This window comes from Xanthomonas albilineans (assembly GCF_009931595.1).
In the GTDB taxonomy this organism is placed as follows: Bacteria; Pseudomonadota; Gammaproteobacteria; order Xanthomonadales; family Xanthomonadaceae; genus Xanthomonas_A; species Xanthomonas_A albilineans.
The window spans coordinates 3,539,250-3,647,500 of sequence record NZ_CP046570.1 but is presented as its reverse complement, the minus strand read 5'-3'; the positions used below and the strand labels follow the sequence as shown (position 1 = coordinate 3,647,500).

92 protein-coding genes, 2 rRNA genes, 1 other RNA gene, 1 pseudogene and 1 CRISPR repeat array (2 of these 97 cut by a window edge) are annotated in these 108,251 nt (G+C 63.5%); of the genes and pseudogenes, 64 read left to right on the top strand and 32 right to left on the bottom strand.

Going from position 1 to position 108,251, the window contains the following annotated elements; translation table 11 throughout:
• Positions 1–2,213, top strand: a 23S ribosomal RNA gene (locus tag XaFJ1_RS15290); it begins 667 nt to the left of the window's first position.
• A 158-nt stretch (positions 2,214–2,371) separates the two neighbouring features.
• Positions 2,372–2,486: ribosomal RNA gene (rrf, locus tag XaFJ1_RS15285) — 5S ribosomal RNA — on the top strand.
• 134 nt (positions 2,487–2,620) lie between these two features.
• On the opposite strand, the gene XaFJ1_RS15280 is transcribed toward rrf, so the two are convergent.
• The 6 genes from XaFJ1_RS15280 to XaFJ1_RS15255 all read right to left on the bottom strand — a co-directional run bounded on the left by XaFJ1_RS15280 (position 2,621) and on the right by XaFJ1_RS15255 (position 14,223).
• Entirely contained in the window at positions 2,621–3,496 is an 876-nt protein-coding gene (locus tag XaFJ1_RS15280) for a methylglyoxal synthase (protein WP_012917589.1), read from the bottom strand.
• A gap of 190 nt (positions 3,497–3,686) precedes the next feature.
• The gene (locus XaFJ1_RS15275; RefSeq protein ID WP_012917588.1) at positions 3,687–5,162 is read right to left on the bottom strand and encodes an FAD-dependent oxidoreductase; all 1,476 of its coding nucleotides are present in this window, start codon (positions 5,160–5,162) and stop codon (positions 3,687–3,689) included.
• A 52-nt stretch (positions 5,163–5,214) separates the two neighbouring features.
• Entirely contained in the window at positions 5,215–9,672 is a 4,458-nt protein-coding gene (gltB, locus tag XaFJ1_RS15270; protein ID WP_012917587.1) for a glutamate synthase large subunit, read from the bottom strand.
• Positions 9,673–9,861: 189 nt separating this feature from the next.
• The gene (locus XaFJ1_RS15265; protein ID WP_012917586.1) at positions 9,862–10,257 is read right to left on the bottom strand and encodes an I78 family peptidase inhibitor; all 396 of its coding nucleotides are present in this window, start codon (positions 10,255–10,257) and stop codon (positions 9,862–9,864) included.
• Positions 10,258–10,651: 394 nt separating this feature from the next.
• Positions 10,652–11,737, bottom strand: coding sequence for a ribonuclease H-like domain-containing protein (locus tag XaFJ1_RS15260; RefSeq protein WP_012917585.1), 1,086 nt, complete (start codon positions 11,735–11,737; stop codon positions 10,652–10,654).
• Positions 11,734–14,223: a DEAD/DEAH box helicase gene (locus tag XaFJ1_RS15255; protein ID WP_012917584.1), complete on the bottom strand. Its 2,490-nt coding sequence runs from the start codon at positions 14,221–14,223 to the stop codon at positions 11,734–11,736. Before XaFJ1_RS15255 ends, XaFJ1_RS15260 begins: the two co-directional genes overlap by 4 nt.
• 499 nt (positions 14,224–14,722) lie before the next feature.
• Here XaFJ1_RS15255 and trhA point away from each other — a divergent pair, with 499 nt between their 5' ends.
• Entirely contained in the window at positions 14,723–15,385 is a 663-nt protein-coding gene (gene trhA, locus XaFJ1_RS15250) for a PAQR family membrane homeostasis protein TrhA (protein ID WP_012917583.1), read from the top strand.
• Between the two features lie 88 nt (positions 15,386–15,473).
• Entirely contained in the window at positions 15,474–15,947 is a 474-nt protein-coding gene (locus tag XaFJ1_RS15245) for an invasion associated locus B family protein (RefSeq protein ID WP_012917582.1), read from the top strand.
• Between the two features lie 273 nt (positions 15,948–16,220).
• Here the strand turns inward: XaFJ1_RS15245 and XaFJ1_RS16300 are convergent, their stop codons facing one another.
• Positions 16,221–16,736, bottom strand: coding sequence for a lysozyme inhibitor LprI family protein (locus tag XaFJ1_RS16300; protein ID WP_012917581.1), 516 nt, complete (start codon positions 16,734–16,736; stop codon positions 16,221–16,223).
• Between the two features lie 370 nt (positions 16,737–17,106).
• Here XaFJ1_RS16300 and XaFJ1_RS15235 point away from each other — a divergent pair, with 370 nt between their 5' ends.
• The 4 genes from XaFJ1_RS15235 to XaFJ1_RS15220 all read left to right on the top strand — a co-directional run bounded on the left by XaFJ1_RS15235 (position 17,107) and on the right by XaFJ1_RS15220 (position 20,330).
• Positions 17,107–18,507 (top strand): MFS transporter, encoded by a 1,401-nt coding sequence (locus tag XaFJ1_RS15235; RefSeq protein WP_012917580.1) that lies wholly within the window; start codon positions 17,107–17,109, stop codon positions 18,505–18,507.
• Positions 18,508–18,594: 87 nt separating this feature from the next.
• Positions 18,595–19,410: an EcsC family protein gene (locus tag XaFJ1_RS15230; protein ID WP_187388416.1), complete on the top strand. Its 816-nt coding sequence runs from the start codon at positions 18,595–18,597 to the stop codon at positions 19,408–19,410.
• Positions 19,411–19,519: 109 nt separating this feature from the next.
• The gene (locus XaFJ1_RS15225) at positions 19,520–19,690 is read left to right on the top strand and encodes a PIN domain-containing protein (RefSeq protein ID WP_012917578.1); all 171 of its coding nucleotides are present in this window, start codon (positions 19,520–19,522) and stop codon (positions 19,688–19,690) included.
• 37 nt (positions 19,691–19,727) lie between these two features.
• Positions 19,728–20,330 carry a DUF938 domain-containing protein gene (locus XaFJ1_RS15220; protein WP_012917577.1) on the top strand — a complete coding sequence of 201 codons (603 nt, stop codon included), beginning with the start codon at positions 19,728–19,730 and terminating at the stop codon, positions 20,328–20,330.
• Positions 20,331–20,344: 14 nt separating this feature from the next.
• On the opposite strand, the gene XaFJ1_RS15215 is transcribed toward XaFJ1_RS15220, so the two are convergent.
• Positions 20,345–23,938 carry an indolepyruvate ferredoxin oxidoreductase family protein gene (locus tag XaFJ1_RS15215; RefSeq protein ID WP_045757436.1) on the bottom strand — a complete coding sequence of 1,198 codons (3,594 nt, stop codon included), beginning with the start codon at positions 23,936–23,938 and terminating at the stop codon, positions 20,345–20,347.
• Positions 23,939–24,119: 181 nt separating this feature from the next.
• On the opposite strand from XaFJ1_RS15215, the gene XaFJ1_RS15210 reads away from it, so the two are divergent.
• The 11 genes from XaFJ1_RS15210 (at position 24,120) to XaFJ1_RS15160 (ending at position 35,074) form a co-directional block, all read left to right on the top strand.
• Positions 24,120–24,752, top strand: a complete 633-nt coding sequence (locus XaFJ1_RS15210) for a tetratricopeptide repeat protein (protein WP_045757074.1) — start codon at positions 24,120–24,122, stop codon at positions 24,750–24,752.
• A 106-nt stretch (positions 24,753–24,858) separates the two neighbouring features.
• Complete coding sequence (locus XaFJ1_RS15205; protein ID WP_012917574.1) at positions 24,859–25,767, top strand: AEC family transporter; 909 nt, start codon at positions 24,859–24,861, stop codon at positions 25,765–25,767.
• 318 nt (positions 25,768–26,085) lie between these two features.
• Positions 26,086–26,718: a ParA family protein gene (locus XaFJ1_RS15200; protein ID WP_012917573.1), complete on the top strand. Its 633-nt coding sequence runs from the start codon at positions 26,086–26,088 to the stop codon at positions 26,716–26,718.
• 15 nt (positions 26,719–26,733) lie between these two features.
• Complete coding sequence (locus XaFJ1_RS15195) at positions 26,734–27,210, top strand: SixA phosphatase family protein (protein WP_045757435.1); 477 nt, start codon at positions 26,734–26,736, stop codon at positions 27,208–27,210.
• Positions 27,201–27,821 carry a YceI family protein gene (locus tag XaFJ1_RS15190; protein WP_045757072.1) on the top strand — a complete coding sequence of 207 codons (621 nt, stop codon included), beginning with the start codon at positions 27,201–27,203 and terminating at the stop codon, positions 27,819–27,821. The genes XaFJ1_RS15195 and XaFJ1_RS15190 overlap by 10 nt, the downstream gene beginning before the upstream one ends.
• A complete protein-coding gene (locus XaFJ1_RS15185; protein ID WP_012917570.1) occupies positions 27,818–29,809 on the top strand; it encodes a phospholipase D family protein in 1,992 nt (663 codons plus the stop codon). The genes XaFJ1_RS15190 and XaFJ1_RS15185 overlap by 4 nt, the downstream gene beginning before the upstream one ends.
• Positions 29,810–29,911: 102 nt before the next feature.
• On the top strand, positions 29,912–30,331 hold the full coding sequence (locus XaFJ1_RS15180; RefSeq protein WP_012917569.1) for a hotdog fold thioesterase: 420 nt from the start codon (positions 29,912–29,914) through the stop codon (positions 30,329–30,331).
• A gap of 100 nt (positions 30,332–30,431) precedes the next feature.
• A complete protein-coding gene (locus XaFJ1_RS15175; RefSeq protein ID WP_012917568.1) occupies positions 30,432–31,226 on the top strand; it encodes a lysophospholipid acyltransferase family protein in 795 nt (264 codons plus the stop codon).
• 67 nt (positions 31,227–31,293) lie between these two features.
• On the top strand, positions 31,294–32,286 hold the full coding sequence (locus XaFJ1_RS15170) for a YheT family hydrolase (RefSeq protein ID WP_012917567.1): 993 nt from the start codon (positions 31,294–31,296) through the stop codon (positions 32,284–32,286).
• Positions 32,287–32,354: 68 nt separating this feature from the next.
• A complete protein-coding gene (locus XaFJ1_RS15165; RefSeq protein WP_012917566.1) occupies positions 32,355–34,442 on the top strand; it encodes a tetratricopeptide repeat protein in 2,088 nt (695 codons plus the stop codon).
• A gap of 20 nt (positions 34,443–34,462) precedes the next feature.
• Positions 34,463–35,074 (top strand): YbhB/YbcL family Raf kinase inhibitor-like protein, encoded by a 612-nt coding sequence (locus tag XaFJ1_RS15160; RefSeq protein WP_012917565.1) that lies wholly within the window; start codon positions 34,463–34,465, stop codon positions 35,072–35,074.
• 64 nt (positions 35,075–35,138) lie between these two features.
• On the opposite strand, the gene XaFJ1_RS15155 is transcribed toward XaFJ1_RS15160, so the two are convergent.
• Positions 35,139–35,930 carry an undecaprenyl-diphosphate phosphatase gene (locus tag XaFJ1_RS15155; RefSeq protein ID WP_012917564.1) on the bottom strand — a complete coding sequence of 264 codons (792 nt, stop codon included), beginning with the start codon at positions 35,928–35,930 and terminating at the stop codon, positions 35,139–35,141.
• 226 nt (positions 35,931–36,156) lie between these two features.
• Here XaFJ1_RS15155 and glnA point away from each other — a divergent pair, with 226 nt between their 5' ends.
• From glnA to XaFJ1_RS15125, 6 genes are all read left to right on the top strand, one after another.
• Positions 36,157–37,566, top strand: a complete 1,410-nt coding sequence (gene glnA, locus XaFJ1_RS15150; RefSeq protein ID WP_012917563.1) for a type I glutamate--ammonia ligase — start codon at positions 36,157–36,159, stop codon at positions 37,564–37,566.
• Between the two features lie 329 nt (positions 37,567–37,895).
• Positions 37,896–38,234, top strand: a complete 339-nt coding sequence (locus XaFJ1_RS15145; protein ID WP_012917562.1) for a P-II family nitrogen regulator — start codon at positions 37,896–37,898, stop codon at positions 38,232–38,234.
• Between the two features lie 22 nt (positions 38,235–38,256).
• Positions 38,257–39,696, top strand: coding sequence for an ammonium transporter (gene amt / locus XaFJ1_RS15140; protein WP_012917561.1), 1,440 nt, complete (start codon positions 38,257–38,259; stop codon positions 39,694–39,696).
• 305 nt (positions 39,697–40,001) lie between these two features.
• The gene (locus XaFJ1_RS15135) at positions 40,002–41,039 is read left to right on the top strand and encodes a two-component system sensor histidine kinase NtrB (RefSeq protein ID WP_045757071.1); all 1,038 of its coding nucleotides are present in this window, start codon (positions 40,002–40,004) and stop codon (positions 41,037–41,039) included.
• Positions 41,040–41,049: 10 nt separating this feature from the next.
• A complete protein-coding gene (gene ntrC / locus XaFJ1_RS15130) occupies positions 41,050–42,474 on the top strand; it encodes a nitrogen regulation protein NR(I) (protein WP_012917559.1) in 1,425 nt (474 codons plus the stop codon).
• A gap of 252 nt (positions 42,475–42,726) precedes the next feature.
• A complete protein-coding gene (locus XaFJ1_RS15125; RefSeq protein ID WP_045757434.1) occupies positions 42,727–43,314 on the top strand; it encodes a superoxide dismutase family protein in 588 nt (195 codons plus the stop codon).
• Between the two features lie 340 nt (positions 43,315–43,654).
• Here XaFJ1_RS15125 and XaFJ1_RS15120 read toward each other — a convergent pair whose 3' ends face one another.
• Entirely contained in the window at positions 43,655–44,539 is an 885-nt protein-coding gene (locus XaFJ1_RS15120; protein ID WP_045757070.1) for a hypothetical protein, read from the bottom strand.
• A gap of 104 nt (positions 44,540–44,643) precedes the next feature.
• Between XaFJ1_RS15120 and XaFJ1_RS15115 the strand changes: the two genes are divergently transcribed.
• Positions 44,644–45,924 (top strand): acetyl-CoA C-acetyltransferase, encoded by a 1,281-nt coding sequence (locus XaFJ1_RS15115; RefSeq protein WP_045757069.1) that lies wholly within the window; start codon positions 44,644–44,646, stop codon positions 45,922–45,924.
• 136 nt (positions 45,925–46,060) lie between these two features.
• Here the strand turns inward: XaFJ1_RS15115 and XaFJ1_RS15110 are convergent, their stop codons facing one another.
• The 3 genes from XaFJ1_RS15110 to XaFJ1_RS15100 all read right to left on the bottom strand — a co-directional run bounded on the left by XaFJ1_RS15110 (position 46,061) and on the right by XaFJ1_RS15100 (position 49,194).
• A complete protein-coding gene (locus XaFJ1_RS15110) occupies positions 46,061–47,326 on the bottom strand; it encodes a heme biosynthesis protein HemY (RefSeq protein ID WP_012917555.1) in 1,266 nt (421 codons plus the stop codon).
• Positions 47,323–48,303 (bottom strand): uroporphyrinogen-III C-methyltransferase, encoded by a 981-nt coding sequence (locus tag XaFJ1_RS15105; protein WP_045757433.1) that lies wholly within the window; start codon positions 48,301–48,303, stop codon positions 47,323–47,325. The genes XaFJ1_RS15110 and XaFJ1_RS15105 overlap by 4 nt, the downstream gene beginning before the upstream one ends.
• Positions 48,304–48,417: 114 nt before the next feature.
• Positions 48,418–49,194: a uroporphyrinogen-III synthase gene (locus XaFJ1_RS15100; protein ID WP_425509566.1), complete on the bottom strand. Its 777-nt coding sequence runs from the start codon at positions 49,192–49,194 to the stop codon at positions 48,418–48,420.
• 42 nt (positions 49,195–49,236) lie between these two features.
• Here XaFJ1_RS15100 and XaFJ1_RS15095 point away from each other — a divergent pair, with 42 nt between their 5' ends.
• The 5 genes from XaFJ1_RS15095 (at position 49,237) to XaFJ1_RS15075 (ending at position 52,308) form a co-directional block, all read left to right on the top strand.
• Positions 49,237–49,707, top strand: coding sequence for a YiiD C-terminal domain-containing protein (locus XaFJ1_RS15095; protein ID WP_045757432.1), 471 nt, complete (start codon positions 49,237–49,239; stop codon positions 49,705–49,707).
• Between the two features lie 45 nt (positions 49,708–49,752).
• Complete coding sequence (locus tag XaFJ1_RS15090; RefSeq protein WP_012917551.1) at positions 49,753–50,172, top strand: hypothetical protein; 420 nt, start codon at positions 49,753–49,755, stop codon at positions 50,170–50,172.
• Positions 50,173–50,225: 53 nt separating this feature from the next.
• Complete coding sequence (locus tag XaFJ1_RS15085) at positions 50,226–50,660, top strand: rhodanese-like domain-containing protein (protein WP_012917550.1); 435 nt, start codon at positions 50,226–50,228, stop codon at positions 50,658–50,660.
• Positions 50,661–50,748: 88 nt separating this feature from the next.
• The gene (secB, locus tag XaFJ1_RS15080) at positions 50,749–51,267 is read left to right on the top strand and encodes a protein-export chaperone SecB (protein WP_012917549.1); all 519 of its coding nucleotides are present in this window, start codon (positions 50,749–50,751) and stop codon (positions 51,265–51,267) included.
• A gap of 18 nt (positions 51,268–51,285) precedes the next feature.
• Entirely contained in the window at positions 51,286–52,308 is a 1,023-nt protein-coding gene (locus XaFJ1_RS15075) for an NAD(P)H-dependent glycerol-3-phosphate dehydrogenase (RefSeq protein WP_012917548.1), read from the top strand.
• 176 nt (positions 52,309–52,484) lie between these two features.
• Here the strand turns inward: XaFJ1_RS15075 and XaFJ1_RS15070 are convergent, their stop codons facing one another.
• From XaFJ1_RS15070 to XaFJ1_RS15060, 3 genes are all read right to left on the bottom strand, one after another.
• On the bottom strand, positions 52,485–53,066 hold the full coding sequence (locus tag XaFJ1_RS15070; RefSeq protein WP_012917547.1) for an OmpO family porin: 582 nt from the start codon (positions 53,064–53,066) through the stop codon (positions 52,485–52,487).
• A gap of 204 nt (positions 53,067–53,270) precedes the next feature.
• Positions 53,271–53,750: a tRNA (uridine(34)/cytosine(34)/5-carboxymethylaminomethyluridine(34)-2'-O)-methyltransferase TrmL gene (gene trmL, locus XaFJ1_RS15065; protein ID WP_012917546.1), complete on the bottom strand. Its 480-nt coding sequence runs from the start codon at positions 53,748–53,750 to the stop codon at positions 53,271–53,273.
• A 37-nt stretch (positions 53,751–53,787) separates the two neighbouring features.
• The gene (locus XaFJ1_RS15060; protein ID WP_045757067.1) at positions 53,788–54,168 is read right to left on the bottom strand and encodes a hypothetical protein; all 381 of its coding nucleotides are present in this window, start codon (positions 54,166–54,168) and stop codon (positions 53,788–53,790) included.
• 478 nt (positions 54,169–54,646) lie between these two features.
• Here XaFJ1_RS15060 and XaFJ1_RS15055 point away from each other — a divergent pair, with 478 nt between their 5' ends.
• The 4 genes from XaFJ1_RS15055 (at position 54,647) to XaFJ1_RS15040 (ending at position 58,331) form a co-directional block, all read left to right on the top strand.
• Positions 54,647–54,964, top strand: a complete 318-nt coding sequence (locus XaFJ1_RS15055; protein ID WP_012917544.1) for a DUF4156 domain-containing protein — start codon at positions 54,647–54,649, stop codon at positions 54,962–54,964.
• Between the two features lie 101 nt (positions 54,965–55,065).
• Entirely contained in the window at positions 55,066–56,082 is a 1,017-nt protein-coding gene (locus XaFJ1_RS15050; RefSeq protein ID WP_012917543.1) for a 3-oxoacyl-ACP synthase III, read from the top strand.
• A 583-nt stretch (positions 56,083–56,665) separates the two neighbouring features.
• The gene (locus XaFJ1_RS15045; RefSeq protein ID WP_012917542.1) at positions 56,666–57,571 is read left to right on the top strand and encodes an alpha/beta fold hydrolase; all 906 of its coding nucleotides are present in this window, start codon (positions 56,666–56,668) and stop codon (positions 57,569–57,571) included.
• A gap of 280 nt (positions 57,572–57,851) precedes the next feature.
• Entirely contained in the window at positions 57,852–58,331 is a 480-nt protein-coding gene (locus tag XaFJ1_RS15040; RefSeq protein ID WP_187388456.1) for a hypothetical protein, read from the top strand.
• A gap of 113 nt (positions 58,332–58,444) precedes the next feature.
• Here XaFJ1_RS15040 and XaFJ1_RS15035 read toward each other — a convergent pair whose 3' ends face one another.
• Positions 58,445–58,819: a YkgJ family cysteine cluster protein gene (locus XaFJ1_RS15035; protein ID WP_012917540.1), complete on the bottom strand. Its 375-nt coding sequence runs from the start codon at positions 58,817–58,819 to the stop codon at positions 58,445–58,447.
• A 109-nt stretch (positions 58,820–58,928) separates the two neighbouring features.
• Here XaFJ1_RS15035 and oleC point away from each other — a divergent pair, with 109 nt between their 5' ends.
• The 5 genes from oleC to ubiB all read left to right on the top strand — a co-directional run bounded on the left by oleC (position 58,929) and on the right by ubiB (position 64,188).
• Entirely contained in the window at positions 58,929–60,575 is a 1,647-nt protein-coding gene (gene oleC / locus XaFJ1_RS15030) for an olefin beta-lactone synthetase (protein ID WP_012917539.1), read from the top strand.
• Positions 60,576–60,687: 112 nt separating this feature from the next.
• Positions 60,688–60,819 (top strand): hypothetical protein, encoded by a 132-nt coding sequence (locus XaFJ1_RS16415; RefSeq protein ID WP_268988974.1) that lies wholly within the window; start codon positions 60,688–60,690, stop codon positions 60,817–60,819.
• Positions 60,816–61,826 (top strand): 2-alkyl-3-oxoalkanoate reductase, encoded by a 1,011-nt coding sequence (gene oleD, locus XaFJ1_RS15025; protein WP_012917538.1) that lies wholly within the window; start codon positions 60,816–60,818, stop codon positions 61,824–61,826. The genes XaFJ1_RS16415 and oleD overlap by 4 nt, the downstream gene beginning before the upstream one ends.
• 65 nt (positions 61,827–61,891) lie before the next feature.
• Complete coding sequence (locus XaFJ1_RS15020; protein ID WP_012917537.1) at positions 61,892–62,533, top strand: ubiquinone biosynthesis accessory factor UbiJ; 642 nt, start codon at positions 61,892–61,894, stop codon at positions 62,531–62,533.
• Positions 62,530–64,188 carry a ubiquinone biosynthesis regulatory protein kinase UbiB gene (ubiB, locus tag XaFJ1_RS15015; RefSeq protein WP_012917536.1) on the top strand — a complete coding sequence of 553 codons (1,659 nt, stop codon included), beginning with the start codon at positions 62,530–62,532 and terminating at the stop codon, positions 64,186–64,188. The genes XaFJ1_RS15020 and ubiB overlap by 4 nt, the downstream gene beginning before the upstream one ends.
• 22 nt (positions 64,189–64,210) lie before the next feature.
• Here the strand turns inward: ubiB and XaFJ1_RS15010 are convergent, their stop codons facing one another.
• Positions 64,211–64,354 (bottom strand): hypothetical protein, encoded by a 144-nt coding sequence (locus tag XaFJ1_RS15010; protein WP_155393701.1) that lies wholly within the window; start codon positions 64,352–64,354, stop codon positions 64,211–64,213.
• Between XaFJ1_RS15010 and XaFJ1_RS15005 the strand changes: the two are divergent.
• Positions 64,324–65,052, top strand: a pseudogene (locus tag XaFJ1_RS15005) (pseudouridine synthase); the annotation flags it as partial. The gene XaFJ1_RS15010 and the pseudogene XaFJ1_RS15005 overlap by 31 nt on opposite strands.
• A 220-nt stretch (positions 65,053–65,272) precedes the next feature.
• Here XaFJ1_RS15005 and XaFJ1_RS15000 read toward each other — a convergent pair.
• Positions 65,273–65,803, bottom strand: coding sequence for a DUF2059 domain-containing protein (locus tag XaFJ1_RS15000; protein WP_012917534.1), 531 nt, complete (start codon positions 65,801–65,803; stop codon positions 65,273–65,275).
• Between the two features lie 141 nt (positions 65,804–65,944).
• Here XaFJ1_RS15000 and arfB point away from each other — a divergent pair, with 141 nt between their 5' ends.
• From arfB to XaFJ1_RS14955, 10 genes are all read left to right on the top strand, one after another.
• Positions 65,945–66,376, top strand: a complete 432-nt coding sequence (gene arfB / locus XaFJ1_RS14995; protein ID WP_045757065.1) for an alternative ribosome rescue aminoacyl-tRNA hydrolase ArfB — start codon at positions 65,945–65,947, stop codon at positions 66,374–66,376.
• A gap of 51 nt (positions 66,377–66,427) precedes the next feature.
• Positions 66,428–66,982, top strand: coding sequence for a lysophospholipid acyltransferase family protein (locus XaFJ1_RS14990; RefSeq protein ID WP_045757430.1), 555 nt, complete (start codon positions 66,428–66,430; stop codon positions 66,980–66,982).
• A gap of 279 nt (positions 66,983–67,261) precedes the next feature.
• Entirely contained in the window at positions 67,262–69,412 is a 2,151-nt protein-coding gene (dcp, locus tag XaFJ1_RS14985; RefSeq protein WP_045757064.1) for a peptidyl-dipeptidase Dcp, read from the top strand.
• A 737-nt stretch (positions 69,413–70,149) separates the two neighbouring features.
• Positions 70,150–70,944 (top strand): hypothetical protein, encoded by a 795-nt coding sequence (locus XaFJ1_RS14980; RefSeq protein ID WP_230598097.1) that lies wholly within the window; start codon positions 70,150–70,152, stop codon positions 70,942–70,944.
• Positions 70,945–70,969: 25 nt separating this feature from the next.
• A complete protein-coding gene (locus XaFJ1_RS15830; protein ID WP_012917529.1) occupies positions 70,970–71,146 on the top strand; it encodes a hypothetical protein in 177 nt (58 codons plus the stop codon).
• A gap of 127 nt (positions 71,147–71,273) precedes the next feature.
• Positions 71,274–71,864, top strand: a complete 591-nt coding sequence (locus XaFJ1_RS14975) for a hypothetical protein (RefSeq protein ID WP_012917528.1) — start codon at positions 71,274–71,276, stop codon at positions 71,862–71,864.
• 329 nt (positions 71,865–72,193) lie between these two features.
• Positions 72,194–72,781 (top strand): hypothetical protein, encoded by a 588-nt coding sequence (locus XaFJ1_RS14970; protein WP_012917527.1) that lies wholly within the window; start codon positions 72,194–72,196, stop codon positions 72,779–72,781.
• 25 nt (positions 72,782–72,806) lie between these two features.
• Complete coding sequence (locus XaFJ1_RS14965) at positions 72,807–75,332, top strand: T6SS phospholipase effector Tle1-like catalytic domain-containing protein (RefSeq protein ID WP_012917526.1); 2,526 nt, start codon at positions 72,807–72,809, stop codon at positions 75,330–75,332.
• 215 nt (positions 75,333–75,547) lie between these two features.
• Complete coding sequence (locus tag XaFJ1_RS14960; RefSeq protein WP_049887198.1) at positions 75,548–77,170, top strand: type IV secretory system conjugative DNA transfer family protein; 1,623 nt, start codon at positions 75,548–75,550, stop codon at positions 77,168–77,170.
• Positions 77,171–77,174: 4 nt separating this feature from the next.
• On the top strand, positions 77,175–77,543 hold the full coding sequence (locus XaFJ1_RS14955; RefSeq protein ID WP_012917524.1) for a hypothetical protein: 369 nt from the start codon (positions 77,175–77,177) through the stop codon (positions 77,541–77,543).
• A gap of 8 nt (positions 77,544–77,551) precedes the next feature.
• Positions 77,552–78,959: direct repeats of the CRISPR family, unit length 28 nt; unit sequence TTTCTGAGCTGCCTACACGGCAGTGAAC.
• Positions 78,960–79,088: 129 nt separating this feature from the next.
• Here XaFJ1_RS14955 and cas6f read toward each other — a convergent pair.
• From cas6f to XaFJ1_RS16605, 8 genes are all read right to left on the bottom strand, one after another.
• Positions 79,089–79,655 (bottom strand): type I-F CRISPR-associated endoribonuclease Cas6/Csy4, encoded by a 567-nt coding sequence (cas6f, locus tag XaFJ1_RS14950; RefSeq protein ID WP_012917523.1) that lies wholly within the window; start codon positions 79,653–79,655, stop codon positions 79,089–79,091.
• A 9-nt stretch (positions 79,656–79,664) separates the two neighbouring features.
• Positions 79,665–80,714, bottom strand: coding sequence for a type I-F CRISPR-associated protein Csy3 (gene csy3, locus XaFJ1_RS14945; RefSeq protein WP_012917522.1), 1,050 nt, complete (start codon positions 80,712–80,714; stop codon positions 79,665–79,667).
• A 26-nt stretch (positions 80,715–80,740) separates the two neighbouring features.
• On the bottom strand, positions 80,741–81,724 hold the full coding sequence (gene csy2 / locus XaFJ1_RS14940) for a type I-F CRISPR-associated protein Csy2 (protein ID WP_012917521.1): 984 nt from the start codon (positions 81,722–81,724) through the stop codon (positions 80,741–80,743).
• A complete protein-coding gene (gene csy1, locus XaFJ1_RS14935) occupies positions 81,721–83,088 on the bottom strand; it encodes a type I-F CRISPR-associated protein Csy1 (RefSeq protein WP_012917520.1) in 1,368 nt (455 codons plus the stop codon). Before csy1 ends, csy2 begins: the two co-directional genes overlap by 4 nt.
• Before the next feature lie 488 nt (positions 83,089–83,576).
• Positions 83,577–86,978, bottom strand: coding sequence for a type I-F CRISPR-associated helicase Cas3f (gene cas3f / locus XaFJ1_RS14930; protein WP_012917519.1), 3,402 nt, complete (start codon positions 86,976–86,978; stop codon positions 83,577–83,579).
• The gene (gene cas1f, locus XaFJ1_RS14925) at positions 86,975–87,961 is read right to left on the bottom strand and encodes a type I-F CRISPR-associated endonuclease Cas1f (RefSeq protein WP_012917518.1); all 987 of its coding nucleotides are present in this window, start codon (positions 87,959–87,961) and stop codon (positions 86,975–86,977) included. The genes cas3f and cas1f overlap by 4 nt, the downstream gene beginning before the upstream one ends.
• Before the next feature lie 171 nt (positions 87,962–88,132).
• Positions 88,133–88,209, bottom strand: a non-coding RNA gene (locus tag XaFJ1_RS14920) — sX9 sRNA.
• Positions 88,210–88,397: 188 nt separating this feature from the next.
• On the bottom strand, positions 88,398–88,745 hold the full coding sequence (locus XaFJ1_RS16605) for a hypothetical protein (RefSeq protein ID WP_425478949.1): 348 nt from the start codon (positions 88,743–88,745) through the stop codon (positions 88,398–88,400).
• Here XaFJ1_RS16605 and XaFJ1_RS14915 point away from each other — a divergent pair.
• Positions 88,636–89,592, top strand: a complete 957-nt coding sequence (locus tag XaFJ1_RS14915) for a GGDEF domain-containing protein (RefSeq protein ID WP_425478943.1) — start codon at positions 88,636–88,638, stop codon at positions 89,590–89,592. The genes XaFJ1_RS16605 and XaFJ1_RS14915 overlap by 110 nt on opposite strands.
• Before the next feature lie 89 nt (positions 89,593–89,681).
• Here the strand turns inward: XaFJ1_RS14915 and XaFJ1_RS14910 are convergent, their stop codons facing one another.
• The gene (locus XaFJ1_RS14910) at positions 89,682–91,307 is read right to left on the bottom strand and encodes a SulP family inorganic anion transporter (RefSeq protein WP_425509580.1); all 1,626 of its coding nucleotides are present in this window, start codon (positions 91,305–91,307) and stop codon (positions 89,682–89,684) included.
• A gap of 424 nt (positions 91,308–91,731) precedes the next feature.
• Here XaFJ1_RS14910 and XaFJ1_RS14905 point away from each other — a divergent pair, with 424 nt between their 5' ends.
• The 6 genes from XaFJ1_RS14905 (at position 91,732) to XaFJ1_RS14880 (ending at position 99,646) form a co-directional block, all read left to right on the top strand.
• Complete coding sequence (locus tag XaFJ1_RS14905) at positions 91,732–92,562, top strand: p-hydroxycinnamoyl CoA hydratase/lyase (RefSeq protein ID WP_012917515.1); 831 nt, start codon at positions 91,732–91,734, stop codon at positions 92,560–92,562.
• 76 nt (positions 92,563–92,638) lie between these two features.
• Complete coding sequence (locus XaFJ1_RS14900) at positions 92,639–94,501, top strand: feruloyl-CoA synthase (RefSeq protein WP_012917514.1); 1,863 nt, start codon at positions 92,639–92,641, stop codon at positions 94,499–94,501.
• Positions 94,502–94,872: 371 nt separating this feature from the next.
• Positions 94,873–96,195, top strand: coding sequence for a spinster family MFS transporter (locus XaFJ1_RS14895; protein WP_012917513.1), 1,323 nt, complete (start codon positions 94,873–94,875; stop codon positions 96,193–96,195).
• Between the two features lie 141 nt (positions 96,196–96,336).
• Positions 96,337–96,804 (top strand): MarR family winged helix-turn-helix transcriptional regulator, encoded by a 468-nt coding sequence (locus XaFJ1_RS14890; RefSeq protein WP_045757427.1) that lies wholly within the window; start codon positions 96,337–96,339, stop codon positions 96,802–96,804.
• A gap of 184 nt (positions 96,805–96,988) precedes the next feature.
• Positions 96,989–98,002, top strand: a complete 1,014-nt coding sequence (locus XaFJ1_RS14885; RefSeq protein WP_012917511.1) for a SphA family protein — start codon at positions 96,989–96,991, stop codon at positions 98,000–98,002.
• Positions 98,003–98,170: 168 nt separating this feature from the next.
• Positions 98,171–99,646: a benzaldehyde dehydrogenase gene (locus XaFJ1_RS14880; protein WP_012917510.1), complete on the top strand. Its 1,476-nt coding sequence runs from the start codon at positions 98,171–98,173 to the stop codon at positions 99,644–99,646.
• 181 nt (positions 99,647–99,827) lie between these two features.
• Here the strand turns inward: XaFJ1_RS14880 and XaFJ1_RS14875 are convergent, their stop codons facing one another.
• A complete protein-coding gene (locus tag XaFJ1_RS14875) occupies positions 99,828–100,730 on the bottom strand; it encodes a helix-turn-helix domain-containing protein (protein WP_045757425.1) in 903 nt (300 codons plus the stop codon).
• Positions 100,731–100,825: 95 nt separating this feature from the next.
• Between XaFJ1_RS14875 and pobA the strand changes: the two genes are divergently transcribed.
• The 3 genes from pobA (at position 100,826) to XaFJ1_RS14865 (ending at position 102,899) form a co-directional block, all read left to right on the top strand.
• Positions 100,826–102,010, top strand: a complete 1,185-nt coding sequence (pobA, locus tag XaFJ1_RS14870) for a 4-hydroxybenzoate 3-monooxygenase (protein WP_012917508.1) — start codon at positions 100,826–100,828, stop codon at positions 102,008–102,010.
• 112 nt (positions 102,011–102,122) lie between these two features.
• Complete coding sequence (locus tag XaFJ1_RS16005) at positions 102,123–102,260, top strand: hypothetical protein (protein WP_155393864.1); 138 nt, start codon at positions 102,123–102,125, stop codon at positions 102,258–102,260.
• Positions 102,261–102,428: 168 nt separating this feature from the next.
• The gene (locus XaFJ1_RS14865; RefSeq protein ID WP_012917507.1) at positions 102,429–102,899 is read left to right on the top strand and encodes a nuclear transport factor 2 family protein; all 471 of its coding nucleotides are present in this window, start codon (positions 102,429–102,431) and stop codon (positions 102,897–102,899) included.
• A gap of 70 nt (positions 102,900–102,969) precedes the next feature.
• On the opposite strand, the gene XaFJ1_RS14860 is transcribed toward XaFJ1_RS14865, so the two are convergent.
• Genes XaFJ1_RS14860 through XaFJ1_RS14850 form a run of 3 tightly spaced genes read right to left on the bottom strand, consistent with a single transcriptional unit; the run spans position 102,970 to position 105,859 of the window.
• Complete coding sequence (locus XaFJ1_RS14860; protein WP_012917506.1) at positions 102,970–103,953, bottom strand: PDR/VanB family oxidoreductase; 984 nt, start codon at positions 103,951–103,953, stop codon at positions 102,970–102,972.
• Between the two features lie 54 nt (positions 103,954–104,007).
• Positions 104,008–104,757 carry a GntR family transcriptional regulator gene (locus tag XaFJ1_RS14855; RefSeq protein ID WP_012917505.1) on the bottom strand — a complete coding sequence of 250 codons (750 nt, stop codon included), beginning with the start codon at positions 104,755–104,757 and terminating at the stop codon, positions 104,008–104,010.
• A gap of 25 nt (positions 104,758–104,782) precedes the next feature.
• Positions 104,783–105,859, bottom strand: a complete 1,077-nt coding sequence (locus XaFJ1_RS14850; protein WP_012917504.1) for an aromatic ring-hydroxylating dioxygenase subunit alpha — start codon at positions 105,857–105,859, stop codon at positions 104,783–104,785.
• 329 nt (positions 105,860–106,188) lie between these two features.
• Here XaFJ1_RS14850 and XaFJ1_RS14845 point away from each other — a divergent pair, with 329 nt between their 5' ends.
• The 3 genes in view from XaFJ1_RS14845 to pcaF are tightly spaced (each overlapping or abutting the next) and all read left to right on the top strand, a layout consistent with a single transcriptional unit that may run on beyond the window.
• Positions 106,189–106,878, top strand: a complete 690-nt coding sequence (locus tag XaFJ1_RS14845; RefSeq protein ID WP_012917503.1) for a 3-oxoacid CoA-transferase subunit A — start codon at positions 106,189–106,191, stop codon at positions 106,876–106,878.
• Positions 106,875–107,537 carry a 3-oxoacid CoA-transferase subunit B gene (locus XaFJ1_RS14840; protein ID WP_012917502.1) on the top strand — a complete coding sequence of 221 codons (663 nt, stop codon included), beginning with the start codon at positions 106,875–106,877 and terminating at the stop codon, positions 107,535–107,537. Before XaFJ1_RS14845 ends, XaFJ1_RS14840 begins: the two co-directional genes overlap by 4 nt.
• Positions 107,534–108,251 carry the 5' portion of a 3-oxoadipyl-CoA thiolase gene (pcaF, locus tag XaFJ1_RS14835; protein WP_012917501.1) on the top strand. Its footprint extends 491 nt past the window's final position, so 718 of the gene's 1,209 nt are visible here — the first part of the coding sequence; its start codon is at positions 107,534–107,536; its stop codon lies off the right edge, out of view. The genes XaFJ1_RS14840 and pcaF overlap by 4 nt, the downstream gene beginning before the upstream one ends.

The window sequence follows — 108,251 nt, the reverse complement described above, 5'->3', positions numbered from 1 at the left end:
TCTAGTCATGCCCAGGGTGAAGGTCAGGTAACACTGACTGGAGGCCCGAACCCACTCCCGTTGCAAAGGTAGGGGATGAGGTGTGATTAGGAGTGAAAAGCTAATCGAACCCGGAGATAGCTGGTTCTCCTCGAAAGCTATTTAGGTAGCGCCTCATATGTATCCTCTCGGGGGTAGAGCACTGTTATGGCTAGGGGGTCATCGCGACTTACCAAACCATTGCAAACTCCGAATACCGAGACGGACTGTATGGGAGACACACGGCGGGTGCTAACGTCCGTCGTGAAAAGGGAAACAACCCAGACCCACAGCTAAGGTCCCAAATTCACTGCTAAGTGGAAAACGATGTGGAAAGGCATAGACAGCCAGGAGGTTGGCTTAGAAGCAGCCACCCTTTAAAGAAAGCGTAATAGCTCACTGGTCGAGTCGGTCTGCGCGGAAGATTTAACGGGGCTAAGCAGTGAACCGAAGCTTGGGGTGCATCGCGTTAAGCGATGCGCGGTAGAGGAGCGTTCCGTAAGCCTGCGAAGGTGGATTGAGAAGTCTGCTGGAGGTATCGGAAGTGCGAATGCTGACATGAGTAACGATAATGCGGGTGAAAAACCCGCACGCCGAAAGCCCAAGGTTTCCTTGCGCAACGTTAATCGGCGCAGGGTGAGTCGGCCCCTAAGGCGAGGGCGAAAGCCGTAGTCGATGGGAAGCAGGTTAATATTCCTGCACCTCGCGTAAGTGCGATGGAGGGACGGAGAAGGTTAGGTGTACCGGGCGTTGGTTGTCCCGGGGAAAGGCGGTAGGTTTGGATCCTTGGCAAATCCGGGGTCCTTTAAGACCGAGCACCGAGACGAGTCTTTGAGACGAAGTCACTGATACCACGCTTCCAGGAAAAGCTCCTAAGCTTCAGCTTACGCAGACCGTACCGTAAACCGACACAGGTGGGTAGGATGAGAATTCTCAGGCGCTTGAGAGAACTCGGGTGAAGGAACTAGGCAACATGGCACCGTAACTTCGGGAGAAGGTGCACCCTTTTTGGTGGCTCGTGCGAGCTATAGCTGAAGAGGGTCGCAGAAACCAGGCCGCTGCGACTGTTTATCAAAAACACAGCACTCTGCAAACACGAAAGTGGACGTATAGGGTGTGACGCCTGCCCGGTGCTGGAAGGTTAATTGATGGGGTCAGCCGCAAGGCGAAGCTCTTGATCGAAGCCCCAGTAAACGGCGGCCGTAACTATAACGGTCCTAAGGTAGCGAAATTCCTTGTCGGGTAAGTTCCGACCTGCACGAATGGCGTAACGACAGCGGCGCTGTCTCCACCCGAGACTCAGTGAAATTGAAATCGCTGTGAAGATGCAGCGTTCCCGTGGCAAGACGGAAAGACCCCGTGAACCTTTACTATAGCTTTACACTGAACGTTGAGTTCGTCTGTGTAGGATAGGTGGGAGGCTATGAAACCATGGCGCTAGCTGTGGTGGAGCCATCCTTGAAATACCACCCTGTCGTGCTTGACGTTCTAACCTAGGTCCGTAATCCGGATCGGGGACCGTGTATGGTGGGTAGTTTGACTGGGGCGGTCTCCTCCTAAAGAGTAACGGAGGAGCACGAAGGTACGCTCAGCGCGGTCGGACATCGCGCACTGTGTGCAAAGGCATAAGCGTGCTTGACTGCAAGATCGACGGATCAAGCAGGTACGAAAGTAGGTCTTAGTGATCCGGTGGTTCTGTATGGAAGGGCCATCGCTCAACGGATAAAAGGTACTCCGGGGATAACAGGCTGATACCGCCCAAGAGTTCATATCGACGGCGGTGTTTGGCACCTCGATGTCGGCTCATCACATCCTGGGGCTGTAGTCGGTCCCAAGGGTATGGCTGTTCGCCATTTAAAGTGGTACGCGAGCTGGGTTCAGAACGTCGTGAGACAGTTCGGTCCCTATCTGCCATGGGCGTTGGAGATTTGAGAGGGGCTGCTCCTAGTACGAGAGGACCGGAGTGGACGAACCTCTGGTGTTCCGGTTGTCACGCCAGTGGCATTGCCGGGTAGCTATGTTCGGAAGCGATAACCGCTGAAAGCATCTAAGCGGGAAGCGCGCCTCAAGATGAGATCTCCCGGGACACAAGTCCCCTAAAGGAACCATGTAGACTACGTGGTTGATAGGTCAGGTGTGTAAGTGCAGCAATGCATTGAGCTAACTGATACTAATGATCCGTGCGGCTTGACCATATAACCTCAAGGTGCTTCCAAAGCATTCCTTAGCACGACACACGTCGAATGCTTCACAATCGCTCGCTACATCACACCCCATGAGAGGCTGGCGCCATCCCGTCCTCGGTACCCATAAAAACAGTACCGAACGACAACGGCGACACTCCAACCGTCTCCCTGGTGAAATTAGCGCTGTGGAACCACCCGATCCCATCCCGAACTCGGAAGTGAAACGCAGCTGCGCCGATGGTAGTGTGGCTCAAGCCATGCGAGAGTAGGTCATCGCCAGGGGCTTCACCCCTAATCCCCGTCCCTAAAAGACGGGGATTTTTTATTGCACCATCAAAAGCCAAACGCTCCACAATGCTGATAAGACACGTGCTTGAACACGAATCCCCAAGCACTGTCCCAGCCAATCTCTCTCCTCAACCGCTGCCTGCTCGCTTTTGCGCTGCCGAAGCCCACCGGCCAGCAACCAATGGCGAACTCATGCACACCGCTATATCACTTACCGTCGCCACCGCCCGCTCCAGTAACTGTATGTCTGCTTCGTGCTGACGGGCTACATGCGGGTCTTCGAAGAAGATCGCACGGTGGCAGCGCCCCTCCAGGACACGATCTGCGATCTGTGCGTCGCCGCCCATCGGACCGCTTTGGTAGCGCTGCACCCAGTCCTGGCCCTGTGGCCAGCCACGGCTCCAGGCTAATTCGTTGAGCTGTTGGCCTGTGGTACCAGTGGCGACGCGGTTAGCGAAGCGCGACAGCAGATCGAAATGCTCGCTGGCGAAGGCGATCATCTGTGGTTTCATCGCGTCGTGCGCGATCAGTGCCAGCGTATGCTGTTCCAGCCTGTGCAGGTCGTCGGCACCGGGGTCTGCGGCCAGTCCGGCATGTATGCGCTCCATCTCGATCCAGTCGCGAGCGCTGGCGACGGTGGAGATGAAGGGCTTGGCGTGGATCACGCATTGACGCTTGAGTGCAATCGCCTCGGGAAAGATCGACGACGGATCGACGGGGTCGATGAGATAAATCGCTCCGTCAAGCGTGCGTTGTGTGCCTTCCAGCCCGACCACTTCGGCGACCAGTTTCATCAACCCGCCTTCGCGACCTAACGGATAACGCTTGAGTCCTGCATAGTGGGACAGCAGGCCGGCGCGCACGATTGCGTCGTGGGTACGGCCGACAGCATGCAGGCCGAGCTGCAGTTCGCGGATGCCGGTCTCGCAGGTACGCAACCAGCGGAACAGGGCCGCGTCCTCGCCCTCGTGGTGTAATCGGTTGGCGGCCAAGCCCAGGCGCATGCATCGATCCGTGTTGGATAGAGAGACGATAGTCTGCGCCGGATGACAGTGCAGACTCAATCGTCCTGTGTACCGGCGCCTTGTCCCTGCCGGAAACGGTGGGCACCGTGCAGCTCTGCATTGGCCTAGCGATGACCTATGCACTGACGGCCGCAGCGCGGGCATTTTCGGATGTTGCTATGCGTTGCGCTCAGGCTGCGGCATCGCGGGCCACTGACAGGTGGCTGCCGATCCACTGGACGATGCTGGCGGCCGCATCGCGGCCCTCGGCCACGGCGGTCACGACCAAGTCGGCACCACGCACGGCATCGCCGCCGGCGAACAGTTTGGGGTTGCTGGTCTGGTATGGCAGGCGGTCGTCGCCGCCGGCAAGAATCCGGCCGTTGGCGCTGCCCTCCACGCCGTGTGCGGCCAGCCACTCCGGAACACTGGGCGAAAAACCGAAGGCGATGATGACCACGTCCGCTTCCAGTACCGATTCGCTGCCTTCCACCGGCACGGCGGCCTGACGCCCATGCGCATCCGGTTCGCCGAGCCGGGTTTGCACTACGCGCACGCCTGCGACATTGCCGGCGGCATTGGCTTCCACCGCCAGCGGTTGACGGTTGAACAGGAAGCGCACGCCTTCTTCGCGTGCGTTGGCCACTTCGCGCGCGGAGCCGGGCATGTTGGCTTCGTCGCGGCGGTAGGCGCAGGTGACCTTGTTCGCACCCAAGCGGATCGCACTGCGCACGCAGTCCATGCCGGTATCGCCGCCGCCCAGGACCACCACGCGTTTGCCGCTGAGGTCCGGCAGTGCGATCTTGTCTTCCCAGCCGGCGATTGGTCGGCCCCAGGGATCATTGCCGCCAACGATGCGGCTGTTCTGCACCAAAAATGGCAGCGCTGGCAGCACGCCGGGCAACTCCTGGCCGGGCAGGCCGCCGTCGGTGTAGCGGTAGGCGCCGGTGCCGAGGAACACCGCGTCGTACTCGTCGAGCAGGTGTTCCAGACGGATGTCGCGGCCGATCTCCACGCCCAGGCGGAATTGCACGCCCATGCCTTCGAGGACCTCGCGGCGCTTGCCGATCACGCTCTTGTCGAGTTTGAAGCTGGGGATACCGAATTGCAGCAGGCCACCGATTTGCTCGTAGCGGTCGTACACCATTGCCTGGATGCCGGCACGTGCCAGGCGATCGGCGCAGCTCAGCCCGGCGGGACCGGCGCCGATGACGGCCACGCGCTTGTCGGTCGCTTGGACCTGGCTCAGATCCGGGCGCCAGCCGTTTTGCAGCGCGGTGTCGACGATGTACTTCTCCACCGCGCCGATGGTCACCGCACCGAATTCCTCCAGCGTGCAACTGCCTTCGCATAGACGATCCTGCGGACACACCCGACCGCACACTTCCGGCAGCGGATTGGTGCTGTGGCACAGCGCCGCGGCTTCTTCGATGCGGTTTTCCTGCACCAGTTGCAGCCATTGCGGGATGGCGTTGTGCACCGGGCATTTCCAGCTGCAGTAGGGGTTGCCGCAATCCAGGCAACGCCCGGCCTGGTACTGCGCGTCGGCCTTGTCGAACTTGCCGTATAGCTCGTTCCAGTCGCCGGAGGTGCGCAATTCCACCGGGATGCGTTGCGGCATCTGCCGGGGCAGGTCGAGGAACTGGAAAGCTTGCTTGCGGCTCATGGAAAGATCTCGTAAAGCGTGGCGTATTGCGGGGCAGCCGGCGCGTGGACGCTCAGGCGGCGCGGCGCAGCGATTCGGTCAGCGACTCGATGCTGGCGGCCTTGGGTTTGACCAGCCAGAACTTGCCGACGTAGTCGCGGAACTCGTCGAGAATCTGCTGCGCCCAGATGCTGCCGGTCAGTTCGCGGTGACGGCTGATCAGTTTGTGCAGGTGCTGGCGATGGCGTTCGAAGCCTTCGGCGGAGATGCGATGGATGTCGATCAGTTCGTGGTTGTAGCGGTCGACGAAATCGCGGTCCACATCGAGGACGTAGGCCAGGCCGCCGGTGAAGCCGGCACCGAAGTTCAGCCCGACCTTGCCCAGCACTAGCACGATGCCGTCGGTCATGTATTCGCAGCAATGGTCGCCGGCGCCTTCGATCACCGCCAGCGCGCCGGAGTTGCGCACCGCGAAGCGCTCGCCAGCGCGACCGGCGGCGAACAGTTCCCCGCCGGTCGCGCCGTATAGGCAGGTATTGCCGATGATCGCGGTGCTGCGCGCCTCGAAGCGCGCGCCGCGTGGGGGCCGCACCACTAGGCGACCGCCGGCCATGCCCTTGCCGACGTAGTCGTTGGCCTCGCCTTCCAATTCCAGATGCAGGCCGCCGGCGTTGAACGCGCCGAAGCTCTGCCCGGCCGAACCACGGAAGCGCAGGGTCAGCGGCGCATCGTCCATGCCATGGTTGCCGTGGGTGCGGGCGATGGTGCCGGATAGGCGTGCGCCGATCGAGCGGTCGGTGTTGTGGATCAGGAAGCGGTGTTCGCCGCCGCGCTTGTGCGCGATGGCGTCGGCGAGCAGGCCGTCCATCTGCGTGGCCAGGCTGTCCGGCGATTCGTACAGCCGTTGCGCGGCGCAATGGCCACCGTCATGGTGCATGTCCTTGAGCAGCCGCGACAGATCCACACGCACGCCCTCGCGCGGCGACACCTGCAGTTGTTCCAGCAACTCGGTGCGACCGACGATGTCGTCGAGCGAACGCACGCCCAGGTACGACAGCCACTGCCGCACTTCCTCGGCAAGCAGGCGGAAGAAATTCTCCACGCGTTCGGGTAGGCCGACGAAGTGGTTGGCGCGCAGGCGCTCGTCCTGGGTCGCAACGCCGGTGGCGCAGTTGTTGAGGTGGCAGATGCGCAGGTACTTGCAGCCGAGCACGATCATCGGCCCGGTACCGAAGCCGAAGCTGTCCGCGCCCAGGATCGCCGCCTTGACCACGTCCAGGCCGGTTTTCAGGCCACCGTCGGTTTGCAGAATGGTGCGCGCACGCAGATTGTTGGCCACTAGCGCCTGGTGCGACTCGGCCACGCCCAGTTCCCACGGCACGCCGGCGTAGCGGATCGAGCTGACCGGGCTGGCGCCGGTGCCGCCGTCGTGGCCCGACACGGTGATCAGGTCGGCACCTGCCTTGACCACACCCGCGGCGATGGTGCCCACGCCCGCATGGCTGACCAGCTTGACCGACACCAGCGCGGTCGGATTGACCTGCTTGAGGTCGTAGATCAGCTGGGCCAGGTCTTCGATCGAATAGATGTCGTGATGCGGCGGCGGCGAAATCAGGCCGATGCCGGGCCGCGCATAGCGCAGCCGCGCGATCAGTTCGTTGACCTTGTGGCCGGGCAGTTGACCGCCTTCGCCGGGTTTGGCGCCCTGTGCGATCTTGATCTGCAGCACTTCGGCGTTGACCAGATACTCGGGGGTGACGCCGAAGCGACCGGAAGCCACTTGTTTGATCTTGGAGCGTTTCTCGGTGCCGTAGCGCGCTGGATCCTCGCCGCCTTCGCCGGAATTGCTGCGCCCGCCGAGTCGGTTCATGGCGATCGCCAACGCTTCGTGCGCTTCCGGCGACAGGGCGCCCAGGCTGATCGCGGCGGTGTCGAAACGTCGCAGCAGGTCTTCGGCCGGGGCGACTTGATCCAGCGGGGTCGGTGTCTCGGCGCGCTTGAGTTGTAGCAGGTCGCGCAACGCCGAGGCTGGGCGCCCATGCACTGCGGCGGTATACGCGGCCCAGTCGGCCTGCGTGCCGGTGCGGGTGGCGCGTTGCAGGGTCAGCACCACGTCGGGGTTGTACATGTGGTACTCGCCGCCGTGGACGTATTTGAGCAGGCCACCCACTTCTGGCTTGAGCAGGTCGTTCCAGGCGCGCGCGGCCAGTTGCCGTGCCTCGGTGTCCAGGCGCGCCAGACCGACCCCGCCGATGCGCGCGCTCGTCTCCGGGAAGCACAGCGCCACCACGTCTGGGTCCAGCCCGACGATCTCGAACAACTGCGCGCCGCGATAGCTGGCGATCGTGCAGATGCCCATCTTGGAGATGATCTTGGACAGGCCCTTGTAGATGCCCCTGCGGTACTTGCGGCCGATCTGGGTTTGTTCGCCGTCGCTCTTCAGCAGCAGGATGCCGCGCCGGCCTAGGTCGAACAGCGTTTGATAGGCCAGGTACGGATACACCGCCGTGGCGCCGAAGCCCAACAAGCAGGCCATGTGGTGCGGGTCGCGTGCGGTGCCGGTCTCGATGATCAGGTTGACGTCGCAGCGCAGGCCGATGCGCGAGAGATGGTGGTGCACCGCACCGGTGGCTAGCAGTGCATGCGCCATCGGCCGTTCCGGCACCGGATAGCGGTCGGTCAGCAACAGCAGGATTTTACCGTTGCGCGCGGCCTGCTCGGCCTCGGCGCAGATGCGCCTCAACCCGGCTTCAAGCCCTTCCTCGACGCTGTATGACAGGTCGATCTGCGCGTTGTGCTGCTGGTACTGCTCCATCTTCAGTAGCTGGCGCAGCTTGCGCTGGCTGAGCACCGGCGAGTTGAGGATGACGTGGTTCACCGTCTCCGGACCGGTATGAAAAATGTTGGTCTCTCTGCCGAGCTGGGTGGTCAACGACATCACACAGTCTTCCCGCAGTGGATCGATGGGCGGGTTGGTGACTTGCGCGAATGCCTGGCGGAAGTAGTCGTACAGTGGTCGGGTGTGGCGGCTGAGCACCGCCATCGGGGTGTCGTCGCCCATCGAGCCGGTCGCTTCCTGTTCGGTCTCGGCCAACGGTCGCAGGACCTGTTCCACTTCCTCGGTGCTGAGCTGGAACAGCTTGTGGTAGCTGCGCAGGGTGCGCTCGTCGAACGGTTCCTCGACCAACGACGGATCGATCAGCTCGGTCTGCAGATAGGTCACGCCTTGTTGCAACCACTGCTTGTATGGGGCACGGCCGCGGTTGATGCGGTCGATCGCATCGGAGTCGAGCAGGTCGCCGCGCTTGAGGTCGATGGCCATCATCTCGCCGGGGCCGAGCTTGCCTTTGCGGGTGATGCGCTCGGCCGGCAGTTCCCACACGCCGGCCTCGGAGGCGACGAGGAAATGACGGTCGGAGGTCAGCATCCAGCGTGCCGGGCGCAGTCCATTGCGGTCGAGCATGCACGCCGCGTAGCGGCCGTCGCAGGCGACGATGCCCGCCGGACCGTCCCACGGCTCGGCGTTGAGCCCATGGAACTCGTAGAACGCGGCCAGATCGGCATCCTTGAACTCCAGCGACTGGCTCGCCGGTGGCATCAGGATGCGCAGTGCCTGCAGTAGATCCATGCCGCCAGCGACCAGCAGTTCGAGCATGTTGTCCAGGCTCTGCGAATCGGAGCCGTGCATCGAAATCACCGGGTCGAATTCGGCGATGTCGAAGCGCGGCGTCTTCCACACCTTGCTGCGCGCCTGTGCCCAACGACGGTTGCCTTCGATGGTGTTGATTTCCCCGTTGTGCGCCAGCAAGCGGAACGGATGCGCCAGTGGCCAGCGCGGCAGGGTGTTGGTTGAGAAGCGCTGATGGAACACGATGGCGCTGGAGGCCAGGTCGCTACGCTGCAAATCCAGATAAAACGCGCTGAGCTTGTCTGGCAGCACCATGCCCTTGTAGCTGATGCTGTCGGGCGAGAGTGTGGTCACGTAGAAATCGGCGACCTCGCGCAGGCGCTGCTCGGCGCGGCGGCGCGCCAGGAACAGGGCCACGGCGAAGGCGTCCGTACTCTGCTCGTCGCTGGCATTGACGAAGATCTGTTCGATCCGCGGCAAGGTGTCCTTGGCCAACTGCCCGCACACCGCGTCGTCGGTCGGCGGAATCCGCCAGCCGCATGGCGGTGCGCCGACGCGGCGCAATTCTTCTTCCAGCACCTGACGGCAGTGTGCGGCGGCGTTTGCATCGGCGCGCGGCAGGAACACCAGGCCGGTGGCGAAGTGGTCGCCGATGGCGATGCCGGCCTCGCTGGCCAGCGCGCGCAGGAATACCTCGGGTTTGCGGATCAGCAGGCCGCAACCGTCGCCGGTCAGGCCATCTGCGGCGACGCCGCCGCGGTGGGTCATTCGCGACAGCGCCGCGATGGCGGTGTCCACCAAGGTCCGCGAGGGTTGGTCGTCGAGCTGCGCGACCATGCCGAAACCACAGGCGTCGCGCTCGTCTTGTGGGTCATAGAGCCCGTGGTGGTTGAGGGGGGCCATGTCTGCCTCTGAAAGCGATCCGAAAGAACGCGGCGACACTCGCCCCCGCTCTGGCATGGAGCGCTTCTTGAGGTCACCGGAACATCGACTAAACCACAGTTGATGCGGTGCCGCAATATAAAGTTGCAACTGCAACCTCGGGATTGGCGACGACCCTGCCGTCGCCGTGGCGGTGTCTGAACAGGCGGCTTAACCGCAGCGCACGCCGGTGATCTGGTTCTTGGCATCGACCTCGATATTGAGGCGTTCGCCGTTGAATTCCATGGTCACTGGTTGATTCGGCTTGAGCACGCGCATGCTTTTGGCGCCGGTGTCGCTGCGGGCCTGATCGAGCAGCGCCGGTTCGGCGGCCTGACCCACTAGGCCTTGTGCCTGCGAGGCATCGCAGCTTCCCACAGGCGGCGCCTCCGGCGCGCTGGCCGGGTCCGGCGCCGCCGCCTGTTGCGCGGCGGCCTGGGCCTTGGCGGTCACCTGTTCCTGTTCGTCCGGCGGCGGCGCGTTGCAGGCGGCCAGGGCCAGTGCCATGCAAGAGATGCCGAGCAAGCCAGCACGCGTGGACGCACGGGAGGAAAGGGATGTACTCATCGAAGTTCCTGATGGATGGAGACAATGTAAGGAATGGACAGCATAACGGCAGCAGCATCGGACACGTGGCGTTCGCCGCGCGTTAACCGGCGTTTGCGGTGGTCTTGCGGCGACGTCGTCGACAATCCGAAATCCGGATGCGTCTCACCATGGCCGCGTGCTGCCGTGCTGCCGTGCTGCCGTGCTGCCGTGCGGACACGGGCCCGGTTCCACCGCCATGCCCAAATGGCCCCCGCACGATCGGTCCGGCCGAGTGACCCGCCGCGCCGGTTTGATCCGGGTACGATCTGCCTCAAGGCCAATCGCGATCTGCAAGTGACCCGCCGCGATGCGGGTCGGCGGATGCAGTCGCCGCACTGCTTCCACGCTGCGTCGTCTGACGATGCACCGCTCGCTAAGGCAGTGGGAGACCGGCTGTCGACCGCGTTTCGGTCTCGGTGGCGACCAGGCGTTGCAGCAGCAGCGCCAGCGTTGCCACATCCTGATGGTTATGCGCGGCGACGCGGCGCAGGTCAAGTGCGCTACCGCCGCGCAGATAGCGCAGCCACGCCGCGGGCGCTTGTGAACCAGGCAGATCGTCCTCGCGCACGATGCGCAGCAATTGCCGTTCGATCGTAGCGAGTTTGCAGTTCTCCCAGGTGCCGCGATAGCGACGCCGGGTGGGATGCAGCAGATCCAAGTGATCCAGTGCCGACAGCGGATCGGCGCAGCGCGCCAGCCGGTAGCGGGTTTTCAGCAGTGGCGCGTCGTAGCTGCGCCCGTTGTAGCTGGACAACACCGTGGTCGGGGTCAGCCAGGTGCCGAATGTCTCCAGCATCGCTTTCTCGGCGCCCATCTTTGCCATCAGCAATTGGCGTATGCGCAGGCCTGGGCCATCGGCTGGGTGCAGGCTCCAATCGGCTGCGCCGATCATGAAGGCGCGGGTGCCGGTGCCGCCGGTCAGGCCAGTGGTCTCGGTGTCGAAGAACAGCAGGTTCGCCGGGTCCACCGCGTCCTCGCGCCGGGCGAAGGCCAGCGACAGCGCGATACGAGGGATGGGCTGCGGCAGGAACGACTCGATCAGGTGCAGTCCAGGCGCGATTTCCACGCCGGGCAGGTGGCGGTCCAGCGTTCCCGACGACCTGCGCGGTGCGGCGGTGGCGGGGACGACCTTGCGTTCACGCAGGTCGAGTAGACGTCGCAGCGCTGTGATATCGCGGCTGCCGCGTTCGAATGGAGCGATGGCGATGGGCGGTGCTTCGGCGACCTCGGCGGCGCTGCCATGCGCGCGTGGCGCAGGCACCTGCGTATCGGCTGCTGCTGCGGGTGATCGTGCGGACCTGACGTCATGTGCGGTTGCTGGCCCGGCGACGGGTGCCGCAGGCGCCTTGCCGGTGCTAGCGCTGCCAGCGGGCTCCGACAACCGCGCACGCGGCGGCTCCACGTTTGCCGCGCCGGCCTGCCTGCGCAGTGTGCGCAAGCGGTCCAGGCCGATGTTCATGCGCTCCACTCCGGCAGCGTATCGGTGCCGTCCTCGATGGTGTCGCCGGCATCCACTGCCGTGTTGTCCAGCAGCAACTGCAGTACCTGCTGCGCCAGTGTTCTGGGTGTCGTCGTGTCGGCCTCCTGTGCGGCCAGCACTGGGCCCACGCAGGCCGGGCAGCCGGCCGCGCAGTCGCACCCTTGCACCAATTCGCGCGCACGCTGCACCAGTTCCGCCTGGCGTTCCCATAGCGGTTCGCTCAGGCCCACGCCGCCGGGGGCGTTGTCGTACAGATACACCGTGGGCACGAACTGTTGCAGTTCGATGTTGGACGGGTCGCCGTTGTCGCCGCTGCGCACCTGGCCGCGGCCTTTGCCATCGGCCACGGCGAACCAGGCGCCGTTGCCATCGCCCACCGCCTTTTGCAGGTCGCGCGCGTCGGCCATCACCGCCACCGTGGCGACCACGTGCAGCGCGTAGGCTGCGCCGAGAAAGCCATCCAGCGCGTCCTGCTTGGAGGCGAACGCGTTGAGCAAGATGGCTTGCGGCACCTGCCACCACATCGCGGTGGTGTGCAGTTCCTGGTCGGGCAGGTTCACCGGACCGTAGCCGATGTTCTCGTGAGTGTAGTAGCGGATTTTCTTGTAGCCGGCCACGCGACGCACCACGTGCACTTCGCCATGGTGTGCGTCGCCGCGTCCGGCAGCGGTGCTGTCGAAGCGATCCAGCACGTTGAGTTTGGTGAAGTCGATGCTGTCGGTGTAGTAGTCCACGTGGGTGCGAGTGACGTAGGCTTTGCGTCCTTCCCAGTCCAGTTTCTCCACTTGGTACGGGGTGCTCTGCACCATATGGATGGCGCCTTCGTATAGGGTGAGCGCGGCGGCCGAGTAGTCCACTTCGGCGATGATCTGTTGCTTGCCGTCGGTTCTGTCCACGACCACGAAGTTACCGTCGGCCACCGAGCGCAGGCTGACCGCGTTGGCCGGATAGCTGTCGGCGATCCATTCCCAGCGCTCGCCTTCCCGATGCACCACGTCGTTTTCGGCCAGCGCCTCTAGAAACACGCTCGGATCTACCGGCCCGAACGCCTCGCCGGCAACGAAGGTCAACTCGAAAGCGGCGCAACGAATGTGGTCGAACAGGATCAGCGGCTGGTTCGGTGCGATGCGTGCGTGTTCTGGCGAGGCGTCGGCGAAGAAATCCGGATGCCGCACCACGTACTGGTCCAACGGTTGCGAACTGGCCACCAGCACGCCCAGCGCGGCTTGCTGGCGGCGGCCCGCGCGGCCGAAGCGCTGCCAGGTGGCGGCGACGCTGCCGGGGTAGCCGTTGAGCACCACTACGTCCAGCGCGCCGATGTCCACGCCCAACTCCAGCGCCGAGGTGGAGACGATGCCGTCGATACTGCCAGCGCGCATGGCGCGCTCGGCTTCGCGGCGTTCGCTTGGCAGGTAGCCACCGCGGTAGGCGCGGATGCGTGGCGGTTTGCGCGGATCGTGGTCGAAGATGTCTTTGAGGTATTTGGTCAGCACTTCCACCATCAGCCTGCTCTGCGCGAACACCAGGGTCTTCAGCCCGGACTTGATCGCGATGCGCGCGATGCGGTTGCTCTGCGAGCGTGCCGAAGCACGCAGGCCCAGGTCGGGATTGACCACCGGCGGGTTCCACAGCAATACATGTTTGTCGCCGGTGGGAGCGCCGGAATCGGTGATCGCATGCACGCGCTGCTCGATCAGTGCCTCGGCGTGCGCGCGCGGATTGCCAATGGTGGCCGAGCACAAAATGAACTGTGGCCTGGTTCCATAGAACGCGCAGATGCGCTTGAGCCGGCGCAACACATTGGCGACGTGGCTGCCGAACACACCACGATAGCTGTGGATTTCGTCGATCACCACGTAGCGCAGGTTCTCGAAGAATTGTGCCCATTTTGTGTGGTGTGGCAGGATCGCCTGGTGCAGCATGTCCGGATTGCTGACCACGATGTCGCCGTGCAGACGGATCGCCTGACGCGCATCGCCTGGGGTGTCGCCGTCAAAAGTAAACGCCTTCACTCCCAGCGTGCCGACGCGGTTGAGATCCAGCAGTTCGGCGACTTGGTCCTGCGCCAGCGCCTTGGTCGGGAACAGGTACAGCGCCTTGGCCTGCGCGGTCATCGCCGCGGCCACCACCGGCAATGTATAGCACAGCGATTTGCCCGACGCGGTCGGCGTCACGATGGCCACGTGCGCGCCGCGTTGCGCGGCCTCCCACGCTTCGGCCTGGTGGCTGTAAAGCTGTTGGATGCCGCGTGCGCGCAACGCGGCGGCCAGCGCCGGCGGCACGGCGTCGGGAATCGGCGCATAGCGGCCGGCATGGCCGGGGATCGTGAAGCGACCGGTGATGCGATCGGCGTAGCGCTGTTGCAATCGCATGCTCAGCAGCACGCCGTCGCGCGAAGGCAACCCACCGTTGGTGGAGAGGGCGCGCTCGGCGTCCTCGGTGCGTGGTGCGAGCGCGTAGACCATGAGGGAACTCCAAAGCGTCACAGGACACCAGGAGTGCGTCTCAGTGCGTGAGACGCAAGGAAGATGGCACGTTCCGCACACCGGTCGAAGCCTCCTTCTGGCAGGAGCACGGTGGGTGACGCCCTCCGAGCTTAAGGCCTATGCGCGCAAGCTGAGAGAGTAAGTACGTCAATGGGAAAAGAACCTTGAGCACGAGGGCAGCGAGCGCCGTCCCTCGTCAGCAGGCAACAGGCGATCCATCGACGTACTCGACACGTTTTACGCCATCGACAAGTGATCCCAACCATAGGCGCTGGCCTGTGGTGGTTGACCGTGTGTATCGACACCAGGTTGCATGCCGACGTGGCGCAGATCTCGAACGCGCAGCGCGCGGCGTGCTCGGTCGTTGTGCGGATGCCGCGCCGGTCCGGCCTCGCGGTGCTGTGTGCCAGGGCGGGGCGCGTATCCTATGCATCCCTTCAGCATTGCGGCGCTGCCTCTGGGCGCGCCGAAGATCCTCTTGTCCGTATCGGCTTCCGCTTCCGTCCCGCACTATCGCACCGCCGCCGCGCGCCGTGCCGACCTGATCGTGCATGCCGCCGGCCTGTTGCTGGCCAGCGTTGGCGGCGCGCTGCTGGTCTGGCGCGCGCATGCTAACGACGTCTTGCTGCTTGCCACCTGCGTGTATGCATTGGGGTTGCTGACCATGTTCGCCTGCTCGGCGGCGTACAACTTCGCCCCTCCGCTGCGTCAACCGTTGCTGCGCAAGTTCGATCACGCGGGCATCTTCGTGATGATCGCTGGCTCCTACACGCCGCTCTTCGTACTGACCCTGTCCGGTGCCTGGGTCTGGTCGATGACGCTGGCGGTATGGGGTGTGGCGTTATTGGGCGTGTTCGCCAAACTGTTTCTGCCCGGCCTCGCCAAGGGTTTCTGGGTAGCGATCTACATGCTGTTGGGCTGGGCCGGAATGGCGGCGGCCAAACCGATCATGGCGGAGCTGGACAGCACCGTGTTGTGGCTGATCGCCATCGGTGGCGCGATTTACACGATAGGCGTCGCGTTCTACGTGCGCAAATCGATGCTGTACAACCGCGCGATCTGGCACGCGCATGTGCTCGGTGGCGCGTTGACGCACTGGTACGCCATCTGGCTCTGTATGCCGCCGCTGTCGCCGACGTGAACGCGGGTTGGCGTCGCGCTAGTGGCCGTGCGCTGGTGAACTTAAGCTAGACATCTGTTCAGTGACAACGCTGAAAGGAGTCGATGGGATGAGCCGCACGATGCGTCTGGTCATCGCTGCCGTGCTGTTTGTGGCATGCGTGTCGGCGCATGCGCAGCAGCAGGCCGTGCCTGCGCCGGCCACTGCCGATCCGCCGCGGGTCAACAGCGTGCCGCCGGATATTCAGACCCTGGGCGAAGTGCAGGCGTTGCCGCCGGACGAAGGCCAGCCGCTGGATCTGTATCGCTTCAAGAACCCGGTCGACCTCAAGCCCAATCCGTTCGACAAGGACTGGCACCCGCCGCCTTCGGTGGAGCAGGTCAGCCTGAGCGGCGGCTACCTGGTGCAGGGCGTCTATTACCTCGCGGGCACGGCGGCCCAGGGGCTGCACACGTTGACCGGTGCGCCGGATCAGATCCAGACTGCCACGGCACGCCCGCCACCGCAGTTGAGTGCGGCGCAGCTGCGCCGTGCCACGCAACTGTGCGCGCAGCAGGACGCGGGCTGCGATCCGGGGCAGTGACGCAGGTTGTGCGCTTTTCTCGCAACGCCCAACCCTGCATGACCATTGGTCGTGCGCGGTTCTGTTCGGCGTTAGGCGGTGTTGTGTGGTGGTGATATGCGTCAAGCGTAGTGAGCATCTGCTCCAGCCGCAGGCGGCCTTCGGATATTTTCGTCGTTTGAGGCGCCCGCATGCACGAATGGGCCTGGGGCGGCGCATTCGCAATGGGCCGCGCGATGCTGCAGCGAAGAGTTCCTGCGATGGCGCGTTGGCCGACGTAGACGTGCTGCGCCCTCAGTGCCCGGAGCGTGCGTAGCCTTCGAGTTGGTCGGCGCGGGCACCGATCCGCCGCAGATTGGCCTCGGCGTTCTGCAAGGTTGCTTCCTGGCTGCGCCGACTCAGTGCCTTGTCCAGCGCCTCGCCTTGCGCGTTGGATTGTTGCCAGGTGTATTGCGCGTCTATCAGTTTGGCGCGATCGCTGCCGCTGAGGCGGTAACGCAACGTGTCGTAAGCGCGATCCAGGCGATCCTGCTGCACGCGTTGTTCGCGCTGGATGCAGCGGCGCCGTTCATCCAGGCCAGTGGCTTGTTTGCGGCATTCCAGATAGGCCGCGGACAGACCGTTGGATGCCTGTTCGGTCTGCACCTGTTGCATCTGTTGTTGCATTTGCTGGATTTGTTGAGTCTGCTGCAGCAGTGCCTGCGCCTGTGCTGCGGACTGTTGTGCGGCCGCGGTACTACAGGTGCTTACGGTCATGAAGATAAAGGCCCACACCAGCCGGTGGCGTGCGATTGCGTTGCTGTTGCGCATCGTCCTTCTCCTTAAAAGTCCAGCATCCCGATCCTGGCACGCAACCGCGTCGGCATACGGGTCACTTGTCGCCAAGCATAAGGCAAGAAGCGCATCATGGCACCGCCATCGGGCTGTGCAAAGGACGACAGGCCGCGTCCGTCGAAGGCATCGACCGCACCCCATCATTCGCCTTGATCAACGTTGCGCCTGGGATCGCAGCTGCTCTGGCAACAATGCGCCGCGTTAACCCGACGTTGCGCTGAACGTCGATCCGTTCTGTTCAGCATTTCTTGCATTTGGAAGTGGCGGCGGTCACACGGTCTCGTGCAGCATGCGTCGGCGCCGCGGCTTGGCCGCAGGCGCCCACCTCCCCCACTGGTACATGCCCATGCGCGATCCTGTCGTTTCTGTCGCCGATTCCGTCGCGCACGTCGCGGCCCGCCTGGAGCGCCTGCCGCCGACCCGGACGCTATGGCGGCTGGTCGGGTTGCTGGCGCTAGGCGGATTCTTCGAACTCTACGATCTGTTCCAGACCGCCTACATCAGCCCCGGCCTGCTGCACGATGGCATCTTCGCCGAGGGAGCGGCGGGTGTATTCGGCATTTCCGACCAGGGCGCCTTCGGGATGGCGACGTTTCTGGGCCTGTTCGTCGGTGCGAGCGTGTTGAGCCCGTTCACTGACCGCTTCGGGCGCCGCCCGGTGTTCACCTTCGCACTGCTCTGGTACTGCATCGCCACCGTGGCGATGGGCCTGCAACACAGTGCGCTGGGCGTGATCCTCTGGCGCGGTGTAGTCGGTATCGGCCTGGGCATCGAATTGGTCACCATCGATACCTACTTGTCGGAATTGGTGCCGCGACAGATGCGCAGTGCGGCCTTCGCCTTCGCCTTTTGTCTGCAGTTCCTGGCAGTGCCGGCGGTGGCGTTGAGCGCCTGGTTGTTGGTGCCGCATGCGCCTTTGGGCATCAGTGGCTGGCGATGGGTGGTGTTGCTCAGCGGCGGCTTCGCCGTGGCAGTGTGGTGGTTGCGTAGCCGGCTGCCCGAGTCGCCGCGCTGGTTGGCGACGCAAGGCCGGCAGGTCGAGGCCGACACCGTATTGATCGAACTGGAAGCGCGTTGCAGCGCCGATCTGGGGCGTGCGCTGCCGGCCCCGGAACCGGAACCGGCGGTGACTGCGCCGCCGCCGCGCTTCGCGGCGCTGTGGCAAGTGCCGTACCGGCGCCGCATGCTGATGCTGGTGGGCTTCCACGTGTTCCAGGCGGTGGGCTTCTTCGGTTTCAGCAATTGGCTGCCGAAGCTGCTGGCCAAGCAAGGTGCGGATAGCGTGCACAGCCTGGGTTATTCCTTTGCGATTGCGTTGGCGTATCCCTTGGGACCGTTGTTGTTGCTGCGTTTCGCCCAGCGCTGGGAGAACAAGGCGCAGGTGGTGGTATCGGCACTGGGGGCGGTGCTGTTCGGCACGCTGTTCGCATGGCAGAGTCAGCCGCTGACGATTATTGCGTGCGGCGCGGCGATTGCCGCCTGCAATGCGTGGATGAGTTTCGCTTACCATGGCTATCAGGCCGAATTGTTCCCCACCGCTTTGCGTGCCCGTGCGGTGGGCTTCTGCTATTCCTTCAGCCGTCTATCCACGGCGTTCAGCAGCCTGTTGATCGGCTTTTTGATGGACAACACGGGTCAGCGTGTCGGTCCCGTGCTGGCTTGCATCGTCGCCAGCATGCTGATCGCGGCGTTGGTGGTCGGCGTGTTCGGTCCGGTCACTCGCAACCGCTCATTGGAACGGATTTAGGCCACGTGTTCGCGCCGTCTTTGTCCACAGCCGCACTGCGCGGCGTGGTGCATGCTGTCGTACACCCTTGCCAGGAGTCTTGCGGCCATGACCTCGCATTTTCCCGTTCCCGCCCTGGATGCCGACGATCACCGTGACCTGGCGCAGGCACGGCTGCTGCTCGAGCATCCCGGTTTGGCGGCGAAAATCGCCAATGCGGTCGGTGCGCCGATTGAGCACCTGCTCAGCAAACGCTTGCCGCGCGTGCTGTCCTCACGCGTGGAGGCAATCAGTCAGCGTGCGTTGCGCGTGGCGTTGCGCTCGGCGTTACTGACCCTGCGCGTGCAAGAGGCACCAGGCAAGGCGCGACCGCGTCTGCATGGGGCGGCGGTGGCCGCGACCGGCGCGTTTGGTGGCTTCTTCGGTCTGCCTGGGCTCGTGGTGGAGTTGCCGTTGACCACGACGTTGATGCTGCGTTCGATTGCCGATATCGCCCGCGCCGAAGGCGAGCGCCTGGACGATCCAGCCACCACGTTGGCGTGTCTGGAGGTGCTGGCGCATGGCGGGCCTCGCCAGGACGAGGACAGCGAATCCGGTTATTTCGCGGTGCGTGCGGCGATGGCGCAGCAACTCGGTGCTGCCGCGCAGTACGTAGCCGCGCACGGACTCGGCAGCAAGGGCGCACCGGTGCTGGTGTCGGTGCTCTCGCGCATCGCCGCCAAATTTTCGGTGACGGTCAGTGAGAAGTTCGCGGCGCAGGCGGTCCCACTGGTGGGCGCAGCCAGCGGCGCGCTGCTCAACGCCGTGTTTATTGCGCATTTCCAGGCGCTGGCGCGCGGGCATTTCATCGTGCGCCGGCTGGAACGCCGCTATGGCGAGGCGGCGGTGCGCCAGGCTTACGAGGCGTTGCCGGCGCAGCGTTGAGTGCTGGTCGTGCAGGACCTGTGCGGGCACAGTGGCAGCGTGTCGCGCCGTCCCCGTTCTTCTTGGGATCATGACGTCATGCCGCATCTAATTTTTGCAGAGCCTTGCCATGAACTCTCGCAACAGCGCCGAAACCGAGGACGATCAGCCGCGCCTGGCCTTGCTGATCGATGTCGACAACGCGCAGCCGTCGGTGATCGAAGGTCTGCTGGCCGAAGTGGCCATGGCCAAGTACGGCGTAGCCAGCGGCAAGCGCATCTTCGTGCGCTCGTGTGGGTGAGGCGAATGCGTGGTCAGCGACTGGGAGAGCGGACACGATGAGCGAGAAGCCGTTTGCGCCGGCCTGCGAGCGCAACCGTGGACCAATCCTGGACGTGCTGCGTCAGCACTTCGCCGATCGCAAATGTGTGCTGGAGATCGGTAGCGGCACTGGTCAGCACGCGGTGCATTTCGCCGCGGCGTTGCCGCAGTTGACTTGGCAATGCAGCGAGCGCCCCGAACACCTCGTTGGTATCGCGCAATGGTTGGAGGCGGCGGCATTGCCGAACACGCCGCCTGCCTTGCGCCTGGACGTATGCGAAGGGCCATGGCCGGTGGCCGGCTACGATGCGGTGTTCAGCGCCAATACCTTGCACATTATGGACTGGGCGGCGGTGCAGGCATTCTTCGCCGGCGTCGGGCGATTGTTTGCCGATTGTGTTGGGGCGACGCTGGTGGTCTACGGGCCGTTCAACGTCGGCGGTGTGTTCACCAGCGAGAGCAACCGCGTGTTCGACGCCTGGCTGAAGGCACGCGATCCCGCCAGCGGTCTGCGCGATGTAGAAGCGGTGATGGCACTCGCCCATGCGCAGGGTCTAGCGCTGCAGGAAGATGCAACGATGCCGGCCAACAATCGTTGCCTGGTCTGGCGGCGCGGCTGAGCCAGGCGGACGGTTCAGTTCGTCTGCACGATGTGCAGCGCCTTGGGATTGCGCCACATCGCCAGCAACTGTGTTTTGCGTTGTTTGGCTTCGTCCAGGTGCGCTTGCTTGATATGACCATAGCCGCGGATGTGTTCGGGGATGCTGGCGATCTGCACCGCCAGCGCAAGGTTGTCCGTCTGCAACCGATGCAGCAGTTCGTCCACCGTGGCGATGTAATCGGCAATGAGCTGGCGTTCGCCGCGGCGTTCGGCGCTGTAGCCGAAGACGTCCAAGCGGCTGCCGCGTAGCCGGCGCAGCTTGGCCAGCCACTTGAACGCGGTAAACATCCATGGCCCGTAAGCGCGTTTACGCGGCTGTCCCTGTGCGTCCTTGGCAGCCAGCAGCGGGGGCGCCAGATGAAACTGCAGTGTGTAATCGCCCTCGAACTGGGCTTGGACCTGCCGTTGGAATTCGCCACTGGTGTACAACCGTGCCACTTCGTATTCGTCCTTGTAGGCCATCAGCTTGAAGGCGTAGCGCGCCACCGCTTCGGTCAGCACGGTCGAAGCCGGAGCGATGCGCTGTTCGGTGGCGCGCACGCGTTCCACCAGGGTGGTGTAGCGTGCGGCATAGGCGGCATCTTGGTAATCGATCAGGAAGACGTGGCGGCGCGCGATCCGTTCGTGCAGCGAGTGCGACAGGCGGCTGTCGTCCAGCGGTGCGGGGTTGGCGTCATCGGTATCGGCGGCATCGTTGACCTTGGATCTTCCGGCTGCGCGCTGCACCGCAGGTAGATCCAGCGCCGCTCGCCGGCCCCAGGTGAAGGCTTGCTGGTTCATCGCCACGGCGGCGCCATTGAGCTCGATGGCGCGCATCAAGGCCGCATGCGACAGGGGCACCAAACCGTGCTGCCAAGCGTAGCCAAGCATGAACAAATTGCTGGCGATGGCGTCGCCAAGCAGCGCCGTGGCCAATTCCGTGGCATCCAGCAGCAAGGGCTCGCGACCGCGCAGGGCCAGGCGCACGCTGGCGACGATCTCGGCGGCGGGGAAGTGTATGTCCGGATGCGTGGTAAAGCTGCCGGGCATCGCTTCGTAGGTATTGAGCACGACCTGGGAGCGTTCCCCGTGCATCTTGGACAGGACCCAGTAGTCGTTGACCACCCCCATGTCGCAACCCAACACCAGGTCGGCCTCACCAGCGGCGATGCGCACGGCGTGCAATTGCTCGGGCCGGCACGCCAGACGCACGTGGGTGGTGACGGCGCCGCCCTTCTGCGCCAGGCCGGTCTGGTCGAGTACGCTGGCGCCTTTGCTTTCCAAGTGTCCAGCCATGCCGAGCAACGCGCCGATGGTGACCACGCCGGTGCCGCCGACACCCGTGATCAGGATGTTCCAGGGTTGCGTCAGGTCACTGTGGAACGTGGGTTCTGGCAGATGCTCCAGTAATGCGGAGGTGTCGATCTGGCGGCCTTTGCGCAACTGCCCGCCGTGTACGGTGACGAAGCTGGGGCAAAAACCGGAGATGCAGGAAAAATCCTTGTTGCAATTGGACTGGTCGATCTGGCGTTTGCGCCCGTACTCGGTTTCCTTCGGCAGCACCGACACGCAGAAACTCTTCTCGCCGCAATCGCCACAGCCCTCGCACACCAGCGAATTGATCAGCACGCGCTTGGGCAGATCAGGCAGCGTGCCGCGCTTGCGCCGACGTCGCTTTTCGGTGGCGCAGGTCTGGTCGTAGATCAGCACGCTGGTGCCCTTGACCTCGCGCAGGTGCCGCTGCACCGCATCCAGTTCGCTGCGGTCGTGAAATTCCACCTCGCCAGAGAACAGTTCGCGCCGCCGCGTCCATTTGCCGATCTCGTCGCTGACCACGACGATGGTGCGCACGCCTTCGGCCTGCATTTGCCGGACGATGTCGGGCACGCTGAGTGTGCCGTCCACCGGTTGTCCGCCGGTCATCGCCACGGCGTCGTTGTAGAGGATCTTGTAGGTGATGTTGACCCCGGCGGCGATCGACTGGCGAATCGCCAGCGAGCCGCTGTGGAAATAGGTGCCATCGCCCAGGTTCTGGAAGACGTGCGCGGTGTCGGTGAACGGCGCCTGCCCGGACCAGGTCACGCCTTCGCCGCCCATGTGGGTGAAGGTGTCGGTGGCGCGGTCCATCCACGTCACCATGTAGTGACAGCCGATGCCGCCCATGGCACGTGATCCTTCTGGCACGACCGTGGAGGTATTGTGCGGGCAGCCGGAGCAGTAGTGTGGGGCGCGGGTGAAGTCGACACGCGGCAGGGCCAGTTCCGTTTCTTTGGCCGCCATCCACAGCAGTCGTTGTTCGATCGACGCGGTGTCGATCGCATTGGATTGCGGCAGGTGCTGGATGCGCTTGGCGATTACCCCAGCGATGGTGGCCGGTGTCAGTTCGCCGGTGGAGGGCAGGATCCATTTGCCGGCCTCGTCGTACTTGCCGATGATGCTCGGGCGGGGGCCGGCGTTGGTTGGCCAGGCGTACAACTGTTCCTTCATCTGCCGCTCGATGAAGGACTTCTTTTCCTCCACCACCACGATGTCCTGCAGCCCACGCGCGAACGCGGCGATGCCCAGCGGTTCCAGTGGCCAGGTCATGCCGACCTTGTAAACGCGGATACCGATCTGCGTGCAGGCGTCCGCGTCCAGGCCCAGGTACTCCAACGCTTGCAGCACGTCCAGATAGCTTTTGCCGGTGGTGACGATGCCCAGTCGCGCCAGTGGCGCGTCCATCACCATGCGGTCGATGCCGTTGGCACGGGCGAAGGCCTGCGCGGCACCGATCGCGTAGCGGTGCAGGCGCATTTCCTGGTCCAGCGGCGGATCTGGCCAACGGATGTTGAGCCCGCCCGGCGGCAGCGCGAAATCTTCCGGCAGCACGATCCGCCGTGCGAAGGGATCCACCTCCACCGAGGCCGAGGATTCCACCGTCTCGGCGATGGTCTTGAAGCCGATCCAGCGCCCGGTATAACGGCTCATCGCCCAGCCGAGCAGGCCCAGGTCGAGGATGTCCTGCACACCAGCCGGGTTGAGCACTGGCATCATCGCGCTGACGAATTCGTCTTCCGAGGCGTGCGGCAGGGTCGAGCTGCGGCAGGCATGGTCATCGGCGGCCATTGCCAACACGCCACCATGAGGCGAAGTGCCGGCGGCATTACCGTGTTTGAACACGTCGCCGCAGCGGTCTACGCCAGGGCCTTTGCCGTACCACATGGCGTATACGCCATCCACGCGTGCGCCGGGGAACAGGTTGGTCTGTTGCGTCCCCCACACCATGGTCGCACCCAGGTCTTCGTTGATGCCGGGCCTGAAGACCACGTTGGCCGCGTCCAAATGCTTGCGTGCGCGCCACAACTCCAGGTCCAAACCGCCCAGCGGACTGCCGCGGTAGCCGCTGACGAAGCCGCCGGTGTTGCGTCCGGCAGCACGGTCGCGTAACTGTTGTATCAGCGGCAGGCGCACCAGCGCCTGCACGCCAGATAGATAGATTCGGCCTTCGGTGCGGGTGTACTTGTCTTCCAACGTATAGCTGGCATCCACGCCATCGGCGGCCGCAGTGGCGAGAGAGGACGACGGACGCGAATCGGCGATGCGGTTCATGTACTTGCCCAAGGATGGAAGGCTGACGCGCGTCATGGTTTAGCGTGCGCGCGCTTAGGATTGTATCAGTCGCGTTTTTGCAGGCAGGCGCTCGCCCGTGGAATTGCTGGCGGTTAGGATGGTGCAAAAGGGAGGGCACGAACTCCAAGGGGTTTCAGTGGTGAAGATATACGCACGGGTCATGGCCGCAGTGCTGGCTTGCATCGGGGCAGTCGGTATGACAGGTGCGCAGGCGCAAGCGTTGCCGGCACCGAAAGAGTTCTATTTCGATCAAGACGCCAGCACCACCCGTCCGGTGGTTGCCATTGCTGGCACTGGCGATGCGCTGGTGGAGCGTCTTGCCAATACAGTGCAGCGCAATTCGTATGCGGGCTCGGGTACGAGCGAGGCGCGCGCGCAACTGGCCGCTATCGCCATGACGGACGGCCGCCAGGAACTGGGCAAACAGCTGTACCAAGAGGCATTGCAAGGGCTCTCAGGTAGTGCGCAGCGTCGCCAGATGGCGTGGAATTACGGCTGGAGCCTGCTGCGCATCGGCGATCCAGCTGGCGCCCTGAACCAATGGAGTGGGCTGATCAACGGCCATCCAGCCGCGCCGGATTGGATCCCGCCGACCCTGGCACTGGTCCTGTGGCGCTTGCAGCGCAAGGACGAAGCGGTCAAGTGGTACGCTGCCGCCGTCCGTACCTGGCCGGATAAATGGGGTGGCGGTGCCGATTTCGCCGCCTTGCTACCGAACTGGCGCGACGCCGAGCGCGCCACGCTGGCCGATGTCCACGCTGCCTGGCAGGCTGCGCCGCCGGCCTGGCCTTGAGCTGCGACATGGCGGCGCGCGACGCGGTGCTAGCCACCGTCGCCGCTGTGGCCACGCCGCGCGCGTGCAAGTGGCAGCGTAACCTGCGCAGAGCCCTGTAGCACTGATGGCCTTCGATGCGTTTGCGCTGATCCTGACCATGCTGGCCCTTGGCAAGCTGTTCGCGCGCCTGCGCGTGCTGCCACCCAATACCACCGATGTGCTCAACGCAGTAGTGCTCTACCTGTGTTTGCCTGCTTCGGTGCTGATGTACGTGCCGCGCCTGCAACTGGATCGGACTCTGCTGGGACTGGTGCTGACGCCGTGGTTATTCACCGCTGCGACGGTCCTGGCGGTGCTGACGCTGCGCACTCCGCTGCGCCTGCGCCGCGAACAGCAGGCGGTCCTGTTGTTATGCGTGGCATTGGGCAATACCAGCTTCATCGGTTACCCGATGGTGCATGCGCTGCTTGGCGAGGCGGCTTTGCCGTATGCGGTGGTCTACGACCAGTTCGGCACCTTCGTGTTGTTGTCGAGCTTCGGCCTGTACGTGTTGGCGCGCTACAGCGGCGAGGCGCCGCCCTCGCCGAAGCAGACGTTGTCGCGGATGGCGCGCTTTCCGCCGCTGTGGGCCTTGGTGTTCGCACTCACGCTGATGCCTGTGCGGCCACCTGCCTGGATCGCCTCGGGTTTGCAACATCTGGCTGATGCGATGTTACCGCTGGTGATGCTGGCGGTCGGTTTTTCGATCCAGTTGCGATTGCCGCGCGATGAATTGGTGCCGCTTGCCGCCGGGCTGGCGCTGAAGCTGCTACTGCTGCCAGCACTCGTCTGGCTGCTGTCGTTGGCCATGGGCCTACGCGGGCAACTGCTTCAAGCCAACGTGCTGGAGTCTGCGATGCCGACCATGATCACCGCGGCGCTGTTGGCGATCTCGCACCGGTTGGCGCCGCGGCTGGCGGCCGCGCTGGTCGGTTACGGCATCTTGCTGTCGCTGCTCACATTGCCGGCGTGGCTGTGGGTGCTGGGTGCATAGGGTTGAGCGGACCTTTGGCGCGCTCGCGCAATGTATGCAGTTGCATCACTTTAGTGTTGGAAACGTCGACATCATCGTGGACAAGCTTTGGACCAATCGCGCCTTTCTCCTGCAGTTTTTCTCGCGGGTCTTAGGGTCCGCTTGGAAGGCCAGTCCCAACAAGAAATTGAAATACGAACCCTCACGCACTGCTGACCGGGGCGTTTTCCATTCCTACTGCCATTGAGGCTTGAACAGTCTGTCTGAAAACCCGCGTTGACTACCTGCTGACGGAGCGCAGGTGTACGCTTCGGGTTCTTCCGCGGAGGCGAGGCGTGCATGAAGACGATCCTGGTGGCTAGCTCCAAGGGCGGCGTGGGCAAAACCACCATCGCCACGCACTTGGCCGCGTTCTATGCGCTGGCCGATAAGCGGACGGTACTGGCCGATGCTGATCCCCAGGGTTCCTCGACCCGCTGGGCCGAACGCCGTGTCGGTCTGGACAGCGCGGTGCTGCCAATCGATGTCAGCCGCAAGCGCGCCTGGCGTGCGGCGCTGCCGGATGATGCGCAGCGGGTGATCATCGATGCTCCTGCCGGTGCCATGGCCGAGGACCTGGCACCTTTCCTGGACGAGGCTGATGCGGTGGTGGTGCCGTTGACGCCTTCGGCGCTGGACATCGAGGCCAGCGTCGGCTTCCTCAACACACTGGCCAAGGTGCCGCGGGTCCACCAGCGCAAGTTGCCGGTCGGGCTGCTGCTCAACCGCGGCAAGCCGTGGACCCACGCGACCCAACAGGCGTTGCAGATGCTCGATGAGTGGCCTTACCCGGTGGTGGGGCAACTACGCGACAGCCAGGCCTATGTGGTGCTGGTCGGGCTGGGTCGCAGTCTGTTCGATTACCGCTCCGCCCAGGTCCGCGACCATCAACTGGACTGGGAGCCGTTGCTCAAGTGGCTCAAGAAGGCCTGACCGATGACCATCGTTTTGCGAGAAGTGATCCTGCTGCGCCATGCCCACGCCGAGCCGGCCGACACCGGTCAGGCAGATTTCGACCGACCGTTGTCACCGCACGGTCTGGCCGAGGCGGATGCGGCCGGGCGCTGGCTGCTGGAACAACGTCTGGTGCCGGACAGGGTGCTGTGTTCGCCGGCACGCCGCGCGCGCGAGACGCTGGAGGCGATCCTGGGCCTGACCGGCTATGTCGAGCAACGCTTGGAGCCGTGCATCTACGAAGCCACCTCCGGTACCCTGGCCGACCTGCTAGACGGCCATCGCGACGTCGAGCGGTTGTTATTGGTCGGCCACAACCCAGGCATGGAACGGCTAGTCGCGCTGATGCACAGCGGCCAGTCCGGCGACTACCGCGGCATGCCCACCGCCAGTATCGCCGTGCTGGCGGTTCCACAAGAGGCGCCGATCGAGCCCGGCGTGGCGCGCCTGAACGCTTTCTGGTGGCCTTGATTCGGCGCCGTCGTCATTTGACTGCGGCGCTGTGCGCCGCGTTGTTGCCGTTGTCTTTGCTGTCCGCTGCTGACGGCGCGCAAACCTCTGCGACGCAGCTGCCGCCAGGCGACTACGTTTTCGACCCAACGCAATCGCACTTCGGTTTCTATATCCGCACACGCTTCGGACTGCGTATCGAAGGCGTTTTCCCGCGTTACGAAAGTGTCGTCCACGTCCTGCCGGATGGCCGTCATCAGGTGCGTCTACGCTTGTTCACTGCCTACGCGGAGATCCCCGACAAACCACGCTATACCGGCTGGATGCGCGGGGAGGATTTCTTCGATGCCGCGCGCTACCCCGTCGTTTCCTTCGATTCGCAACCGTTTTCCCCGCGGTTATTGACCAGTGGCGGGTCGGTATCGGGAATTTTGAGCATCCGTGGAGTCAGTCACCCCGAAGCGTTGACCGTGATGCCGGCCGCATGCAGCCGGCCCGGCTATGATTGCGATGTCATCAGTCGCGGTACGGTGTTGCGTGGGCGTTACGGGATGGATAAGTGGGATCTGGCCTTGAGCGATCGGGTCACGTTCGTGTTTCATACGCGGTTGGTCGAGGCGGGCGTTCGGTGACAGTATTGATAAGGGGAGTGGTGCTGGCGGTGTTGCTGCTCGCCAGTGGTTGCGCGACGCTGTCGCACACACAGCATGCCCGTGCCCTGGCGATTGCGGAGGCCGCGCAAGACCGTCAACTGACCTGCACGCGCAGCGACCACTGCGCGCTCGCCTCGCCATTGCGCGGGTTGGCCGCTAAGGCCTTCGCGCAGTCCAGCGGCGGCGCGCCGCACCATTACGCCATCATCCTGGATCACGGCGAGGAAGCGTTGGTGGCGCGGATCAACCTGATTCGCAGTGCCAGCCATAGTATCGATCTGCAGACCTACATCTTCGACAAGGACGATAGCGCACGGTTGGTGATGGACGAACTGCTGGACGCGGCGCGGCGTGGGGTCAAGGTACGGGTGCTGATCGACCAACTTTCGGCGATCTCCGATTTGCAGATTCTCGGCGCGTTGGCCGGGGCGCACGAAAATTTCTCGCTACGCATCTACAACCCCACCTTCGGGCTGGCCAAGACCAATTACCTGCACTATGCGGCCAGCGTGCTGTGCTGTTTCCGCCACTTCAACCAGCGCATGCACAATAAGCTGTTGGTGGTGGACGAGGCGATCGGTGTGGCCGGCGGGCGCAACTACCAGGATGATTATTTCGACTGGGACAGCGAATACAACTTCCGCGACCGCGACGTGCTGGTGGCTGGCCCGGTGGCGCGCACGATGGCCGCCAGTTTCGATACGTACTGGGAGGCGCGGCGCAGCGTGCCTGTGGCGCGGCTCAACGACGTCGGCAAGATGTTGTTGCGCGATGGCGTGCCGGTACTGCCGCCGGCCCAGTTCCTGCGCCCGGAACGGGTCCAGCGGGTGAGTCAGGAGGCGGCTGATCCAGCGTTCGTGGAGAACGCGTTCGTGTTGCCGGCGCTGCCGGTCGAACATGTGGACTACGTCGCCGACCTGCCGCAAAAGCATCGCCGCGAGCATGGACCCAAAGCGATATCCACCGCGCCACGGCTCGATCATCTGATTGCCGAGGCGCGCGAGGAGATCTTGCTGCAGACGCCCTACCTGGTGCTATCGGACCCGGCGCAGGCGATCTTCCGCGACCTGCGCAAGCGGGCGCATCCACCACGCGTGGTGGTGGCCAGCAACAGTCTGGCCTCCACCGACAATCCGGTGGTCTATGCGCTGTCCTACAAGTACAAGCGGCGCAACCTGCGCGCGCTGGGCCTGGACATCTACGAGTACATGCCGTTCCCGCTGGATGCGCCGGTGGACTACGCCAATTTGCTCCCCGCGCCGTTGCGCGGGGAACTACCCGATGGCGAGACCGTTGCCGTGCCGACGCCCGTGCCCAGTGCGCCGGTCGGCGGCAGCGCCGACAAGCGCCTTTCCTTGCTGGGCAGCGGTAGCGGCGGGCCGTCCGGAAGTCGTGGCGACGGCAGCCAGGTCGAGCGCCGCCTGTTGCGGACCGAGACCCGGCCCTACCTGAGCCGACGTATTGCCAACCACCCGCTGCCGGTGACCCGTGAGGGCGCGCGCATGGGCGTGCATGCCAAGTCGCTGGTGGTGGATCGCCGTGTCGGGGTGATCGGGTCACACAACTTCGATCCGCGTAGCGAAACCTACAACACCGAGGGGGCGGTGATCGTCGACGATCCGGCATTTGCCCAGGCATTGGCGGCCAGCATCGACCGCGACATCGAGCCGGAGAATTCCTGGGTGGTGGCGCCACGGATCAAGCCGCCGCTGCTGTCGGGCTTGAACTACAGCATCGACAAACTCTCCGAATCGTTGCCGGTGCTGGATTTGTGGCCGTGGCGCTATGCCACCGACTACGCCTTCCAGCCCGGCCCCGATTGCCCGGCCCCGTTGACCCGGCACGATCCTGGCTTCCACCGTTGCTACATCGCAGTGGGTGATTTCCCCGAGGTCGACGTCGGTCCGAAGTGGCTGCTGGTAAGGATGCTGACGGCGTTCGGCTCCGGCTTGGTGCCGATTCTCTGAGCGATGAGATCGGGGATCGGGTGGCTGGAAAAGTACCAGCGGTGCGGTATCGCGGCCTGCTTGGCGGTAGGCTGGGGATTCTTTGACTGTAGGGATTGGCGCATGGCTTTTCGTGAACCGGTCGATCTGGATGCCCTCAATGCCGATGCGCGCGACACCCTGGTTGCGCAGTTGGGTATCGTTTTCAGCGAGGCCGGGTCGGACTGGTTGCGCGCGACGATGCCGGTGGATGCGCGCACGCTGCAGCCATACGGGATCCTGCACGGCGGCGCCTCGGTGGTGCTGGCCGAGACCCTGGGCAGCAGCGCCGGCAATCTGTGCGTGAGGCCGGATCAGGTCTGTGTGGGCATTGAGATCAACGCCAATCACCTGCGCAGCGTGCGCAGCGGGTGGGTCGTCGGTACCACCCGGCCATTGCATATCGGTCGAACCACCCAGGTGTGGGAGATCCGCATCGAGGATGCGGCGGGCAAGCCGGTGTGCGTGTCGCGGCTGACCCTGGCGGTGATCGCGCGTGGTTGAGCCTGGTGCGCGGTGCCGCCGCGCAACTGTCGCCGCGCGAGCGGCGTGAGACTGACACAATAGCCCGCTTGGCCCTCCTGCTTCCGGTAACCTTCACCGAATGAGTGAGCTCTTGCACATTGCCACGCGCCAACAGGGTGGAGCGCTGCGCTGGATTCGTTACGGCTATCGTGTCCCGCTGCTGGCACTGCACGTGTCGGTATCGACACCGTGCGTGCTGGTGTGCATGGTCTTGTCGCCGGGGCGCGGCGGTGCCGAGTCCTTGGGCGATCGCATGGCGTGCTGGTGGTCGATCTGCTTCCTGCGCATCTTCGGCCTGCGGGTGCGCCGTATCGGCGCACCATTGCCCAATCCGGTGTTTTTCGTGGCCAACCATGTAAGCTGGATCGATATCGTGATGTTGCATAGCCAGCGCATGATGGCCTTCGTTGCCAAGCACGAGATTGCCGGCTGGCCCCTGATCGGCTGGTTGGCCGTGCGCGTGCGGACCATCTTCCACCAGCGTGGCAGCAACGCATCGTTGAGTGGCGTGCTGCAGGCCATGCGGGAAGAGTTGCGCTCGGGGCGTTCGGTCGGAGTGTTTCCGGAAGGGCGCACCCGTAGCGGTCATGAGATCGGTCCGTTCCATGCGCGGATCTTCCAGGCTGCAGTGGAAGTCGAGGCGCCTGTGCAGCCGGTGGCGCTGCGTTATGGGCTAGGCGGTTCGGCCCAGGCGGTCGTGGCGTTCGGGCCGCAGGAGAGTTTCTTGGTCAATGTGGTGCGCATGCTCGGCGAGCCGGGTCGTGTGGCTGAAGTGCATTTTCTCGAGCCGATACGCTTGCAGGATGTGGAAGGACGGCGGCGCATCGCCGAGACGGCGCGCGCGCGCATCGTCACGGCAATGGAACAAGGCTGAACCCTGGAACACCGGTGGCGCGGTGGTTAACCGATTACTCTACTTTCTGCATGCAAGCTCATCCCCCATGAACGCGACCGATTACTCCCCACCACGCTGGTTGCGCAATCCCCACGTGCAATCGGTGCTGGGTTCCAGCCTTTTTCGCGTGCGCCGCGGCGAGCAATTGCTCATCGCCAGCGGTGCGATCACCACCTCGCATATCCTCGATGGCGGCGACGGCGTGCGCCTGCAGGGTTGGTTGAGCGTGCCGGCCGATGTTGCCCCGCGTGGCACGGTGCTGCTGTTGCACGGTTGGGAAGGCAGTGCCGATTCGAGCTACATGTGTTTGACCGCCGCACAGATGGTTGCCCACGGTTACCAAGTGTTCCGACTCAATTTCCGCGATCACGGCGATACCCATCACCTCAACGTGGACCTGTTCCATTCCGATCGCCTGGACGAAGTGTTCAATGCCGCCTGCGATCTATGGCGGCGTTTCCCGGCGCCGACACTGTTGGTCGCTGGTTATTCGCTTGGCGGCAATTTCGCATTGCGTCTGGCGTTGCGCGCACCGGTGGCCGGCTTGCCGCTGCAACGCGTGGCTGCGGTGTGTCCGTTGCTGGATCCGGCTGCCGCCATGCAGCGCGTCGAGAACGGCCCGCAGTTCTACGATTGGTATTTCCGCCGGAATTGGCGTGGATCGCTGATGCGCAAGCGCGAGCTGTTTCCCGACCAGCATGGTTACGACGATGCCACCCTGGCGCTGGACATGCGCGGATTGATGGGGTGGCTGGCGCAGCGGCACGCGGGTTTCGCCAGCCTGGATGAGTATTTCGATAGCTACAGCATCGCCGGCGAGCGTCTATTGGGTCTGCGCGTACCGGCCGACATTCTGATGGCCGAGGACGACCCGGTGATTCCTCTGGACGATTTCCGCAGTTTGCGTCTGCCGGCCGTGGCACGGCTGGAGATTGCGCGCTGGGGCGGGCATTGCGGTTTCATCGAGAACGCGCGTGGCGACGGTTTCGCCGAGCGTTGGGTGGCCGAGCGCCTGACCCAAGGTCTGGCGCAGTCCTAAACCCTGCTACGGCGCTGGCCGGCCTGGCGCTCCCGCTACAATGCGGGTTTGCCTTCAGCCCGAGCCCCATGCACGAGTCCATTCTCGACGCCCTGCGCCGCCAGGACACCGCCGATGCCCTGCGTCTTGCACAGGCTTGGGTGGCGGAGGTCGCTGACGATGCGCAAGCGCAGCGCTGGCTGGCGTTGGCGCAGCAGCAGCACGGCGATACCGCCGGAGCCCTGGACAGCATTGACCGGGCGATCGCGCTGGCGCCGGAAGATGCCGAATTGCACCTGCTGCGCGCCAGCATACTGGTTGGCGCCAACGACCTGCCCCAGGCCGAAGTCGCATTGGCGCAGACGGCGGCGCTGGATCCCAACGCGTTTATGGCCTACATCATGCGCGGGCATCTGGCCCTGGGCCGCGGCGACCTGGACGAAGTGGAGCGGTTGAGCCGCACCGCTGCGCGGTTGCAGCCGGAGCATCCGCAGTTGCTCGGGCTGGACGGCATGCTGGCGCTGCGCCGCGGCGACGCCGACCGCGCACTGGCCTTACTGTCGCGCGCGAGCAATGCATTGCCGGATGATCCGCGCCTGCTCTACGCGCTGGGCTTCGCCTATCTGGACAAACAGCACCTAGCCTTCGCCGAGACGGCGTTCCGCCGCGTCGCCACGCTGACGCCCGGGACCAGTGTGCCGATGATGGCGCTGGTCGCGCAGCTCGCGCATCGTCAGGGCCGCCTCGACGACGCCATTGCCGCGCTGGAAACGGTGCTGGCCGATCCTGCCGGCGATACCGCCAACATGCGCCGCCTGGCCGGCGAATACGCCTTGCAGGCTGACCGACCGGCGCAGGCGCTGGAGCATCTGCGTCCGGCCCTGGCTGCGGTTCCGGCTGACCGCCGCACCCTGCACGCGGCACTGATCGCTTGGCAGCGTCTTGGCACGCTCGACGACGCGCGCGCGACCCTCGAAGCCGCGCTGACCAGTACGACCGACGCCCATGACCTATGGTTGGCACGGCTGGCGCTGGAGCCGGTGGGCGGTGCCGAGGCACGCGCGCTGATCGCGCGCTGGCAGGCCGCCATGCCGGCGCACGTGCCGGCGTTGGAGGCGCAGCTGCGGGTGCACGACATGGCCGGCGAGCGCGACCAGGGCGAGGCCGTGGCCCAACGTATCGTGGCCCTGGAGCCGGGTCGGATCAGCGGCGAGGAGCGGCTGGTCGAAGCGATGCTGGAACGCGGCGAGCACGCCGCGGCCATCGACCATGTGTGCCGCCTGATGCAGCGCCTGCCGGAGCAGAACCGGACCATCCTGCGGCCATGGCTGGCGGCGGTGCAGGATGCCGCTGGCCGCGTCGAGGACGCGCTGGCGACCTGGCTGGCATTTCAGCAGGAACAACAACCGCACCGTTTACCGCTGCCGCCGTTGGGGCAAGCGGGGCAAGAAGCGCTGTCGCCATGGCCGCCGCTGGCCGCAGTCGATGCGCAAACGCAGGCGCGGCCGCTCTTCGTCTGGGGGGCGCCAGGTAGCGGCGTGGAACGGGTGATCGCCGTGTTGAGCGCGGCCAGTCCGGTGCTGCGCGGTGACCGCTTCGGCGCGCAGCCGCCGAGCGATGGCTTGCAGCGCTACCGCAGCGTTGGCGAACTCGACAGCGGCGCACTGGACGGCGCGGCGCTGGTCGCCGAGTGGCGTGCGCAGTTGCCGGCGCGCGGCATCGGCGATGGCAATATCGTCGACTGGTTGCTGTGGTGGGACAACGTGCTGTTGCGCGCGTTGCGCCCGCATCTGCCGGAAGGACGGTTGCTGATCGTGCTGCGCGACCCGCGCGATATGCTGCTGGACTGGCTGGCCAATGGAGCCCCGGCACCGCTGCAACTGGCTTCGCCGGAAGGCGGTGCGCGCTGGCTGGCGGCGGTGTTGGAGCAAATCGCCGTGCTGCATGCGCAGGACCTGTATCCGCACCGGTTGCTACGCCTGGACGGCATCGAGACCGATCCGGCCGCTGTGGCGGCAGCTTTGGAGCAGGCATTCGGTGTCCCCTTTCCGACTGTGGCCACGCTCGGCCCGCCGCGTTTTGCCGCCGGCCACTGGCGCGCCTATGCGGGGCCGCTGGCCGCGGCATTCGTCCTGCTCACGCCCGTTGCGATGCGCCTTGGCTACCCTGCAACCTGATTCCACAAGGAGCTTCCCGTATGCGCCTTCGCAGTGACAATCTGCAGCCCGGCCAACCGATTGCCGCGACCTATGCGATGGGTCAGGCCGACGGCTTCGGCGGCAACCGCAATCCGCATCTGGCCTGGGATCAGGTGCCGTCCGCGACCCGGTCGTTCGCCCTGTTGTGCATCGATCCGGACGTGCCGACCGTGGCCGACATGGTCGGCCGCGCCGATGTGCAGATCCCGGTCGCGCAGCCGCGCACCGAATTCGTGCATTGGGTGGCGGTGGACTTGCCGGCCGACCTGCGCGCGATCGCCGAGGGCAGCGCCAGTGACGGCGTGGTGACCAAGGGCAAGCAGCAACCGCCCGGCCTGGACGGCGCGCGGCAGGGACTGAACAGCTACACCGACTGGTTCGCTGGCGACGCGACGATGGGCGGCGACTATTACGGTTACGACGGCCCGTATCCGCCGGCCAACGACCTGCGCGTGCATCGTTATTTCTTTCGCCTGTTCGCGTTGAATGTGGCCCGACTCGATCTACCGGCGCGCTTTACTGGCCCCGACGCGCTGCGCGCGATGCAGGGTCACGTGTTGGCCGAAGCCACGCTGTACGGCACCTACAGCCTCAATCCCGCCGTGGCTTGAATCTCTTACCCTTCGAAAGAGGGATTGGCACAAGGGCGAGTCGGATCGCCCTTGCTCTCAGTCCTTATGCTGCCGGCAGCCACAGCAGCAGTGCCGCGCCCAGCACGATGCGATACGCCGCGAAGGCGGTGAACCGGTGCGATTTGATGTAGCCCAGCAGCCATCTCACCACCATGAAGCCGGTCACCAGCGCCGCGGCGAAGGCGATGCTCACGTCGCCCCAGTTCTCGCTGCCCAGCGCGCCGTGCTTGTACAGCTCCAGGAAGGAGTAGCCGCTGGCCGCGAACATGGTCGGGATCCCGACCAGGAAAGCAAAATCGGCTGCGGCCGAGCGCTTGCTCAGGCCCAGCAGCATCGCCAGGAAGATCGTCGTCGCCGAGCGCGAGGTACCGGGGAACACGCCGGCCACCACCTGTGCCAAGCCGACCGCGATGGCCACTTTCCAGGTCACCGTCTCGCGTTCAGGTAGCCGGCCCGCGATCTGCTCGGCTGCCAGCATCCACACGCCGCCGATCACCAGCGCCCAGGCCACCGGATGCACGCTCTCCGGCAACTGCCAGCCGGCCTTGCGCACCGTCAAGCCGACCACGGCGGTGACCAGGAATGCCGCGCTCAGCTTGAACACGTAGTCGCGATTGGCAGGCTCGCCCAGGCCGGTCGCCAGCGTCCACAGGCGCTGCCGGTATACCAGCATGGTCGCCAGGATTGCGCCTGCCTGGATGACGATGTTGAAGAAGTCCGAGCGGTGGCCGAGCCATTGCTCGGCGATCAGCAGGTGCCCGGTGCTGGAGACAGGCAGGAATTCGGTCAGGCCTTCGATGATGCCCAGCAACAGGGCGGACAGCGGGTCGCTCATGGAGGAGATTGGCTCGATGGAATGGAGAGATGGGCGGTGCGCAAGGATAGAGCATTGTGGTTTGCACCACAGTAGTGCTTTTCATGGCGGCCGCATTTTTGTGGTGCGAAATGTTTGCGCCATCTGCGTGCATGTCTTTCAGATTCAATGGCTTGTGAAGTCTACGAAGTTGGCATGCCGATTGCTCATAATTTCTGGTGCCATTCATAAACCGAGGTTGTATCTGATGTCTGCGGAAACTATTGAGAAGTTGGTTAAGGACAACAAGATCGAGTTCGTCGACCTGCGCTTCGTCGACCTGCGCGGCGTGCAGCAGCACGTCACGTTCCCGGTCAGCATCATCGAGCCTGCATTGTTCGAAGAGGGCAAGATGTTCGACGGCAGCTCGATCGCCGGCTGGAAGGGCATCAATGAGTCGGACATGGTTCTGCTGCCGGATGCCGACACCGCTTTCCTCGACCCGTTCATGGCTGACCCGACCCTGGTGCTGACCTGCGACATCCTCGATCCGGCGACCATGCAGAGCTATGCGCGCGATCCGCGCGGCGTGGCCAAGCGCGCCGAGGCTTATCTGAAGTCCAGCGGCATCGCCGATCAGGCGTTCTTCGGCCCGGAGCCGGAATTCTTCATCTTCGACGGCGTGCGTTTCGGCAACGACATGGGCCACACCTTCTTCAAGATCGATTCGGAAGAAGCGGCTTGGAGCAGCGGCAGCAAGATCGAGGGTGGCAACAGCGGTTATCGTCCGGCGGTCAAGGGCGGCTACTTCCCGGTGCCGCCGACCGACTCGCTGCAGGATCTGCGCGCGGAAATGTGCAAGACCCTGGAGCAGGTCGGCATCGAGGTCGAAGTACACCACCACGAGGTCGCCACCGCTGGCCAGTGCGAGATCGGCACCAAGTTCAACTCGCTGGTGAAGAAGGCCGACGAGCTGATGACGATGAAGTACATCATCAAGAACGTTGCCTACCGCAACGGCAAGACTGTGACCTTCATGCCCAAGCCGATCGTCGGCGACAACGGCTCGGGCATGCATGTGCACCAGTCGCTGGCCAAGGGCGGCACCAACCTGTTCTCCGGCGACGGCTATGGTGGCCTGTCGCAGATGGCGCTGTGGTACATCGGCGGCATCTTCAAGCATGCCAAGGCGATCAACGCCTTCACCAACTCGGGCACCAACAGCTACAAGCGTCTGGTCCCGGGCTTCGAGGCGCCGGTGATGCTGGCCTACTCGGCGCGCAACCGCTCGGCCTCGTGCCGCATCCCGTGGGTGTCCAACCCGAAGGCGCGCCGCATCGAGATCCGCTTCCCGGATCCGCTGCAATCCGGCTACCTGACCTTTGCCGCGTTGATGATGGCAGGCTTGGACGGTATCAAGAACCAGATCGATCCAGGCGCGCCCAGCGACAAGGATCTGTACGACCTGCCGCCGGAAGAAGAGAAGAAAATCCCGCAGGTCTGCTCCAGCCTCGACCAGGCGTTGGAAGCGCTTGATGCCGACCGCGAGTTCCTCAAGGCCGGCGGCGTGTTCACCGACGACTTCATCGATGGCTACATCGCGCTGAAGATGCAGGAAGTGACCAAGTTCCGTGCGGCGACGCACCCGCTGGAATATCAGCTGTATTACGCCAACTGAGTTGCATGCGCAGCGACGGCGAAGGTCTCCGCCTTCCTCCTTCGTCATCGCCGCTGCTGGCCCGGCTGGGGAGCCGGGCTAGTGGCTCGCGTCAGGAACTAGGTTTTCGGCGTATTCACAGGGGTATCCACGCAATACCGCGCTTGCGTGCCGTGGGCCAGGCTCCCTCCCACGTTGCCGCGCTGCCGTCGCACTTCAGGTGCGGCGCGTTGCGGCTTGATCCACGGAATGCTGCGCGCAGCAGTACCCGCGCCGTTTGCGGCGCGCACGACGTGCCACGCGCCGGACAGGGTTCGGCGGTTGTTTCCTTCCATCAACGGGATATGCGCATGAAACTGATCACCGCCATCATCCGGCCATTCAAGCTCGACGAGGTCCGCGAGGCCTTGTCGCAGGCGGGTGTGTCCGGCATCACCGTCACCGAGGTCAAGGGCTTCGGTCGGCAGAAGGGTCACACTGAGTTGTATCGCGGTGCCGAATACGTCGTCGACTTCCTGCCCAAGATCAAGATCGAGACGGTGGTGACCGACGAACACCTGGAGGCTGTGGTCGAGGCGATCCAAGCCGCGGCCGGGACCGGCAAGATCGGCGACGGCAAGATCTTCGTCACCGCGATCGAACAGGTCGTCCGTATCCGTACCGGCGAGATCGGCGCCGATGCGCTCTAACACTACTGTGGACCCCTTCATCATGAAGACAGGCTTGTTCTCCGGGTGGAAGACCCGTTTCTATGCGGTGTGCATGCTGATCCTGGTTGGCGCGATGGCGGCGAGTGTGCCGGGCAGCGTGTTGGCTCAGGCGCAGATCACGCCGGTCTCCACGCCGAACGTGGAGACCGAACAACTGACGCCGCCGCCCGCGCCAGCCACGGCTGCCGCACCCGCCGTCGCCGCGCCGGTGGTGGACAAGGGCGACGTCGCCTGGATGTTGACCTCCACCCTGCTGGTGCTGCTGATGGTGGTGCCGGGCCTGGCTCTGTTCTACGGCGGCATGGTGCGCGCCAAGAACGTGTTGTCGGTGCTGATCCAGGTCGGTGTGGTGTTTTCCCTGATCTCGGTGCTGTGGGTGGTGTACGGCTATAGCTTGGCCTTCGCCGATGGTGGCGCGTTCATTGGTACGCTGCACAAGGCCTTGCTGAGCGGAGTCGATAGCACCACGCTGGCCGATACGTTCTCCAAGGGCTTCAAGCTGCCCGAGTATGTGTTCGTCGCGTTTCAGTTGACCTTCGCTGGCATCACCGGCGCGCTGATCGTCGGCGCTTTCGCCGAGAGGGTGAAGTTCGCCGCGGTGTTGCTGTTCATCGTTATCTGGTTCACTGCCGGCTATCTACCCCTGGCGCATATCGTGTGGTCGACGCCAGGCTTCCTGTTCGGCAAGGGCGCGCTGGACTTTGCCGGCGGCACCGTGGTCCACATCAATGCGGGTGTGGCCGGTTTGGTTGGCTCCTACTTCGTCGGCAAGCGCCTGGGTTTCGGTCATGCCGCGATGAAGCCGCACAACGTCACCCTGACTTTCGTCGGTGCGGCGTTGTTGTGGGTGGGCTGGTTCGGCTTCAATGCCGGTTCGGCATTGGAAGCCAATGCCATCGCCGCGCTGGCCTTCCTCAACACGCTGCTGGCCACCGCTGCCGCGGTGCTGGCCTGGTCGTTGACGGAGAAGGTGGTCAAGGGCAAGTCCTCGGCGCTGGGCGTGGCCTCTGGCATGGTTGCCGGCCTGGTCGGCATCACCCCGGCGGCCGGTACGGTCGGACCGTTCGGCGCGATCGTCATCGGTGCGGCCGCTGGCATCATCTGCGTGTGGGGCGTCACCGGGCTGAAGAAGCTGCTCAACGCCGATGACACGCTGGACGTGTTCGGCGTGCATGGCGTCGGTGGCATCGTCGGTGCGCTTTTGACTGGTGTGTTCACCGACAAGGCGCTGGGCGGTACCGGTTACGCCACGGGGGTGACCATGGGCCACCAACTGCTGGTGCAGGCCACCGGCGTCGGCCTGACCGTGCTGTGGATCGGCATTGTGTCCGTGGTCGGCTTCCTTGTCGCCAAGGCGGTGGTTGGCCTGCGCGTGTCGGAAGACGCCGAGCGCCAGGGTTTGGACATTACCTCGCACGGTGAATCCGCCTACGAGTCCTGAGCACCACCGGCCCGCGACCGTCGTCGCGGGACTTGGAACTGTATGGGTGCGGCCGGCGCTTTCGCCGGTCCGCACGACCCGAGGCCTTCACGACAAACGCTCTATGGGGCGTAAGTGATGCCCGTGTTCCCAGTGATCGAGGTATTTCCCGTGGATGCTCGCTTCGCCCGATTCCGTTTTTTCCGTGGTCCTGTCGCTGACGCAGTTTGGCGCACGGGCGCGGTAACGGTGCAATCGGATCGCTATGCGGCCGCTCATCCGGGGAGCGTCAGGCTGATCGCTTGTTTTTGCACTATATTGGTGCAATGACGATGAGTGCTTCGCCGCCCCTGCTTTCCGCCCTTATCACCCCGGTGGTCTGGGCCGATGCCGACGGCCGCCTGCGCGGCGCCAACCCGGCGTTCGTGCGCTGGCTCGGGGTCAGCGTGCGTCGCCTGCTCGACCAGCCGCTGGCTTCGCTGGAACTGCAGGGCGACGCGCTGGCACGGTTCCTGCTCAACGACGAGCGTGACGTGCTGCGTCTGCATCGCATGGCCTTGGCCATCCCTGGTGAGGCGCCGCGCTTCGCCGAGGGTTGGCTGTCGCGGCTGGACGACGGCGGTTGGCTACTGGAGGCGCATCCAGTGGATGAGTTTCCCACCCTGGACCCGGCGCAAGTCTTGCCCAGTGCGTTGAGCGCGGCGCTGAAAGGGTTGGCCCACGAACTGCGCAACCCACTGGCCGGGCTCAAGGGCGCAGCGCAGTTGCTGGCGCGCCGTGCGCAGCATCGCGACGAAGACGAGCACGAACTGATCGAGTTGATCGGTGCGGAGATCGAGCGCCTCAACAGTCTGCTCGACCAGTTGTTGTCGCCGGCGCCAGCGCGGCCGCATGCCATGCTCAACATCCACTTGGTACTCGAACGTGTATTGCGCCTGGCCGAGTCCGAGGGCGGTTGGTCGGTGCGCCTGCAGCGCGATTACGATCCAAGCATTCCCGAGTTCCTCGGCGATGCCGACCGTCTCACCCAGGCGGTGTGGAATCTGGTGCGCAACGCGATCCAGGCCGGTGCCGCACAGGTCATCTTGCGCACCCGTGTCGAACACGGCCAGCGCATCCGCGACCGCGTGCATTCGCGCGGCCTGCGCCTTGACATCGTCGACGACGGTCGCGGCGTGCCCGAGGAACTGGCCGAACATCTGTTCCTGCCGCTGGTCAGCGGACGTGCGGAGGGCAGCGGCTTGGGCTTGGCACTGGCGCAACAGGTAGCGCGTGAGCATGCCGGCTTGTTGAGTTTCCGTTCCCGCCCCAGGCACACCGTGTTCACCTTGCTGCTGCCGCAAACCGCAGCGGACACCGATTAGGAGCAGTGCGATGACCGATTCCCTACACGGAACGCAACGCATCTGGGTGGTCGACGATGACCGCTCCGTACGCTTCGTGTTGTCCACCGCGTTGCGTGATGCAGGCTATAGCGTGGACAGTTTCGACAACGCCATCGCTGCCTTGCAGGCATTGGTGGAACGCTCGCCACCGGATCTGCTATTCACCGATGTCCGCATGCCCGGTGACGATGGCCTGGTGCTGCTGGACAAACTCAAAGCCGCGCACCCGCAGTTGCCGGTGATCGTGATGTCCGCCTATACCGATGTGGCTAGCACCGCTGGCGCGTTCCGTGGCGGCGCCCACGAATTTCTATCCAAACCGTTCGACCTGGACGATGCCGTGGCACTGGCCGCGCGCGCCTTACCCGAGTCCAGCCCCGGCGTTGTGGCCACCCCGCCGGTCTCCGCCCATGGCAGTGCCGAACTCATCGGCGACACTCCGGCGATGCGCGCGCTGTTCCGGGCCATCGGTCGCCTGGCGCAGGCGCCGTTATCGGTATTGATCAACGGCGAGACCGGTACTGGCAAGGAGCTGGTCGCGCACGCGCTGCACAACGAATCGCCGCGTGCGCGCAAGCCGTTTGTCGCGCTCAACACCGCGGCGATTCCGGCCGAACTGCTGGAGAACGAACTGTTCGGCCACGAGGCCGGCGCCTTCACCGGTGCGCAGCGGCGTCACATCGGCCGTTTCGAACAGGCCGATGGCGGCACCCTGTTTCTCGACGAAATCGGCGACATGCCGCTGCCGTTGCAGACTCGCCTGCTGCGCGTGCTGGCCGAGAACGAATTCTTCCGCGTTGGTGGCCGCGAGCTGATCCGCGTGGACGTGCGGGTGATTGCCGCGACCCATCAGGATCTGGAAGCGTTGGTCGAACAGGGCCGCTTCCGCGCCGATTTGTTGCACCGTCTGGATGTCGTGCGTTTGCAACTGCCGCCGTTGCGCGAGCGGCGTACCGATGTGCCACAACTGGCTGAGAATTTTCTGGCGATGGCCGCGCGCAAGCTCGACACGCCACCCAAGCGACTGTCGCCGGCCGCATTGGCCGTGCTACGCGGCTATGCCTGGCCGGGCAACGTGCGCGAACTGGAGAACGTCTGCTGGCGTCTGGCTGCGCTGGCCCCGGCCGAGGTGATCGATGCGCACGATGTCGATAGCGCGTTGCTGCGCGGCGGCCGTCGCGAGCGTAGCGGCGACGGCGGCGAGTGGGAGACACAACTGTCGGCCTGGGCGCAGCAGCGCCTGTCCGATGGCGCCGAAGGCCTGCATGCCGAAGCCCGCGAGCGCTTCGACAAGGCGCTGCTGGAAGTCGCTCTGCGCTTCACGCATGGCCGTCGCGCCGAAGCCGCCGCGCGCCTGGGCGTGGGCCGCAACACCGTGACCCGCAAGCTCGGGCCTGGCCGGCGTCGGCGCTGAAACGGGTTGCTTGGTTGCTCGCAACGGATGTTCGATGCGCACTGGTGGCCATGACGTCGAAGCGGACCTGCTTTGGCAAAAGAGCAGATAGATGCGCTCGACCGCATGGCAGTGTCGCATCGGCGGTGCGTCATCGCGCACCGCCTAGTGAGGCGACGCGACCTCGACGGCCGGTTAGACTGATACGCTGCCCGGCTTTCATGGGGCCTGAACGGTGGTCTTTTTCTCTATTGCATACAGGAGTCGATGCCGATGCGTTATGGATTGCATGGTCTCGTTGGAAGCGGATTGTTGATGTTGGCCGCGTGCAGTAGTGCGCCGCACTCAGCGCCATCCCATCCGCCGTCCAAGGCCCCGACGCTGTCCAGCGTCGTTACCGCACAACAGGCGCAGGCGGTGTTGGCGCCTGCCTCCGGCAGTTTGGTGAGTGGCAAGCTGTCGCTGGTCGCCGCCCCTGGTGGTGTGCGCATCACTGGTACGCTCGGCGGCTTGCAGCCAAACCATACCTTTGCTTTTCATCTGCATGAGCGTGGCGACTGCAGTGCGGTTGACGCAAGCAGCGCTGGTGGCGATTTCAATCTGCTCGGCGCTGTGCAAGGACGGTCCAGGTTCAGCACGAGTCAGCACCATGCCGGCGAGATCGACCACTTCACCGCCAACGCCGATGGTATTGCTCAGATCGACGTGCTGCTGCGCGGTATGGTGCTCGGTGGTGGTGCGGCCAACGACATCGCGGGGCGTGCGCTGATCGTGCATGCGGATCCTGACGTCAACCGTGGCCAGCCGGCTGGCAACCCCGATGTCCGCGTGTCTTGCGGGGTGATCCGTGTGCTGCGTTGATCGGCACAGCGTAGCGTGCTCCCGCCTTGGCAGGCCTTGATTCTACAACTAGGCGATGAAGGGGAACGGCTGTACGTCTCCTCCTCCTGTTCTGCTCCCTCGCTCCGATGGGGGACAACCGCAGTTGCTCGGCGCACTGCGTATGACGCATGCGCCGATGCGGTCTGCATGGACTGGAAACATGGATGTCCAGACTGGTGCGTATCTTGTTGCGCGGAGGATCCACCGCACGTCAGGTGCTGACGGGGAAGGGTGCGGTGGATGGTGTTTTTCCCGCGACAACGGGTAGCCGTTGCACACTGGGATGCGTCGTCTGTGGAGCGGTGGTGCCGCCGTCCGGTCAGGACTCCATTGCCTGTTTGGCGTCGTGGCCGCTCTCGCAGTGTACGTACAGTACCGGCATGCCGTGTGCTTCCAGCACTGCTGCCAGTTGCCGCTGACGTGCTAGGTACTGCTCGTAGACGCGCTGCAGGCGCTGGCAATCTTGGCGGTCGTAGGCATAGTGCGCGCACCAGCCGGCTGGATCGAACAGGGCCATGCGGACTTCGCCGTCACGATAGCGCAGCAGTGGTTCGGGCGGAGTTGCCAGCCACTCTTCTTGTTCCGGCGCTAGCAGCGCGGTCTCGATCAGTGGCCACAGCGCGGCAAGCCCCTGATGCTCGTACTGCATCGACATCATTGCCGCCAGATCGTTGACGGTCAGGTAGCGGGCATGCTCGATCTGCGCGCCGAAGCCCTGTTGCGTCAGCAGCGCAGTGTCCGCTTGCGCCATGCCTTGCGCCAGCAACACGTCTTCCAACGTCTCCGCCACCTGCCGTACGACTGCTGTCGGTCCGCTGAGCAGGAACGGCACCACCCGCAATGCAGCCCCGCAGAGCGTGGCATCGGCCTGGAACGGTAACGGCACGCTGCCGTCGGCATCGGCGCCGAATGCGAGCAGACGTGGACCCTCGTCACGCCCTGGCGCGCGTGCGCGCAGTTCGTCCAGACGCCGGTGTATCGGCCAGCCCGGGCGTAACACTTCGGCAGGATCGAAGTGCGCACCGGCCAAGGTCAGGTCCAGTTCGCGTACCGCCGGTACCAACTGTGCGAGATCGCGGCCGATCTTCTCCGCCAACTCGGCGGTCAGTGCATGCGGCAATGCCGCATGCGCCGGTTCGCGCCCGGAAGACAGTTCAAGGGCGATCACGCCGCGGGCATCGTTGCTGGCGAGGATTTGGCTCATGGATTGGCGGTTGGCCCGTCGCGGACGCATAGCTACACTCGCTTCATTATGCCTGCGCTAACGTGGAGGCAATGTTCCTGACTTTCCTCGCGCGAGGTGATCTCATGCCAGCAGCCCGCCCCGTTGCTATTCTCGGCGGCGTCCGCATTCCGTTTTGTCGTCAGAACACGGTGTATGCGGATGTCGGGAACCTCGGCATGTCGGTACGCACGCTGGGTGCGCTGGTGGAGCGCTACGGCCTCCACGGCCAGCAGTTGGGCGAAGTGGCGATGGGGGCGGTGATCAAGCATGCCAGCGATTGGAATCTTGGGCGTGAGGCGGCGCTGTCGTCGGGGCTGTCGCCGCTGACTCCTGGCATCACGCTGCAGCGCGCGTGCGGGACCAGCTTGGACAGCATTATCGCTGTGGCCAACAAGATTGCGTTGGGGCAGATCGAATCAGGGATCGGCGGCGGTTCGGACACCACATCCGAAGTTCCGATCGTCTACGGCAAAAAGTTGCGCGCGCGTCTGCTGGCCGCTCACCGCGCCAAGACGGCTGGCGACAAGTTGCGCGTGCTCACCCGTAGTTTCAAGTTCGCAGAACTCAAGCCCGAATTCCCCGGTGTGGTCGAGCCGCGTACCGGTAAAAGCATGGGGGAGCATTGCGAGGACATGGCAAAGCAGTGGAGCATCGCGCGTGATTCGCAAGATGCTTGGGCGGTGTCTTCGCACAAGAAACTGGCGGCAGCCTACGCGCGCGGCTTCTTCGCCGACTTGATCGTGCCGTTCCGCGGCGTGGAGCGCGACAACATCCTGCGCGCGGATACGTCGCTGGAAAAACTGGCGACGCTGAAGCCGGCATTCGATAAGGTCAGTGGCCGCGGCACCCTGACCGCCGCCAATTCCACCCCGCTGACCGATGGTGCCGCAGCGGTGTTGCTTGCCTCCGAGGAATGGGCGCGGGCGCATGATCATGCGCCAATGGCCTATCTGCGCGACGTGCAGGTGTCGGCGGTGGATTTCGTGCATGGGGAGGGTCTGTTGATGGCGCCGACCGTGGCCGTGCCGGAGATGCTCAAGCGTCAAGGCCTGAACCTGCAGGATTTCGACATCTACGAAATCCACGAAGCCTTCGCCGCGCAGGTGCTGTGCACGCTGCGTGCATGGGAGAGCGAGGACTACTGCCGCACTCGTCTGGGTTTGGATGCGCCGCTGGGGCAGATCGATCCGGCCAAGATCAACCCGCTGGGGTCCTCGCTGGCCACTGGTCACCCGTTCGCGGCGACAGGTGCGCGCATTGTCGCGACCGTCGCCAAGCAACTGGTCGAGCGCGGCGGTGGCCGTGCGTTGATCTCGATCTGCACCGCTGGCGGGATGGGTGTGGTGGCGATCGTCGAGCGCTGAAGCGTCGTGTGTCCACCTTGGCGAGATCGTGCGGCGCGATGGTCAGGCGGTATTCACCTGCGCGCTGCGGCGCTCCCGCTGCATTGCAGTGTGTTGTGCACGGTGACGGCGATGGCATGACACATGCCGTCGCAGATCAGTCTTGGCTTTGCGTAAAACCGTGGTCGGTGCGTTGTGCCATCACTTCTGCCTGCGGATTGGGCGACGACGAGAACTCCTGCGTGGGCAATGGCAACGCCTGCTCGCCGCGCTGCACGCGCAGTGCATTGGCATAGCAGCGCTGCGCGGCGAGCGTGTCGCCGGCGTCGGCATATCCATCGCCGAACACCTCCCAGGCCTCGGCACCGGCGCCGAGCGTCAGCGCTCGATGCAGGAAGTCTTCCGCCTGAGGCCACTGCTGCTGGTGGCGGGCCAGGCGGGCCAGAGTCAGCAACAGCGCCGCGCTCTCAGGATGGTCCTGTAGCCAGCGCTGTGCGCTGGCGCGGCGGGTATCGTATCGCTCCATCGGCAGCCGTCCGTACAGCGCCGCCAGGTTCTCGTCCCAACGCGTGTCCAGTGCTTGTTCCAGACTGCGTAGTGTCGCATCGTCCCAGCCCAGGGCAGCGGCACGCAATGCATAGGTTCCAACCACATCTGGCTCGCTGCGCAGGGATTTGGGCAGGCTTTCCCAACGTTCGGCGAGTGCGTTGGCATCGCTGGCTTGTTCCAGCGATGCGGTGGCCAGGCGGGTTTCCAGCGCGGCGATGGCGTCCAATTGCAATGCCTGTTGCCGGCGGATTGCGCCAAGTTGGCCATAGGCCTCGTCGGCGCGACTGATCTGGATCAGTGCTTCGGTACGCAGCAACAGTCCGCGTGGCGGTAGCGGCTGCGCCGCAGCCACGTCGAGCGTATTGATCGCATCGACCGGGCGTTTTCGGTCCAGATGCCGTTCGGCCTGTAGCAGCGCGTGGGCACAGGCATCGCGTTCGGCCAGACGGTGCAGATGGCGCTCGAGTGCTTCTGCATCGCCACGTGCGTCGGCCACACGTACCGCGGCGATCAGGGCAATCACGCTCACGTCTGGATCTTGCGCTGCGGCGTCCAGTTGTCTTTCCGCACGCGTCCACTGGCCGTTGTGCACGGCAACCAGGCCCTCGATCAGGCGTGCCCGCGATTGTTTGCGGCGATGTCGGCCCCAAGCGCGGAACGGAAAACTCAACACGTTTCCGATCAGCCACAACAGCAGGAACGCGATCACCAGCAGCAACCCGGCTTGCGGCAGCGAAGCGATGTAGTCGGTGTCGCCGACGCGCACGATCACTTCGCCGAATTCGCGCAGTTGCTCCTGCGCCAGCCATTGCGCGCCGATCACGCCAAGTGCGATCACGATCAGCAGCACGATCAGGGAACGGAAAGATTTCATGAGGGGCTCCTTGCGTCGCGCAGGGTGCGTAGTTGTTGCAGGGTGGTTCCCAGCTCGGGAATCGTCGGGCGCAGGTCGGCATTGCCCAGCGTGCGCAGGGTGTCGCGACATGCACGCAGCTGCGGCGACTCCGGCCAGAGCCGTTGCAGCCACCTGCCCGCACGCGCTAGAGCGCTGCGGTAGCCGCGCGCGTCGCCACGCTCCAGCGCCGCACGCGCCAGGGTCAGGTCCAACTGCAGGGCGTCGCGGGCGGCCACTCGCTCCGAGCGAGCGGCCAGCACTCCGCCTTGTGCTGGACGGACCTTGACCAGCGGTGCCAGCAAGCGCTGCCACAACGGTTGCTGTGCGCTCTCCGGAAGCCGCGTGGGCAGTGCATCGATACTGGCGGCGAAGGCGTCCAGTTGCGCCGACAAACGCGCCTGTGGTCCTTCGCCAAGCGCATCCAACGCGGTACGTTCCTGCAGTAGGGTTTGGCGCAGGTTGAGGAATTGTGGATCGTCGATGCCATCCAGTACGCCACTGGCCAGCGCGTAGGCGCGTCGCGCGCCTTGCACGTCGCCAGCAAGCAGTAGGCGTTGCTGCCCCTGATTGAGGAGCAGTTCGACTTCGTCCAGGCGCAGTGCCTGAGCACCGTGGCGACTGGAATCGGCCAGTTTGGCCACGTTGGCCTCGAGCAGCGCGCTGCGCTGGCTCAATCCGAGCATTTCGTCGCGCAACACGCGATTGGTGCTCGCTGCGTCTTGCAGCCGTTGCACGGTGGCGTGCTGATCGCTGCGTAGAACCTCAAGGTTCTGTTGCAAGGCCTGCAATTGCTGCTGGACTTCCGACTGCTGCATCCGCTCGCGTGCGCTGTGTGCCTGCCACCAGCTCCAACCACGCCAACCGGCAAACCCGAGCGCCGCCAGTGTGGTGGCCACTAGCAGCAGCCAGATCCAGTGCGTGGAACGGCGTGGTGTGGTTAGAGTTTCGTCGGTCATTGGCAGCATCCTTCATGGCTTTCGCCCCGTCGCGAGCAAGGCGAAAGTCGGCACCTTACTGTTGGAGCATGGCGTGTGCGGCACCGTGGCCGCAAGCCAGCCGCTAGCCCGCGTTCAGCCAGGTCGTAAACGTGTCATCGCGGCCGCAGCGGCCGCTGCCAATTGCTGCGGCATCGGCCCGGCCGCGTGAGCGATGTCGGTAAAGCCCAGCTCGGTGGCCAGTGCTGCCAAACGCGGGCTGGCCGCGACCAGCGGTTGTGCGCGCCAGGCCGCAAGCAGGTCGTCGGGCAGTTGCGCCACGATCAATTGCAGTGCCTCGCCACTGCTCAATGCCAGTACGCCGGGCGCGACGGTGCGCAGTTGCGCGATCCGTTGCGGCCTGAGTGGCAGCGGTACGCGTTCATACACGTCGGCGCGCAGCAGTGGAGTGCCGCGCGCCTGCAGTTGCGCGGCGATCATGCCGCGGCCACCGGGTGCGGTGACCCATCCTACCGGCGCTGCGACAGCCGCCAGTTGCGGCAGGGCCAACAGTCCGTCGCTATCCATCCGTGTCGGGACAGTCACCTCGGCGATGCCGTGGCGGTTTAGTGCGCGTGCGGTGCCGGTACCGACCGCCAGCCAGCACTGGTCGGCCCTGGACACCAACGGCTGCAGCGCCGCCGCCGCGCGTACCGCGGCGGGGCTACTGAAGATCACCCGCGGTGCGGCCAACGCCTGCGCCAGTGCGGTGCGGGTGGCGCTATCGGTGCGGCCTTGCAGACGCCAGGGCGACACGGCCAGCAGCCGCGCGCCATGGCGTGCGGCTGCCCGTCGCAGTGGTCCATGCTCGCCGAGCGGGCGCAGTGAAATCAGAGTCCAGGCTACTGCTGCGGTGCTTGCATGTGCGCTCATGCCATGCATTATGCGAGCCTTCACCGGCGGCACAATCGCACCATGGCAACGGATCTCTCTTTCGATGCGTTCTTGCAGCAGTTGCAACGGCAGTTCGAGGCGATGCCGCCGGCGGCGGCGTTGCAAGTCGCGCTACAGGGCTGCACCGAACGACGCCTGCATGTGACCGCGCCGCTGGCGGCGAACATCAATGACAAAGGCAATGCGTTCGGCGGTAGTCTGGGTTCGGTGATGACTCTGGCTGGCTGGGCTTTGGTCAATTGCCAATTGCACTTAGCGGGATTGCACGGCGATGTTTACGTCGCCGAGACTCAGGTGCGCTATCTGGCACCGCTGTACGCCGATCTGCATGCCCAGGCCGCGGCGGAGGTGGACGCCGACTGGGACGTGTTCGTGCAAACCTTCCGCCGGCGTGGTCGTGCCCGGATCGGCATCCAGGCGCAGGTCGGTGCGCCGGGCGCGGCGGCGGCAGCGACGCTGAGCGGGCGCTTCGTTGCCATTGCCAAAGGTTAGAATGCACGCATCACACGTGCCGCGCGCCGCCCAGGGGAATCTGCAATGCACTCGATGGTCCGCGCGCTTGTGCTGGTGGTGCTGCTGAGTTGCGTCGGCACGGTCGTGGCCGGTAGCCGTGCGCAACAGCGCAAACTGGACGATTTGCAGACTGCCTACGCCGCTGCGATCCGCTGGAGCGAGTTCGAATCGGCTTGGCAAGCGGTGGACCCGAGCTACCGGCAAGCGCACCCGCTGACCGACTTGCAACTGGAGCGCTACCGTCAGATCCAGATTTCCTCCTATCGGGTCGGAGCCACCACAGCGGGTGATGGCCAGGTGCAGCGCGAGATCGAACTGGGCGTGATCAACCGCAACACCCAGGTCGAGCGTAGCGTCCGCTATCGCGAACGTTGGCGTTGGGATGCCGAGGCCAAGACTTGGTGGCTGCAGGATGGCTTGCCTGACCTTTGGAATGGCCAGTAGCGCTGCCATCCAGCTGTGCGACAATCTGCGCCCGTTTCCAGTCCCCGATACCTGTGAACTCCGAAGAACTGTTGGCCTTTGCCGGTCGCAATCCGATGCTGGCCATGGCCCTGGTGGGCCTGACCATCGCTTTGGTCGTCACCGAAGTGGCGCGCCTGTTTCGCGGCTACAAGAGCCTGCGCCCGGCCGAACTGACCCGGCTGATCAATGCTGGCAATGCGGTGCTGGTGGACCTGTCGGCCTCGGCCGATTTCGAAAAAGGCCATATCGCCGGGAGCCGCAGCGCTTTACCTAGTCAGTTCGGTCCGGAACACAAGCTCGTGACCAACGCCAAGTCGCAGCCGGTGGTACTGGTCTGCCGCACTGGTACCACCGCCGACGGCGCCGCCAAACAATTGAAGAAGGCTGGCTTCGAGCAGGTTTACGTGCTCGATGGCGGCATCGCGGCTTGGCAGCAGGCCGAGTTGCCACTGGTCAAGGGCCGCTGAGGCAGGCCATCGGACCGGCCGTCGAGTGGCATGGCCGGCATGTGATAATCCTATTTTGTTCTGTTACTGAATCTACCGGAGTCAAGAAATGTCCGACGTTACCAACAACGGTGCGGCTGCGCCGACCGAAGCTGCGGTTGGCCCCGCTTTCACCATCGAGAAGATCTACGTCAAAGACGTTTCGTTCGAGTCCGGCAATGCGCCGGCGGTGTTCAACGACAGTGCTCAGCCGGAATTGCAGCTCAACCTTAATCAACGCGTGCAACGCCTGAACGAGCAGGCGTTCGAAGTGGTGCTGGGTGTGACGCTGACCTGCACCGCCGGCGGCAAGACCGCTTACGTGGCCGAAGTGCAACAGGCCGGTGTGTTCGGCTTGGTCGGCCTGGAGCCGCAGGCCGTGGACGTGCTGCTCGGTACGCAGTGTCCGAGTATCTTGTTCCCTTACGTGCGTTCGCTGGTCAGCGACCTGATCCAGGCCGGCGGTTTTCCGCCGTTCTTCCTGCAGCCGATCAATTTCGAAGCGCTGTACGCCGAGACCCTGCGCCAGCGTGCGCAGCAGGGCGAGGGCCAGACGCTGGCCGATTCGGAGCCGGTCGGTAACGCCTGAGCGCGTCCGCCATTGCGCATGCGCGATAACACCAAGAAGATCGCCGTTCTCGGTGCTGGCTCCTGGGGCACGGCCTTGGCCGCGCTCACCGCACGGCATGGTTTTCCGACCGTGTTGTGGGGGCGAGACCTCAGCGTCGCCGAGGCCATCGTGCAGCGCCACGAGAATCCGCGTTACCTGCCATCCATTGCGTTGCCGGCGACACTGCACGCCACCACCGATCTGGCGGCGGCTGTCCACGGCGCCGACTGGATCCTGGTGGTGGTGCCATCGCATGCGTTCACCCAGACCTTGCGTCAGCTCGCCCCACTGCGGCCGGCGCAGGCAGGCGTGGCCTGGGCGACCAAGGGCTTCGAGCCCGGTTCCGGGCGTTTCCTGCATGAGGTGGCGCAGGAGATCCTGGGTCGGCACGTGCCGCTGGCGGTGGTCACCGGTCCTTCCTTTGCGAAGGAAGTGGCACTGGACCTGCCGACCGCAGTGACCGTGCATGGCGATGCCGCGTTTGCGCAGCAGGTCGCTGGTGCGATGCATGGACCGACCTTCCGCGCCTATACCGGCGACGACATGATCGGTGCCGAGCTTGGCGGGGCGATGAAGAACGTGCTGGCGGTCGCCACCGGTGTGGCCGATGGCATGGAGTTGGGCTTGAACGCGCGCGCCGGGATGATCACCCGCGGCCTCAACGAGATGCTGCGGCTGGCTGCGGCGATCGGCGCCAAACCGGAGACACTGATGGGCCTGGCCGGACTCGGCGACCTGGTGCTGACCTGTACCGGCGACCTGTCGCGTAACCGCCGCCTGGGCCTGGCTTTGGGGCGCGGTCAACCGTTGCAGGAGGCGGTGCGTGCGATCGGCCAGGTTGTCGAGTCGGTGCAGACGGCCGACGAGGTGATGCGCCAGGCCGAGCGTCATGGGATCGAGTTGCCGATCTCCAATGCCGTGCGTGCCGTGTTGCACGGCGAACTGACCCCGGCGGCCGGCTTGCAGCAGTTGCTGGCGCGTGAGCAGAAGCCCGAGTACCCGACGACCCTGTTCAGCTGATTCGAGCTAGGCTCGAACCGAGCGCGTGTCTGCTGGCACGCCGGGCGTTTCCGTAAACGGTACCGTCGCCGGCGATCGATTGGTCGCGGACAAAAAAAGCCCGGTCGTGAGACCGGGCTTTCAGAGCCGCGCGCGGCGGGAGAGAAAACGTCGCGCGTGGCGCTAAGCGCTAGCGCTTACCAAGTGAAGCGCGGGCCGACGAACCATTCCTTGTTGCCATGGCGGTCCATCTTCATGTCGCCGCTGAGGCCCCAGTTCTGGTTGAGCTTGGCTTCGCCGCCGATAACGCCGTAGAAATAGCCCTTCGGATCGATGCCGTCCTTCTTGAGGTAATCCTGGTAGCCGCCCAGCGCATACACTTCCAGGTACGGGTTGAAGGCGGTGCGGAGGCCGGCTTCGGCGCTCCAGCCATTGAACTTGGTGCTGTGCTGCGGGTCGAAACGGTTGTAAGCAACGCGGGTCACCAGGTCGGTGCTGTTGGCGATTTCGTAGTTATATCCAGCGCCGACGCGCCACTGGTTGATGCTGACATTGCCGATATCGGTCTTCTGGCGGTTGAAATCGCCGAACACGCTGAAGTTCGGGTGGAACGCGTAGGAACCCTTCAGCGCCCAGCCGTCGGCGTCGGTTTTGTTGACGCCGCTGCTGTCGGTCTGGACATAACCGCCTTCAACGTAGTTGTAGGAAATGCCTTCGGCGGCCGAAGCGGCGAACGGCAGGGTGGCCAGGAGGCCCAGAGCAAGCAGAGAGGTCTTCATATAATCGGGTACCTTCGTTATGGGTGTGTCGGCGCTGAGGCGCAATGCCGTTCGCTGCCGATATGTAAATTATCCGTTACGGATCCGAACTTACCCTGAATTTAAAACTGACTTGTGCATGAATTTCTCGCTATGTTCAGAAAATTTTGGGGTGTAATTGCTTGACTTGGTACATTAACTAGATTTTCACTTTTGTGAAGTTATTCATTCAGCGCCAGCGAATCCCAGCTGTCGCCATGCCTCGAACACCACCACCGCCACGGCGTTGGACAGGTTGAGGCTGCGGTTGTCTGGGCGCATCGGCAGGCGCAGCCGCTGTGCTGGCGGGATCGCCTCCAGCACTTCGGGGGGCAGGCCTCGGGTTTCCGGGCCAAACAGAAACGCATCGCCATCGGCGAACGCGGCAGCGTCGTAGCGAGCACATCCGCGGGTACTCAGGGCGAACAGGCGCTGCGGGGCGAGCGTTTGCAGCGCTGCGTCAAGCGAAGCATGGACCTGCAACTGGGCGTATTCGTGATAGTCCAGACCGGCACGCTTGAGTTGCCTGTCGCTAAGGTCGAAGCCCAACGGCTCGATCAGGTGCAACTGCGCGCCGGTATTGGCGCACAGGCGGATGACGTTGCCCGTATTCGGTGGGATCTCGGGTTGGAACAGCAGAACGTGTAGCGTCGGTGTGGCGGTCATGGGCTCAGTCTACGCGTCGGGATAGGTGTCGCGCGTGTCACTCACTGCGCGCCAGTGCTTGACCCCACTGCCGCATATCCGGCCACAACTGCTTCAGCACGCTGCCCATCTCATTGCCGAGTGCGAAGACCGGCTGCAGGTTGGCATCTGGGTATACATGCACCGTCGCCAGGGTCGGCAGGTGTGGGCTGGCGGCTTGCTCCGCATCGCGCAGCGCGATTAGGTCGGCCGACGGGCGTACTTGCACTGTGGTGAGAGTGACGATGCGGCCCGGCATTGTGGTGTGACGCTGGGCGAGCTGCTCGGCGGAAGGATGCACCTGGACAACGCCCAGGGTGACGACGCGGGGAGCGGCGAGTGCTGGTATGGCACACAGCGCTGCAATGGCTGTGGTCAGCAGGAAGGAGACGGTTTTCATCGGCGGCCTCATTGGTGTATTTAAATAGTGGTGTTGTAGTAAAGTAAAACACCAAATCAGAAAGATCAAGTCCTCTTGGCGATCGCGCATTTCAATTAAGCTAAAATTCATTTTTAGCCGCTCGGTGGCGTTTGCCCTATCAAGGAGATCTTGCTGAAACGACAAACTATTGTTTTATAAGGAAATTCATTCGTGTGATGGTGTCCGCGAGCCGGTGCAGGTCTTCCCGCATGCATCCGCCGCATTCCAGTGCTGCATTCGGGTGTACGAGCAGATGGGGCTGTCCGCCCACGCCAAGACGGCGTTGATCGCGCAAAGAGATGGCAGGCTTCCGCCGCGCCATCGGACCCTGAGCTTGCCGGCGCCGATCGAGGTGGCCGACACCTGCGGCACCGGACTGCGGTATCGAGCCAGTAAACGTCATCGCCGATTCAGCGATGTGCGCCACAATCCGAGTCCACCTACCAGCGGCCTGCCCATGCGCTTATTGATCGTGTCCTTCGTACTTGTCAGTCTCGCGGCCTGCACCTGGGTGCCGATGGCGCCGGAAGGCAAGGGTGTGCGAGTGCTGCTGCCTGGGCAGGCCGTGACTGGTTGCGAGAAGCGGGGCGAGGTGGTTGTGTCGGTAAAGAGCAGCGTCGGCTTCTACCAGCGCAATCCGCTGCGGGTGCGGGAAGAGCTGGAGACTCTGGCCCGCAACGAGGCGCCGGGTGTGGGCGCCAACACCGTGCAAGCCATGGGCGAGCCGAGCAATGGCGAGCAGCGGTTTGCGGCCTACCAATGCAGCGGATCCTGAATCGCTCAGGCCATACGCTTTCCCTGGATCTGTTAAAGATGCGCTAAAACCGGGCAGCCGCTAGAATTGGCGCCCCTCGCCTTAGCCTGGCGTACACCTCGATGCTCTTTAACAACGTCTCCATTGCGGGGCTGGCGCACATCGATGCGCCGCATACGCTGACTTCTAAGCAGATCAACGAGCGTCTGCAGCCGACATACCAGCGGCTTGGTATCCGTGCCGATGCACTGGGCGATATCGCCGGTATCCATGCGCGGCGCATGTGGGATCAGGGCATGCAAGCTTCCGACGTAGCCACCCTGGCCGCGCGCAAGGCGATGCAGGATGCGGGTATCGAGGCCAACCAGATCGGTTTGCTGGTCAATACCTCGGTCAGTCGAGACTACCTGGAGCCTTCCACGGCCAGCATCGTGTCGGGCAACCTGGGTGTCGGCGAGCAGTGCATGACCTTCGACGTCGCCAATGCCTGCCTGGCCTTCATCAACGGCATGGACATCGCGGCGCGGATGATTGAGCGCCGCGAAATCGATTACGCCCTGGTCGTCGACGGCGAAACCGCCAACCTGCTCTACGAGAAGACCCTGGAACGGATGACCTCCCCGGAGGTGACCGCGAATGAATTCCGCGACGAGCTGGCAGCGCTGACGCTGGGCTGTGGCGCCGCGGCGATGGTGATGGCGCGTGCCGAATTGGTACCGGACGCACCGCGTTACCGCGGCTGTGTGACCCGCTCGGCCACCGAGTGGAACAAGTTGTGCCGTGGCAACCTGGACCGCATGGTCACCGACACCCGGATGCTGTTGATCGAAGGTATCAAGCTGGCGCATAAGACCTTTGCCGCCGCCAAGCAGGCACTGGGCTGGGCGGTGGATGAACTGGATCAGTTCGTCATCCATCAGGTCAGCCTGCCGCACACGCAAGCCTTCATCAAGAATTTCGGCATCGATCCCAAGAAGGTCATGACCATCTTTGGCGAACACGGCAATATCGGTCCGGCCAGCGTGCCGATCGTGTTGAGCAAACTGAAAGAACTGGGCCGGCTGAAGAAGGGTGACCGTATCGCGTTGATGGGCATCGGCTCGGGCCTGAACTGCTCAATGGCCGAGGTGGTGTGGTAGGCGGGGAGGGGCGTGCTTGCAGCATCGTGGCAAAGCGAACATGTATAGATCTTGGAAAAATTAGACAGGTTTGCTTTGGTGAGCATATAAAATCCGTTTTTCCTCGCATGTGGCGGCCACGATGCCCATCCCCGCGTTACAGCGGCTCTGTCCAGCGCGTCTCGAGATCCAAGAGAGCATCCTTCGCCTAAGATGGAAACGGTCTTAGCGGCGGCATCGATATTGTCGGTTGCTTCAAGTGGTGCGTGAGCAAGACGAATGGGCAACGAATCATTGTTGCGGTATCCAAGTAACGCCTGTGTCAGAGCGTGATTGGTTTCATGGGCAGGACTTGATCCACGATCCATTCAATCATCCAGACTGCTCGATCCGCTGGCACAAAGTGTGGTCGTGCAGAAGCTCAGGGTCGGGCGCAACAACTATTATGTGAACCGGCCGCTGTTCGAATGGCTTGGACGCGGTGCCGACACCGCGGAGCGTGGCTGACGCACTTTTGTCCCGGCGCGTGCATCGCGCATGCAGATGTTGGAATGCGATGTCTGTCTCCCACTACCGTCTCCGTCCACGAGAAGTTCCCATCCGCATGAACTACCCCGGCTATCCCTTCACTGCGCAGCGCTTCCAGGTTCGTCCGGGCTTGCAGATGTCCTACCTCGACGAAGGTCCGCGCGAGGGCGAGGTGGTGCTGATGCTGCATGGCAATCCGTCGTGGAGTTACCTGTGGCGCACGCTGGTGACTGGACTGTCTGACCGATACCGCTGCATCGTGCCCGACCACATCGGCATGGGCCTGTCGGACAAACCGGACGATGCGCCCGGCGCGCAGCCAGGCTATGACTACACGCTGCAATCGCGTGTGGACGATCTCGATGCGCTGTTGCGGCATCTGCGCATCGATGGCCCGGTGACGCTGGCCGTGCACGATTGGGGTGGCATGATCGGCTTCGGCTGGGCGCTATCGCACTTTGCACAGGTTAGGCGTCTGCTGATCACCAACACGGCGGCGTTTCCACTGCCGGCAGCCAAGCCGATGCCGTGGCAGATTGCCATGGGCAGGCACTGGCGTTTGGGCGAGTGGTTCATCCGTACCTTCAACGCCTTCTCCGCCGGCGCATCGTGGTTGGGTGTGTCGCGACGCATGCCCGCCGACGTGCGCCGCGCTTACGTGGCACCGTACGACACTTGGGCCAACCGTATTTCCACCATTCGCTTCATGCAGGACATTCCGCTATCGCCAGCGGATCCGGCGTGGTCGTTGCTCGAGCGTGCGGCGCAGGCGCTGCCTGGGTTCGCCGATCGTCCCGCATTCATCGGCTGGGGTTTGCGCGACATCTGCTTCGATCACCATTTCCTCGAAGGATTTCGCCGCGCGTTGCCACAGGCCGAGGTCATGGCGTTCGAGGATGCCAACCATTATGTGCTGGAAGACAAACATGAGGTGTTAGTGCCGGTGATTCGCAGGTTTCTGGACGCGCATCCGTTGGCGTGAGCGCGCGCTTGGGTGAAATGGAGGCGGGTTGGACGTAAGCGTCGCTGGCAATGCGGTGCGATGACATGGCGTTGCTGTCCATGCGGATTCTGGACAATGGAGGGCGGTCACGCCGTATGCGTCGCCATCGGCTGTATCGGCAATTGTGCTTGGCTGTCGAAAATACAACCGATTGCCGCTCCATGATAAGGCCGCCAATATACAGTGGACATGTGCTGCATGCGGTTCGCCGCATCGGGCGATTGATTGAAACCGACAGGAGACAAATCCAGTGAAAGCAATGGCAATGTCGATGTTAATGATGTCGATGAGTAGTACGGGTGTGCATGCGGAAGACCTGACGACTTCCCGCGATGGTAAGACGCTGGTGGTTGGTTTCGGTCAGCCCACCATCAAGCAGGTGCTGCATTATCGGAAAATGTACGACAAGAAACCGTTCCCCGATGCCGAACTCTATTACTACAGCAACGGCGTCTACAAGCTCATTTCCCAGGGCGAAAACCATTACGGGGTGTACGTACTGCAAGGCAGTTTCGATGACCAGACCTATACCGTCAGGTTCATTTCCTTGCCTTCCGAAGATTGGGGTAACAAGACCGCCTTCCATCAATTGACGTTCGTGCGTGGCGAGAAGCAAAACGTGTTCATCCAAAACGCCATTGTCGATACCGGCGAAGCCATTGCGCAGCAGAACGGCACCTACACCCAAGAAAAAAACACCGTGACCAATCCGGTGCCAACCGGGTGGACACACAAGTGAACCGTGTCCACGCCTGTGCGTGGGCCCGCCGCGGCAGCGCCGGACTCGATGTGGTCGGCAAGGCGCAATAAAGCCTGTCCGGCGCAGGCGATTGCGACCTGCCTCGCGCCGTTTCAGGCATCCGGAAGATTGCGCTCGACCACGCCGTCCCAGTCTGCTTCGTTCAAGAGTGAGAGCCCGTGCGCCAATCGCGCCTTGTCGCATTGCGCACTGCGTTCGCCGAACTCCAGCGAGGCGGGAACCGCCGCACACACGGAAGGGCGGTGGGTGTGAATCGTGCAACGGCTGTAGCGGCCGATGTCGGCATCCAGCGCGACGCAGCGCGGTTGCGCTTGCGAGGTCCCGCGCATCACCCGCTCGTGCGTGCGTAGCGGTTCGGTGAGGTCGAACGGCACCCTGCCGCCGAGTGCGGGATCGGCTTCGCTCCAGTGGAAACTGACGCGAAAGTAGGCGCAGCAAGCGCCGCAAGTGAGGCAGGGATGAGCCATGACACCGCCGGGTTTTGCGCGGCAAGCGCGTTGAGGAGCGCGGCATTGTGACCGAACCGATGCGGCCTGTGGTGCCGTTCGCGAGTGGGGGATCGGCGATAATCTACGGATGAGCACCAACTGGAACATCGCGGCGACGCTGTCGCCGTTGGCGCGCGAGCGTCCCGACCAGATCGCGATCCGCTGCCCTGGTCGGCGCGGTGCCGATGGCCTGGCCGCCTATGACGTGACCCTGAGTTATGCGCAATTGGACGCGCGCAGCGATGCAATCGCTGCGGGTCTGGCCGACTACGGGATCGGTCACGGAGCCCGCACGGTGGTGATGGTGCGGCCATCGCCGGAGTTCTTCCTGTTGATGTTTGCCTTGTTCAAGGCTGGCGCGGTGCCGGTGCTGGTCGATCCGGGCATCGACAAGCGCGCGCTCACGCAATGCCTGGACGAGGCGCAGCCACAGGCATTCATCGGCATCCCACTCGCGCAGTTGGCGCGGCGCCTGCTGGGCTGGGCGCGGTCGGCCACGCACATCGTCACCGTGGGCCGACGTTGGGCCTGGGGTGGCACCACGCTGGCGCGGATCGAGCGTGCCGGTCGAGGCGCGGTCGGCCAGCTGGCGGCCACCGACGCCGACGCGGTGGCCGCGATCCTGTTCACCAGCGGCTCCACTGGCGTACCCAAGGGCGTGGTCTATCGGCACCGCCATTTCGTCGGTCAGATCGAGCTGATGCGCAACGCTTTCGGCATGCTGCCTGGCGGCGTCGACTTGCCCACGTTCCCCCCGTTCGCATTGTTCGACCCGGCGCTGGGCCTGACCTCGGTGATTCCGGATATGGATCCGACCCGTCCAGCCAACGTCGATCCGCGCAGGCTGCACGCTGCGATCACGCGCTTTGGCGTGACCCAGTTATTTGGATCGCCGGCACTGATGCGGGTCTTGGCCGACTACGGCAAACCGCTGCCGAACGTGCGCCGTGCGACCTCGGCGGGCGCCCCGGTGCCGCCGGAGGTGGTGGCCAAAATACGCCGTTTGTTGCCAGAAGACGCACAACTGTGGACCCCCTACGGCGCCACCGAGTGCCTGCCGGTGGCGGTGATCGAAGGACGCGAACTACAGGACACCCGCACGGCCACCGAAAGCGGCGCCGGGACTTGCGTCGGCACGGTGGTGGCGCCCAACGAGGTGCGCATCATCGCCATCGACGATGCGGCGATTCCCCAATGGAGCGGCGTGCGCGAACTGCCGGTGGGCGGTGTCGGCGAGATCACCGTGGCCGGGCCCACCGCCACCGATACCTATTTCAACCGCGATGCGGCCACGCGTCTGGCCAAGATCCGCGAGCGCCTAGGCGACGGCAGCGAGCGCATCGTGCACCGCATGGGCGATGTCGGTTATTTCGATGCGCAGGGTCGGTTATGGTTCTGCGGGCGGAAAACCCAGCGTGTGGAAACCGCGCAGGGGCCGCTGCACACCGAGCAAGTCGAGCCGATCTTCAATACCTTGCCGTGGCTGCGGCGCAGCGCCCTGGTCGGGATTGGCAAGCCCGGCGCGCAGCGCCCGGTGTTGTGCTACGAGGTGCGGCCGGGTGTGGCGATGCCGACGCGACCACAGAGCGAACTGCGTGCGCTGGCGTTGGCGCATCCGCATACCGCCGGTATCGTCGATTTCCTGCATCACCCGGGGTTTCCGGTGGACATCCGCCACAATGCCAAGATCGGTCGCGAAAAGCTGGCCGTGTGGGCCAAGGGCCGTGTGCGCTGAGCCACGGCGCTGAGCATGCGCGACTTGCCGGACGAGGGGTGTAGCGCCATGCAGCGGTAGCGGGCCGAACGCGGCGTACAGCCGCATCGGCGTTGAAGTACTCGATACCACAGTGAAGATTTCCGACGGTGCGCAGGATCACCGTGGGCGCATGACGGGGTTGCGTGATGTGCTGGCGTGGATCGCCTTCGCTGGTGGCCCCGGCTATCGTGTGCCCCTTGGTTCGATGGATGCGACACGATGAAGATTGTGGTGACGGGCGGTGGCGGGTTCCTGGGGCAGGCCTTGTGTCGTGGCCTGGTCGCGCGCGGGCACCAGGTGGTCAGTTACAACCGTGGCCACTATGCAGAACTACGGGCGCTGGGCGTGGCCCAGGTGCGTGGCGACCTGACCGACGCGCAGGCGCTGCGGCATGCGTTGGCCGGTGCCGACGCGGTCTTCCACAACGCCGCCAGGGCCGGCGTCTGGGGCAGCTACGACAGTTACTACCAGCCCAATGTGGTCGGCACCGAGAACGTGCTGGCCGCATGCCGTGCGCATGGGGTGGGCCGGCTGATCTACACCTCCACCCCGAGCGTGACCCACCGCGCCGTCCATCCGGTCGAAGGCCTGGGCGCGGACGAGGTGCCATACGGGGAGGATCTCCAGGCACCGTATGCGGCGACCAAGATGCTCGCCGAACGCAAGGTGCTCGCCGCCAACGACGCGCAGTTGGCGGTGATGGCGCTGCGGCCGCGCCTGATCTGGGGGCCGGGCGATCAACACATCCTGCCCAAACTGGTGGCGCGTGCACAGGCCGGTCGCTTGCGCCTGGTCGGCAACGGCGACAATCTGGTCGATTCCACCTACATCGACAACGCCGCACAGGCGCATTTCGATGCGTTGGACCATCTGGCGGTGGGCGCGGCCTGCGCCGGCAAGGCCTATTTCATTTCCAATGGCGAGCCACTGCCGATGCGCGAGGTGTTGAACAGGCTGCTCGCCGCGGTCGGTGCGCCGGCCGTGACCAAGACGCTGTCGTTCAAGACCGCCTACCGCATCGGCTGCGTCTGCGAGACGCTGTGGCCGCTGTTGCGCCTGCGCGGCGAGCCGCCGATGACCCGCTTCCTCGCCGAGCAGTTGTGCACCCCGCATTGGTACAGCATGGAACCGGCGCGGCGCGATTTCGGCTACGTGCCGCGGGTGTCGATCGCGCAAGGCTTGCAACACCTGGCATCCTCATGGCATCACGGTACCCACGTGACCCGTTAGCGAAGCAAGATAGCCCCGCGCCGCAGGCGCATGTCTCATCACTGCAGCCTTGTAGAATGCCTGACATGTCACCCTCCCCTCTCGATGCTCTCAAGCCCCTGGCCGGCCGTGCGCTGGAAGCGGCGCTCAATCGCGTGTTGGCGCTGGACCCCGAGACCTGCCAGGCCCTGCGCGACCTCGATGGTCAGCGGGTGGCGTTGACCATCGAGGCGCCAGCGCTGGCCCTGCAGATCCGCGTGGACGGCACCCGGCTGCGTGTCGGTCCGGTTGACCCGGCGCAGGAGCCGGACCTGGCGGTGCGTAGCACGCTCGGTGGATTGTTCGCACAACTGCCGTTCCTGGCGCAGACGCGGCGCGGCGGCAGCCCGGTCGGGCGGGTGCGTGTGTCCGGCGACGCCGAACTGGCGCGCCGCCTGCAGCAACTGGCCGCGCGTTTCGATCCGGATTGGCAGCAGCCGTTTGCCCAGGTGTTCGGCGAGGTGCTTGGGGTGCAATTGGCCAACGCGGTGCGTTCGGCGTTGCAGCATGCCTGGCACGGTGCGCAGGATCTGGCGCACAGCGCGGCCGAGTACATCACCGAGGAATCCCGCGACGTGGTCGCGCGCGCCGAACTGGAGGCGTTTTACGATGACGTCGATATCCTGCGCGACGACCTGGAGCGTCTGGCCGCGCGGCTGATGCGGCTGCAACCAGAGCGCGGCGCATGAAGGCGCTGTTTCGCGCCAGCCGCATCGGCCGGGTGATCTTGCGCTACCGCCTGGATGATCTGCTCGACGGCACCCCGATCGAACGCTGGCTGGACCTGGCCAAGCCGTTCGTGCCGCGTGCCAGTCCCGACATCGCCGCGCAGTCGCGCGGTGCGCGCTTGCGCCTGGCGTTGCAGGATCTGGGGCCGCTCTTCGTCAAGTTCGGGCAGATCCTGTCCACCCGCCGCGACCTGATGCCGCCGGACGTGGCCGCGGAACTGACCTTGTTGCAGGATCGGGTCCGCCCATTCGATGGCGAGGCGGCGCGGCGCATCGTCGAGCAGGCGCTGGGCCGGCCGATCGCGGTGGCCTTCGCCAGTTTCGACACCGAGCCGCTGGCCTCGGCCTCGATCGCGCAGGTACACGCGGCGACGCTGCACGATGGCCGCGAGGTGGTGGTCAAGGTGCTGCGCCCAGACATCGAAATGCAAATCAACGCCGACATCGCGCTATTGAAATCCGCCGCGGCGTTGCTTGAGCGCACCCACCCACGCGCCGACAAGATCCGTCCGCGCGAAGTGGTGGCCGAGATCGAGACCACCCTGGCCGCGGAGCTGGACCTGCAACGCGAAGGCGCCAACGCCAGCGTGCTGCGCCGGTTCTGGCTGCACTCGGATGATCTGTACGTGCCCGAGGTGATCTGGACCCACACCGCCGAGCGCGCGCTGACCCTGGAGCGGGTGCGCGGCATTCCCTCCGACGACATCGCCTCGCTGGATGCCGCCGGCATCGACCGTCGGGTGCTGGCGGCAAAGGGCGTGCGCGTGTTCTACACCCAGGTGTTCCGCGACAATTTCTTCCATGCCGACGCCCACGCCGGCAACATCTGGGTCGACGGCGACCCGGCGCGCGCGGCCAACCCGCGTTTCATCGCGCTGGACTTCGGCATCATGGGCCAGCTCTCGCAGGAAGATCAGTACTACCTGGCCGAGAATTTCATGGCCATCTTCAATAAGGACTACCGGCGCATGGCCGAGTTGCACGTGGAAGCGGGCTGGATGCCGGCCAACGTGCGCATCGACGAACTGGAGGCGGCAGCGCGTTCGGTGTGCGAGCCGTATTTCACCCGGCCACTGTCGCAGATTTCGCTGGCCGAGGTGCTGATCAAACTGTTCCGCGTGGCCCAGCGCTATCAGCTCACGTTGCAGCCGCAACTGATCCTGCTACAGAAAACCTTGCTCAATATCGAGGGCGTGGGCCGCCAGTTGGATCCGGAACTGGACATCTGGGCGGTCGCGCGGCCGGTGCTCGAACGCATCCTGATCCAGCGTTACAGCCCGCAGCGCGTGCTGCAAGAGTTGCGCAAGCGCCTGCCGGAACTGATGACCCATGCGCCGGACATGCCGCGGCTGATCCATGGCTGGTTGCGTCAACAGGTCGAAGGCCGCCACGAGCTGTCGATGCGCTCGCACGATCTGGCCGAACTCAACCTGTTCCTTCGGCGCATCCAGCGCCGTGTGGTGGCGGCGATCGCCGGCGTTGGCCTGCTCACGGTGGGCACTTTGCTATACGCGCTCAATGCCGGTGGGCCGCAATTGGGTGGGACGTCGCTGTGGGCGTGGATCAGCAGTGCTGCCGGAGCGTGCGCGTTACTGGCAGCGTGGTGGCGGCGCTAGCGCTCGCGGCGCTGCCTCTTCGTCACTGCATGCGCTGGGTGCCGCGTGTGGCTTGGCTGTTCACCGCCAGGCTGCTGCGATAGTCGGTTGCCATCGCGGCATGTGTCGCGGCGAAGATGCGGCATTGCTGGCGTTGTGGCGCATCGATGCGATGCGGATAATGCAACCGTGAACGCTTCCGCCGATTTCCTGCAGATTCTCTACCAGGATCCGTTGATCGCCGTGGTCGATAAGCCGGCTGGGCTGATGGCCCACGACAGCAAGCTTGCCCGTGGCGAAGACGATTTCCTTGCCGACCGCCTGCGCGTGCAGTTGGGGCGCCCGATCTTCCTGATCCACCGGCTCGACCGTGCCACCAGTGGCTGTTTGTTGCTGGCCTTCGACCGCGACACCGCGAGCCTGCTGGGCAAAGCGTTGATGGGCGGGGAGGTGGACAAGGACTATCTGGCAATCTGCCGGGGTTGGCCGGCCGAGATACGGTTCGAGGTCGATCATCCGCTCGACGGCGGTCCCGGCAAACCGTTGAAGAAACCTGCGCAAACCCGCTTCCAACGCCTGGCCTGCGGCGAACTGACGGTGCCTTCGGGCGAGTTTCCGACCTCCCGCTACGCGCTACTGCGCTGTTGCCCGGTGACCGGGCGTTTCCGCCAGATTCGCCGTCATCTCAAGCACCTCTCGCACCATCTGATCGGCGATACCAGTCACGGCGACGGTCGTCACAACCGCATTTTCCGCATGCAGGGAATACACCGCATGCTGCTGCACGCCGAACGCCTGGCGTTTGCGCATCCGCACGGCCATCGCGTCGAAGTGCGCGCGCCGCTGGATGCCCAGTTCGTGCGTGCATTCGGATTGTTCGGTTGGTCGGCGGTGCCGTGGCGGCCGAGCGATAGCGAGGGCGTGGTGCTCCCCGCGCCCAGTGGCGATCATGCGTCCCCGTCAGCAGCAGCTGTATGCGTCGATGCGAACACAGGCAACACTGCGCATGCGTGGCCGTAAGCATCCGGTCGCGTCAACGCCGCTGCACTGACATCGCGGCCACCGTGTGCGTGTCCGCCAGACGCGAGAGGACTTCCCGCACCGATCAAGGCTTGGCTGGCGGCGCGTTGACGGTCTGTTCCAGTTCTTTTTGCAGGTTGGCGAGCAGCGGGGCCATCTTCTGCTGCATCGCGACCATCAGGTTCTGCATCAGTTGCGGAGTTTTGTCGAGCATGCTCTGGCCAGCTGGGCTCTCGTAGAACTCGGCCATCGCCAGCACGTCCTGCTTGGAGAACGACTGCTTGTACAGATTCACGTAGAGCGGGCGCATCTCTTGCCAGGACATGGCCTGATGCACGGTGGCCTGGGTACGCTCCTGGATCTGTTGCAATTTCTGCTGTTGCGCAGGACTGAAGTGGCGCTGCGCGTTGAGTTGCGCGAACTGCTGGCGTTGCATCGCCTCGATCTGCGGCAGCATGGTGTCGAGCATGTTTTGCGCGCGCGAAGCCGACAGCAGGCGGTTGATGTCGGCATCACTGGGTGCCTCGGCCAGGGCTGGCACGCTGGCCAGGGCCAGCAGCATGCTCAGCAGCAGGCGTTGCGGCCAACGATGGGAGAAGCGCGGGAGCGAATTCATGGAGCATCCTGCGTGGCGATGATGTAGCGGCCAGAATACGGCAATCGCGCCGCCGCCGCCGCGATTGCCCTGCCGCCGGTCGGCGACCTGGCAGCCGGCGCGGGGAAATCCAGCGTCTGGCCGATGCCCTACAATCCGCGCATGGGTAACGGCGCGCTCCACATCTCGAACAACCTGGCGATTCCGGAGGACGAAATCCTCGAGCGTTTCGTGCGCGCCAGTGGCGCCGGCGGGCAGAACGTGAACAAGGTCGCTACCGCGGTGGAATTGCGCTTCGATCTGGCCGGCTCGCCATCGCTGCCAGAACCGCTACGCACACGGCTGCTGGCGCGGCGCGACCGCAGGATCACCGCCGAGGGCGTGCTGGTGATCGACGCGCAGCGCTTCCGTACCCAGGACCGCAATCGCGACGATGCGCGCCAGCGTCTGGCCGCGTTCATTGCCGCCGGGTTGTTGGTGCCGAAGCGGCGCATCGCCACCAAGCCCTCCCATGGTGCCAAGCTGCGGCGCCTGGACGCCAAGCGCGAGCGCGGCCAAATCAAACGTGGCCGCTCGCCCGGCCGTTGGGAGTGACCTTTGAGCGAACGCGATTTCCGCCTGCCCCCCGCAACCCCGAACATGCCGATGGTCAAGCCCAGCCGCTGCATGCGCTGGCTCGGCCGGACCGCTTTGCGGCTCACCGGTTGGCGGGTGGTGGGCGAGTTTCCGGACCTGCCCAAACTGGTCATGATCGTGGCGCCGCACTCGTCCAATTGGGATGGGTTTCTGGGCTTCGCGGTCAAGTTCGCGGTCGGCTTCGAGGTGCGCGTGCTCGGCAAGACCCAATTGTTCTGGTGGCCGCTGGGCGCGTTGCTGCGCAAGCTCGGTGGCATCCCGCTGGATCGCAAATCCCCGCGCGGGGTGATCGAACAGGCAGTAGCGCTGATTCGCGACGCCGAGCGCATGTGGTACGTGATTACTCCGGAGGGCACGCGCAAGCGGGTGGAGAAGTGGAAGACCGGCTTCTGGAAGATCGCCCACGATGCGCAGGTGCCGATTTTTCCGGTGTATTTCGATTACCCCAGCCGCACGGTCGGCCTGGGCGAACCGGTCCGCACCAGCGAGGACATGCAGGCGGACATCGCCGCCATCCGCACCTGGTACCGCCCATGGCGCGGCAAACATCGCGATACGCTGTAAGCTGACCATTCTCGCTATCGGAGCAGCGGCGGTTGTCTGCATCAAGGGGCAGCCCGCTCCGACCAGCATGGCATCGTCGCTGAATGCGTGGAGGTACCGCACCGAGCACCGTTGCATGGATGGCGCTCATGCCGCCGCACCGTTGCCCTCCCCAGCGTCGGCGCGGCGGCCGGCCTTCCCCGCGCCACCGCACGATCCAATGGCACATGCCACTGCAACGCAAACCCGGTAAGGTACTTGGTCGCCTTGGCCCCAAGGTCCTCTCAGGAGTCCCACTTCATGTCGCGTACTGTCATTCTGGCCGCCGCCATCAGCTTGGCGCTGGTCGCCTGTTCCGGTAAGGAGTCCACCGCTGTGCCTGCTGCTCCAGCTCCTGCCCCCGCGCAGCCCGCCGCCAATCCGCTGCTGAGCCCCAGCCCGCTGCCGTTCCAGGCGCCGCCGTTCGACAAGATCAAGGATGCCGACTTCCTGCCAGCGTTCGAGGAGGGCATGAAGCAGCAGCTGGCCGAAATCCGCAAGATCGCCGATAACCCCGAGGCTGCGACCTTCGCCAACACCATCGAGGCGATGGAGCGCAGCGGCGAAACCTTGAAACGCGTGTCGCGTATTTTCTTTGGCTTGGTCCAGGCCGATACCAACGAGGCGCGGCAGAAGATCCAGGAAACCGTGGCGCCCAAACTGGCTGCGCACCAGGATGAAATCAGCCTGGATCCGAAATTGTTCGCGCGGATCAAGAGCCTCTACGACCAGCGCGACACACTGAACCTGGATCCGGTACAAAAGCACCTGCTCGAGCACGATTACGACGAATTTGTGCACTCAGGCGCGCAACTGTCTGATGCCGACAAAGCAACGCTGCGCAAACTCAACGTCGATGAAACCTCGCTGTCCACCCAGTTTCACAACAAGTTGGTTGCGTCCACCGCCGCCGGCGCCGTGGTCGTGGACGACAAAACCAAACTCGACGGCCTGTCCGATGGCGACATCGCCTCGGCCGCGCAGGACGCCAGCGCACATAAGCTCGATGGCAAGTACCTGTTGGCCCTGCAAAACACCACCCAACAACCGGCGCTGGCCTCGCTCAAGAACCGTGACCTGCGCTTGCAGGTCATGGCGGCCTCGCAGTCGCGCGCCGAAAAAGGCGACGCCAACGACACCCGTCAGAGCATCCAACGCCTGGCTCAGTTGCGCGCGCAGAAAGCCAAGCTGCTCGGTTTCGACAGCTATGCCGCCTACAGACTCAGCGACATGATGGCCAAGACCCCGGAGGCGGCGCTGAAGCTGCTCACCGACACGGTGCCTGCCGCCACCGCCAAGGCACACAGCGAGAGCGCCGAAATCCAGAAGGTGATCGATGCGCAGAAGGGCGGCTTCAAGCTCACCGCCGCCGACTGGAATTTCTACGCCGAGCAGGTACGCAAGGCCAAGTACGATATCGATGAAGCGCAGATCAAGCCGTACTTCGAACTGGACAACGTGCTCAAGAACGGCGTGTTCTACGCCGCCACCGAGCTTTACGGCATCACCTTCAAGGAACGCACCGACATCCCGACCTACCACGACGGCATGAAGGTCTACGAGGTGTTCGACCAAGACGGCAAGTCGATGGCGCTGTTCTACACCGACTACTTCAAGCGCGATAGCAAGTCAGGCGGCGCCTGGATGGATCAATTGGTTGTGCAGAATGGCCTGACCGGCGCCAAGCCGGTGGTCTACAACGTCTGCAACTTCACCAAGCCTGCCCCGGGCCAGCCGGCGCTGCTGAGCTTCGACGAAGTTACCACCATGTTCCACGAATTCGGCCATGCGCTGCACGGCATGTTCTCCGCGGTGAAGTACCCCTCGCTCGCCGGCACCAGCACGGCGCCCGACTTCGTCGAGTTCCCCTCGCAGCTCAATGAACACTGGGCCTCGGACCCGAAGGTGTTCGCGCATTACGCCAAGCACTACAAGACCGGCGAAGCGATGCCGGCCGAACTGGTCGAAAAAATCAAGAAGGCGCGTACCTTCAACCAGGGCTACATCACCACCGAGTACCTGTCGGCCGCGCTGCTGGACCTGGCTTGGCACACGCTGCCAGCCGACGCGCCGCTGCAGGAGGTGGACAAGTTCGAAGCCGACGCACTGAAGAAGTACAAGGTGGACCTGGCGCAAGTGCCGCCGCGCTACCGCACCACGTACTTCGACCATATTTGGGGCGGCGGTTACTCGGCGAGCTACTTTGCCTACTTCTGGGCGGAAGTGCTCGACGACGACGCGTTCCAGTGGTTCAAGGAGAACGGCGGCTTGTCGCGCAAGAATGGCGATATCTTCCGTGCCAAGATCCTCTCTCGGGGCAACAGTGTCGAGTTGGCCACCTTATACCGGGATTTCCGTGGCAAGGACCCCAGTGTCGAACCGCTGCTGGAAAATCGCGGTTTGAAGAACTGATCCGCGTCTTGTTAGAAACGGAGTTCAAGAACGGGATGGCCGTGTGGCCATCCCGTTTTTCATTATGGTGTATGCGACCTGCCGTCGTTAGCGCTTGCCGGGCTGCGGCATCGCGGCCCATGTCGTGCGTCACTGGCAGACGACCCTGGGGAAGTAGCGCCCTGCCTATGCGGGAGTGAACAAATCGGCGAAGGATGTGTATCGGGAAGCCTGCGAGGCCGGGTTCTCGGTTTATGCGATGAAACGGGCAAAGCGGAAATTGGGGTGGTGGCGGTCAAGCGTGGCGGCCAGTTTGGCGGCGGCAGGCAGGCAGGAATGGGCATGGCAGTTACCGGCTGACAATTGCACTGAAGGCAGTGAAGGGAGCGCACAAAATAATGCGCCCTCTTCAACCCCTTCAGGCAATGAAGTGCGCTCTTCACTGGAGTCGGATTACTCCATCACTGGCATGCAGACCGAGGATCAATGAACGTCTCCAGCTTGCCGGCACTACCCCACGCAGGCATCGTGTCGCCACGATGACGGATGGACTTTTGACGACGTTGCTGCCTGCATGCAGGTAGATCGAAAGTAGCGCCGCCAACAGAACGCAAGACATGGGATGCTCAAAAATCTGGTTGCCAGTGTCGTGTTGATAGGAGGCGACACTGTAAGAAAATTCCTACAAAACGGCAGTCAGAATTCTGATTCTCACAGCTTGCCAGCGATGAGAGACTACACATGCCGGACGCGGTGCCATGATGGCCGCTCATCCCGCGTGGCGCCTGAGCAGCGCCAAGCCGGCACCGCGCTATCGCGATCACGCCCTGGGCAGTAGGCTGTTTTTCTCCCTTCCCACTGGTGGAACCATGGCTGTGCGACCTCCTTTTACCACGCCGTCCCGTGCAGCACTTCCCCTTCTGCTCACCGCCGTCTTCGCCCACTTTCTGACTGGATGTTCGCGCATGAACACGCCGATCAACGCGCCGGCCAATGAACCTTCCGGCATCCACCTGATCGGGAATATCCCCGTCGATGCCCATAACACCGTGCATATCGATACCAGTAAGCCGATACCGTTTGCCGAGCATGCATTCGGGGCGATGTGTTACGACACCTATGGCTGCAAGGTGCTGTATGACGGCAGGTACGAAGCCAACGATCCCGACGATGTCAAACAAATTTCGTCGGCGTCGCTAGGAAGGCGCTACCCTGGCAACCTTCACGCCGGCACCATCGGCATCCATAACTTCCCACACTTCCCGCCTCCTGCGGAGGTGACATGGCGCTCCAAGGACGGCCAGCCGCATCATGCCTTGGTCGATCTCGAAGCCATCTTCAAGGACAAGGTGATCCTGCACCATGTGCCGCAGAATCAGTTGCCACCGATCCTGCACGCGGATATTTCTCCGGACATCATCCTGGAAGTGAACGACCGCACCATCAATGTGTATATGAAGGCGATGGTGCAGACGACTGTGCTACGCAAGCCAGACAACCCAGACAGTGATTTCCGCAACGACCTGATCCTCGCCTACACCAAAACCTACTGATGGCGTCCTTGCCAGGGAGCATGCAATGGGCAACGAACATACCGATGCAAAGACATGGCCGGATGACGTGGAGGTGTATCCGGCGACGGCACAAGACTTGGCGACATATGCACACAGTCGTCATGCATTGGCGCAGTTCCAGGCGCCGCTGCTGGTCAGTCAAACCGACACGGCTCTATCGTGCTCACGCCCTGGGCAGTAGGCTGTTTTTCTCCCTTCCCACTGGTGGAACCATGGCTGTGCGACCTCCTTTTGCCACGCCGTCCCGTGCAGCACTTCTCCTTCTGCTCACAGCCGTCTTCGCCCACTCTCTGACAGGATGTTCGCGCATGAACACGCCGACCAACGCTCCGACCAATGAACCTCCCGGCATCCATCTGATCGGGAATATTCCCGTCGATGCCCATAACACCGTGCATATCGATACCCGTAAGCCGATTTCGTTCAGTACGCATGCGTTCGGAGTGGCCTGCTACGACACCTATGGTTGCAAGGTGATTTATGACGACATGTCTTTACTTAACATTCCGGATGATACCAAGACGATTTCATCGACGTCGTTGGGAGACAAGTACCCGGATGATACATTGGGTGCATCGCATATCGGCATTCGCAACTTCCCGCACTTCCCCCCCCCGGCCGAGGTGACATGGCGCTCCAAGGATGGCCAGCCGCATCATGCCTTGGTCGATCTCGAAGCCATCTTCAAGGACAAGGTGATCCTGCATCATGTGCCGCAGAATCAGTTGCCGCCGATCCTACAGGCAGATATTCGTCCGGACATCATCCTGGAAGTGAACGACCGCACCATCAATGTGTATATGCGGGCCTTTGTGGAGACTACTGTTTTGCAAGAGCCAGGTAACAAATATAGCAACTCACGCAACGATTTGATCCTCGCCTACACCAAAACCTACTGATGGCGTCCTCGCCAGGGAGCATGCAATGGGCAACGAACATACCGATGCATAGACATGGCCGGATGACGTGGAAACGTATCCGGCGACGGCACAAGATTTGGCGGCATATGCACACAGTCGCCATGCGTTGGCGCAGTTCCAGGCGCCGCTGCTGGTCAGTCAAACCGACACGACTCTATCGTGCTCACGCGCTGGGTAGTAGGCTGCTTCTCTCCCTTCCCACTGGTGGAACCATGGCTGTGCGACCTCCTTTTGCCACGCCGTCCCGTGCAGCACTTCTACTTCTGCTCACCGCCGTCTTCGCCCACTCTCTGACAGGATGTTCGCGCATGAACACGCCGACCAACGCTCCGACCAATGAACCTTCCGGCATTCACCTGATCGGGAATATCCCCGTCGATGCTCATGGCACCGTGCATATCGATACGAGTAAGCCGATACCGTTTGCCGAACATGCGTTCGGGGCGGCCTGCTACGACACCTATGGCTGTAAGGTGCTGTACGACGGTAGGTATGAGGCTCACGATCCTGACGATGTCAAACAAATCTCGTCTGCGTCGCTCGGTGATGTCTATCCTGGCAATCTTTCTTCCGGGACTATAGGCATCCGCAACTTCCCACACTTCCCCCCCCCCGCTGAGGTGACATGGCGCTCCAAGGACGGCCAGCCGCGCCATGCCCTGGTCGATCTCGAAGCCATCTTCAAGGACAAGGTGATCCTGCATCATGTGCCGCAAAATCATTTGCCGCCGATCCTGCATGCGGATATCTCTCCGGATATCATCCTGGAAGTGAATGACCGCACCATCAATGTGTATATGCGGGCAATGGTGCAGACGACCGTACTACAGAAGCCTGGTAACGAATATAGTCATTTCCGTGATGACCTGATCCTCGCCTACACCAAAATCTACTGATGGCGTCCTCGCCAGGGAGCATGCAATGAGCAACGAACAGACCGATCCAAAGAAATGGCCGGATGGCGTGGAAGTCTATTCGGCGACGGCGCAAGACTTGGCCATATATGCACACAGTCGCCATGAGTTGGCGGAGTTCCAGGCGCCACTATTGGTCAGTCAACAGAACCCCCACACCAGATTGTTCGTGGCTTGCTTCGATGGCACCGGCAACGACAAGTACAAGGACCCTCAGCACATCACTAATATTGGGATTCTTTACGATCAAGTGCAATCTGTTAAAAATGCAGGTATTGCCAACATCGCAGGCCACTACGTCCCCGGCGTAGGCACTCAGGACGATGCCCGAACGCATAAACTCGACGGTGCACTAGGCTATAGCTACGGCCTACGGATGGAAGAGATGTACTTTAAGTTCATCAATCAGGCTAATAAATGGAAGATACAAGACCCGCAAGCCGAAATCAGGGTTGTGTCTACAGGCTTCAGCCGTGGCGCGGTCACTGCGGCCATGTTCACTCGCATGGTTCACGAGCGTGGCATCCAGAATCCGGTTGACATGAATATCGACCGTGACTCACACGGCCAAATCCTCAAACTCACTCCCGCGCATCCACCGCTGGTGCCACCAGGCCGCACCGCGCAGGTCGTCGGCTTGCTGGACCCGGTCGCCACCGGCGAGATGAATTTCCACGACGTGCGCTTGCCGCCCTCGGTGGTATCGGGCTTGCAGCTCAGCGCCCGCGACGAACGCCGCGATCTGTTCCCGGCCAAGGACATCCTGCATCCCGGCCATTCCCACGATGGGCGATTCCTCAATCTGGTCCATCCTGGCGCGCATTCGGATATCGGCGGTTCCTACCGGCTCGATGGTTTGTCCGTGCGTAACGGCAATCTGTTGATCGATTATGTCAACAGCCTCAGCGATAAACCGTTCCTGCAACCGCGCGCGGTCTCAAGCGCGCCAGAAATGAACGTCATTCACCGCTCCGAACAGCACGGTTCCTACTACACCACCACCATGGCGACGACCCTCGGGCATCGCGTGCATGTGCATGATCTGGCCGGCCCGGCTATGACCCTGGCTCCATTCGATGCGCAATCCCTGGATGCCGAGCTACGCGCACACTTGCCCTGGCGCCCGGTGGCGGTATCGACCGAACACACCGATCCAGCGCTGCCGGCGTTCTTCCGGGAGCGACCGCATGCGTCAGCGGCACCGCCGCTGCCTGCGTATTTGCAGCAAGGAGCAACGCCCCATGCAGTGGGCGCACCGTCTACCCACACCGCATCGACGAACGCGGGCACGTCTTCCTCATCTTCCTCCGCTGCCGCGTCCACGCCGTCCCAGGCCATGGATAAGCATTCGCGCATGCAGGACGACCTCGTCGCTCAGCAGCACCAGCAACGCATCCAACAGGCGCAGCCGCTGGCGCAATCCTTCACGCAGACACATGCGCCGCCGTCCCATGACAGCGCCCCGGCCCATGAAAAACCAGCCAGCGTGGACATGCAGGAACAGGCGCGGATCGCGCAATTGCAGCAGCAGGAACAGCAAGCGCAGGCAGCGCGAGAGCAGCAACAGCGCCTCGCGCAGCAACATGCGCAGTTGCATCGTCAGGCCGTGGACGCGCAGCAACGCGAACACGAACAGCGCCACAACCAAGACACCCGGTCGCATCACGAACAGCGCCAAGCGGGCGAGGCGATGTTGTATACCCCGCCGACGCGCCCACCGCGTTCGGATGAGCATCTCCAAGACTTCCGTCATCCGGACCATCCAATGCACTCGCGCTATACGCAGTTCAAGAATGCGCTGGAACAGTCCCATACATTGCCCAGGAACGGCGATAAATTGCCCTACGGTCCGGCGCAGCAGGAACGGTTGGCGGCCGGGTTCACTGACGCCCTCGGCATCGATCCGCAATACGAACACAGCATCAGAGGTTTCAAGCAGCATCAGGGCCAACTGCTGGCCTATGACCAGCCGTATTCGTTCACCGAAAAGAGCCATGTGTTGAGGATCGATCCCGAACAGGCGTTGGCGAAGTCGCCCGAGCAGCATGCCGCGAGTTGGAAGGCGCGTGAAGCATCCCACCCAGAGCCGCCAAGCCGTGTCATTGCCCCGATCACGATCACCGCCGAGGACATGCGTCATCCCGCGCATCCGCGCCATGCGATGTTCGAACAAGCCCGTAATGCCATCGCCAATGCCAATGAAAGGTGGGGCCGACCGGCACCGGATCCTGAACAGTTGGACCGTCATGCGGCGCACGTGGTGGTGGAGGCGCGCAAGTTCGGTCAGACCGAAGTGGAGCGTGTCCACTTGGGGATGCCACAGGGGTATGCGACCCAGACGCCGAATTACGTGGTGCAATCGGAAGGAAAGATCGTGGCGCGTATCTTTGCGCCGGAACTGGCGCAAGCGCCGGACGTGGCCCAGGCCAGCCAGCAATTGCAGACGGTGGAACAGCAGAACCTCGCCGAGCAGGCGATGCAGGCCCAGCGCGCGGCGCAGATGCAAGGGCAGGGCATGGTCATGAAGCTGTAGGCGGCATCTGCAATTCATCCAGGCAACACCGCATGGACGACCATGCGCAGAGCAACATCGCACTTGACGACTTCACCTGCCACAGGACGTTGCAGCCTCCCTCATACCCGATTTCCCAAGGAAGAGTCCCCTGATGAATTCGCGTACCAAAGGCATTACCGCCCTCATCGCGTTGCTGCCCGTTGCCATCGCCGGGCTGTATCTGTGGCTTTTTAGTGCTGACCTTGCTCGGAGAGCACGCACAGGTCCATCTGCTGACCTATTGGCGCTATTGGCAGGTGGTGGATCAGCCTGTGTGGCATCCGTATGCCACGAAAATCAAGCTGTCGGGTATCTGCGGCTTCGGCTTGCCTGTCATGCTCTACCTCATCATGGTGTATGCCATGCTGCGGACGAAGGTGCCGGATTTGTATGGCAATGCGCGCTGGGCGCGCAGCGGGGATCTGTCCCGGCACGATGTGCTCAAGGATGATCCGCATGGGTTGATTGCCTGCCGCTTCGGTCGCCGCTTCATCCGCATCAAGTCCAAGCATTTGTTGTTAGCTGCCAGTACACGTGGTGGTAAGGGCGTGAGCGTGGTCATTCCGAATTTGCTGGCATGGCTGGAGTCGGCTGTGATCCTGGACGTTAAGCGCGAGGCATGGGAGAAAACCGCTGGCCAGCGCGCCAAATACGGCCAGGTGTATCTGTTCGATCCGTTCAGTGATGACGGCAGCACGCACCGTTGGAATCCACTGTGGTACGTGCGTCTTGACCCGAACCACCGCAACGGCGATATCGTTGCCATTGCCGCTACGCTGTACAAGGAAACCAGCGGCGAAAATCCATTCTGGCCGGCAATGGGGCGCAAGACCTTTGTGGCGGCGTGCGAGTACCTGTTCGATCTGTATCTACACGACAAGAGGGCGCAGTTGCCTGACACGATGGCAGCAAGCTTCCCCACGCTGGGAGGCGTCTATCGGCTGCTCGCCGGCGCAAACCTCAAACATGGGCAGTCGTTGCAACAGTACTTGGCTGAACTGCTCCAGCAGCCCACCCTCGGCTCGCAGGCGCGGACCGGCCTGAACAATCTGGTCGGCCTGGCGCCGGAAACCTTCACCTCCGCCATCGAAACGGCGCTGGCGCCGTTGAACATTTTCAGCAACCCGATTGTGGACGCGGCGACCAGCGATAACGATTTCGACCTGAGCAAGTTGCGCAAGACCGTCCAGTCCATCTACGTCGGCGTCAGCCCGGCCAAACTGATCGAAGCCAAAGGGGTGTTGAATCTGTTCTTCGAGCAGGCGATCAAACTCAATGGCCGCGAACTGCCCGAGCACAACCCAGAACTGAAATACCAGTGCATGTTCATGCTCGACGAGTTCACCGCGTTGGGCCGGGTGGAGATCGTGCCGGTGGCCGTCGGCTGGGTGGCCGGCTATGGCATCCGCATCGTGATCGTGATCCAGTCGATTGCGCAGTTGGAGTCGGTCTATGGTGCCGACACAGCGCGCGGCTTGATCACCAATCTCGGCGTGCGGATCGTGTTCACTCCGCGAGAGCAACGCGATGCCGAGGAGTACTCGAAGATGTTGGGCGAGACTACCGTGCGCCGTCGGCAGCGCACGCAATCCTATGGTCAAGGCAGCAGCCACAGCTATACCGAGGTGCTGGATCGACGTCCGCTGATGAATCCGGATGAGGTGAAGGGGCTGGCACCGGATAAAGCCATCGTGTTCATTGAGGGCATTGGCTATCCGATCCTGGCCAACAAGATTTTTTATTACAAGGACAGCTACTTCAAGAAGCTGTTGCTGAAAGCACCGCAGGTGCCCCGGCTCGCGCTGGGCGGGGAGTAATCGCATGAGAGTTTTCGGTCGAGGGCCTGCTGACCTCCGCCAGCGGCTGGATGCCCTGGAAGAGGCGCTGGCTGAGCAACAGGAGCGCACGCACTTCTTGGAAGGCCAGCGCATTCGCACGGTGCGGCAATTCGCGGCGATGCAGTCGCTGGTGGAGTCGCTGATTCGCACGCATCAGCGGCCAGACCTGATGCTGCGTTGGTGGAATCACGAAGTCCCAAAGTTGATCGATGAGGTCAGCGAGGTGCCGGAGGATATCCACGCCGAACACCAAGTGGAGGCGCAGGCCTGGCAGGCGATGGTGAAACGCTATACCTACCTGATCGAGGCGGCAGCAAATTTCTATGCGCAACGCCATGAAGATGAAGATTGAAAGTGCTGGTGACAAGCTGCCTACACGGCAGTGAACCATGACCGGCTCCTTGTGCCTTGTCTCAGCCGTTTCTGAGCTGCCTACACGGCAGTGAACACATAGATGGCAAGCACATATATTGCTCTAATTTTCTGAGCTGCCTACACGGCAGTGAACCCTGCGCAAGTGCTGCGCGGATGCGGCCACCATTTCTGAGCTGCCTACACGGCAGTGAACTCACGATCCGGGATATCACTTGCGCAGCACCGTTTCTGAGCTGCCTACACGGCAGTGAACGCCCCCATCGGCGCGTTGCTGCCGCAGGACATTTTCTGAGCTGCCTACACGGCAGTGAACCCGCTGCATCAGGAGCAAGTGCGGCTTCGATGTTTCTGAGCTGCCTACACGGCAGTGAACGCTTGCGGCTTGCTTTGCGCGACTGCTGCTGTTTTCTGAGCTGCCTACACGGCAGTGAACATCATGCAGACTATTGTGATTGCGGCGCAGAATTTCTGAGCTGCCTACACGGCAGTGAACTTAACCCGCCTTCCTCGATGGCCTGGCGCATCTTTCTGAGCTGCCTACACGGCAGTGAACCTTGCCGCGACTTGATGACAAGCAGGGTGCATTTTCTGAGCTGCCTACACGGCAGTGAACTCCCGGTGCGTGAGCCATCGGTAATCCTCTTTTTTCTGAGCTGCCTACACGGCAGTGAACGTGGGTAATAGACGGGACTGATTAGCATGGGATTTCTGAGCTGCCTACACGGCAGTGAACGACGTGGACGGCCGGAATCTATGGCGCAGCGATTTCTGAGCTGCCTACACGGCAGTGAACCCTTCGTGTTGGCCTCGATCTGTTGCGGGCTGTTTCTGAGCTGCCTACACGGCAGTGAACCAGAGCACCGGCATTGGCCGTGCGCTTATCGATTTCTGAGCTGCCTACACGGCAGTGAACGCCTCCATGAACGCCGCGTCCCAGTCTGCGTATTTCTGAGCTGCCTACACGGCAGTGAACTCGCATCGCCGACCTCCTGAGCGAGGTACGATTTTCTGAGCTGCCTACACGGCAGTGAACTAAGAAGAAAACTCGCTTTGATAGTTTGCAATTTTCTGAGCTGCCTACACGGCAGTGAACGCCACAAGCCACGACGCTGATCGTCGCCGTAGTTTCTGAGCTGCCTACACGGCAGTGAACGAGTGATCCATGAAAAGCTTAACTAAGTGTCATTTCTGAGCTGCCTACACGGCAGTGAACAGCCAGAAGCGCCGCCCACCCAAGAGCAAGATTTTCTGAGCTGCCTACACGGCAGTGAACACCGTTGCCGGCGTCCCGCAGCCGGGCCATGTTTTCTGAGCTGCCTACACGGCAGTGAACTGCAAGAAGTTGTATATCTGGCCGCTGGCGTTTTTCTGAGCTGCCTACACGGCAGTGAACTAGGCGTTCTATTATCCAAGTCTTTGACTTGAAAGATAAACGCATAAAGAAAAGCAGCCAACCCCTTTTTCTGGGGCGGCTGCTAAGTGTTTGTTTTTCCTTGGTGGGTTTGGTCTTAAGAAAAAAGGGTCAGAACCAGGGAACGGTGGCTCCCCGGCTGAGTCCATAACTGCTGAAGTCGCCAGGTACGGGTTCTTGCTGTACGGGGCCATGCCGTACGAAGACCGGGAACGCGGTTTGGCCGGTGCTGCGGCTGCCCAGTACGACGAACGGAAGTCGCAACTGTTCTGCCGCCGAATCTGGAATGCGTTGGACGGCGAGATCCTCACTTATCCCATGTCGGCGCATGGCACGCCGACGCAGGCGTTCAGGGCTGCTTTTGGCCTGCACACGCGTCACTTGTCGGTGCACTGCCTCGGATGGCACGGCACCGATGCTGGTGATGGTCACATGGTCGCGAACACCATGCAGCCAGGTGGTTGCCATCAGATGGTGCAGGGTGCTGTCGTCACCATGCAGCCGCAGATGCGTCCCTAGAGTCGGTACGCGGTTGTCATGGCCGGGAAAGCTCACGCCGATCCTGGTGGTGTTCAATGTCACCAGGGACCGGTGCAGGCGCGCGTACAGCGCGCCAAGCAGTTGATAGGGCGCAAGCTCCGGGTCGGGGCGAAGATGCAGATCGAGATAATGCTGCATAGCCTTGCCTCAGTTCGATTCGCCGAACACACCGCCGCGAATCAACGTGGCGATGACGAAATGCTGTTGCTCCACGCTCGGCACTTTGTCCTTGATCACCCACGCATCAAGCAGGTTGTAGAAGTCCTGCTTGTCCTTCGGTTGTCGATACGCTTTGCCTTGCGTGGTGACCGAGCCATAGGGTTCGACGGCAATCGCGCCGTTTTCCTCGACGCCCGGATACCACGTGTCGATGGTGCGCAGTGCATTGCCGATCTTCTGCGAGTGAATCGCCGCCACGGCTTTGTCGCCTTCGCCGACCGCGTAGAGCGTCTTGCTTTTGTCGCCGCGGCCGCGGTCGAGGATCAGTTCCTGCGAGGGGAACACTTCCTGACCGGCACCGATGCGGACGAAGGCGGTGACTTGCAGCAGCACATGTGTTTTGCCGGTCAGGCCGTCGGCGATGGTCGCGGCCAAGGCGTTCAGGCTCTCGGCTGCGTCGCTGGGTGCGGACAGCGTGCGTAGGGCATGGTCAAGCGCCTGGAAGGTCCACTGCGTCACTGGGTTACCGTCGCGCAGGTGCGCGACATGCACCTCCACCTGTTCTGCACCGATGCGGTTGCGCCAGAGGAAGCGACCATTGGCGAGATTCGCCGCGTAGCGCCGTGCCAGCTCGCTGAAGCCATGCTGCTGCAAGTAATCACTGACGGTGCCGAGGAGTTTCTTGCGATAGTCGGTATCGTTGCAGGCCGAAGGTTCGCCAGTGCCGTCAAGCACGCGTAGGGTGAACTGCACTTTCAGCGTGTCCGCCTCCAGCGGGAGTGCGGCGACGTCCACGGTTTGCAGGTTGGGGTTCTGGATGGCGGCGTCGAGTTTGGCCGGGTCGGATTGTTCCTTGCTCTTGTCCTTGAGCCGGTTGGAAATGGTGCCGCGCACCGACTTTTCGCGGATGCGCACCGGCTGCCAATCGCGCGCCGTATGGCGTGCGGACCAACTGCCGGAGAAGAACAGCGCGTCGGACGGATCGAGTTTGCGCTCGAAGGCGAGGACGGATGCGGTCTTGAGGGTATCGTGAGCCATGATGGAATTCCTTGTCGTGCGTGTGGTCAATCGAAGTGGTGGGTGGTGGCGGGGCGATAATCGTTACGGCAGCGGTACAGGTCGGCAGCGGGTTGGCTGTCGGCGTACCAGAGCAGGTGATGCGGCGTTTGCAGGCGGTGCGGGCTGATCCATTCGCCGACCGAGTAGAGGCTCTCGACGAAGCGGAACGGGGTGTTGGCATCGCGTGCATTGGCCACGCTGCCGGCCTTGTGCACGGCTCCGAGCGCGCCGTAGCCCACCGGGATGGGCACGATCCAGCCCCGGCCGCTGCGATCGTGTTGCCACTCGCCTTTGCCAGCCGCTGCATCCGGCACGTGACGCCAGTTGATGCGCGACAGCGAAAGCCAAGCGTGCAGGCCGGTGGCCTCGGGCGTGTGTTCTTGCAGTTCGGCCAGCCGCGTGCCGAGCAGGTCGTCGCGTGCCACCAGGGCGAAGCCGGGCAACAGCCGCAGTCGTAGTTTGCGGAACAACGCCTGCTGGTCGGACGGCGTGCCAGTGCAGGCGATGACCTGCGCTTGATGGCGTGGACGCCAGCCGTGCGTGGACGGCAGCACGCTGCCGCCAGCGACGCGCATGCCGGCCAGCAGCTTGGTCACCACGGCCAGATCCGCGACGTGAGTGGCCGGATCGCCTAGCCAGCGCATGCTGTGCACCGCGAATACCAGGCTCAGTTCCAAGTGAATGCGGCCTTCCTCAACAATCGCCGCGGTTGCACCGTCTTTGTTTACCGGATTGCGGGTCAGACAGAAGCTCTTGACGAAGTTCCCTTGGGTGACCTGTTCTTGATGGTCGTGGCAGACCACGCCGACTGCGTTGAAGGCCAGATCCAGTCCGGCGATACGCGCCTTGCGTTCCAGCGCCCACATCAGGCCCAGGAACGCGGTGATCGAGGGAAAGCCGTGGGTGAGCGGGCTGGAAACGGCATTGGCGTTCTGCACGCGCAGGTGCGGCACCACCAGCAAGTGGTCGAAAGGGGGACAACTGCTCATGTCACACCTCCGGCCGGTGCGCGTCGGCGCATCGGCACGGGCCAAGCCGCATCGACGATGGCTTGCTTGGCCCAATGCCGGTACTGGTCGTCACCGAGGCCGGTGATCCCGGCGGCGCGTAGTCGGTCATTGAGCCAAGTGGCGAATTGTCCGGCGATTTCGTCCTGCCAATCACCGAGATGGTAAGTGTCCACGAAGTTGCGATCTTGCTGTTCCCACTCTGCATGCTCCGGATCGATGCGGATTGGCAGTTCCACGCGTTCGGCGTCCAGCCAGAGTTGCTGCGAGAGTGGCAATACGCAGTCCGGGTTGCGGCTCCAGCCTGGCTCGAAACGCACTGCGGTCTCGGCGGCAAACAGCGCCAGCTTGTTGATCAAGTCGTTTTCCATGCCCTCGCGTTTTTTCTGAGTTGCATCGTTCTTTGGGGGATCGGTGGCCAGGAAATCCGCCAGCTTCTTGATCAGCGTCGGCACTTCATCGAAATAGGCGAAGCGATCCAGCGCCGAGTCCAGCTTGAGCAACGTGCGAGGACGCTCTTCCTGCGTCCAGCGCGGTGGCAGCGAGGCCAGCAGGTAGTTGATGCCGCCGCGCTCGCTATTGAGCTGGCTGATGTTCTGCGGCTTGGTGCCGCCCAGTTTGCGTGCGACCAGATTGCGGTAGTCGTGGTAGGTGCCGTCGAATGGGTGCTTGTCGCGATATGCCTGGCGCGCCTGTTTGTTGCGTTCCCCGAAACGCGCGTCCTGAATATCCGCATGCACTGCGTGGGCCAGACTGCTGGAAAACAGCGGTTGCAGCAGGTGGTAGTGGGTATCCTCTCTCGGCTCGTCGCCGACTAGCCAGTACACTTGCTTGGCGGCCTGGTGCGAACTGGGTAGGGCATCGTGACGGACCAGATTGCAGAATGCCCCCATCCAGTCCGAGGCGACCTTCGCATTGTCATGCAGCGCCACGCGCAGATCCGCGTCGTCGTCCTGCATCCAGTCGAGCAGGCGCCGACCGTCGACCTCAAGCTTGAGCAGTTTGAACACGTCCAGCGCCGCGGCGTTGCCGACCACGTCTTCGGCATAGTCCGTGCCGAGCACGTGGGTGCCGACTTCCGTATGCGCCTGCAAACGGGTGGGGGCGACGTGTAGGCTGCTGCCGCGCGCATCGGGGTGTGTGGCCTTGAGCACATGGGTCACGGCCTGGATCTGGCTGACCCGGCGGGCCGCGTCCGACAGCCAGGTGGCGTAGTCGTACTTGGAATCTGTGTCGCTATCGCCCTCATTGCCCTTCAGCTTGGCCTCGCGCCGCGCGTCGATGAACGCGGCGATGGCCGAGCGGAAGCGCTCGGAGCGGGTGAGATGTTGCGGGTCTTCTGTCATGTGGAATCCTTTCGTTCGCTGGAGTGAACCTGCATGTAGAATCCCCACGGCAGCAAGCCACCGTGGGGTGTGGGAGGGGTATCCCCTCAAACGGCTCTTCTGAAAAAGTGTCGTGAGAGCACTTCCTGCATCCTTCTTTGCACAGCAGTCCTTTGTGCGTAGGTCCGGGTTCCAACCGGCTTTGCTGCTTCGGCCCGTCATCGTTCACAGCGATGACGGGTTTTTTTTAACCAGCTGTATGTGATAATTTTGTTCGTAGGATTTTATGGCGCATTTTGCTACTCTAGCCAAAATTTTGTGAAATGCAACAACATTGATAGCGGGCTGATTTCTGAGCTGCCGTATAGGCAGCTCAGAAATATGATTGTCAGATCGCGTCCGGACGTAACAGGTTCACTGCCGTATAGGCAGCTCAGAAAAGCTGAATGAGCTAATTGGTTCGTTCTGTTAACTGCCGTATAGGCAGCCTGCGGGCACGGAAGCCCTTCTCATTCCCACGACTTGAAGCCAAGTAAAGGGTGATACCCCCACTTCTTCCCGCCCTTGCCCTCAGGCACGTTCACCGTCGCCAGCCGCTTGGCACAGTCCTGCAACGACAGGTCGAGCTGCTCGGCCTGCTCGGTGAGCAGCGTCATCAGGTCGTATTCGCCCCAGGGCGCGATGCCGGGACCAGGTTCGAGCGCCAGCGGCGCGCACGCACTCTGTTCCACGACCGGGTAGAGTTTTTTGTCGCCGCGATGGTCATCGTCGTCTTCGATGCGATGCAGCACCACGCGCTCCTCGTGCTCATCGGGTAGAAACACCAAAGTGGCCGTTGGCCTCGTGTCGTGACGGAACGGCTGTTGTTGCGGCAGTACGCCGGTCAGCATGGCGTGCGGGTATTGCCATGCGCATGCCGCATCCAAGGAGAACGGCGGGGCGCTGCGCCGGGATGGCGGAGCGGCCTCGCGCGATTTGGGCAGCATGGCCTCGCTCAGCCGTGCATGTTCCAGATCGCACAGCCGCTCTTGCGGATGCCAGGGTGGCTCCGGTGGTTGGATCCTGGGCAGGGAGGTGAGCACGCGGTACTCGTCCTCGCGCAGGAGTTTGCCGAGGCGGTGGGTCTGTAGGCGGAAACGTCCAGCACGTGTGCCGTCGGCGTCGTTCTGTTCGAATCCCGGTCGCACATAGGCCGGGGCGTCTTGGTCGAGGTTGCGGAAATGCAGCAGGTTGGTGTCGAAGATCAGGATGTTCGCGGCGGTGCCAGGCGTGCGCCGATGGCGTTGCACGCGACCACCCAACTGGATGAGCGAGCGCAGCGAAGAGGGTTCGGCGATGGCCCAATCCGCATCCCAGTCGCGCCCGACTTCGCAGACTGGCGAGGCCAGGACCACGAACACATGCGCCTGTTCCGGATGTGCATCGAGCGCGGCGCGGACGCTGGGCAAGCGATACACCGCGTCGGCTTGGCGGCGGTCGAATGCTGCATCGAGCAGGTGTTCGGTCGCTGAGCGCACCAGCAGCGGAAAGCACGCGTGGTAGACGCACAGGTGGATGCGGATGCCGGGTGCTGCGCCGAGTCGGTACAGTTCCTGTGCCACCTCGATCAGCGGTCGGATATTGGCCATTCGCACTAGACCGAAGCTGACGTGCTTGCCGCTGACCGGGTCGGTTTCCGCGTGTGCGCTGTGCAGGCGCTGGATCGCGTCGCGGACATGTGGCGCGAACTCGGCATGGATCTGCTCCGGTTGCCGCGCCTGGATCTGTAATTGAACCAATTCGCCGCGTCGCAGCGGCTCGGTCGTGCGCAATTTGGCCGCACGTTTTGTCACGAATTGCGCATGCTGGGCAGCGAATGCATCGGCATCGACGCAATGCGCGGTATATGCGTTGAACTCGTCGGTCCACAGACAAGGCAACTCGATGCGTGCATCGGCGCGCCCGCCATCGACACCGCGATTGCGCCGATAGTGGGCGCGTCCGGCGCGATAGGCGGCGAACATGCCTTCGACCAAGGCCGGTGCCAACGTTGCCGAGGACAACAGCACACGCGTCCCGAGCAGGCCCGCCCAGTACACCAGCCGCGTCAGGGTGGGTAGGTCGTCGATGTCGTAGTCGTCCAGTTCGTCAAGGATCAGGTCGGCGCTCATCAGCCGCAGCATCGGCGCGATCTGGCGGCCGGCACGCAGCGATTCGGTGGCCGGTACCATGTGGTCGACGGTGCAGACCAGCATCGGCGCCGACAACAGTTTGCGCATCTGCGGGTCGTGCAGTGCGCGCGACAACAATGGATGTTCGGTTTCGGCACCGTCGTAGAGGACGTGGCTATCTTCCTCGATCAGCGCTTGTATCGAGGCCGAGCCGCGTGTGTCGGCTTCGCGTTCGTGGTGATCGAACAGCGGGCGGCTGGACGAACCGCCGACGAGCATGGCGAGCGTGTCGTCGTCGAGGTGCAGATCGCGCCGATAGCTGTCGCCGGTTTGTCGGGTGAGCGTGCGCAGGCCCAGCGCATAAGTCAGACGCAGGCCCAGTTGCGGGTCGGCCAGTGCGTAGAGGATGCGCGCGTTGCCCAGGGTCTTGCCGCAGCCGGTGGAAGCCATGTTGACGATGAAGGCACCGTGCTCGCGTGCGGACTCGCGCAGCGCCGTGGCCGTGTCGGCGGCCTTGTTCTGCCAGGCGAAGTGGGCGTCGGCGCTGCGTTTGCGCAGGCCGCGATGTTGCGCCAGTCGCGGCAGAGACCGCTCGAAGCCGGGCAGCGCATATGCGACCAATCCCGCGGTATGCGCAACGCCGAGTAGATGTTCGTCCAGTGACTGATTGCGGACGAGCTTGCCGGCACGGTTGAAGGTGGTGTTGGCGGCAAGCGTGGCGTCTTTTTTCAGATCCTGTTGTTCGTTGCGGTCCATAACCAGACGCGAATAGCTGTGGTCAGCCAACATCAGGCTGAGCCGCGCCAGATGCATGACGTAGGGATTGTCGAGCCAGCCTTCGGGTCTGCGCACGCGCAGTGCGTCCAAGCGTTTAGCCAACCGCGCCGCCTGTGCGCGCCATGCTGGCGTGGCGACCGGCAATGGGCCGGCGAGCGTCCAGTACGCGGCGATCCTGGCAGGTTCCGCTTGCACGCGGATCTCGTTCCAATCGTGCTCGACCAGAGACAGCGGCAGTTCCATCCAGGTCGAGATGGTGTGCTGCACGCGTCGACCCAGCCAGTCCTGGCGACCGTCTGTCTTGAAGGGCGCCAGCGGCAGGCGGTGATGGGTCAGGATCAACCAGGCGACGGCCGCGGCCAGGGGCGGCAGGGCGCGGAACGGGTATCCGGGCTCGGCATCCAGACCGTCGCGGCGGTAGCGTCCTTCGGCGGTCCAGCATGGCGTATGATCGTGATCGGGATCGGCCAGCCGTTGCAACCAGCCGGCATCGTCATCCTTGCCGACGAAGGCCTGGAACAGGCGTAAAGACACCCATTCGTGGCGGTAGAGGTTGCGTTCTTTCAATTCGCCGCGCAGGCGTGCCTGGAACGCCAGGCTGGCTTTGCCGAGGTCGTGCAGCAACGCGGCCAGTTGCGCCAGCAGGCGAATGTCTTCGGCGCAGTGCCAGTCGTTTTCGTCTTCGCCGCGCAAAACATCGCGCGCCGTGCTGTTGGTGGGCACGGCCCCCTGTGCGTTGAATCGACTGGCGTCGCCGACGATCCACAACAACTCGCTGTGGTCCAGGCCGCGAATCCAATGACAGGCCACCGCGGTGTTCTTGCGTGCGGTGCGGCGCAGCAGTTTGCGCAAGGTGTCCAGGCCGGCGCGGGTGATCGGCGTTTGCCAGGTGCGATCGCCGCGCCGCTCGGCGAACTGGTCCAGGATGCGGCGGCTTTCTTTCAGGGCACGCTTGTCGCATTGGGAAACCAGCAAGATATTCATCGCGTGTGCTCGCGTTGCTGTGCCCGGGTCGTCAGTGCCACGTCCTTGAGCGTGTCGATCATGAAATCCAAGGACTCGCTGCGGGCGAGCGCTTCGATGCAGTTCTGCCGGAAGGTTTGCTCGTCGTCACCGCGCATAGCCGATAGGAACGCCTGCGGCAGGATGCTGGCATCCTTGACCAGATCGGCGGCATCGAACACCAGCCCCCCGCGCCGGGTCTTGCCGTGCAGGACAGCAAGACCGTGCGGCAGACCCAGCACCCAGGTCGCGCTTGCCGCCAGCCCGTAGGCCAGGTAATTGCCGTGATCGAGGAAGCGGTTGGCCGCGTCGCTGCCCGTCCCGCGCTTGGCACGGGTGAAGTCGCCGTAACCCACGGTCTCCACCGCCAGTTTGAACAGTGCCTTGGTCAGCCGTGCCTCCTCGGTGAGCAGGGCGGTGTTGTCCTGCGCCAGTGCGATGGCGCTGGTCGTTCGTTCGAGCAGTGTCTGCAAGCGCGCCAGGTCCGGCGCGAATCCCGTATCGTGCAATGCCCGCTGTTGCCATTGCGCGCCGATGCGGCGCGCACGTGCGTGCTGGAAGGCTTTGGCGGCGCTCAGGCGAAGCGCGTCATCGAACCAGAATCCGACCCATGCTTGCAGGTACTCGGTGGGGCGGTACTCGCTTTGTGGCGAGAACCAGGCGATCTCGACATCCATCTCGTTGGCGGAGAACAAAGGGGTGCCGCCACCGCCGCAAAAGCCCACCAGCACCCCGGCCTTGGCGAGTTCGCGCATAGCCGCTTGGGTGATCGATGTGCCGGTGCCGAGCAACAGCGTCGTCGTGTTGGCGATCGGGATGTTCCAGTACAGCGAGCGCTTGCCTGCGTCGGTGACATACTCGACCCTGCCGCCATTCACCAGCACCCGGCAGTGTTGCAGGTAGTAGAGGTTGGCGCGTTTGGAATGCAGGATCGTTTTCAGATCCGAAGGCGATAGATCGTCCATGTCGTCCCCTGCGGGTCTGATGGTGATTGCGATATATCCGATGTGCAGCCGTCCGCCGCAATATTAGCCGCGATCGGACCCGCTTGCGGTCGTTGGCTGTGGACAAAATGCGACCACGACCGTTCTGTTTGGCATGCGGCGATGCGCTCATGCCGAACAGTGGTTTAGAGTGGCTAACAAAACGTTGCGGGTTGCTGTCGGGTGGTCACGGACAGCTTGCAGAGACCGCAGTGTACAAGGGGGTGCATGAGGCGAGCACTGTCCGCGCGTGTCCGCTGGCGACCCCGTAGTTTTGTTCGTTACTCTTGGAAGCGTTTTCCCATGGCGACAGGGGCAGGCCGAAATTGCAGGATGGTGTGCGGCGCCCTGTCCCTCATGCAGGAAGATCGCCATGCCAGGGCTCACGCCGGCTTTTCCCGCGTTGATTTAAATCTGTCTACGGCATGAGAGATGGGCGCAAAAAAGCAGTTTTAGCGTGTTTTCCTGCTCTTTCTCCGCTGAGAGATCGTCTGTGACATCGTTTTGAGCGCTTTAGGCGGATGCTATGCTGACCAATAAAGCCAGCGACACATAAATGAGGGGGCAGGATGAATTGCGCCAGCACCGCAACAAACATACGCAGCATGATGCCGAAGGTAGCTGCGGTCGTTTCAACGGCGAACGGGCAGGCGATATTGACGGCGGCCGAATTGCGTTTGTTTTCCGAGTTCGGACGCTCGCGCGCGGTTCGCGCTGGTGAGGTGTTGTTCCGGCGCGGCGATGGCGGCCGGAACATGTTCGTCATCAGCAGTGGGGTGATCGACCTGGATTTCGGTGAAGATCTGCTGGTCAAGCACCTGGGACATGGCGAGTTCTTCGGCGAACTAGGTATGCTGATCGGCAGCCATATGCGCAGCGCCGATGCCATTGCCGTCAGCGATGGCGTTCTGGTGGAGTTGGATCACGAGGATTTCCAGCTTCTGGTGGAGCGCGACCCGGTCATCGTCGCCTATTTTCTCCGCCGCACCATCATGGAGGTGGTGACGAACGAGCAAACGTTGATCCGCCAGTTGCGCCGCCGCAACGATGAATTGGAAGCGGCGCTGGATAACGTGTGCACCACCACGTATCAACTGCATCAGGCCGAAGAGCTGGTACGTACCGACGAACTGACGGGGCTGCACAATCGTCGTGGGCTGATTCTACGCATGCAGGAATGCCGCCGCGACAGCCAATCGCCCGGCCCGGGCCTGTTGCTGATCGACTGCGATGGCTTCAAGGAAATCAACGCCGTCCACGGCCATCGGGTCGGCGACCGCGTGTTGCAGAACGTCGCCAACATCCTGCGCTCGGTGACCGGGCAGGACGATATCGCTTGCCGTCTCGGCGACGACGAATTCTGCCTGTTGGTGGCCAACGGTACCGTCGAAGACCTGCGTCGCATCGGCGAATTCGTGATCGCCACCGTGCAGAATCTGCTCGGTGTGCCGCAGAAGGTGCCGCATATTTGTCCGGTCAGCATCGGCATCAGTCAGGTGGATCCGCATTCGGACTGGAACGATTGGTATGCCAACGCCGATGCGGCGCTTTACGAAGCCAAGCGCCAGGGCGGTAACAGTCTGTACTGGCACGCGTTGGTCTCGGCTGCCTGAACTGCCGGCATGACCGCGCACTGCGGTGACAGCGCAGTGCCGCGAGCCGTCTGCGCCGAGTCGGGGCGCAGACGCGTTCGGACCCCGCTTCAGTGGAGCGGGACGGCCTGTGCGTCATCGCGGTGGTGGATGCCCAGCCGCCCGACCATCGTCGCGCTGGCCGGATTCAGTCCCACCACCTGCACCTGCGCACCGTGGCGGCGGAACTTCAGCACCACCTTGTCCAGTGCGCCGATCGCACTGATGTCCCATATATGCGCGTGCGACAGGTCCAGGGTGACCTGCGCCGGCGCATGGGCGAAATCGAACGCATTGGCGAAGCCGGCGGCGGATGCGAAGAACAACTGGCCGCGGATGCGGTAGGTGTGGCTGCCATCGGCGTCTTCGGTTTTCTCGATGTCGAGCATCCGCTCGACCTTGCGGGCGAAGAACAGTGCAGATAGCAAGACGCCGGTGAGCACGCCACGCGCCAGGTCGTGGGTGGCCACGGTCACCGCGACGGTGCCCAGCATCACCACGCTGGAACTGGTCGGGTGCGTGCGCAGTTGCGCCAGCGAGCGCCAGCTGAAGGTGCCGATCGAGACCATGATCATCACCGCCACCAGGGCGGCCATCGGAATCCGCCGCACCCACGCGCCGGCGAATACCACCAACAGCAACAACACGCTGCCGGCAACCAATGCGGACAGACGCCCGCGCCCGCCGGATTTCACGTTGATCACCGATTGCCCGATCATCGCGCAGCCGGCCATGCCGCCGATCAGCCCGCTCATGAGGTTGGCCGTGCCCTGGCCGATGCACTCGCGGTTCTTGTCGCTGGGGGTGTCGGTCATGTCGTCGACGATCTGCGCGGTCATCATCGATTCGAGCAAGCCGACCACTGCCATCGTTGCCGACACTGGGAACACGATCTTCAGTGTCTCCAGCGTCCACGGCACGGCCGGCAGCAGAAAGGTCGGCAGGCTGTCGGGCAATTGGCCCTTGTCGCCGACGGTGGGGACATGGATGCCGAAATACAATGAAAGCCCGGTCAACAGCACGATGGCGACCAGCGGCGGCGGTAACGCCAGGGTGCGGGTCCAGCGGTGGCCTAGCAGTAGTACCGCCGTCCCGATTCCCGCCACCGGCAGCAGGGTCCAGGCAGCGAGACTGCCCGCAGTGAGCGCAGCGCCCAACACCAGCAGCCACAGGCCGATACCGGGGAAGCTGCGCTGCGACAGCCACGGCAGGCCGTAGATCAACAGCAATCCCAGTGCGACCAGCGGATAGACCGGCACCGGCACGCCGATCAATTCGGGCAGCTGTGCCATGAAGATCAGGATTGCCAGCGCATTGACGAAGCCGGTGATCACCGAGCGCGAGACAAAGCGCATCAATGCGCCGAGTTTGAACAACCCGGCCAGGATCTGCAGTACGCCGGTCAATAGCGTCGCGGCCAGCAGATAGGGCAGGCCATGCTGCTTGACCAGACCGACCATCAACAACGCCATCGCGCCGGTGGCGGCGGAAATCATGCCCGGGCGCCCGCCGGCGAAGGCGATGGTCACGCAGATGCAGAACGCGGCATACAGCCCGACCTTGGGGTCCACCCCGGCGATGATCGAGAACGCGATCGCCTCCGGAATCAGCGCCAAGGCCACGACCAAACCGGCGAGCACGTCGCCACGGAGATTGCCGCACCATTGCTGGCGTAGCGAAGGATACAGTTTCACGATACACACTCCTGCCGCCGCCCCTGCGGCGGGACGACGCGATTCACGAAGGAAAGCCAGCAACCCGAGGCCTGCCGCAAGGGGCAAGCCGGTGTGGAGTGCGAGGGTCAGGGTGGCGTCATGGTGGGGCGCAAAGAACCGAACATGCGCAGGGAAGATGCGCGGCGGGACAGTATAAAACACACACGCCGGGAGTGTTGCGCGGGTGTGGTGGCGACTTGCGCGGCGCGGGCGATCATCCCCGTTCACGATGAACACGCGGCATGATCGGTACGAACAGCGCGTCTGCCAGCCAGGTATGCTGCCATTCCATGCTGCGGTGCAGCTTGCGCCAAAATAATGATGATCTATAACTATTATTGAAACAAAGAGATTATCGCTCCCCCCCGCACGCTCCCCCCACGTCACCTCCCCCGCAGGCATGTCCATGAGCAACTACCAAGACCGCTGGCAGACCGTCCAGGTCCAGATCGACGCAGGTGTCGCCTGGGTCACGTTGAATCGTCCCGAAAAGCGCAACGCGATGAGTCCGACGCTCAATCGCGAGATGATCGACGTGCTGGAGACGCTAGAACTGGACAGCGCCGCGGAAGTCCTGGTGTTGACCGGTGCCGGCGAGTCGTGGTCGGCCGGCATGGACCTGAAGGAATACTTCCGCGAGATCGACGGCAAGGAGGAGATTGTGCAGGAGCGCATGCGTCGCGACTGCTCGCAGTGGCAGTGGCGCTTGCTGCGTTTCTACAGCAAGCCGACCATCGCGGCGGTCAACGGATGGTGCTTCGGTGGCGCGTTCTCGCCGCTGGTGGCCTGCGATCTGGCCATCGCGGCGGACGAAGCGGTGTTCGGGTTATCGGAAATCAACTGGGGCATCCCACCGGGCAACCTGGTGAGCAAGGCCGTCGCCGATACCATGGGACACCGCAACGCGATGCTGTACATCATGACTGGCCGCACCTTTACCGGGACCGAGGCCGCGCAGATGGGGCTGGTCAATGCCAGCGTGCCGCGCGCGCAACTGCGTGCGGAGGTGACCAAGCTGGCGCAGGAGCTGCAACAGAAGAATCCGGTAGTGCTGCGTTTCGCCAAGCACGGTTTCAAGCGCTGCCGCGAGCTGACCTGGGAGCAGAACGAGGATTACCTCTACGCCAAGGTCGACCAGTCCAACCACCGCGATCCGGAGAAGGGTCGTCAGCAAGGGCTGAAGCAATTCCTTGACGATAAAACCATCAAGCCCGGGTTGCAGACTTACAAGCGCTGACCCTGGCCGCAGCGCGGTGACGTGCCGTCGCCGCGATGCCCGTCACCATGCCGTTTCCCTGTTCCGGATGGTTTCGATGATCTCTGCACAGCACGATGCACCTGTCGCCCGCTATCGTCCGGTCGGGCTCAGCCATGCCGATACCGAAGTTTATGGCGATGCCAATGGCGTGTTGCGCATGCGTGCCCGCGAGCCGCTGGCGCCGCTGCCGCGGCATCTGCTGCTGCGCTTGCAGCACTGGGCGCAACACACGCCCGAAACGACCTTCGTGGCCCAGCGTGGCGAAGATGGACATTGGCGGGGCCTGAGCTATGCGCAGATGCTCGAGCGCACCCGCCGTATCGCGGCGCATCTGCTGGACATGGGGTTGTCGGCGCAGCGTCCGTTGGCGATCCTGTCCGGCAACGATCTGGAACATCTGCAACTGGCGTTCGCGGCGATGTATGCCGGCATTCCGTATTGTCCGGTGTCTCCCGGTTACGCGTTGCTTTCGCGCGATTTCGCCAAACTGCGGCACGTCGCGCGGGTGCTGCGGCCGGGGCTGCTGTTCGCCAGCGACGGTGCGGCATTCGCGACCGCCATCGCGGCCGTGTTCCCCACGGATGTGCCGGTGGTGTGCGTGCGTGGCATGGTGAGCGACCGTGCGTGCCTGCGCTTCGAAGAGATGCTGGCGCCACGCCCCCTGGTCGCGGCCGATGCCGCATTTGCCGCCACCGGCCCAGAGAGCATCGCCAAATTTTTGTTCACGTCCGGCTCCACGTTGTTGCCGAAAGCGGTGATCACCACGCAACGCATGCTGTGCGCGAATCAGCAGATGTTGCTGCAGACGTTCCCGGTGCTAGGCGAAACACCGGTGTTGGTCGATTGGTTGCCGTGGAACCATACGTTCGGCGGCAGCCACAATATCGGCATCGCGTTATACAACGGTGGCAGCTTCTATATCGACGATGGCAAGCCGACCCCGGCATTGTTCGCGCAGACCCTGCGCAACCTGCGCGAGATCGCGCCCACGGTGTATCTGAGCGTGCCGCGCGGCTGGGAACAATTGGCGCAGGCGCTGGAACAGGATCCGGCACTGCGCGAGACGTTCCTGTCGCGCATGCGTATGTTCTTCTTTGCCGCCGCCGCCTTGTCGCAAGACATCTGGGACCGTCTGGAGCGTATTGCCGAGGCGCATTGCGGCGAACGCATCCGCATGCTTGCCGGTCTGGGCATGACCGAATGCGCGCCGTCGTGCACCTTCACCCACGGCACCAGTAACACACCCGGCGAGGTCGGCGTGCCGGCACCGGGCTGCGAGGTCAAGTTAGTCCCGGTGGGCGACAAGCTGGAAGCGCGCTTCCGTGGCCCGCACGTGATGCCCGGCTATTGGAACGCACCGCAGCAGACGGCCGAGGCGTTCGACGAGGAAGGCTTCTACTGTTCCGGCGATGCACTCAAGCTGATCGATCCGCAGTATCCCGAACGCGGCTTATTGTTCGACGGGCGTCTGGCAGAGGACTTCAAGCTATCCTCTGGCGTATTTGTCAGCGTCGGTCCGTTGCGCACGCGCGTGCTGATGGAAGGCGCCGCATACGTGCAGGATGTGGTGGTGACTGGGGCCGACCGCGGCGACATCGGCCTGTTGCTGTTCCCGCGCCTGGACGCGTTGCAGGCTCTGGCCGGGTTGCCATCAGCGGCGGAGGCGGCGCAGATTTTGCAAGCCGAGCCGGTGCGTGTCTGGTTGCAAAATCTGCTCGCGGTGCTCAACCGCAGCGCCACCGGTAATGCCAGCCGCATCGTCCGCGCGGCGTGGCTGGAACAGCCGCCGAACCTGGAAGCCGGCGAGATCACCGACAAGGGCTCGATCAACCAGCGCAACGTATTGCGCACCCGCGCCGTGTTGGTGGACCAGTTGTACACCGGTGCTGCACCAGGCGCGGTCCAGGCGCCGACGTGATGCGATAACGCGTTGGCCTTGCGCCGGCGGTGCGAAATTGCCGTCGGCGCTGCGACCGCACTGCTCTACTGGCTTCGAGACTTGGGAGGGGATCGATGACTGTGTTTCATCTGCGTGTTCATGGTAGGCCAGGCAGACGCGGCCTGGGTCGTGCTGAGCAGCGTTGGCTGGGGTCTGACCGATGTCCATCCAGCACTGCGCCAAGGCAGCGCTTGGTCGATCTTGAAGATGGCGCTGACGCCAGCCTGTATATGGACCTGCATTCCAGCCAGGCCGGTGCATTCCTGCGCGATGCATGTCGTTATGTCCGCGACGACGTCTGCCCACGCTCGTCCTGACCTTGCGCTTCTGAGCCGCCACGGAGCAGTCCCATGCACGATTCATTACCATCGCCGACGCCGTACCGTCCGCTGTACGCCTGGTACGTGACCGTGGTGTTGTTGCTGGCCTACACCCTGTCCTTCGTCGATCGGCAGATCCTGGGGCTCTTGGTACAACCGATCAAACGCGATTTGCTGCTGTCGGACGCGCAATTCAGTCTGGTCCACGGCCTTGCTTTCGCGGTGTTCTATACCTTGATCGGGGTGTCCCTGGGGCGCGTCGCCGACCGCCACAACCGGCGCAACCTGATCGTGCTGGGCATCGTGGTGTGGATCGTGGCGACGGCGGCTGGCGCCTACGTCACCAGCTTTTTCACCCTGTTCATGGCGCGGGTGTTCGTCGGTGTCGGCGAGGCGGCACTATCGCCAGCGGCGTATTCGATGCTGGCCGATTACTTCCCGCCGCAGCGGCGGGCCAGGGCGATGAGCGTATACACCTCCGGCGTGTACATCGGCTCGGCGACAGCGTTCATCGTCGGTGGCCTGGTGATCGCGGCGACCAGCAAGCAGAGCCTGGTCGTCTTCCCGTTACTGGGCAGCTTCCGGCCGTGGCAGGCGGCGTTCCTCCTGGTGGCGCTGCCGGGCTTGGCGGCGATCGCCTTGATGGCCACGGTGCGCGAGCCACTGCGACGCGAGCAAGCCATGGCGACGCCAAGTGCGCGTCCGGACCTGGCGCATCTGCGCGACAACGCGCGGATCTACATCGCGTTGTTCTTGGCTAACGGCGTGATCGCGATGGTGACCTTCGGCATCACCGCCTGGCTACCGGCGACCTTCATCCGTCGGTGGGGATGGACGCCCGGTGAAATCGGTCCGGCGTATGGGCTCATCATCCTGACCTTCGGCATCGCCGGCATGCTGTTCAGCGGCTTCCTCGGCGATCGTCTAATGGTGCGTGGACACCGCGATGTGGTGCTGCGGATTTCGCTGATCGGCGCGCTGTTGCTGAGTGTCAGCAGCGGGCTGTTCGCGTTCGCGTCAGGGCCGTGGATGGCGCTGGCGGCGATCGCGCTGACCACATTCTTGCTGGGCATGCCGGTGGCGTTAGCCCCGGCGATCCTGCAGGCGGTCACGCCGAACCGTTTGCGTGGCCAGGTCACCTCGATCTATCTGCTGTTGGTCAATTTGATCGGATTGGGATTGGGCCCTTATGTGGTGGCGTTAGGCACCGACTACGTGCTCGTCGACGAGCGTCAGGTCGGCTTGTCGCTGGGCGTGGTGTGCATGGGGGCGGCGCTGCTTGGCGCGCTGTGCCTGTGGTACGCGGCTGCGCCTTACCGGGCGTTGCTACGGCGTGTGGATCCGGCGTTATGACGATACGCGGCGGTGTCCTTACAATGCAGCGGCGATGGCGTTGTCGGCCAGTGCCAGTGGAAGCTGCGTGCGCATGCGCCGTGGCGTTGTCGCAAGATACCCTTTGCAGGAAGCGCCGTGCGCTCGAAACCGATTCCCGATATCTCCAACAGCACGCTGTCCGCCGACGCGAACACGGTGGACAGTGTGGATCAGCGCCGTCTGACCAGCCTACTCGGCTACCGCATCACCCGCAGCGAGTTGCAGGTGCGGCGTCTGTTTCAAGAGTGCGTGCGTGGCTTCGATCTGAAGCCGGTGGAGTATTCGTTGCTGGTGCTGGTGGATGCCAATCCCGCCATTCACCAACGGCAACTGGGCGAGGTGCTGAACGTCTCGCCGCCGAACCTGGCCATTGTGGTCGCGCGTCTGGTCAAGCGGCGTTTGCTGCGTCAGGTGCGTGGACGTCAGGATCGGCGCATGCAGCATCTGCACCTGACCGCGTCCGGCAGCGCGCTGCTGGCGCAGGCCGAGGTCGAAGTGGTACGCATGGAGCAGCAACTCGTCAGTGCGCTGGGCATGAATCAGGCACGTGCATTGTTACGGGCACTCGACCGGCTGGAGGCGCTCTAGCCGCTATATGCGTGGCCGGTGCCGGCTTGCGGCCGCGCCGCTGCTTTCTCGATTTCCGTGTTGTATTCAGCGTGATCGTGGCGTGCGCCGCCGTGCGATCACCGTGCCGCGCTGACGTCAACGTTGGCCCGCTTCACCATTCCCCCGCCCCATGCCGTATCCCCTTTGCCTGGAGTGCCTGTCCATGAATCGTTCCCGCATGCGTTTCCCGTTGCCTTCGCGCATTCGCCAGCGGCTGTCGGTGCTGGCCCTGCTGTCCATCGTCCATGCGGCGCCAGCGGCGGCGCAATCCGTGCCGCAGAGCGTCACCCTGCCGACCGGCCTGGACACCGGCGGCACCAGCTTCTTCGATGGCTTCACCAGCACCAAACCGGGCTGGGCGGCGATTCAATACCTGCGACGCTACGACTTCGATGCAATCAAGGACGCGCACGGCGATGACGTACCGGTGTTCCGCGATCCACACATTGGCTCATCGGTCTGGATTACTCAGGTGGTTTACGTCAGTGGCTACAAGATGTTCGGTGGTGCGTTGGGTTTCAACGCGTTGGCGGCGCTGGTCGATTTGGATGCATCTTTCGCGCGCAACAGTCCGATGGCACTGCGCGCCAATGGGGTCGGTCTGGGCGACCTCACGATCGGCCCGTATTTACAGATGGATCCGGTGATCCACGATGGCCGCCCGGTGTTTTCGCAACGTTTCGAGCTGGATGCACTGGTGCCGATCGGCAAATTCGACCAGCACCGCGACATCAACCAGGGATCGGGTTACTGGTCGGTGTTGCCGAATTGGGCTTTCAGCATTCTGCCGACGCCGCGCTGGGAAATCAGCGGGCGTCTGAATTACATCTACAACTTCCGTGCGGACAAGGCGTCGAACGTGCCGCAGTTCGGTGGTTTCGTCTTCCACAACGGCCAGGCGGGCGATGCGGTGTGGCTCAACTTCGCCAGCTCGCTCGAATTGGTGAAGGATCTGCACATCGGTATCAATGGCTATTACTTGAAGCAACTGCGCGACAACCGGACCAACGACCTGCGTGTGGCCGATAGCAAGCAGACGCAGTTCTACCTCGGGCCAGGATTATCGTGGAGGATCGACCAGCACAACATTTTCAATGCCAATTTCTACATGCCGGTGGAGGTGAAGAATGCACCCTCCGGCGATAACGTCAATTTTCAGTACGTACATGTGTTTTGATGCCACGCTGCGTAAGCAAACCGCGTTGCCATGCAGTGGCGCGACAAGACCCGGTTCGCCACTGCTGTCGTCTCGGGCATCGGTATCGAAGGCGTGGGTCTGAGTGATGGCTTGGTGGTCACGGCGATCTGAGCCAAGTGTTTCTTCCATTCGATGAGAGCATATGCGATGAACAGTACCCATAGCGATGCGCTGGCATCGTCCACTCGCTGGAGTGGACGTATCTTCAATGGCGAGTGGATCGCTGCCCAGGGCGGCACGCTCGAAGTGATCGAACCAGGCAGCGGCAAGTTGCTGCACTACGCTGGCCACGCGAATGTCGCGGATGTGGCGGCGGCGGTGGCGCAGGCGCGTGTCGCGCAACGCCAATGGGCCGGTCTGGTACCGCGCGAGCGCGCGGCGGTCTTCCACCGTGCTGCGCACTTGCTGGAGCAGCAGGCAGAGGTCGCGGCGAAGTTAGTCGCGCGCGAAACCGGCGGCATTTTGCCCAAGGGCGAACACGAAGTGCGCGAAGCGATCCTGCTCTTTCAGCAGGCAGCGGCGATGCCGCTACAGGCCCAAGGCCAGTTGCTGCCGAGCGCACCGGGGCGGGTAAGCCTTGCCCGGCGTCTGCCGTTGGGCGTGGTCGGCGTGATTTCCCCGTTCAATTTCCCATTGGTTCTGTCGCTGCGCTCGGTTGCTCCGGCCTTGGCTGTCGGCAACGCGGTGATCCTCAAGCCCGATTCGCGCACACCGTATGCCGGCGGCTTCCTCATCGCCGAGGTGTTGCAGTTGGCGGGTTTGCCGAAGGGTCTGCTGCACGTGTTGCCCGGTGGCGCCGAGGTGGGTCAGGCATTGATCGAAGCGCCGGGCGTGCCGATGATTGCCTTCACCGGCTCCACCGCCACCGGCCGCCGTATCGGCGAGTTGGCGGGCAAGCATTTGAAGAAGGTCGCACTGGAACTGGGCGGTAAGAATTCGCTGATCGTGTTGGAAGATGCCGAGCTTGACAAAGCTGTCTCGGCGATTGCGTTCGGTGCCTACTTTCACCAGGGCCAGATTTGCATGGCGACCAGCCGTGTGCTGGTCCAGCGCAGCATCGCCGCCGAACTGACCCGGCGTCTGGCCGAAAAAGCGCGGCATCTACCGGTGGGCGATCCGGCGACCACGCATGTCGCGCTCGGGCCGCTCATCGATGCGCGCCAGTTGCAGCACGTCAAGGGCGTGGTCGATGCGTCGGTCGCCGCTGGCGCGGTGCTTGAGGCGGGCGGGACGCACGACGGGTTGTTCTATGCGGCAACCGTGTTGTCGAATGTGCGGCCTGGCATGCGTGCGTTCGAGGAAGAGGTATTCGGCCCGGTCGCCAATGTGATCGCCTTCGACACCGACGACGAAGCGGTCGCGCTGGCCAACCAGACCGACTATGGCCTGTCGGCTGGCATCCTCTCCGCTTCAGTCGGTCGGGCGATGGCGCTGGGTGAGCGCTTGAACACCGGCATTTTGCACATCAACGACCAGACTGTGGCCGACGAGGTCATAAATCCGTTTGGTGGCACCGGCGCTTCCGGCAATGGCACCAGCATGGGTGGTCCGGCCGACTGGAGCCAGTACACGCACTGGCAGTGGGTGACGATCCGCGACAGCACGCCACCGTATCCATTCTGATCCGGCATCCTGCGCTGCCGGTGCCTGCCTCGGCAGCGCAGTCATGCGATGGTGTGTGGATGCGCTTGTGCAAGAAGGTGCGGCGAGCGCTCGCATCGCATTGGGAAAGCCGCGTCATGGGCGGGACGATTGCCATCGCCCCGAGTCCGAACACGGATGCTCAGAACCCATCAGCGGTTTCTTACATGCCCTGCTTTTGTTGTGTGCGCTGGCGGAATTGAACTGGCGAGCAGCCGGCGTGGCGGCTGAAACAGCGGCTGAAATAGGCGGCGTCGGCATAACCGAGCATGGCGGCGATTTGTTGCACGGTCATGGTCGTGTACACCAGGCTGCGCCGTGCCTCCAATATGATGCGCCGCTGCAACAACTGCAACGCCGAGGCGCCTGTCAGGCGTCGGCACAGTGCATTGAGATGACTGCTGCTCAACCCCAATCGGTCGGCGTAGCGGGACAGCGGCCAATGTTCGCGGTAATGCGCGTCGATCAGTGCGGCGTACGCACGCACGTGGCGTGCGCCGCGATCGGCGTCGTGTGTTTCCGTGTGCGCGTGTGTCAGCGCACCGCGCGAGGCCCACAGCAGCGCTTGCGTCGCCAGCGCCTGTAGCATCGGCTCGCGTCCGGGGCGATGTTGCGGGTACTCGGTTGCGATCGCAGCGAAGCACGCATCCAGCATCGCGTGCTGCTCGCCGGCGACAAGGCACAGCGGTTGTGCCAGCGTTTCGTCCAAGCTGGGCCATTGTGCCGCCAGGTGCTGCCACAGTGGCGCAGACAACGTCACGATATGACCGCGCACGTTGCGCTGGAAGCGGAAGCCATGCACGCACAGCGGCGGCAACAGCAGCAGACAGGGGCCGCACAGGCGTTGCGGAGTGCCGTCCAGATGCACCTCGGCGCTGCCGCGCTGCAGATAAAGCAATTGCAACAGGTCGTCGTGGCGGTGCGGACGGATATGCCAATCGTGCAGATGGCTGCGCGCGGCGATGGATTCCCAGTGCAACAGGTCGGGAGTTTCGCGGTCGTCGGTTTCCCCATACAGGCGAAACGCGGGCACAGCCGGCGCTGGCGAGGTGACGGTGCGAGGCATCGTCGGAAAGTACAGGAATTGGTCGCGATGATCCATGTTCTTGTGGCGTCGGAACGGAAACACTGGGAGACAGGCACAAACGCTGCGGAGGTCCTATGCGTACCCAGGTCGCGATCGTCGGCGCCGGTCCTGCTGGCTTGTTGCTTGGCCAGTTGTTGCACAGCCATGGCATCGACAACGTCATCCTCGAACGTCATACCCAGGAACATGTGCTGTCGCGGATCCGCGCCGGTGTGCTGGAGCAGGGAACCGCCGACTTGCTGTGCGCCGCAGGCGCCGGCGCGCGCATGCAGCGCGAAGGCATCATCCATCATGGTTTCGAGCTGGCGTTGGAGCAGCGCCGCGAACGCATCGAGCTGAGTGCGGCCACCGGTGGCCGCGCAGTGACCATCTATGGTCAGACCGAAGTCACCCGCGACCTGATGGAGGCGCGGCAGGCCGTCGGCGCGATCAGCCTCTACGAGGCGCAGGACGTGCAATTGCACGACATCGCCGGGCCACGGCCATGGCTGAGTTTCGTCCAGCATGGCGCCGCGCAGCGGCTGGATTGCGAATACGTGGTTGGCTGCGACGGTTTCCATGGTGTCAGTCGTCAGGCGATCCCCGACGAGGTGCTGCGGGTTTACGAACGGGTCTATCCATTCGGTTGGCTCGGGGTGTTGGCAGACACGCCGCCAGTCTGCGAGGAACTGATTTATGCGCGCCATACCAGAGGTTTCGCGCTGTGCAGCATGCGTTCGCACACGCGCTCGCGCTATTACGTGCAAGTCCCGTCGGAGGAGCGCGTGGAGAATTGGTCGGATCAACGTTTCTGGGACGAGTTGCGGCGACGCTTGCCCGACGATGTCGCCCAGACCATGGTCATCGGGCCATCCTTGGAGAAGAGCATCGCACCGTTGCGCAGTTTCGTTGCCGAACCGCTGCAATATGGCCGCCTGTTTCTAGCCGGCGATGCGGCGCATATCGTGCCGCCGACCGGCGCCAAGGGCCTGAATCTGGCCGCCGGCGATGTGGGCTTGCTTGCGCATTTGTTCGTGCAAGCGCAGCAGGAAAACAGCCCGGCGCCATTGCAACGCTATTCCGAATTGGCATTGCAGCGGATCTGGAAAGCCGAGCGCTTTTCCTGGTGGATGACCACGATGCTGCACCAATTTCCGGACGAAGATGCCTTCAGCCGACACCTGCACGATGCCGAGCTGGACTATCTGCTCGGCAGCGCCGCAGGCCGTGCCACCATTGCCGAAAACTACGCTGGCTTGCCGCTGGCCGTACCTGCGTAGCCCACGCACCGTGCTTACATCGTGTTGCCCATGCGCTGCGGCATGACACGATGCGATGCGCGTGTACCTCGCATACGTTCATGATCGTCATGCTGGGTGCCTGCGATAGATCGTGAAAATTGTCATTGCAGAAGGGCGGTTTTCTCGCGTGGCCGCAGATGTGTGCGGTGCAGAAAATTGCGTAAATGCGATGACCATTTCTGATGTTTTGGTAATTGTGGCGTCTCTCCCATCGCAACAAAAAACCTGAGAAATTTCCCCAATTCATCCGGTATCCGGCTCTTTTCCGCTGGCGAACATTGCTACGCTGCGACCGCGCCATAGCCATTGGTCGTCCGCGCACATCGCAGCGATCGCACGGCCTGCGCACCATTGCCTATTTTTCTCCGGAGAGTTACCCGTGAAGATTCGCGTTCATATGTATCTGCTGGCTTTGCTGCTTGCGCTTCCCGCCGTGTCCGCGTTCGCGCAGACGGCCGTTACCGCCAACCCCAATCACGCACAACTGCTGCAGGGTCAGGATTGGTGCACTACCGCCAATAAGCGTCTGGTCTACGATTTTTGGAGGATCGTGTTCGAGGCGGGACATACCGAGTACGCTCCGCAGTACATGGCGAAGGATTACATCCAGCACAATCCGAACGTGGCCAATGGGCGCGATGCGTTTCTGGCGTTCCTGACGTCTTTCGTGAAGCCGCAGCCGATCCAGCCACGGGTGCAATTGCCGCTGGTGGCGATTCTGGCCGAGGGCGATTACGTGACCCTGGTGTCGGTGCGCACGCTGCCCGATCCCAAGGATGCGAGCAAGACCTACACGACCACTTGGTTCGATATGTTCCGCATCCAGAACGGTAAGATTCAGGAGCATTGGGACGCGGCGACCAAGTGATCTGCACCTGATCCAGCGGGGTCATCCCATGGCGCCGTCCGCTGTGGTGGGCGGCGTCGACTTTTTGTTTTCAGAATGCGTCGGCGCGGTAGCCGGTGTCGATGCGGATGCGTCCACCGAGCGCGCGCGAGACGCAGGCGCATAGCTTGCGGTTGTCGCGGTGCTGTTCCTCGCTCAGGAACACGTCGCGGTGATCCAGCGGCGAGGTGCTGTCCAGGACATCGACCACGCACAGTCCGCATTCGCCACGCTGACAGTCGGCCATCACCTCCACACCCGCCGCGCTCAGCGCGTCCAGCAGCGATTGGTGCGCGCCGACCTGCACGGTCTTGCCCAAGGTGGGGATCTCCACCTCGAATCCTTGCGCCGGTGCATGCCCGCTGTTGCCGAAGGTTTCGAAGTGCAGGCGCGCGCGCGCGCGACCATCTTCGCGCCAGCGCTGCCGCAGTTCGTCCAACAGCGGCAGCGGCCCGCACGCATAGACGTCTGCGCCGCGCGGCCATTGCGCGATTTGCGTGGCCAGTTCGAGTCGGCCCAGGTGTTCGGGACAGAACACCTTCAGGCGTTCGCCGAGTAACGCCTGCAATGGTTCCAAGTAGGCCATGGTGGCTTGGCTGCGCCCGGCATAGAGCAGCTGGAAGGGGAGCGGGCTGCGTGCCAGACGCTGCGCCATGCCCAGGATCGGGGTGATGCCGATGCCGCCGGCGATCAGCACGATGTGCTCGGCGTTCTCGTCCAGGGCGAACTGGTTGTTTGGCGCGGAAATCTCCACTTGGTCGCCCACCGCCAGCGCCCACATCGCACGCGAGCCGCCACGGCTACCGGCGACCGCGCGCACCGCGATGCGGTAATGTCCATCGGCGGCGGGTTCGCCGACCAGCGAGTAAGAGCGCACGTCGGGGGTGTCGCCGATATGCACGCGCACGTCGATGTGGCTGCCGACAGTGAAATGCCGGCCAGCGCTGCCAGGATCGAACTCGATCTCGCGCACCTCCTGACAAGGCGTGGTAACGGCGACGATGCGAGCGGTGTTCCATTGGGAGTCTTTGCGCATGGTGGATTCCGACGATCGGGAAGGGGTGGGCAGGCGCTGCGTTAGTGGGGCACTTCAGGCGCGCAGGCGGTACCCGAGCAAGCGGTTGCCTTGCATCTGGTCGAGTGTGTCGTGCTCGTGTAGTGCTTGATGGAGATTGTGTTGCGCCAGCCGTGCGTGTTCGCGCATCAGGGCTTCGGCGCGCGTGCCCTGGCGGCGCTGGATCGCGTCCAGGACCTGGCGATGCTGTTCCTGAGCGAGGCGCAAAATCTGCGCGGCGCGGTTGCGGTTCAGTACGAAACTGCTGGCCGAGGCGAACGGCAGTTGCGCGATTCGTGCGCATTCGCGTGTCAGCAGTGGGCTGTCGGCCATCTCGATCAGCAGGGCATGCAAGCGTTCGTTGCAGCTCACGTAGCTGGCGAAATCCTCTTCGCGTAGCGTCGTCGTCGCCAGTGTCTGGTCGATCCGCGTCAACACCGCTTGTGCCTGCGCCAGTAGGGCCGGATCCACGCCGCGTTCGGCGGCCAGGCGTGCGGCCAGGCCTTCCAGAGTGCCGCGCAGTTCGATGGCATCGTCGACGTCGCGCTCGCCGAACGCCTGCACCGCATAGCCACCGCCGGGCAATGGCTGGACCAGGCCCTCCTCGGCCAGCCGTTGCAACGCCGCGCGCACCGGCGTGCGCGAGGCGCCCAGGCGTTCCACCAGGGCGATTTCGGATAAGCGTTCGTTCGCGGCCAGATCGCCGGCCAGGATCAGTTCGCGCAGTGCGAGCAGGACCCGGGTGGTTTGCGCGGCGCTGGAGCGGAAGGGATGCGTGGTGGACATGGGGCGTTCTCAGTCTCTGGTGGGTTCAGCCGACCATGCGCAGGTGCAGTGCGTGCGCGCGTTGCTCGGCGGCGACCATGCGCTCGATGAGGCGCCGCGCCCACATCCCGCCGGCATCCACATTGAGGTTGTAGAACACGTGGTCCGGGTGCGCGTCGATCGCGCGCTGCTGCGCCTCCAGCACCACCTCATCCTCGCCGAACACGCCGGTGACGCCGTCGCGCAGGCGGGTGGTGATCGATTGCTCGTGCAGCGAGTGGTTGCGCACGAAGGCCCAGAAATAGTGGCAGCTACGCTCGGTTTCCGGGGTGACGGTGTTGAGCACGTAGCCATTGACGCCGCGCGAGCGGTCGCCCTGTGGCGCGCCGCTGCCGGCCACCGCCACGCCGACGTCGATGGCGATGGTGCAGGGTGCCTCGAAACGGATGATCTGCCAGCGGTCCACCTTGCCGCGGTAGCCGTGCGCATGCTCGAGCTGCCAAGCCCAGAACGGTGGCGGATCGATCTCCAGCATCCAACGCGACACCACCACGCTGCGTTCGCCGTGGACGACATCGAATGGCGCCTCGGCGACTTCGTCCTGGCCGATGCTGGAGCCGTGCACGAAGGTTTCGTGGGTCAGGTCCATCAGGTTGTCCAGGACCAGCCGGTAGTCACACTTGATCGCGATGGTGCGGCCATCGCCGGCCCAGCCGGGATCGTCGTTCCAATGTAGGTCCGGCACCAGCGCCGGATCGGCCAGTGCGGCATCGCCAGGCCACACCCACACGTAGCGGTGCCGTTCCACCGTTGGGAAACGGCGTACGCAGGCGGCGGGATTGATGGTGTCCTGCGATGGCATGTGCACGCAGCGTCCGTTGGCGTCGTAGGCCAGGCCGTGATAACCGCAGACCACGTCGTCGCCGCGCAGCCGGCCCATCGACAGCGGCACCAAGCGGTGCCAACAGGCGTCTTCGAGCGCGGCGACGTGACCGCTGCTGGTGCGGTACAGGACGATCTCCAAGTTGCAGATTTTGCGCGCAAGCAGCGCGTGTTTGACTTCGTGGTCCCAGGCGATGGCGTACCACGCGTTGAGCGGAAATGCCGGAATGGGCTGGCCCATGGCGAACTCCTTGAAGTTGTATACAACAAGCGTGCGGGGGCATTGCGTGTTGTCTGTGTCCTGTCGGGAATTTACGGCGGACGCAGCACCGTCGATGCAATGGGACGGCGACCAATGTATACATCAACGGCATTTGCCGGCCCAGGGGCAGGTGTGGAATTTTGTTCGTTTATCGAACTTTATATCCGATTATCGGATTGACCGCCGCCGAGCGGCATCCTACCGTGGGATCCGGATCGATCAGGAGCCGACGTTGTGGCAAGTCTTTTCCAGATGCATGGGTGTGCCTATCCGCAGCATCGGCGAGCCGTCACCGCTGGAGCATGACGATGATCGACAAGACCTTGGCCTCGTGCGGCGCGGCAGTGGCCGACATCCACGACGGGGCGACGGTGATGATCGGTGGCTTTGGCACCGCCGGCATGCCGGAGGCACTGATCGACGCGCTGATCGCGCAGGGTGCGCGCGAACTGATCATCGTCAACAACAATGCCGGCAACGGCGAGAGGGGCCTGGCCGCGCTGATCAAGCATCGGCGCGTGCGCAAGATCATCTGTTCGTTCCCGCGCCAGAGCGACTCGCAGCATTTCGACAGCGCTTACCGCGCCGGTGAACTGGAACTGGAGTTGGTGCCGCAGGGCAATCTGGCCGCGCGTATCCATGCCGCCGGCAACGGCCTGGGCGCGATCTTCACTCCCACCGGCTACGGCACCGCGCTGGCGGCCGGCAAGGAGACGCGCGAGATCGACGGCCGCCACTACGTGCTGGAGTATCCGATCCGTGCCGACTTCGCATTGATCAAAGCGCAGTACGGCGATCGCTGGGGCAACCTGGTCTACTGCAAGACCGCGCGCAACTTCGGCCCGCTGATGGCGATGGCGGCCGATTGCACGATCGCGCAGGTGGAGCGCGTGGTGGAGTTGGGCGATCTGGATCCGGAAGCGGTGATTACCCCGAGCATTTTCGTGCAACGACTGGTGGCGGTGGCGACCAGGCAGGAGGGCGTATGCACGCCATGAGCGGCCGTGGCCTGGATCGCAATGCGCTGGCCGCGCGCGTGGCGCGCGACATCCCCGAAGGCGCCTACGTCAATCTGGGCATCGGCCTGCCGACCGCGGTGGCCAACTTTCTGCCGGCGGACAAGGACATCTTCCTGCACAGCGAGAACGGCGTCCTCGGCATGGGGCCGGCGCCGCCGCCAGGGCAGGAAGATCCGGACCTGATCAATGCAGGCAAGCAGCCGGTGACGTTGCTGACCGGTGGCTGTTATTTCCACCACGCCGATTCGTTCGCGATGATGCGCAGTGGTCGCTTGGATGTATGCGTGCTGGGTGCGTTCCAGGTCTCAGTACATGGCGATTTGGCCAACTGGAGCACCGGCGAGGCCGATGCGATCCCCGCAGTCGGCGGCGCCATGGACCTGGCCATCGGCGCCAGGCATGTCTACGTCATGATGGAACTCTTGAACAAGCGCGGGGAAAGCAAACTGGTGGCCGAATGCAGCTATCCGTTGACCGGACTGCGTTGCGTGTCGCGGGTGTATACCGATCTGGGCGTGTTCGCGCTCGGCCCGGCAGGTGCCACGGTGCTCGAACTGGTCGATGGGGTGAGTCTGGACGACTTGCGTCAGGCCACCGGTCTGGCGTTGAACCTGGCCCCGTTGACGGCGGTCGCATGAGCGAGGCCTACATCATCGATGGGATCCGTACCCCGATTGGCCGCTATGGCGGCGCGTTGGCCGGCGTGCGCGCTGACGATCTCGGCGCACTACCGCTGCAAGCGCTGCTGGCGCGGCAGTCGCAGCTGGATCCTGCCTGCATCGACGAGGTGTACCTCGGCTGCGCCAACCAGGCTGGCGAGGATAATCGCAATGTCGCACGCATGAGCCTGCTGCTGGCTGGGCTGCCGTGCAGCGTGCCTGGTTGCACCGTCAACCGCCTGTGCGGCTCGGGCCTGGACGCCGTCGGCACGGTGGCGCGCGCGCTGCGCGCCGGCGAACTGGGCTTGGCGATCGCGGGCGGGGTCGAGTCGATGTCGCGTGCGCCATGGGTGATGGGCAAGGCCGATAGTGCCTTCGCCCGCAACCAGCAGATCGAGGACAGCACCATGGGCTGGCGCTTCGTTAACCCGCGTATGCGCGCGCGCTACGGTGTGGCACTGATGGGCGAGACCGCCGAAAACGTGGCTGCGCGCCACGGTATCGACCGCGAAGACCAGGACGCGTTCGCGCTGCGTAGCCAGCAGCGTGCCGCCACCGCGCAGGCGGCAGGTTTTTTCGACGAGGAGATCCTCGCGGTCGATGTGCCGGGCGCCAAGCGCGGCGAGACGGTCACGGTGACACGTGACGAGCATCCGCGTGCGGACACCACCGCCGAGGCGCTAGCCAGGCTCG

Excerpts from the sequence above, each read along its gene's own strand:
- XaFJ1_RS14880 (WP_012917510.1), top strand. The coding sequence starts at position 98,171 with ATGAACAGTACCCATAGCGATGCGCTGGCATCGTCCACTCGCTGGAGT.
- XaFJ1_RS15265 (WP_012917586.1), bottom strand. The coding sequence starts at position 10,257 with ATGAGTACATCCCTTTCCTCCCGTGCGTCCACGCGTGCTGGCTTGCTC.
- XaFJ1_RS14875 (WP_045757425.1), bottom strand. The coding sequence starts at position 100,730 with ATGCCTCGCACCGTCACCTCGCCAGCGCCGGCTGTGCCCGCGTTTCGC.
- cas6f (WP_012917523.1), bottom strand. The coding sequence starts at position 79,655 with ATGCAGCATTATCTCGATCTGCATCTTCGCCCCGACCCGGAGCTTGCG.
- csy3 (WP_012917522.1), bottom strand. The coding sequence starts at position 80,714 with ATGGCTCACGATACCCTCAAGACCGCATCCGTCCTCGCCTTCGAGCGC.
- csy1 (WP_012917520.1), bottom strand. The coding sequence starts at position 83,088 with ATGACAGAAGACCCGCAACATCTCACCCGCTCCGAGCGCTTCCGCTCG.
- XaFJ1_RS15230 (WP_187388416.1), top strand. The coding sequence starts at position 18,595 with ATGACCTCGCATTTTCCCGTTCCCGCCCTGGATGCCGACGATCACCGT.
- XaFJ1_RS15040 (WP_187388456.1), top strand. The coding sequence starts at position 57,852 with ATGGCAATGTCGATGTTAATGATGTCGATGAGTAGTACGGGTGTGCAT.
- cas3f (WP_012917519.1), bottom strand. The coding sequence starts at position 86,978 with ATGAATATCTTGCTGGTTTCCCAATGCGACAAGCGTGCCCTGAAAGAA.
- XaFJ1_RS15095 (WP_045757432.1), top strand. The coding sequence starts at position 49,237 with ATGGCAACGGATCTCTCTTTCGATGCGTTCTTGCAGCAGTTGCAACGG.
- XaFJ1_RS15145 (WP_012917562.1), top strand. The coding sequence starts at position 37,896 with ATGAAACTGATCACCGCCATCATCCGGCCATTCAAGCTCGACGAGGTC.
- XaFJ1_RS15180 (WP_012917569.1), top strand. The coding sequence starts at position 29,912 with ATGGCTTTTCGTGAACCGGTCGATCTGGATGCCCTCAATGCCGATGCG.
- glnA (WP_012917563.1), top strand. The coding sequence starts at position 36,157 with ATGTCTGCGGAAACTATTGAGAAGTTGGTTAAGGACAACAAGATCGAG.
- XaFJ1_RS15220 (WP_012917577.1), top strand. The coding sequence starts at position 19,728 with ATGAGCGAGAAGCCGTTTGCGCCGGCCTGCGAGCGCAACCGTGGACCA.
- XaFJ1_RS14980 (WP_230598097.1), top strand. The coding sequence starts at position 70,150 with ATGATGGCCGCTCATCCCGCGTGGCGCCTGAGCAGCGCCAAGCCGGCA.
- XaFJ1_RS14975 (WP_012917528.1), top strand. The coding sequence starts at position 71,274 with ATGAACACGCCGACCAACGCTCCGACCAATGAACCTCCCGGCATCCAT.
- XaFJ1_RS14990 (WP_045757430.1), top strand. The coding sequence starts at position 66,428 with ATGGTCAAGCCCAGCCGCTGCATGCGCTGGCTCGGCCGGACCGCTTTG.
- XaFJ1_RS15170 (WP_012917567.1), top strand. The coding sequence starts at position 31,294 with ATGAACGCGACCGATTACTCCCCACCACGCTGGTTGCGCAATCCCCAC.
- XaFJ1_RS15105 (WP_045757433.1), bottom strand. The coding sequence starts at position 48,303 with ATGACCGACGAAACTCTAACCACACCACGCCGTTCCACGCACTGGATC.
- XaFJ1_RS15830 (WP_012917529.1), top strand. The coding sequence starts at position 70,970 with ATGGGCAACGAACATACCGATGCAAAGACATGGCCGGATGACGTGGAG.
- csy2 (WP_012917521.1), bottom strand. The coding sequence starts at position 81,724 with ATGAGCAGTTGTCCCCCTTTCGACCACTTGCTGGTGGTGCCGCACCTG.
- ubiB (WP_012917536.1), top strand. The coding sequence starts at position 62,530 with ATGAAGGCGCTGTTTCGCGCCAGCCGCATCGGCCGGGTGATCTTGCGC.
- XaFJ1_RS15280 (WP_012917589.1), bottom strand. The coding sequence starts at position 3,496 with ATGCGCCTGGGCTTGGCCGCCAACCGATTACACCACGAGGGCGAGGAC.
- XaFJ1_RS15035 (WP_012917540.1), bottom strand. The coding sequence starts at position 58,819 with ATGGCTCATCCCTGCCTCACTTGCGGCGCTTGCTGCGCCTACTTTCGC.
- cas1f (WP_012917518.1), bottom strand. The coding sequence starts at position 87,961 with ATGGACGATCTATCGCCTTCGGATCTGAAAACGATCCTGCATTCCAAA.
- XaFJ1_RS15255 (WP_012917584.1), bottom strand. The coding sequence starts at position 14,223 with ATGGTCTACGCGCTCGCACCACGCACCGAGGACGCCGAGCGCGCCCTC.
- XaFJ1_RS14905 (WP_012917515.1), top strand. The coding sequence starts at position 91,732 with ATGAGCAACTACCAAGACCGCTGGCAGACCGTCCAGGTCCAGATCGAC.
- XaFJ1_RS15000 (WP_012917534.1), bottom strand. The coding sequence starts at position 65,803 with ATGAATTCGCTCCCGCGCTTCTCCCATCGTTGGCCGCAACGCCTGCTG.
- XaFJ1_RS16300 (WP_012917581.1), bottom strand. The coding sequence starts at position 16,736 with ATGCGCAACAGCAACGCAATCGCACGCCACCGGCTGGTGTGGGCCTTT.
- pobA (WP_012917508.1), top strand. The coding sequence starts at position 100,826 with ATGCGTACCCAGGTCGCGATCGTCGGCGCCGGTCCTGCTGGCTTGTTG.
- XaFJ1_RS14955 (WP_012917524.1), top strand. The coding sequence starts at position 77,175 with ATGAGAGTTTTCGGTCGAGGGCCTGCTGACCTCCGCCAGCGGCTGGAT.
- XaFJ1_RS15060 (WP_045757067.1), bottom strand. The coding sequence starts at position 54,168 with ATGAAAACCGTCTCCTTCCTGCTGACCACAGCCATTGCAGCGCTGTGT.
- dcp (WP_045757064.1), top strand. The coding sequence starts at position 67,262 with ATGTCGCGTACTGTCATTCTGGCCGCCGCCATCAGCTTGGCGCTGGTC.
- XaFJ1_RS15115 (WP_045757069.1), top strand. The coding sequence starts at position 44,644 with ATGCCAGCAGCCCGCCCCGTTGCTATTCTCGGCGGCGTCCGCATTCCG.
- XaFJ1_RS15235 (WP_012917580.1), top strand. The coding sequence starts at position 17,107 with ATGCGCGATCCTGTCGTTTCTGTCGCCGATTCCGTCGCGCACGTCGCG.
- XaFJ1_RS15090 (WP_012917551.1), top strand. The coding sequence starts at position 49,753 with ATGCACTCGATGGTCCGCGCGCTTGTGCTGGTGGTGCTGCTGAGTTGC.
- XaFJ1_RS15055 (WP_012917544.1), top strand. The coding sequence starts at position 54,647 with ATGCGCTTATTGATCGTGTCCTTCGTACTTGTCAGTCTCGCGGCCTGC.
- XaFJ1_RS14965 (WP_012917526.1), top strand. The coding sequence starts at position 72,807 with ATGAGCAACGAACAGACCGATCCAAAGAAATGGCCGGATGGCGTGGAA.
- XaFJ1_RS14970 (WP_012917527.1), top strand. The coding sequence starts at position 72,194 with ATGAACACGCCGACCAACGCTCCGACCAATGAACCTTCCGGCATTCAC.
- XaFJ1_RS15165 (WP_012917566.1), top strand. The coding sequence starts at position 32,355 with ATGCACGAGTCCATTCTCGACGCCCTGCGCCGCCAGGACACCGCCGAT.
- XaFJ1_RS14845 (WP_012917503.1), top strand. The coding sequence starts at position 106,189 with ATGATCGACAAGACCTTGGCCTCGTGCGGCGCGGCAGTGGCCGACATC.
- XaFJ1_RS14850 (WP_012917504.1), bottom strand. The coding sequence starts at position 105,859 with ATGGGCCAGCCCATTCCGGCATTTCCGCTCAACGCGTGGTACGCCATC.
- trmL (WP_012917546.1), bottom strand. The coding sequence starts at position 53,750 with ATGACCGCCACACCGACGCTACACGTTCTGCTGTTCCAACCCGAGATC.
- XaFJ1_RS15070 (WP_012917547.1), bottom strand. The coding sequence starts at position 53,066 with ATGAAGACCTCTCTGCTTGCTCTGGGCCTCCTGGCCACCCTGCCGTTC.
- oleD (WP_012917538.1), top strand. The coding sequence starts at position 60,816 with ATGAAGATTGTGGTGACGGGCGGTGGCGGGTTCCTGGGGCAGGCCTTG.
- XaFJ1_RS15100 (WP_425509566.1), bottom strand. The coding sequence starts at position 49,194 with ATGAGCGCACATGCAAGCACCGCAGCAGTAGCCTGGACTCTGATTTCA.
- XaFJ1_RS14855 (WP_012917505.1), bottom strand. The coding sequence starts at position 104,757 with ATGTCCACCACGCATCCCTTCCGCTCCAGCGCCGCGCAAACCACCCGG.
- XaFJ1_RS15120 (WP_045757070.1), bottom strand. The coding sequence starts at position 44,539 with ATGAGCCAAATCCTCGCCAGCAACGATGCCCGCGGCGTGATCGCCCTT.
- XaFJ1_RS15205 (WP_012917574.1), top strand. The coding sequence starts at position 24,859 with ATGGCCTTCGATGCGTTTGCGCTGATCCTGACCATGCTGGCCCTTGGC.
- XaFJ1_RS15245 (WP_012917582.1), top strand. The coding sequence starts at position 15,474 with ATGAGCCGCACGATGCGTCTGGTCATCGCTGCCGTGCTGTTTGTGGCA.
- XaFJ1_RS15210 (WP_045757074.1), top strand. The coding sequence starts at position 24,120 with ATGGCCGCAGTGCTGGCTTGCATCGGGGCAGTCGGTATGACAGGTGCG.
- XaFJ1_RS14865 (WP_012917507.1), top strand. The coding sequence starts at position 102,429 with ATGTATCTGCTGGCTTTGCTGCTTGCGCTTCCCGCCGTGTCCGCGTTC.
- XaFJ1_RS15050 (WP_012917543.1), top strand. The coding sequence starts at position 55,066 with ATGCTCTTTAACAACGTCTCCATTGCGGGGCTGGCGCACATCGATGCG.
- ntrC (WP_012917559.1), top strand. The coding sequence starts at position 41,050 with ATGACCGATTCCCTACACGGAACGCAACGCATCTGGGTGGTCGACGAT.
- XaFJ1_RS14895 (WP_012917513.1), top strand. The coding sequence starts at position 94,873 with ATGCACGATTCATTACCATCGCCGACGCCGTACCGTCCGCTGTACGCC.
- arfB (WP_045757065.1), top strand. The coding sequence starts at position 65,945 with ATGGGTAACGGCGCGCTCCACATCTCGAACAACCTGGCGATTCCGGAG.
- XaFJ1_RS15075 (WP_012917548.1), top strand. The coding sequence starts at position 51,286 with ATGCGCGATAACACCAAGAAGATCGCCGTTCTCGGTGCTGGCTCCTGG.
- XaFJ1_RS15260 (WP_012917585.1), bottom strand. The coding sequence starts at position 11,737 with ATGAACATCGGCCTGGACCGCTTGCGCACACTGCGCAGGCAGGCCGGC.
- XaFJ1_RS14900 (WP_012917514.1), top strand. The coding sequence starts at position 92,639 with ATGATCTCTGCACAGCACGATGCACCTGTCGCCCGCTATCGTCCGGTC.
- XaFJ1_RS15175 (WP_012917568.1), top strand. The coding sequence starts at position 30,432 with ATGAGTGAGCTCTTGCACATTGCCACGCGCCAACAGGGTGGAGCGCTG.
- XaFJ1_RS15110 (WP_012917555.1), bottom strand. The coding sequence starts at position 47,326 with ATGAAATCTTTCCGTTCCCTGATCGTGCTGCTGATCGTGATCGCACTT.
- XaFJ1_RS14840 (WP_012917502.1), top strand. The coding sequence starts at position 106,875 with ATGAGCGGCCGTGGCCTGGATCGCAATGCGCTGGCCGCGCGCGTGGCG.
- secB (WP_012917549.1), top strand. The coding sequence starts at position 50,749 with ATGTCCGACGTTACCAACAACGGTGCGGCTGCGCCGACCGAAGCTGCG.
- XaFJ1_RS15135 (WP_045757071.1), top strand. The coding sequence starts at position 40,002 with ATGACGATGAGTGCTTCGCCGCCCCTGCTTTCCGCCCTTATCACCCCG.
- XaFJ1_RS15215 (WP_045757436.1), bottom strand. The coding sequence starts at position 23,938 with ATGAACCGCATCGCCGATTCGCGTCCGTCGTCCTCTCTCGCCACTGCG.
- XaFJ1_RS15160 (WP_012917565.1), top strand. The coding sequence starts at position 34,463 with ATGCGCCTTCGCAGTGACAATCTGCAGCCCGGCCAACCGATTGCCGCG.
- XaFJ1_RS14860 (WP_012917506.1), bottom strand. The coding sequence starts at position 103,953 with ATGCGCAAAGACTCCCAATGGAACACCGCTCGCATCGTCGCCGTTACC.
- XaFJ1_RS15200 (WP_012917573.1), top strand. The coding sequence starts at position 26,086 with ATGAAGACGATCCTGGTGGCTAGCTCCAAGGGCGGCGTGGGCAAAACC.
- oleC (WP_012917539.1), top strand. The coding sequence starts at position 58,929 with ATGAGCACCAACTGGAACATCGCGGCGACGCTGTCGCCGTTGGCGCGC.
- XaFJ1_RS14885 (WP_012917511.1), top strand. The coding sequence starts at position 96,989 with ATGAATCGTTCCCGCATGCGTTTCCCGTTGCCTTCGCGCATTCGCCAG.
- XaFJ1_RS15225 (WP_012917578.1), top strand. The coding sequence starts at position 19,520 with ATGAACTCTCGCAACAGCGCCGAAACCGAGGACGATCAGCCGCGCCTG.
- XaFJ1_RS16605 (WP_425478949.1), bottom strand. The coding sequence starts at position 88,745 with ATGACGAACATGTTCCGGCCGCCATCGCCGCGCCGGAACAACACCTCA.
- XaFJ1_RS15155 (WP_012917564.1), bottom strand. The coding sequence starts at position 35,930 with ATGAGCGACCCGCTGTCCGCCCTGTTGCTGGGCATCATCGAAGGCCTG.
- XaFJ1_RS15125 (WP_045757434.1), top strand. The coding sequence starts at position 42,727 with ATGCGTTATGGATTGCATGGTCTCGTTGGAAGCGGATTGTTGATGTTG.
- XaFJ1_RS15020 (WP_012917537.1), top strand. The coding sequence starts at position 61,892 with ATGTCACCCTCCCCTCTCGATGCTCTCAAGCCCCTGGCCGGCCGTGCG.
- gltB (WP_012917587.1), bottom strand. The coding sequence starts at position 9,672 with ATGGCCCCCCTCAACCACCACGGGCTCTATGACCCACAAGACGAGCGC.
- XaFJ1_RS15275 (WP_012917588.1), bottom strand. The coding sequence starts at position 5,162 with ATGAGCCGCAAGCAAGCTTTCCAGTTCCTCGACCTGCCCCGGCAGATG.
- XaFJ1_RS15045 (WP_012917542.1), top strand. The coding sequence starts at position 56,666 with ATGAACTACCCCGGCTATCCCTTCACTGCGCAGCGCTTCCAGGTTCGT.
- amt (WP_012917561.1), top strand. The coding sequence starts at position 38,257 with ATGAAGACAGGCTTGTTCTCCGGGTGGAAGACCCGTTTCTATGCGGTG.